The sequence below is a fragment of the Acidovorax sp. 22279 genome (genome assembly GCF_052045435.1).
GTDB lineage: Bacteria > Pseudomonadota > Gammaproteobacteria > Burkholderiales > Burkholderiaceae_C > Acidovorax > Acidovorax delafieldii.
Map to the genome: position 1 here is coordinate 1 of NZ_JBQEOV010000003.1, position 113,869 is coordinate 113,869.

General features: G+C 64.1%; 97 protein-coding genes and 1 tRNA gene (1 of these 98 cut by a window edge). 50 read left to right on the plus strand and 48 right to left on the minus strand.

Annotation, left to right across the window (positions count from 1 at the left end; translation table 11 throughout):
- Nucleotides 1–200: 200 nt before the first annotated feature.
- Genes ACTJKQ_RS04545 through ACTJKQ_RS04560 form a run of 4 tightly spaced genes read right to left on the minus strand, consistent with a single transcriptional unit; the run spans nt 201 to nt 4,369 of the window.
- On the minus strand, nt 201–1,247 hold the full coding sequence (locus ACTJKQ_RS04545; protein ID WP_056060921.1) for a VWA domain-containing protein: 1,047 nt from the start codon (nt 1,245–1,247) through the stop codon (nt 201–203).
- Nucleotides 1,248–1,302: 55 nt separating this feature from the next.
- The gene (locus ACTJKQ_RS04550) at nt 1,303–2,349 is read right to left on the minus strand and encodes a DUF58 domain-containing protein (protein WP_440596160.1); all 1,047 of its coding nucleotides are present in this window, start codon (nt 2,347–2,349) and stop codon (nt 1,303–1,305) included.
- Between the two features lie 11 nt (nt 2,350–2,360).
- Entirely contained in the window at nt 2,361–3,377 is a 1,017-nt protein-coding gene (locus ACTJKQ_RS04555; RefSeq protein ID WP_015013050.1) for an AAA family ATPase, read from the minus strand.
- Nucleotides 3,378–3,421: 44 nt separating this feature from the next.
- Nucleotides 3,422–4,369 carry a S1C family serine protease gene (locus ACTJKQ_RS04560; RefSeq protein WP_192418471.1) on the minus strand — a complete coding sequence of 316 codons (948 nt, stop codon included), beginning with the start codon at nt 4,367–4,369 and terminating at the stop codon, nt 3,422–3,424.
- A 147-nt stretch (nt 4,370–4,516) separates the two neighbouring features.
- Between ACTJKQ_RS04560 and ACTJKQ_RS04565 the strand changes: the two genes are divergently transcribed.
- From ACTJKQ_RS04565 to ACTJKQ_RS04600, 8 genes are all read left to right on the plus strand, one after another.
- On the plus strand, nt 4,517–5,347 hold the full coding sequence (locus ACTJKQ_RS04565) for a TatD family hydrolase (RefSeq protein ID WP_440596161.1): 831 nt from the start codon (nt 4,517–4,519) through the stop codon (nt 5,345–5,347).
- A 145-nt stretch (nt 5,348–5,492) separates the two neighbouring features.
- Nucleotides 5,493–6,122: a DNA-deoxyinosine glycosylase gene (locus ACTJKQ_RS04570; protein WP_440596162.1), complete on the plus strand. Its 630-nt coding sequence runs from the start codon at nt 5,493–5,495 to the stop codon at nt 6,120–6,122.
- Nucleotides 6,123–6,887 carry a spermidine synthase gene (locus tag ACTJKQ_RS04575; RefSeq protein WP_440596163.1) on the plus strand — a complete coding sequence of 255 codons (765 nt, stop codon included), beginning with the start codon at nt 6,123–6,125 and terminating at the stop codon, nt 6,885–6,887. It begins immediately after the preceding gene.
- A gap of 13 nt (nt 6,888–6,900) precedes the next feature.
- Complete coding sequence (locus ACTJKQ_RS04580; RefSeq protein ID WP_056060938.1) at nt 6,901–8,694, plus strand: GspE/PulE family protein; 1,794 nt, start codon at nt 6,901–6,903, stop codon at nt 8,692–8,694.
- 196 nt (nt 8,695–8,890) lie between these two features.
- Complete coding sequence (locus ACTJKQ_RS04585; RefSeq protein WP_056060942.1) at nt 8,891–9,379, plus strand: tripartite tricarboxylate transporter TctB family protein; 489 nt, start codon at nt 8,891–8,893, stop codon at nt 9,377–9,379.
- Between the two features lie 15 nt (nt 9,380–9,394).
- A complete protein-coding gene (locus ACTJKQ_RS04590) occupies nt 9,395–10,906 on the plus strand; it encodes a tripartite tricarboxylate transporter permease (RefSeq protein WP_056060945.1) in 1,512 nt (503 codons plus the stop codon).
- Nucleotides 10,907–11,024: 118 nt separating this feature from the next.
- Nucleotides 11,025–12,323: a DUF3422 family protein gene (locus tag ACTJKQ_RS04595; RefSeq protein WP_056060948.1), complete on the plus strand. Its 1,299-nt coding sequence runs from the start codon at nt 11,025–11,027 to the stop codon at nt 12,321–12,323.
- 190 nt (nt 12,324–12,513) lie between these two features.
- On the plus strand, nt 12,514–13,413 hold the full coding sequence (locus tag ACTJKQ_RS04600; RefSeq protein WP_440596164.1) for a DMT family transporter: 900 nt from the start codon (nt 12,514–12,516) through the stop codon (nt 13,411–13,413).
- Between the two features lie 56 nt (nt 13,414–13,469).
- Here ACTJKQ_RS04600 and ACTJKQ_RS04605 read toward each other — a convergent pair whose 3' ends face one another.
- Together ACTJKQ_RS04605 and ACTJKQ_RS04610 are read right to left on the minus strand one after the other, a co-directional pair.
- Nucleotides 13,470–14,510, minus strand: a complete 1,041-nt coding sequence (locus tag ACTJKQ_RS04605; RefSeq protein WP_440596165.1) for a M48 family metalloprotease — start codon at nt 14,508–14,510, stop codon at nt 13,470–13,472.
- Between the two features lie 12 nt (nt 14,511–14,522).
- A complete protein-coding gene (locus ACTJKQ_RS04610; RefSeq protein WP_440596166.1) occupies nt 14,523–15,149 on the minus strand; it encodes an SH3 domain-containing protein in 627 nt (208 codons plus the stop codon).
- Between the two features lie 65 nt (nt 15,150–15,214).
- On the opposite strand from ACTJKQ_RS04610, the gene ACTJKQ_RS04615 reads away from it, so the two are divergent.
- The 3 genes from ACTJKQ_RS04615 to ACTJKQ_RS04625 all read left to right on the plus strand — a co-directional run bounded on the left by ACTJKQ_RS04615 (nt 15,215) and on the right by ACTJKQ_RS04625 (nt 19,986).
- Nucleotides 15,215–16,045: an SDR family oxidoreductase gene (locus tag ACTJKQ_RS04615; RefSeq protein ID WP_440596167.1), complete on the plus strand. Its 831-nt coding sequence runs from the start codon at nt 15,215–15,217 to the stop codon at nt 16,043–16,045.
- Nucleotides 16,046–16,198: 153 nt separating this feature from the next.
- The gene (locus ACTJKQ_RS04620; RefSeq protein WP_440596168.1) at nt 16,199–17,314 is read left to right on the plus strand and encodes a TRAP transporter substrate-binding protein; all 1,116 of its coding nucleotides are present in this window, start codon (nt 16,199–16,201) and stop codon (nt 17,312–17,314) included.
- A complete protein-coding gene (locus ACTJKQ_RS04625; protein WP_440596169.1) occupies nt 17,311–19,986 on the plus strand; it encodes a bifunctional diguanylate cyclase/phosphodiesterase in 2,676 nt (891 codons plus the stop codon). The genes ACTJKQ_RS04620 and ACTJKQ_RS04625 overlap by 4 nt, the downstream gene beginning before the upstream one ends.
- 97 nt (nt 19,987–20,083) lie before the next feature.
- Here the strand turns inward: ACTJKQ_RS04625 and ACTJKQ_RS04630 are convergent, their stop codons facing one another.
- Nucleotides 20,084–20,983 (minus strand): DMT family transporter, encoded by a 900-nt coding sequence (locus ACTJKQ_RS04630; protein ID WP_440596170.1) that lies wholly within the window; start codon nt 20,981–20,983, stop codon nt 20,084–20,086.
- Nucleotides 20,984–21,146: 163 nt separating this feature from the next.
- Between ACTJKQ_RS04630 and ACTJKQ_RS04635 the strand changes: the two genes are divergently transcribed.
- Nucleotides 21,147–22,130 (plus strand): quinone oxidoreductase family protein, encoded by a 984-nt coding sequence (locus tag ACTJKQ_RS04635; protein ID WP_056060964.1) that lies wholly within the window; start codon nt 21,147–21,149, stop codon nt 22,128–22,130.
- On the plus strand, nt 22,127–22,960 hold the full coding sequence (locus ACTJKQ_RS04640; RefSeq protein ID WP_440596171.1) for an NUDIX hydrolase: 834 nt from the start codon (nt 22,127–22,129) through the stop codon (nt 22,958–22,960). Before ACTJKQ_RS04635 ends, ACTJKQ_RS04640 begins: the two co-directional genes overlap by 4 nt.
- Here the strand turns inward: ACTJKQ_RS04640 and ACTJKQ_RS04645 are convergent.
- Entirely contained in the window at nt 22,914–24,014 is a 1,101-nt protein-coding gene (locus ACTJKQ_RS04645; protein WP_440596172.1) for an SDR family oxidoreductase, read from the minus strand. The genes ACTJKQ_RS04640 and ACTJKQ_RS04645 overlap by 47 nt on opposite strands.
- A gap of 99 nt (nt 24,015–24,113) precedes the next feature.
- Here ACTJKQ_RS04645 and ACTJKQ_RS04650 point away from each other — a divergent pair, with 99 nt between their 5' ends.
- Complete coding sequence (locus tag ACTJKQ_RS04650) at nt 24,114–25,046, plus strand: LysR family transcriptional regulator (RefSeq protein WP_440596173.1); 933 nt, start codon at nt 24,114–24,116, stop codon at nt 25,044–25,046.
- An 83-nt stretch (nt 25,047–25,129) separates the two neighbouring features.
- Here the strand turns inward: ACTJKQ_RS04650 and ACTJKQ_RS04655 are convergent, their stop codons facing one another.
- Nucleotides 25,130–26,053, minus strand: a complete 924-nt coding sequence (locus ACTJKQ_RS04655) for a LysR family transcriptional regulator (RefSeq protein WP_440596174.1) — start codon at nt 26,051–26,053, stop codon at nt 25,130–25,132.
- Nucleotides 26,054–26,184: 131 nt separating this feature from the next.
- On the opposite strand from ACTJKQ_RS04655, the gene ACTJKQ_RS04660 reads away from it, so the two are divergent.
- Nucleotides 26,185–27,165 (plus strand): bile acid:sodium symporter family protein, encoded by a 981-nt coding sequence (locus ACTJKQ_RS04660; RefSeq protein ID WP_121944125.1) that lies wholly within the window; start codon nt 26,185–26,187, stop codon nt 27,163–27,165.
- Nucleotides 27,166–27,234: 69 nt separating this feature from the next.
- Here ACTJKQ_RS04660 and ACTJKQ_RS04665 read toward each other — a convergent pair whose 3' ends face one another.
- The 4 genes from ACTJKQ_RS04665 to ACTJKQ_RS04680 all read right to left on the minus strand — a co-directional run bounded on the left by ACTJKQ_RS04665 (nt 27,235) and on the right by ACTJKQ_RS04680 (nt 33,678).
- Entirely contained in the window at nt 27,235–28,890 is a 1,656-nt protein-coding gene (locus tag ACTJKQ_RS04665) for a Na/Pi cotransporter family protein (protein WP_440596175.1), read from the minus strand.
- 232 nt (nt 28,891–29,122) lie between these two features.
- Entirely contained in the window at nt 29,123–29,626 is a 504-nt protein-coding gene (lspA, locus tag ACTJKQ_RS04670) for a signal peptidase II (protein ID WP_056060982.1), read from the minus strand.
- Nucleotides 29,626–32,511 carry an isoleucine--tRNA ligase gene (ileS, locus tag ACTJKQ_RS04675; RefSeq protein ID WP_440596176.1) on the minus strand — a complete coding sequence of 962 codons (2,886 nt, stop codon included), beginning with the start codon at nt 32,509–32,511 and terminating at the stop codon, nt 29,626–29,628. The genes lspA and ileS overlap by 1 nt, the downstream gene beginning before the upstream one ends.
- 114 nt (nt 32,512–32,625) lie before the next feature.
- Nucleotides 32,626–33,678 (minus strand): bifunctional riboflavin kinase/FAD synthetase, encoded by a 1,053-nt coding sequence (locus ACTJKQ_RS04680; protein WP_440596177.1) that lies wholly within the window; start codon nt 33,676–33,678, stop codon nt 32,626–32,628.
- Nucleotides 33,679–33,845: 167 nt separating this feature from the next.
- Here ACTJKQ_RS04680 and ACTJKQ_RS04685 point away from each other — a divergent pair, with 167 nt between their 5' ends.
- Nucleotides 33,846–34,403: an HNH endonuclease gene (locus ACTJKQ_RS04685; RefSeq protein WP_056060991.1), complete on the plus strand. Its 558-nt coding sequence runs from the start codon at nt 33,846–33,848 to the stop codon at nt 34,401–34,403.
- Nucleotides 34,404–34,456: 53 nt separating this feature from the next.
- On the opposite strand, the gene ACTJKQ_RS04690 is transcribed toward ACTJKQ_RS04685, so the two are convergent.
- Nucleotides 34,457–35,767, minus strand: coding sequence for a tetratricopeptide repeat protein (locus ACTJKQ_RS04690; RefSeq protein WP_440596178.1), 1,311 nt, complete (start codon nt 35,765–35,767; stop codon nt 34,457–34,459).
- A 136-nt stretch (nt 35,768–35,903) separates the two neighbouring features.
- Complete coding sequence (locus tag ACTJKQ_RS04695; protein ID WP_440596179.1) at nt 35,904–37,796, minus strand: sensor histidine kinase; 1,893 nt, start codon at nt 37,794–37,796, stop codon at nt 35,904–35,906.
- 242 nt (nt 37,797–38,038) lie between these two features.
- Here ACTJKQ_RS04695 and ACTJKQ_RS04700 point away from each other — a divergent pair, with 242 nt between their 5' ends.
- The 3 genes from ACTJKQ_RS04700 to ACTJKQ_RS04710 all read left to right on the plus strand — a co-directional run bounded on the left by ACTJKQ_RS04700 (nt 38,039) and on the right by ACTJKQ_RS04710 (nt 41,936).
- Nucleotides 38,039–38,722 (plus strand): response regulator transcription factor, encoded by a 684-nt coding sequence (locus tag ACTJKQ_RS04700; protein ID WP_440596180.1) that lies wholly within the window; start codon nt 38,039–38,041, stop codon nt 38,720–38,722.
- 197 nt (nt 38,723–38,919) lie between these two features.
- The gene (locus tag ACTJKQ_RS04705; RefSeq protein ID WP_440596181.1) at nt 38,920–41,301 is read left to right on the plus strand and encodes an IPTL-CTERM sorting domain-containing protein; all 2,382 of its coding nucleotides are present in this window, start codon (nt 38,920–38,922) and stop codon (nt 41,299–41,301) included.
- A 77-nt stretch (nt 41,302–41,378) separates the two neighbouring features.
- Nucleotides 41,379–41,936 (plus strand): DUF3617 domain-containing protein, encoded by a 558-nt coding sequence (locus ACTJKQ_RS04710; RefSeq protein WP_440596182.1) that lies wholly within the window; start codon nt 41,379–41,381, stop codon nt 41,934–41,936.
- A 59-nt stretch (nt 41,937–41,995) separates the two neighbouring features.
- Here the strand turns inward: ACTJKQ_RS04710 and ACTJKQ_RS04715 are convergent, their stop codons facing one another.
- From ACTJKQ_RS04715 to ACTJKQ_RS04730, 4 genes are all read right to left on the minus strand, one after another.
- Nucleotides 41,996–43,390, minus strand: a complete 1,395-nt coding sequence (locus tag ACTJKQ_RS04715; protein ID WP_440596183.1) for an alpha/beta fold hydrolase — start codon at nt 43,388–43,390, stop codon at nt 41,996–41,998.
- Between the two features lie 88 nt (nt 43,391–43,478).
- A complete protein-coding gene (locus ACTJKQ_RS04720; protein WP_436078083.1) occupies nt 43,479–44,594 on the minus strand; it encodes an acyl-CoA dehydrogenase family protein in 1,116 nt (371 codons plus the stop codon).
- Nucleotides 44,595–44,606: 12 nt separating this feature from the next.
- Nucleotides 44,607–45,788 carry an acyl-CoA dehydrogenase family protein gene (locus tag ACTJKQ_RS04725; RefSeq protein ID WP_056061013.1) on the minus strand — a complete coding sequence of 394 codons (1,182 nt, stop codon included), beginning with the start codon at nt 45,786–45,788 and terminating at the stop codon, nt 44,607–44,609.
- 47 nt (nt 45,789–45,835) lie between these two features.
- A complete protein-coding gene (locus tag ACTJKQ_RS04730; protein ID WP_440596184.1) occupies nt 45,836–46,537 on the minus strand; it encodes a YceH family protein in 702 nt (233 codons plus the stop codon).
- Between the two features lie 24 nt (nt 46,538–46,561).
- On the opposite strand from ACTJKQ_RS04730, the gene purN reads away from it, so the two are divergent.
- Nucleotides 46,562–47,143 (plus strand): phosphoribosylglycinamide formyltransferase, encoded by a 582-nt coding sequence (gene purN, locus ACTJKQ_RS04735; protein WP_192418498.1) that lies wholly within the window; start codon nt 46,562–46,564, stop codon nt 47,141–47,143.
- A 269-nt stretch (nt 47,144–47,412) separates the two neighbouring features.
- Here the strand turns inward: purN and xopAW are convergent, their stop codons facing one another.
- Nucleotides 47,413–48,411: a XopAW family type III secretion system calcium-binding effector gene (gene xopAW / locus ACTJKQ_RS04740; RefSeq protein ID WP_440596185.1), complete on the minus strand. Its 999-nt coding sequence runs from the start codon at nt 48,409–48,411 to the stop codon at nt 47,413–47,415.
- A 240-nt stretch (nt 48,412–48,651) separates the two neighbouring features.
- Between xopAW and ACTJKQ_RS04745 the strand changes: the two genes are divergently transcribed.
- Nucleotides 48,652–49,380 (plus strand): response regulator, encoded by a 729-nt coding sequence (locus ACTJKQ_RS04745; protein WP_056061026.1) that lies wholly within the window; start codon nt 48,652–48,654, stop codon nt 49,378–49,380.
- A gap of 41 nt (nt 49,381–49,421) precedes the next feature.
- Entirely contained in the window at nt 49,422–50,492 is a 1,071-nt protein-coding gene (locus ACTJKQ_RS04750; RefSeq protein ID WP_440596186.1) for an ATP-binding protein, read from the plus strand.
- A gap of 3 nt (nt 50,493–50,495) precedes the next feature.
- Here the strand turns inward: ACTJKQ_RS04750 and ACTJKQ_RS04755 are convergent, their stop codons facing one another.
- Nucleotides 50,496–50,750 (minus strand): DUF1653 domain-containing protein, encoded by a 255-nt coding sequence (locus tag ACTJKQ_RS04755; protein ID WP_056747477.1) that lies wholly within the window; start codon nt 50,748–50,750, stop codon nt 50,496–50,498.
- A 66-nt stretch (nt 50,751–50,816) separates the two neighbouring features.
- Here ACTJKQ_RS04755 and ACTJKQ_RS04760 point away from each other — a divergent pair, with 66 nt between their 5' ends.
- From ACTJKQ_RS04760 to ACTJKQ_RS04770, 3 genes are all read left to right on the plus strand, one after another.
- Nucleotides 50,817–52,670 (plus strand): M48 family metalloprotease, encoded by a 1,854-nt coding sequence (locus ACTJKQ_RS04760; protein ID WP_440596187.1) that lies wholly within the window; start codon nt 50,817–50,819, stop codon nt 52,668–52,670.
- 104 nt (nt 52,671–52,774) lie between these two features.
- Nucleotides 52,775–54,049, plus strand: coding sequence for an RsmB/NOP family class I SAM-dependent RNA methyltransferase (locus tag ACTJKQ_RS04765; RefSeq protein WP_440596188.1), 1,275 nt, complete (start codon nt 52,775–52,777; stop codon nt 54,047–54,049).
- A 140-nt stretch (nt 54,050–54,189) separates the two neighbouring features.
- The gene (locus ACTJKQ_RS04770) at nt 54,190–55,404 is read left to right on the plus strand and encodes a DesA family fatty acid desaturase (protein ID WP_056061039.1); all 1,215 of its coding nucleotides are present in this window, start codon (nt 54,190–54,192) and stop codon (nt 55,402–55,404) included.
- A gap of 252 nt (nt 55,405–55,656) precedes the next feature.
- Here ACTJKQ_RS04770 and rpmG read toward each other — a convergent pair whose 3' ends face one another.
- The 3 genes from rpmG to trxB all read right to left on the minus strand — a co-directional run bounded on the left by rpmG (nt 55,657) and on the right by trxB (nt 57,207).
- On the minus strand, nt 55,657–55,827 hold the full coding sequence (gene rpmG, locus ACTJKQ_RS04775) for a 50S ribosomal protein L33 (RefSeq protein WP_008904999.1): 171 nt from the start codon (nt 55,825–55,827) through the stop codon (nt 55,657–55,659).
- Nucleotides 55,828–55,838: 11 nt separating this feature from the next.
- The gene (gene rpmB / locus ACTJKQ_RS04780) at nt 55,839–56,072 is read right to left on the minus strand and encodes a 50S ribosomal protein L28 (protein WP_010463481.1); all 234 of its coding nucleotides are present in this window, start codon (nt 56,070–56,072) and stop codon (nt 55,839–55,841) included.
- Between the two features lie 181 nt (nt 56,073–56,253).
- A complete protein-coding gene (trxB, locus tag ACTJKQ_RS04785; RefSeq protein ID WP_056061042.1) occupies nt 56,254–57,207 on the minus strand; it encodes a thioredoxin-disulfide reductase in 954 nt (317 codons plus the stop codon).
- A gap of 186 nt (nt 57,208–57,393) precedes the next feature.
- Here trxB and ACTJKQ_RS04790 point away from each other — a divergent pair, with 186 nt between their 5' ends.
- The 8 genes from ACTJKQ_RS04790 (at nt 57,394) to ACTJKQ_RS04825 (ending at nt 66,533) form a co-directional block, all read left to right on the plus strand.
- A complete protein-coding gene (locus tag ACTJKQ_RS04790; RefSeq protein WP_108498114.1) occupies nt 57,394–58,071 on the plus strand; it encodes a Crp/Fnr family transcriptional regulator in 678 nt (225 codons plus the stop codon).
- Nucleotides 58,072–58,144: 73 nt separating this feature from the next.
- Nucleotides 58,145–60,481 carry a DNA translocase FtsK gene (locus ACTJKQ_RS04795; protein ID WP_121943512.1) on the plus strand — a complete coding sequence of 779 codons (2,337 nt, stop codon included), beginning with the start codon at nt 58,145–58,147 and terminating at the stop codon, nt 60,479–60,481.
- 44 nt (nt 60,482–60,525) lie between these two features.
- Nucleotides 60,526–61,158, plus strand: a complete 633-nt coding sequence (gene lolA, locus ACTJKQ_RS04800) for an outer membrane lipoprotein chaperone LolA (protein WP_055403072.1) — start codon at nt 60,526–60,528, stop codon at nt 61,156–61,158.
- 96 nt (nt 61,159–61,254) lie between these two features.
- A complete protein-coding gene (locus ACTJKQ_RS04805) occupies nt 61,255–62,610 on the plus strand; it encodes a replication-associated recombination protein A (RefSeq protein ID WP_440596189.1) in 1,356 nt (451 codons plus the stop codon).
- Between the two features lie 357 nt (nt 62,611–62,967).
- Nucleotides 62,968–63,897, plus strand: coding sequence for a branched-chain amino acid ABC transporter permease (locus ACTJKQ_RS04810; protein WP_056061051.1), 930 nt, complete (start codon nt 62,968–62,970; stop codon nt 63,895–63,897).
- Between the two features lie 13 nt (nt 63,898–63,910).
- On the plus strand, nt 63,911–64,987 hold the full coding sequence (locus ACTJKQ_RS04815) for an ABC transporter permease subunit (RefSeq protein ID WP_056061055.1): 1,077 nt from the start codon (nt 63,911–63,913) through the stop codon (nt 64,985–64,987).
- 20 nt (nt 64,988–65,007) lie between these two features.
- Nucleotides 65,008–65,802 (plus strand): ABC transporter ATP-binding protein, encoded by a 795-nt coding sequence (locus ACTJKQ_RS04820; protein ID WP_056061058.1) that lies wholly within the window; start codon nt 65,008–65,010, stop codon nt 65,800–65,802.
- Nucleotides 65,803–65,804: 2 nt separating this feature from the next.
- Nucleotides 65,805–66,533 carry an ABC transporter ATP-binding protein gene (locus ACTJKQ_RS04825; protein ID WP_056061060.1) on the plus strand — a complete coding sequence of 243 codons (729 nt, stop codon included), beginning with the start codon at nt 65,805–65,807 and terminating at the stop codon, nt 66,531–66,533.
- On the opposite strand, the gene ACTJKQ_RS04830 is transcribed toward ACTJKQ_RS04825, so the two are convergent.
- On the minus strand, nt 66,518–66,817 hold the full coding sequence (locus tag ACTJKQ_RS04830) for a hypothetical protein (RefSeq protein WP_199227680.1): 300 nt from the start codon (nt 66,815–66,817) through the stop codon (nt 66,518–66,520). The genes ACTJKQ_RS04825 and ACTJKQ_RS04830 overlap by 16 nt on opposite strands.
- Here ACTJKQ_RS04830 and ACTJKQ_RS04835 point away from each other — a divergent pair.
- The 3 genes from ACTJKQ_RS04835 to ACTJKQ_RS04845 all read left to right on the plus strand — a co-directional run bounded on the left by ACTJKQ_RS04835 (nt 66,747) and on the right by ACTJKQ_RS04845 (nt 68,947).
- Nucleotides 66,747–67,109 (plus strand): DMT family protein, encoded by a 363-nt coding sequence (locus ACTJKQ_RS04835; RefSeq protein WP_440596190.1) that lies wholly within the window; start codon nt 66,747–66,749, stop codon nt 67,107–67,109. The genes ACTJKQ_RS04830 and ACTJKQ_RS04835 overlap by 71 nt on opposite strands.
- A 160-nt stretch (nt 67,110–67,269) precedes the next feature.
- A complete protein-coding gene (locus ACTJKQ_RS04840; RefSeq protein WP_055403060.1) occupies nt 67,270–67,917 on the plus strand; it encodes a DUF47 domain-containing protein in 648 nt (215 codons plus the stop codon).
- A gap of 19 nt (nt 67,918–67,936) precedes the next feature.
- Nucleotides 67,937–68,947 (plus strand): inorganic phosphate transporter, encoded by a 1,011-nt coding sequence (locus ACTJKQ_RS04845; protein WP_116749216.1) that lies wholly within the window; start codon nt 67,937–67,939, stop codon nt 68,945–68,947.
- A gap of 117 nt (nt 68,948–69,064) precedes the next feature.
- Here ACTJKQ_RS04845 and ACTJKQ_RS04850 read toward each other — a convergent pair whose 3' ends face one another.
- Both ACTJKQ_RS04850 and ACTJKQ_RS04855 read right to left on the minus strand, forming a co-directional pair.
- The gene (locus ACTJKQ_RS04850; RefSeq protein WP_056747484.1) at nt 69,065–69,511 is read right to left on the minus strand and encodes a TM2 domain-containing protein; all 447 of its coding nucleotides are present in this window, start codon (nt 69,509–69,511) and stop codon (nt 69,065–69,067) included.
- Between the two features lie 10 nt (nt 69,512–69,521).
- Nucleotides 69,522–70,043, minus strand: a complete 522-nt coding sequence (locus ACTJKQ_RS04855) for a GNAT family N-acetyltransferase (protein ID WP_056061071.1) — start codon at nt 70,041–70,043, stop codon at nt 69,522–69,524.
- Between the two features lie 145 nt (nt 70,044–70,188).
- Between ACTJKQ_RS04855 and rpsP the strand changes: the two genes are divergently transcribed.
- From rpsP to ACTJKQ_RS04885, 6 genes are all read left to right on the plus strand, one after another.
- Complete coding sequence (gene rpsP / locus ACTJKQ_RS04860; RefSeq protein WP_015013104.1) at nt 70,189–70,440, plus strand: 30S ribosomal protein S16; 252 nt, start codon at nt 70,189–70,191, stop codon at nt 70,438–70,440.
- Between the two features lie 74 nt (nt 70,441–70,514).
- On the plus strand, nt 70,515–71,087 hold the full coding sequence (rimM, locus tag ACTJKQ_RS04865) for a ribosome maturation factor RimM (protein WP_116749217.1): 573 nt from the start codon (nt 70,515–70,517) through the stop codon (nt 71,085–71,087).
- 24 nt (nt 71,088–71,111) lie between these two features.
- Nucleotides 71,112–71,870: a tRNA (guanosine(37)-N1)-methyltransferase TrmD gene (gene trmD / locus ACTJKQ_RS04870; RefSeq protein WP_056747486.1), complete on the plus strand. Its 759-nt coding sequence runs from the start codon at nt 71,112–71,114 to the stop codon at nt 71,868–71,870.
- A 128-nt stretch (nt 71,871–71,998) separates the two neighbouring features.
- Nucleotides 71,999–72,382 carry a 50S ribosomal protein L19 gene (gene rplS, locus ACTJKQ_RS04875; protein ID WP_056061081.1) on the plus strand — a complete coding sequence of 128 codons (384 nt, stop codon included), beginning with the start codon at nt 71,999–72,001 and terminating at the stop codon, nt 72,380–72,382.
- A gap of 86 nt (nt 72,383–72,468) precedes the next feature.
- Nucleotides 72,469–73,191: a CoA pyrophosphatase gene (locus ACTJKQ_RS04880; RefSeq protein ID WP_260666704.1), complete on the plus strand. Its 723-nt coding sequence runs from the start codon at nt 72,469–72,471 to the stop codon at nt 73,189–73,191.
- A gap of 189 nt (nt 73,192–73,380) precedes the next feature.
- A complete protein-coding gene (locus ACTJKQ_RS04885; RefSeq protein WP_056747487.1) occupies nt 73,381–74,367 on the plus strand; it encodes a CobD/CbiB family protein in 987 nt (328 codons plus the stop codon).
- Nucleotides 74,368–74,416: 49 nt separating this feature from the next.
- Here the strand turns inward: ACTJKQ_RS04885 and rsgA are convergent, their stop codons facing one another.
- From rsgA to ACTJKQ_RS04900, 3 genes are read right to left on the minus strand one after another with little or no spacing between them, the layout of a single operon-like run.
- Entirely contained in the window at nt 74,417–75,361 is a 945-nt protein-coding gene (gene rsgA / locus ACTJKQ_RS04890) for a ribosome small subunit-dependent GTPase A (RefSeq protein ID WP_440596191.1), read from the minus strand.
- Between the two features lie 12 nt (nt 75,362–75,373).
- Complete coding sequence (locus ACTJKQ_RS04895; RefSeq protein WP_440596192.1) at nt 75,374–75,712, minus strand: 4a-hydroxytetrahydrobiopterin dehydratase; 339 nt, start codon at nt 75,710–75,712, stop codon at nt 75,374–75,376.
- Nucleotides 75,709–77,016 carry a M48 family metallopeptidase gene (locus ACTJKQ_RS04900; protein ID WP_440596193.1) on the minus strand — a complete coding sequence of 436 codons (1,308 nt, stop codon included), beginning with the start codon at nt 77,014–77,016 and terminating at the stop codon, nt 75,709–75,711. The genes ACTJKQ_RS04895 and ACTJKQ_RS04900 overlap by 4 nt, the downstream gene beginning before the upstream one ends.
- A 37-nt stretch (nt 77,017–77,053) precedes the next feature.
- Here ACTJKQ_RS04900 and orn point away from each other — a divergent pair, with 37 nt between their 5' ends.
- The 3 genes from orn to ACTJKQ_RS04915 all read left to right on the plus strand — a co-directional run bounded on the left by orn (nt 77,054) and on the right by ACTJKQ_RS04915 (nt 81,521).
- Nucleotides 77,054–77,647: an oligoribonuclease gene (orn, locus tag ACTJKQ_RS04905; protein ID WP_056062110.1), complete on the plus strand. Its 594-nt coding sequence runs from the start codon at nt 77,054–77,056 to the stop codon at nt 77,645–77,647.
- Nucleotides 77,648–78,034: 387 nt separating this feature from the next.
- Nucleotides 78,035–79,915: a DEAD/DEAH box helicase gene (locus tag ACTJKQ_RS04910; protein WP_440596194.1), complete on the plus strand. Its 1,881-nt coding sequence runs from the start codon at nt 78,035–78,037 to the stop codon at nt 79,913–79,915.
- Nucleotides 79,916–80,051: 136 nt separating this feature from the next.
- Nucleotides 80,052–81,521 carry a sensor domain-containing diguanylate cyclase gene (locus ACTJKQ_RS04915; protein ID WP_167514355.1) on the plus strand — a complete coding sequence of 490 codons (1,470 nt, stop codon included), beginning with the start codon at nt 80,052–80,054 and terminating at the stop codon, nt 81,519–81,521.
- 15 nt (nt 81,522–81,536) lie between these two features.
- Here ACTJKQ_RS04915 and ACTJKQ_RS04920 read toward each other — a convergent pair whose 3' ends face one another.
- From ACTJKQ_RS04920 to ACTJKQ_RS04970, 11 genes are all read right to left on the minus strand, one after another.
- A complete protein-coding gene (locus tag ACTJKQ_RS04920) occupies nt 81,537–82,769 on the minus strand; it encodes a multidrug effflux MFS transporter (RefSeq protein ID WP_440596195.1) in 1,233 nt (410 codons plus the stop codon).
- A gap of 172 nt (nt 82,770–82,941) precedes the next feature.
- Nucleotides 82,942–84,519, minus strand: coding sequence for a cellulose biosynthesis protein BcsG (gene bcsG / locus ACTJKQ_RS04925; protein ID WP_440596196.1), 1,578 nt, complete (start codon nt 84,517–84,519; stop codon nt 82,942–82,944).
- A complete protein-coding gene (gene bcsA, locus ACTJKQ_RS04930; RefSeq protein WP_440596197.1) occupies nt 84,516–87,026 on the minus strand; it encodes a UDP-forming cellulose synthase catalytic subunit in 2,511 nt (836 codons plus the stop codon). Before bcsA ends, bcsG begins: the two co-directional genes overlap by 4 nt.
- Complete coding sequence (bcsQ, locus tag ACTJKQ_RS04935) at nt 87,023–87,814, minus strand: cellulose biosynthesis protein BcsQ (RefSeq protein WP_440596198.1); 792 nt, start codon at nt 87,812–87,814, stop codon at nt 87,023–87,025. The genes bcsA and bcsQ overlap by 4 nt, the downstream gene beginning before the upstream one ends.
- A 13-nt stretch (nt 87,815–87,827) precedes the next feature.
- Nucleotides 87,828–88,010, minus strand: a complete 183-nt coding sequence (locus tag ACTJKQ_RS04940) for a hypothetical protein (protein WP_143227243.1) — start codon at nt 88,008–88,010, stop codon at nt 87,828–87,830.
- Nucleotides 88,007–89,827 carry a BcsE family c-di-GMP-binding protein gene (locus ACTJKQ_RS04945; RefSeq protein WP_440596199.1) on the minus strand — a complete coding sequence of 607 codons (1,821 nt, stop codon included), beginning with the start codon at nt 89,825–89,827 and terminating at the stop codon, nt 88,007–88,009. Before ACTJKQ_RS04945 ends, ACTJKQ_RS04940 begins: the two co-directional genes overlap by 4 nt.
- A gap of 1 nt (nt 89,828) precedes the next feature.
- A complete protein-coding gene (locus tag ACTJKQ_RS04950) occupies nt 89,829–93,755 on the minus strand; it encodes a cellulose synthase subunit BcsC-related outer membrane protein (protein ID WP_440596200.1) in 3,927 nt (1,308 codons plus the stop codon).
- Complete coding sequence (bcsZ, locus tag ACTJKQ_RS04955; protein WP_440596201.1) at nt 93,743–94,897, minus strand: cellulose synthase complex periplasmic endoglucanase BcsZ; 1,155 nt, start codon at nt 94,895–94,897, stop codon at nt 93,743–93,745. Before bcsZ ends, ACTJKQ_RS04950 begins: the two co-directional genes overlap by 13 nt.
- Nucleotides 94,890–97,265 carry a cellulose biosynthesis cyclic di-GMP-binding regulatory protein BcsB gene (gene bcsB / locus ACTJKQ_RS04960; protein WP_440596202.1) on the minus strand — a complete coding sequence of 792 codons (2,376 nt, stop codon included), beginning with the start codon at nt 97,263–97,265 and terminating at the stop codon, nt 94,890–94,892. Before bcsB ends, bcsZ begins: the two co-directional genes overlap by 8 nt.
- A gap of 497 nt (nt 97,266–97,762) precedes the next feature.
- A tRNA-Lys gene (locus ACTJKQ_RS04965) sits at nt 97,763–97,838 on the minus strand.
- 83 nt (nt 97,839–97,921) lie between these two features.
- A complete protein-coding gene (locus tag ACTJKQ_RS04970) occupies nt 97,922–98,806 on the minus strand; it encodes an NAD(P)-dependent oxidoreductase (protein ID WP_056062115.1) in 885 nt (294 codons plus the stop codon).
- 210 nt (nt 98,807–99,016) lie between these two features.
- Between ACTJKQ_RS04970 and ACTJKQ_RS04975 the strand changes: the two genes are divergently transcribed.
- Nucleotides 99,017–99,898, plus strand: a complete 882-nt coding sequence (locus ACTJKQ_RS04975; RefSeq protein ID WP_440596203.1) for an alpha/beta hydrolase — start codon at nt 99,017–99,019, stop codon at nt 99,896–99,898.
- Between the two features lie 42 nt (nt 99,899–99,940).
- Here ACTJKQ_RS04975 and ACTJKQ_RS04980 read toward each other — a convergent pair whose 3' ends face one another.
- A complete protein-coding gene (locus tag ACTJKQ_RS04980) occupies nt 99,941–100,918 on the minus strand; it encodes a GMP reductase (RefSeq protein ID WP_056061124.1) in 978 nt (325 codons plus the stop codon).
- Between the two features lie 204 nt (nt 100,919–101,122).
- A complete protein-coding gene (locus tag ACTJKQ_RS04985; protein ID WP_440596204.1) occupies nt 101,123–101,848 on the minus strand; it encodes a hypothetical protein in 726 nt (241 codons plus the stop codon).
- Between the two features lie 43 nt (nt 101,849–101,891).
- Between ACTJKQ_RS04985 and ACTJKQ_RS04990 the strand changes: the two genes are divergently transcribed.
- Nucleotides 101,892–104,357, plus strand: coding sequence for a UvrD-helicase domain-containing protein (locus ACTJKQ_RS04990; RefSeq protein WP_440596205.1), 2,466 nt, complete (start codon nt 101,892–101,894; stop codon nt 104,355–104,357).
- A gap of 177 nt (nt 104,358–104,534) precedes the next feature.
- On the opposite strand, the gene ACTJKQ_RS04995 is transcribed toward ACTJKQ_RS04990, so the two are convergent.
- The 5 genes from ACTJKQ_RS04995 to ACTJKQ_RS05015 form a co-directional block, all read right to left on the minus strand.
- A complete protein-coding gene (locus ACTJKQ_RS04995; RefSeq protein WP_440596206.1) occupies nt 104,535–106,487 on the minus strand; it encodes a PhoX family protein in 1,953 nt (650 codons plus the stop codon).
- Nucleotides 106,488–106,727: 240 nt separating this feature from the next.
- Nucleotides 106,728–107,519, minus strand: a complete 792-nt coding sequence (locus ACTJKQ_RS05000; RefSeq protein ID WP_192418560.1) for a FecR domain-containing protein — start codon at nt 107,517–107,519, stop codon at nt 106,728–106,730.
- The gene (locus tag ACTJKQ_RS05005) at nt 107,467–108,321 is read right to left on the minus strand and encodes a BPSS1780 family membrane protein (RefSeq protein WP_121943488.1); all 855 of its coding nucleotides are present in this window, start codon (nt 108,319–108,321) and stop codon (nt 107,467–107,469) included. The genes ACTJKQ_RS05000 and ACTJKQ_RS05005 overlap by 53 nt, the downstream gene beginning before the upstream one ends.
- A 167-nt stretch (nt 108,322–108,488) precedes the next feature.
- Complete coding sequence (locus ACTJKQ_RS05010) at nt 108,489–109,442, minus strand: homoserine kinase (protein WP_260666724.1); 954 nt, start codon at nt 109,440–109,442, stop codon at nt 108,489–108,491.
- Between the two features lie 98 nt (nt 109,443–109,540).
- On the minus strand, nt 109,541–109,909 hold the full coding sequence (locus tag ACTJKQ_RS05015; RefSeq protein WP_056747503.1) for a hypothetical protein: 369 nt from the start codon (nt 109,907–109,909) through the stop codon (nt 109,541–109,543).
- 52 nt (nt 109,910–109,961) lie between these two features.
- Between ACTJKQ_RS05015 and polA the strand changes: the two genes are divergently transcribed.
- From polA to yghU, 3 genes are all read left to right on the plus strand, one after another.
- Nucleotides 109,962–112,760 carry a DNA polymerase I gene (gene polA, locus ACTJKQ_RS05020; RefSeq protein WP_440596207.1) on the plus strand — a complete coding sequence of 933 codons (2,799 nt, stop codon included), beginning with the start codon at nt 109,962–109,964 and terminating at the stop codon, nt 112,758–112,760.
- 92 nt (nt 112,761–112,852) lie between these two features.
- Complete coding sequence (locus tag ACTJKQ_RS05025) at nt 112,853–113,473, plus strand: hypothetical protein (RefSeq protein ID WP_440596208.1); 621 nt, start codon at nt 112,853–112,855, stop codon at nt 113,471–113,473.
- Between the two features lie 167 nt (nt 113,474–113,640).
- On the plus strand, nt 113,641–113,869 hold the start of the coding sequence (yghU, locus tag ACTJKQ_RS05030; RefSeq protein WP_440596209.1) for a glutathione-dependent disulfide-bond oxidoreductase. The gene runs 671 nt beyond the window's last position; only the first 229 of its 900 coding nucleotides appear in the window; the start codon lies at nt 113,641–113,643; its stop codon lies beyond the right edge, outside the window.

Sequence of the window (113,869 nt, forward strand, 5' to 3'; positions counted from 1 at the left end):
CGCAGACAGTGGGGTCGCTTTCTCTTTGGTGACTTTCTCTTGGCGAGACAAGAGAAAGTTACTCGCCTGCCGGGCGACTCCCGGCCTCCGCCCTCAACCCAAGCATGCGGCCAAATCAGTGCACGCAGCTAAACGCTACAAAATTAATAGCTACCACCGCATATTCCACTAGCGCATCCAGCCAAAATCACCCAAAAAAATCACATCACCCGCCCATACCACCACACCGACAACCCCGCCGCTACCAACGCCAGCACCGCCCCCAACAACGCCAGCAAAGACGAAATCTCCGTCTCCTTCTTCTCCACCGTCAGCCGCGAGCTCAGCGTCTCGTACACCTTCTTCAAGTCTGCCGCCGTCGCCGCATGAAAGTACTCGGCATTGGTCCGAGCAGCCACGGCCTTCAGGGTTTCTTCGTCCAGCCGTACCCGCATCGACCAGCCCTCAAAGCCAATGGTCTCGCCCTGCACCGTGCCTACCCCCACCGTGTACACCCGCACCCCCCGGTCGGCCGCCCACTTGGCGGCTTCCAGTGGGTCCACGCCTGTGGTGCGCTGACCGTCCGTCAGCATGATGATGGCGGCCGAGTTGTACGAGCCTGGGGCCACGGGCGTGAAGGTCTTGGCGGGGTCCTGTTGTTTGCCCAGCTCTTCGATGGGCTTCGGGCGCATGGCCTGGCGGCCGCCCAGCGCGGCGATGTCGATGCCCGCATCGGGAAAGATGGTGGCCAGCGACAGCATGATGCCGTTGCCCGTGGCCGTGCCGCGCTGCAGCTGGAAGCTGTCGATGGCTTTCACCAGGTCTTCGCGGCTCTGGGTGGGCAGCTGGGCCAGCTGGGCGCTGCCCGCAAAGGCCACGATGCCCACGCGCACATGGCGCGGCAGGTCGGCAATGAAGGCCTTGGCGGCGTTCTGGGCGGCGGTGATGCGGTCGGGCTCCACGTCGGCGGCGCGCATGCTGCCCGACACGTCCATGGCCAGCATGATGGTCTGGTCCTGCGAGGGCAGGGTGATGACGGCCAGCGGGCGCGCAGCGGCCAGCAGCAGCGCCACCAGGGCCAGCAGAAACAGCGCGGGCGGGATGTGGCGGCGCAGGTGCTGGCCCGGGCCCATGGCCTCGCGCACCAGGGACAGGCTGGAGTAGGTCAGCGCTGTTTTCTTGCGCCGGTGCAGCAGCCACCAGTACAGCAGTACCAAGAGGGGCACAGCCAGCAGCAGCCAGAGCAGGGTGGGCCAGAGAAAAACCATGGTGTGTGTCCTTGGTGGCGAGTACAGCGTGTGCGGCGGGTGATCAATCGATAGGTCAGGCGGCGGCAGCCGTTGCGGCAGGGCCTGCGGATGCCGATGCGGGGACGAGGGGGTTGCTGTGCGCCCGCACCCGGCGCTGGCGCAGGTCCATGAAGCGCAGCAGGGCGTCGACCAGATCGTCGTCGGTGCACAGCTCCAGCGTGTCGGCGCCCGCGCGGGTCAGGCCTTCACGCAGCGCCGCCTCGCGGTCGGCGGCCAGCTGGGCAAAGCGGCGGCGAAAGCCCGCGTCGTGTGTGTCCACCTGCAGTTGCTCGCCGCTTTCGGCATCGCGCAGCGTGACCAGGCCCACGTCGGGCAGCTCCAGCTCCAGCGGGTCGAGCAGGCGCACGGCCACCACGTCATGCCTCTGGGCCAGCTGGGCCAGGGGCTTTTCCCAGCCGGGCGCGCTGATGAAGTCGGACACCACAAACACGGTGGACCGGCGCTTGAGCGTGGCCAGGCCGGTTTGCAGCAGCCGGTGCAGTTCGGTGGCGCCGCCCCCCGTCTTGTGCGGCGGCACCGGGGTTTTGGACGGCAGCAGTTTGTGCACCAGGTGCAGCACATGGGCGCGGCTGCTGCGCGGGGGCAGCACCGCGTCCACTGCGCGTTCGGCCTGCGGACTGGCACCGCCGTAGAGCACGGCGCCCACACGGTTGCCGTGGCGGGTGAGCAGGCGCGAAAGCACGGCCACAAAGCCGGTCAGGATGTCGCGCTTGGCATGGCCGGTGGGGCCAAAGCTGATCGACGGACTCAGGTCCAGCAGAAACCAGGCCGACATTTCGCGGTCTTCGGTGAACACGCGCACATGGGGCGTGTTCAGCCGCGCGGTCACGTTCCAGTCGATGTGGCGCACGTCGTCATGCGGCTGGTATTCGCGCAGGTCGGTCAGGTCCAGACCGGTGCCGCGCATCAGCGTGCGGTAGTCGCCCTGCAGCAGGCCGTCCAGGCGGCGGATCACCTTCCACTCCAGCTCGCGCAGCAGCCGGTCGGCCTGCCCGGGCAGTGTGGGCAGGGTGTGGACCGTGGCGGATGGGACGGATGTGGCGGGCGGCTTGCTGGTCATGGCGGGTGGACTCAAGCGGCTTTTTGTTCGTGGTGCAAGGGGCGCGCCGGTGCCGGGATCTTGGCCATGATGCGCTGGATGAGCGCGTCGGCATCCAGCCCTTCAGACAGCGCCTCGTACGACAGCGCCACACGGTGGCGCAGCACATCGGCGGCCAGGTCCACCATGTCTTCGGGCAGCACATAGTTGCGCCCGCGCAGCATGGCCAGGGCCTGCGCGCCCTCGGCCAGGGCAATGGTGGCGCGCGGGCTGGCGCCGCAGCTGATGTAGCTGGCCAGGTCTTTCAGGCCATGGCGCGCAGGCTCGCGCGTGGCCGCCACCAGCTTCACGGCGTACTGCAGCATCGACGGATCTACATACACCGTGCGGCATTCGGCCTGCAATGCCGCCAGCTGCGCCGTGGTGGCCACGGGTAGCACCTGCACGGGCACATCGAGCGCGCGCTGGGCGATCACGAATTCTTCTTCCTCGGTGGGGTAGCCCAGCAGCACCTTCATCATGAAACGGTCCACCTGCGCCTCGGGCAGCGCGTAGGTGCCTTCGGTCTCGATGGGGTTCTGGGTGGCCATCACCAGGAAGGGCTCAGGCACCTTGTGGGTTTCGCCTGCAATGGTCACCTGGCGCTCCTGCATCACCTCCAGCAGCGCGCTCTGCACCTTGGCGGGCGCGCGGTTGATTTCGTCGGCCAGCAGCAGGTGGGTGAAAACGGGCCCCAACGTGGTGCTGAACTCGCCGGTTTTCTGGTTGTACATGCGCGTGCCCACCAGGTCGGCGGGCACCAGGTCGGGTGTGAACTGGATGCGCTTGAAGCTGCCCTGAATGGTGCTGGCGAGTGTTTTCACCGTCAGCGTCTTGGCCAGGCCCGGCACGCCCTCGACCAGCAGGTGGCCCTGGGCCAGCATGGCGACCATGACACGCTCCAGAAAGCGGTCTTGCCCGACCACCACGCGTTTGACCTCGTAGAGCACCTGTTCCATCAGCGTGGCGGTGGCAGCGTTCGATGCATTGGGCGACGTGCTGGATGACATGGGGCTCCTTGCGATGACGAGTGAAATGGTGGGGCGGCGTACGGTCAGAACGGGGGCATGCCGACGGCGGACGCCGCGTTTTCGATGGGCACCGCAAAACCGATGCCGATGAAGGTGCGCGCCTGCGTGGGGTTGAGGATGGCGGTGACGATGCCCACCACCTCGCCGTCCATCGTCACCAGCGGGCCGCCAGAGTTGCCAGGGTTGGCCGCTGCGTCGAACTGGATCAGATTGCTGAGCTGGCGCTTGCCCTCGGGCGACGTGAACTCGCGCTGGAGGCCGGACACCACGCCCGCCGAGGCCGACGGGCCGATGCCAAAAGGAAAGCCGACGGCCACCACATGGTCGCCCGGGCGCAGGTTCTGGGTGGACCGCAGGGTGGCGGCCTCCAGGTCGTCGGGCACCTTGTGGGCCTGCAGCACGGCCAGGTCGTTTTCGGGTTGTACGCCGGTGATGCTGGCCGTGGTTTCCAGTCCGTCGTGGAAGGTGATGCCGATGCGGTCTGAGCCCGCCACCACATGCAGGTTGGTCAGGATGACGCCTTTGTCCACGATGACCACGCCCGTGCCGATGCCGCGCTCGACCTCTTCCTTGCCGTTCTTGCTGCGCCCGTAGCCCACCACGCGCACCACCGAGGGGCCGATGCTCTCCACAGCCCGCGCGGCGGCAGAGGGCGGGGTGGTGGTCTCCAGCGTGCGCAGCACCGCGGCGTCGATGTCGTCCTGGGTGATCTTGCGGGCGGGGCTGCGGGTGTTGTGCCAGGCGCTGGCTACCAGCAAGGCGGCCAACAGCACCACGATGGTCCACAGGGCAACCAGCTGGCGTTTGAATGCCCGGGAATTCGGGGGCGTGGCGGCTGCGGTGGCGGCGTTCTTCGCTGGCGAATCATCTGCGGGCGGCGCTGTGGAGGCCACGGCTTCGGTGGCATCCACCGCCGCAGGCGTGCGGCTGCGGGCGGGGCGGGAGCTGCTGTAGAGGGCGGGCCGGGGCATCCTGTCACCTTTGCTCGTACACGCCAGGGCCTGGCGCACGCAAATGACAGTAGCACGGTTTGCGGGCAAATGCACATGCAGGGCTACACGGGCCCACCGTCCCCTGCGACCGCAGCCTTTGCAGGCTGCATCGGGCATCATCGGCGCATGACCGCCTGGATCGATACCCACTGCCACCTCGACGCACCCGAGTTCGATGCCGACCGCAGTGCGGTCCGTGCGCAGGCTGCGGCGCAAGGCGTTTGCCATTGCGTGATTCCGGCCGTGGAGCGCAGCAACTGGGACACCGTGCGGGCGCTGGCGCACCAGCATGGGGACAGCTATGCGCTGGGCATTCATCCCCTCTACACAGGGCGCGCCGAGGAGGAGGACCTGCAGCATCTGGCCGGGTATCTGGAGCAGCACCACGCCGACCCGCGCCTGGTGGCGATTGGCGAGATCGGCCTCGATTATTTTGTGCCGGGCCTCGACCCGGCGCGCCAGGAGCGGTTCTACCGCGCACAGCTGCAGCTGGCCCGGCGGTTTGACCTGCCGGTGATCCTGCATGTGCGCCGTTCTGCCGACAAGCTGCTCAAGGGCCTGCGGGATTTGCCGGTGCGCGGCGGCATTGCGCATGCCTTCAACGGCAGCCTGCAGCAGGCGCAAGCGTTCATCGGTCTGGGCTTCAAGCTGGGATTTGGCGGTGCGGTGACCTATGACCGTGCCCTGCAGCTGCGCCGTCTGGCCACCGAGCTGCCCGGCGATGCCCTGGTGCTGGAGACCGACGCGCCTGACATTCCGCCCCACTGGCTCTACACCACGGCGGCTGAGCGCGCTGCAGGGCGGCCCCAGGGCCGCAACAGTCCGGGGGAACTACCCGGCATTGCGGCCGTGGTGGCCCAGTTGCGCGGCGAGTCTGTGCCGGCGCTGGCTGGCAGCACCAGGGCCAATGCCTTGGCCGCCTTGCCCCGGTTGGAGGGGCTGCTGACAGACGGGTAGCGATTGCAGGGTGGATGAGGGATCGGCAAAAAAATGATAAATGGGGAGAAATTTGGGAGCTTGACGCCCTGTGGCAAAGGGCCGACAGCTATCTTTTTTGTGCTGCCGGACGGGGCTGACGGCCCTTTGGGGCCAAAATTGCCCCATGTCCCCAGTCCCTGTTGCCGCCGATCCGTCTGTGGCCGCCACTCCTGACGCCGTCGGCCCATCCGCGCGCTGGCTGGGCCTGCCGCCGGTGGCAGGTGCGGGCACCGTGGTGCTGGTGCTGGGCAGTTTCCCGGGGGCTGCGTCATTGCAAGCCCGCCAGTACTACGCGCACCCCCAGAACCATTTCTGGAAGATCCTGCAGGCCTTGTGGCCCCAGCATCCCTTGCCCCCGACGGGGCCGGATGGGTATGCAGACCGCTGCGCCTGGCTGCTGGATCGCGGCCTGGGCCTGTGGGACGTGTACCAGAGCTGCGAGCGCGAGGGCAGCCTGGACACCAGCATCCGTAACGCCCGGCTCAACGACTTTGCGGCGCTGCGCAGCGTGTGCCCCCGGCTGGCCGCGCTGGCGCACAACGGTGCGGAGAGTTTTCGGCACGCGCCGGCGGCGCTTGCCGCGCTGGGAGCTGCCGGGCAGCCGACGCTCTTGCCGCATGATGTGGGCACGTCAGGTGCACGTGCCATCGAGGCCGTGCGGCTGCCATCGACCAGCCCGGCCAACGCCTCCTGGAGTTTTGAACGTAAATTGACCGCTTGGGCCGATGTGATGGCCCGGCACGGATTGCTGTGAATGGCCCGTAAAAAAGAAACCTTGCAAGAACTGCCCGAAGTCAGCGTGTCTGACGACGGCGAAGTGCGCCACCTGCACCTGGGCACACCCTGGATCCAGGGCTCCATGCGCATCGACGAGCCCTTTGCCCTGGAGCTGGAATACGTGCAGCGCATGATGGCTTGGCTGCTGTTTGCCGACCTGGCGCAGGTGTCCAAGGGCCATGCCATGCAGTTGGGCCTGGGGGCGGGTGCCATCACCAAGTTCTGCCACAAAAAGCTGCGCATCTGCACCACCGCCATCGAGCTGAACCCGCAGGTGCTGGCCGTGTGCCGCCAGTGGTTCAAGCTGCCGCCCGACGGCCCCAAGCTGCGCGTGGTGCTGGCCGACGCGTCCAAGGAGATCCAGAACCCCATGTGGCTGGGCACAGTGGATGCGCTGGCTGTGGACCTGTATGACCACGAGGCTGCGGCCCCCGTGCTCGATAGCCCCGATTTTTATGCCGACTGCCGCGCACTGCTCACGGAGACGGGCTGCATGACCGTGAACCTGTTCGGCCGCGCGTCGAGCTTTGACCGCAGCCTGCAGAGCATGTCCCAGGCGTTTGGCAACGATGCGCTGTGGGCGTTCAAGCCCACGCGTGAAGGCAACACGGTGGTGCTGGCCCAGCGCACCCCCACGCGGCCCAAGCGCGCGGAACTGGCCGAGCGGGCCGAGGCGATCCAGGCGCGGTGGGACCTGCCCACCACCAAATGGCTGCGGGTGTTCAAGCCTGTGAACCCCTGAGAGGAATCTTGCAATGAATGCTCCTGTCGTGACTCCTGACCGGCTGAAGTCGGCTTCACACATTGGCCCGGTGGACTGGCGCCGCATGGTGCAGTGGCTCAGCGATGACAAGGTGATCTCGCGCGAGGAAGCGCAACGCACCATCGCCCGCTGTTCGCAGGCCGAGAGCTCCCAGCATGCCCTGGTGCGCCTGGCCAGTGTGGCCATGGAGCGCGCCAGCGACAGCAAGCCGCTCGACATCGAGGCGCTGTCCGAGTATCTGGCGCAACGTGCGGGCCTCGCCTACCTGCGCATCGACCCCCTCAAGGTGGATGTGGGGCGCGTAGCAGACACCATGAGCGCCACTTATGCGGAACGCCACAAGGTGCTGCCCGTGCAGGTGACCAGCAAAGAAGTGGTGGTGGCCACGGCCGAGCCTTTCATCGATGACTGGGTGGCCGAGGTGGAGCGCCAGTCGCGCCGCTCGGTGCGTCGGGTGGTGGCGAACCCCCAAGACATCCACCGCTTCACGGCCGAATTTTTTGCGCTGGCCAAGTCGGTGCGCGCCGCGCAGAAGGCTGGCGGCAACTCGGGTGGCAGCAGCTTTGAGCAGCTGGTGGAGCTGGGCAAAAGCAACAAGCAGCTCGATGCCAACGACCAGGGCGTGGTCAAGGTGGTGGACTGGCTCTGGCAGTACGCGTTTGACCAGCGTGCGAGCGACATTCACCTGGAGCCGCGCCGCGACCAGGGCGTGATCCGTTTTCGTATCGACGGTGTGCTGCACCCGGTCTACCAGATGCCCATGGGCGTGCACAACGCGATGGTGGCGCGCATCAAGTTGCTGGGTCGCATCGATGTGGTGGAAAAACGCCGCCCACAGGACGGCCGCATCAAGACCCGCAACCAGCGGGGCGAAGAGGTGGAAATGCGCCTGTCCACCTTACCCACTGCGTTTGGCGAAAAGATGGTCATGCGCATTTTTGACCCGGACAACGCGGTCAAGGACCTTGATGCCCTGGGCTTTGCGCAGCACGATGCGCAGCGCTGGGAGGCGTTGGTCAAGCGGCCGCACGGCATCATCCTGGTGACTGGCCCCACGGGCTCGGGCAAGACCACCACGCTGTACTCGACCCTGAAGCGCGTGGCCACCGAAGAGGTCAACGTGAGCACGGTGGAAGACCCCATCGAAATGATCGAGCCCAGCTTCAACCAGACCCAGGTGCAGCCGCAGCTCGACTTCAACTTTGCCGAAGGCCTGCGCGCCCTGATGCGGCAGGACCCTGACATCATCATGGTGGGTGAGATCCGCGACCTGGAGACCGCCGAGATGGCCATCCAGGCGGCGCTGACAGGCCACCTGGTGTTCTCTACCCTGCACACCAACGATGCCCCCAGCGCCATCACCCGCATGATGGAGCTGGGTGTTCCGTCGTACCTCATCAATGCCACCTTGCTGGGCGTGCTGGCCCAACGGCTGGTGCGCACGCTGTGCAAGCACTGCAAACAAAAGGATGAGGCCGCGAGCCGCGAAGCCCTGACCGAGGTGGTCAAGCCCTGGAAGATCAGTGGTAGCTACCACCCGTACAAGCCGGTCGGTTGCGTGGATTGCCGCATGGGCGGTTTCAGGGGCCGCATGGGGCTCTATGAATTGCTCACCGTCAGTGAGGCGCTCAAGGACAAAATCACCCAGGCGCCTTCCATTGACGTACTGCGCCGCCAGGCCGTGCAAGACGGCATGCGTCCCTTGCGCCTGGCGGGTGCGCTGCGCGTGGCGGAGGGGCTAACCACCATGGAAGAGGTGATTGCTGCCACGCCGCCTCTGGAGTGAGCGAAGGGGAGGGGCGGTCATTCCTCTGCGGTTGGCCAGCCGTCTTCCAGAGTGGTTTTCGAGACAGTCTCCTGGGCGACTCGCCCGGTGGTGCATGCCTGCCAGGCGTTACCGGATGTAGGTGGAATCCACATCGCGCCGCCCCCTCCTTGCCAGCACAATCGCGCAGTCGAGAATTCCGTCAAGGAGACAATTCGTGAAAATCAAGAGTAATAAAGACTTTGCGTCCGGGCTCATGTTCATGGGCGTCGGGGTCGCATTTGCGTGGGGTGCCACCACTTACAACGTGGGCACGGGCGCGCGCATGGGCCCTGGCTACTTCCCGTTGTTGCTGGGTATCTTGCTGGCCCTCATCGGCAGCGTGATCACCTTCAAGGCGCTTACCGTGGAAACCGCCGACGGCGACAAGATCGGCAAATGGGCCTGGAAGCCGCTGTTCTTCATCCTGGCCGCCAACTTTGCCTTCGGCATTCTGCTGGGCGGCTTGCCTAGCCTGGGCATTCCAGCCATGGGGCTCATCGTGGGCATCTATGCACTGACCTTCATCTCCAGCCTGGCTGGCAATGAGTTCAATGCCAAGGCCGTATTTGTTCTCGCCACCGTGCTGGCCATCGGCAGCTATGTGGCTTTTGTGTGGGCGCTCAAGCTGCAGTTTCCTGTGTGGCCGAGTTTCATCGCAGGTTAAGCAGGAGCACCGACCATGGATCTTATTAACAACTTGTCGTTGGGTTTTGGTGTTGCTTTCACCTTCCAGAACCTGATTTACTGTTTTGTGGGCTGTTTGCTCGGCACGCTCATTGGCGTGTTGCCAGGCATTGGCCCGGTGGCGACCATCGCCATGTTGCTGCCCGCCACCTATGCGCTGCCCCCGGTGGCGGCGCTGATCATGCTGGCTGGTATTTACTACGGTGCCCAGTACGGTGGTTCCACCACCGCCATTCTGGTGAACCTGCCAGGCGAGTCCTCGTCGGTGGTGACCGTGATTGACGGTTACCAGATGGCGCGCAAGGGGCGAGCGGGGCCGGCGCTGGCGGCTGCGGGCCTGGGTTCGTTCTTTGCGGGCTGCGTGGGCACGCTGATCCTGGCGGCCTTTGCGCCTCCGCTGACCGAAGTGGCGTTCAAGTTCGGCCCTGCCGAATACTTCTCGCTGATGACCTTGGGCCTGATCGGTGCCGTGGTGTTGGCCTCGGGTTCGTTGCTCAAGGCGGTGGCCATGATCGTGCTGGGCCTGCTGATGGGTCTGGTGGGGACCGACGTGAACTCGGGTGTGGCGCGCTTCAGCTTCGATATCCCTGAGCTGACCGACGGCATCGGTTTTGTGACCATCGCCATGGGTGTGTTCGGTTACGGTGAAATCATCGCCAACCTCTCGCGCCCCGATGATGAGCGTGAGGTGTTCACTGCCAAGGTGGAAGGTCTGTTCCCCACCAAGGAAGACTTCAAGAACATGATCCCCGCTGTGCTGCGGGGCACAGCGCTGGGTTCTGCTCTGGGCATCTTGCCCGGTGGTGGTGCCTTGCTGGCCGCTTTTGCTGCCTATACGGTGGAAAAGAAGACCAAGCTGCGTCCTGGCGAAGTGCCCTTCGGACAAGGCAACATCCGCGGTGTAGCGGCCCCTGAGTCGGCCAACAACGCAGGTTCGCAAACCTCGTTTATCCCTCTGCTGACGCTGGGTATCCCGCCGAATGCCGTGATGGCGCTGATGGTGGGTGCCATGACCATCCACAACATCCAGCCTGGTCCCCAGGTGATGACGAGCAACCCCGAACTGTTCTGGGGCCTGATCGCTTCGATGTGGATCGGTAACGCCATGCTGGTGATCCTGAACCTGCCGCTGATAGGCATTTGGATCAAGCTGCTGACCGTGCCTTACCGCTGGCTGTATCCGTCCATCGTGCTGTTCTGCGCGGTGGGTGTGTACTCCACCAACAACAACACCTTCGACATCTGGATGGTGGGTGCGTTCGGTCTGATTGGCTACATCTTTCACAAGTTGGGCACCGAGCCTGCACCTTTGCTGCTGGGCTTCATTCTGGGCCCCATGATGGAAGAGAACCTGCGCCGTGCGCTGCTGCTGTCGCGTGGTGACTGGAGCGTGTTTGTGACGCGTCCGCTGTCGGCTGGCCTGTTGGCGGCTGCGGCACTGCTGCTCATCATCGTGCTGCTGCCTTCAGTCAAGAACAAGCGCGAAGAAGCGTTTGTGGAAGACTGATCGGTTCCGATTCTTTTCTCACCCTGATCAACGGCACCTTCGGGTGCCGTTGTTTTTTGGGCAGTGGCGTCCACGTGGTACGGCTGTCGCCAGTACACAATTGCGGGCAGAGGTCCGCATGTCCACACCGTTTCATCCCACGCAGCACCCGCACCGGGCGATGCTGCACAACGAAATCCACGCCCGCCCGCCCGAGGCGATGAATGCCCCGCTGGCCATCGCCCACATCGTGATGCTGGCCGATGCGGCAGGGCGTGAGGCCAGCCGGGCCCATGTGGCCGCGCTCCTGCGGGACCACCACATGGCGCTTCCCGACGCCCAGACCACCCACTTGCGGATGGACTTGGGCGCTTTTCGGATGCGCTGGGAGATGCACACCGAATTCGTCACTTGGACCTTCATGGTCCCGGCGCCGGTGGAGGCTTTTGGAGAGCGGGAGCCGGTCAGTGCCGTGGATTCCGTTCCGCACGACTGGCTCGCAGCTTTGCCCGGCCAGTGCCTGTGCAGCCTGAACCTGTGGGTGCTGCCCACACACACCTTTGGATCGGGCTCTCTGGTCAAGCATGTTCTGCACGAAGACACATTGGTAGCTTCTACCGTGGCCGACGGGCATGGTGAGGTGTACACCGACTTTGCGATCCACGCCGACGGCTTTTCGCGTATGGTGCTGCTCGCAGGGGGCATGACACCACGGCGCCTGGGGCGTTTGGTGCAGCGCCTGCTGGAAATCGAGACCTACCGCATGGCTGCCTTGCTCGGCCTGCCTGCCGCTCGCGAGGCTGCCAGCGTGCTGGCCTTTGCTGAGCGCGAACTGGCGGCGCTGGCTGAAGCCATCCGCACGGCCAACCGTGACGACGAGCCCGCCTTGCTCGATCGGCTGACGCGCCTGGCCGGGCAGGTGGAAAGTCAGTACGCCGCCACGCACTCGCGCTTCTCGGCCAGTAGTGCCTACTTTGAATTGCTGGACCGCCGTATCCAGGACATTGCCGAGTCCCGCCTGGCGGGCATGCAGACCATCCGGGAGTTCATGGACCGGCGCCTGACCCCTGCTCGGAGTACCTGTGAGTGGGCAACCCGTCGGCAGGATGCGCTGTCGCAGCGCGTATCGCGCATGAGCAACCTGCTGCGCACCCGGGTAGAGATCGAACAGCAGCAAAGCAGCCAGGCGCTGCTGACCACCATGAACCACCGGCAGGATCTGCAGTTGCAGATGCAGTCCACCGTGGAGGGGTTGTCTGTGGCGGCCATTACCTATTACATCGTCGGGCTCGTCAGCTATCTGGCCAAGGGCGCGCAAAAACTGGGCTGGCCGTTGTCGCCGGAGACCACGGCAGCCCTCGCGATTCCGGTGGTGGCGGCAGGGGTGTGGTGGTCACTGCGGCGGCTGCACCAGCGGGTGTTCCACAAACACCGCTAAGGCGGTTGGCCCACCGATCTGTCGAGCGGCACGGGGTGCACTTTGGCTTGTCAGCCATCGTTGATGAAGGGGGCGCCCGCGCAGAGGTTCGATGGCCTGCACCAGCCTTGCCGTGTCACACTGGGCGCAACGCTCCGGCGACCACTGTCCGGCAGATACTTCAGCAGGCGCTTTGCGTCCCTTCGTACCCGTGACCACTGAAAAGAAGAGCATTGCCTCCGGCCTTGTGTTGGCATTCCTGGGCTCCATCGCCTTCAGCGGCAAGGCCGTCATCGTCAAGCTGGCCTACCGCCATGGGGTGGATGCGGTCACGCTCATCATGTACCGCATGCTGTTTGCGCTGCCCATCTTTGCCGTGATGGCCTGGTGGGCCAGCCGGGGCAAACCGCCGCTCACCCGCAAGGACTGGCTGGGCGTGCTGGGCCTGGGTGTCACCGGCTACTATCTGGCGAGTTTTCTCGACTTTGCAGGGCTTGCCTATATCAGCGCCAGCCTGGAGCGCCTCATCCTGTACCTCAACCCCACGCTGGTCGTGTTGCTGGGCTGGGTGTTGTACGGGCGTGGTATCCGCTGGGCCCAGGCGGCAGGCATGCTGGTGAGCTACAGCGGCGTGGTTCTGGTGTTTGGCCACGAGGCCAACCTGCAGGGTGCCAATGCTGCCTGGGGCACCTTGCTGGTGTTCCTGAGCGCGGTCAGCTATGCCATCTATCTGGTTTACAGCGGCGAGATGGTGCAGCGCCTGGGCGCGCTGCGGTTGGTGGGGCTTGCCACCACCGTGGCTTGCCTGTGCTGCCTGTTGCAGTTTGTGGTGCTGCGGCCGCTGAATGCGGCAGTCGTTGCGCCTGAGGTGATCTGGCTGTCGGTGCTCAACGCCACCTTGTGCACGGCCGCGCCCGTGCTGATGGTGATGATGGCCATTGAGCGCATCGGCGCAGGCATGGCCGCGCAGACGGGCATGGTGGGCCCGTTGTCCACCATCCTCATGGGCGTGTGGATTCTGGGCGAACCGTTCACGGTGTGGGTCGCTGCCGGGACGGTGCTTGTGGTCGCGGGTATCTTCATTTTTACCCGCATGGCGCGCAGGGTCTGACAGCCCACATCCCGCAGCCCTTTGGGGCGCCGTGACAAGGGCCGCCCTGCTTGCTTTTATGACGTCTTCTTTTTGGGAGCTGCCTTGCTGCGGGCTGGTGCCTCGGCCGGTGCGGCAGGCGACGGCACCGCTGCTGCTGCGGGCGCAGTCTTGGGATTCATACGCTGGGCCACCGTCACGGGGGCCGTGCCGGTGAATCCATCGAGGTTCTTGCCCATGGCCAGCTCCAGTTGCTCCAGGCGCGCCTGTGCCGGCGGGTGCGTGGCCAGTGCCAGCGTGAAGGCCGGGTTGTCAGGCGTGGCGGTGCGCAGGTGCTGGAGCACCGACACCAGTCCATAGGGATCAAACCCCGCGCGGGTGGCCAGGGCCACGCCAGTGCGGTCGGCATCGTACTCATCGGTCTGGTCCAGGCCGCGTGCGTACAGGTTGCGCCCCAGTGCCAAAAATTGCGAGGCCACCACGTTGCCCACGGCGTTGGTCTTGATCTGCGAAGCCACCAACTGGGTCAGCATGCCCGACTGTGCCGTCTTGCGAATGGCCAGCAGGTGGTGTTTGGCGGTGACGTGGGTGATTTCGTGGGCGAGGATGCCAGCCAGCTCGGCCTCGTCGGCGCAGCGGTCGATCAGGCCCTTGGTCACGAACACATACCCCCCCGGGGCCGCAAAGGCGTTGTACCCCGAGTCGTCCAGCACCAGAAAGGTCCACGGCAGGTTGGGGCGGGGCGATTGCAGGCTGATCCAGCGCCCGAGCTGATTCACATACCGCTGCAGTGCCATGTCCGGGTGCAGGGGTTTGCTGCCCAGCAGCACGGCCGAGAGTTGGCGGCCGATTTCGATCTCGCGGGGCTCGTCGATGCTCTCGACCGAACGGGTGAGCATGCTGATGAGGTCATCTCCCTGGCCTGCGGGGCTGCCTCCACCGGTGATGGCGCCCAGCAGGCCTCCGCCGGTGTTGCTGGTGGGGCTGCCACCACCCAGGGCGTTGAGCAGATTCATGACCCCCTGGCTCTGTCCCTGGCTGGGGAGCAGGGTCAGGGCCAGGGCGGTGCACGCCGCAGCGAGCAGCCGGGTGCGGGAGAGGGATGGGGGCAGACGCATGGCAGCTCTCGCTCAGTTGGGGCTGAAATTGGGGTCGGACGGATTGTTGGACGAGCCTGTCGCCCCCGATCCGCTGCTGGAGGAGGGCCGGGGCGGCTCCGCCAGGGGTGCCACGTTGCGTGGCTGCAGCGACGCATTGCTGGCGAACTGGCGGGCTTGGTCGGCGTTGACCCGCAGCCCCTCGGCCTGGGTCACGGCAGCCGGGTTGGGTTGCGCCTTGGCGATGTCTTCGGCTCCCAGACCCCGGATGCCCACGGTGGAGGTGGCTGTCGTGGTGCCGCCGCTGTTTCCGCCGAACAAGCTGCCAAGGCCTCGCATTCCGCTCGTTGCGGCATTGCCAGTGGCCGGTGCAGCGCCTGACTGGGGGCCCAGGTCAAACATATGGACCCAGCCCGTAGCGCCTTGTGCTGTGCTGACCTTGGTCCAGGGCCCCTTGCGCTCACTGCTGCGCGTGACTACTGAGTTGGCCTCCAGGGGTGCCACGCTGGCGCCGCTTTCTGCGGGGCTGTCGCGCAGCTGGGTGGCGCGTTTGACCACGGCAACCTCCTGCGCATGCGCTGTGGTGCAGAGCAGTGGCAAAAGGGCCATCGCGGCCGATGCCAGCCAAGGCGCCAGGGCTTTCCAGTGCGGCCGGTTCATGGTGATGCTCTCCAACTATGATTTAACAAAGCACACTTGTATCAGTGTGCAACCAGGAGATTGTTATGGATTTGGGTATTGCAGGCAAATGGGCGCTGGTGTGTGGCGCGAGCAAGGGGCTGGGCTATGGCTGCGCGCAGGCTTTGGTGCACGAGGGTGTCAATGTGGTCATCAACGCCCGCAGTGCCGAGGCACTCGAACAGGCTGCTACTCGTTTGATAGCTGAAAGTGCAAACAAGACTAGCGCCAGCGGCCAAAAGGGTGCATCGCCGCAGGTGCTGGCTGTGGCGGCCGACATCACCACGCCCGAAGGGCGTGCGGCGGTGTTCTCGGTGGCCGGAGGACCGGGCCGTGACTTCGACATCGTGGTCACCAACGCAGGCGGCCCACCCACCGGCGACTTCCGCGACTGGAACCGCGACGCCTGGATCAAGGCTGTGGACGCCAATATGCTGACCCCTATCGAACTGATCCAGGCCACGGTGGATGGCATGGCTGAACGCGGGTTTGGCCGCATCGTCAACATCACTTCCAGCGCCGTGAAGGCGCCCATCGACATCCTGGGCCTGTCCAACGGCGCGCGCAGTGGTCTCACGGGGTTTGTGGCGGGTGTGTCGCGCAGCAAGATCGCAGCGAGTGGGGTGACCATCAACAACCTGCTGCCTGGTAAATTCGACACCGACCGGCTCGCAGCCACCGTCACGGCAGCCGCCAGCAAGGCGGGCAAGAGCGTCCAGGATGTGCGCTCCGCGCAGCAGGCGCAGATCCCGGCAGGGCGGTATGGCTCTGCCGAAGAGTTTGGTGCCATTTGCGCCTTCCTGTGCAGCGTGCACGCGGGCTACATGACGGGACAGAACGTGCTGGCCGACGGTGGTGCCTACCCCGGTACGTTCTGACGCAGGCCGGGCCCGACGAGGCCCGGCTGGTGGGCTGTGTGGCGCAGTGCTCCCGCAGAACGGAAGCTGGCGTGGTGTTTTGCCGACAGCTTTACCGGAGCGCTGAATAATTGGTGGAATACTGCGGGCCAGCGCCTGCCACTGTCCGCCGCCATGCAATCTGTCCACACTCCCTTTCTGCTGCGCCTGAAACGCCAATGCACCCTGCTGTGTCTGGCGCTGAGCGTTGGGGCAGCTGTGCAGGCCGCCGATGCGGCCAGCGCGGCGGGTGCGGGCACTGCAGCGGTAGCTCCGTACCGGTTGCGCATCGTGGGCGGTCTGGCCGGTATCAGCCAGTACGTCCGGCAGGAAGAGCCCTTCTGGACCAAGGAGCTTTCTCGCCTGAGTGCCGGGCGCTTCCAGGCAGAGATCGTGCCCTTTGACCGGGCCGGCGTGCCCGGGGCCGAGATGCTGCGTTTGTTGCAGCTGGGCGTGGTTCCTTTTGGCACCACCCTGATGAGTTCGTTCACCGCGCAATACCCCGAATACACAGCGCCTGACCTGGCCGGACTGAACCCCGACCTTGCCACGCTCAAGACCACGCTGGCGGCGTTTCGCCCCTACCTTGAAAAGGCGTTGCGTGAGCAGCATGGCGTCGAGGCACTCGCCATCTATGTGTACCCGGCGCAGGTGGTGTTCTGCAAGAAGCCACTGCGCACGCTGGCCGAACTCACTGGCCGCCGCGTGCGAGTGTCGTCAGCCAGCCAGGCCGACTTTGTGGGCGCCTTGGGCGGGGTGCCCGTGCTGACCAGTTTTTCGCAGATCGTGCCGAGCTTGACCGCGGGCAATACCGAATGCGCCATCACCGGCACCATGTCGGGCAACATGCTTGGCCTGCCGTCGCTCACCACCCACGTGCACACCCTGCCGGTGACCTGGGGGCTCGCCGTGTTCGGTGCCAACCAGGCCGCCTGGGCGGCGCTGCCGGCCGACCTGCGCACGCTGCTCAAGCGCGAGCTGCCCCGCCTGGAAGCTGCCATCTGGGCTGAGTCCGAGCGTGAAACTGCCGACGGACTGGCTTGCAACCGGGGTGCCTCCACCTGCAGCGCTGGCACCAAGGGCAGCATGGTGGTGGTGCCCGTGTCGCCCCAGGATGAGCGCAGGCGCCAGGAGATCCTTGAATCCACCGTGTTGCCGCGCTGGGTGCAGCGTTGCGGCGCTCGCTGCGCGCAGGTCTGGAACCAGACCATCGGGCCAGTGCGTGGGCTGCAGGCAGCGCCTGCGAAATGACAGAGTCCGCCGCACCTTCGCGCATCAAGGCCTATGTCTGGGCGGGCGCTGCAGTGTTTGTGGCGGCCGTGGTGGCGGTGGCCGGTACCCTGGCGTGGAATGCCCGCCAGGCCGCGCTGGCCGATAGCGAGGCCCAGGCCACCCGCTTCGTGGCGGGCGCAGAGGCGGCACTCAACCGCTCGCTGCTGGCCGTGGACGTGCTGCTGGCCAGTATGGACGAGCTGCTGGGACTGTCCAATGCCATGCCCAAGTGGCTGGATGCCGATACGGCCAGCCAGCGGCTGCGGGGGTCGGCGCGGCAGAACCTCATGGTGCGCTACGTGGCGGTGCTCGACAGCACGGGCAAGGCGTTGGCGTCGTCCGACCCCGCAGGCGCCAGCCTGTTGGTGCAACTGCCGGCCGGTTTTCTGGAGAGCGTGCTGGAGCAACCTGTATCCACCCTGATGGTCAGCGCGCCGGTGGTGAGCTTTGCCAGTTCCGAGAAAGTGTTGTACTTCGCTCGCCACCTGCGCATGGCGGACAGCTCGCGGGTGGTGGCCGTGGCCGAGCTGCCGGTGTCGGCCTTGAGCTCGGTGCTGGTACAGGGCGTGGACATCAGCGGTCTGCAGGTCACGCTGGAGCGCGCCACCGGGCAACTGCTGCTGAGCGTGCCCAACCGCGAAGACGTGACCGCGCCCACCCTCACGCCGCCCATCGGAGATTTGGTCGACCGGGGAATGGCCTGGCAGGCCCCTGCGCGATTGACCGGCGAGCCATCGCTGGTGGTGTTCCGGCCCATCCTGTACCAGGACTTGCGCATCGCGGCCAGCATTCCGCTGGATGCGGCACTCGCCGGCTGGCGCGACCAGCGCGATGCCATTGCACTGACCACCGCGCTGTTCATCGCCATGATCTTTGCAGCGGGGGTGCTGGCGCTGCGCTACGTGGACCGGATGTCCCAGGCCCGCCTGGCCATTGCGCAGTCCAAGGCCACGCTGGACCAGGCGCTGGAGTCCATGGTGAGCGGCTTCTTGCTATTGGACAGCCAGCATCGCGTGGTGCAGTGGAACCGCCAGCTGGAGACGATTCTCCCGTGGCTGAAGGGCGTGATCACGCCACTCATTCCGTTCCGAACGGTGCTGGAGGCCACGGTGGAGCACCATGTGCCCCGCCTGTCCGACGATGAGCGCAAGCGGTGGGTGAGCCAGCGCCTGGAGAGGCAAAAGCACCAGCCGGAGCCGCGTGAACAGTCGTACGCCAACGGCAGCACCATCCAGATCACCGAACGCGCCACGCCCGATGGCGGCCTCGTCGTCAGCTACCACGACGTGACTGTGCTGCGCAAGGCCAGCACGGAGATTGAGAGCCTGGCCTTTTACGATCCGCTGACCAACCTGCCCAACCGCCGTCTGTTGATGGACCGCATGCAGCAAGCCATTGCCGCCAGCGTGCGCAGCGGGCAGTACGGCGCCTTGTTGTTCCTGGACCTGGACCACTTCAAGACCCTGAACGACACGCGGGGCCATGAGGTGGGCGACATGCTGTTGCGCCAGGTGGCCCAGCGTCTGAAGACCTGCGTGCGGCGCGAGGACACGGTGGCGCGCCTGGGGGGCGACGAATTCGTGGTCATGCTCAGCGACCTGTCGGTGCACCGTGATGAAGCCGCCGCCCAGGCGCGCCGGGTGGGCGAGAAGATCCTGCGCAAACTGAATGTGCCCTACACGTTGGGGGGGAACGCGCACCACAGCACGCCCAGCATTGGCGCCACGCTGATGGGCGGCAGCCTGCAGTCGTCGGTGGATCTGCTGAAAGAGGCGGACATCGCCATGTACCAGGTCAAATCGCAAGGGCGCAACGCGCTGTGCTTTTTTGACCCCCAGATGCAGATTGTCATCAGCATGCGCGCGCAGCTGGAGACCGACCTGCAGATGGCGCTCACGGCGCGGCAGTTTGTGCTGCACTACCAGCCGCAGTTCCACCTGGATGGCCGCATGGTGGGCGCCGAGGCCTTGATCCGGTGGCAGCACCCCGAGCGCGGGCTGGTTGCGCCCGGCGAGTTCATAGGCGTGGCCGAAGAAAGCGAACTCATCGTGCCCATGGGCCACTGGGTGCTGCGCACGGCCTGCGAGCAACTGGCGGCCTGGCAGGGGGACGAGCGGTACCGGCACCTGCAGGTGTCGGTCAACGTGAGTGCGCGGCAGTTCCGCCAGCGCGACTTTGTGGCCCGGGTGGTGGAGGTGCTGCGCGAGACGGGCGCCAAGCCACACCTGCTCAAGCTCGAACTCACCGAATCACTGGTGCTGGACAACGTGGACGACACCATCGCCAAGATCGGCATGCTCAAGACCAAGGGCGTGCGCTTTTCGGTGGATGACTTTGGCACCGGCTATTCATCGCTGGCGTATCTCACGCGGCTGCCGCTGGACCAGCTCAAGATCGACCAGTCTTTTGTCCGCAACCTGGGGGTACGGCACACCGACGATGTGATCGTGCAGACCATTCTGGGCATGGCGCGCAACCTGGAGCTGGATGTGATTGCCGAAGGGGTGGAAACCGAGGCACAGAAGGACTTTCTGGCCCGGCACGGGTGTGTGTACTTCCAGGGCTATCTGCTGGGGCGGCCTACCCCGGTGGCCGACCTGGAGGCGTTGATCGAGTCCGCCACCGCCACCGCCACCGCCGTGCAAGGCTGAGGCGTATTCCAACGTAGCTCTTGATTGCTATGTTTTGAGTAGCAAACAAGGCAATATCCACTAGCGCTCCACTGGATCTTTGTTTCAAAAGGCCTTGTCAGCGCCGTGACGACACCACGATCCCGCCCACAATCAACGCAAACGCCACGCCGTGAAAGGCCTTGGGCGTGTCCCCCAGAAACGCCGCCGACAGCACCCCCGCAAACAAGGGCGTGAGGTTGATGAAAAACCCGGCGGCTGCAGGCCCAGCGCGTTGCACGCCCACCCCCCAGCAGCGGTAGGCTAGCACCGCAGGCCCCACAGCAATGAAGGCCAGGGCGGCAATCAGCGGCCAGCCCCATTCGATGTGCGTGCGCCCGCTGGCCCATTCGGCCCCCGCAAAGCTGCCCGACCAGGCCAGCCCAAATACCATCTGTGCCATCAAGAACGCGGCCCAGTCGCCCCGGATGCTGGTGGGCTCGCTGGTGCGAGACAGCAGCCAGCTGTAGAACGCCCAGGAGATGGTCGCCAGCAGCATGAACAAATCGCCCGGCACCAGGCGGAAGGCCAGCAGCTGTGACCACTCGCCCCGGCTCAGCACCAGCAGCACACCACACACCGACAGCAATGCCCCCAGTACCTGCCGCCGCGTGACGGTGGCCCCGAAGAACAGCGCGCCCACGGCCAGCATCCACACCGGCATGCTGGAGCCGACCAGCGTCACGTTGATGGGGGTGGAGGTTTGCAGCGCCATGTACTGCAGCGCGTTGTAGGCCCCGATGCCCAGCAGGCCCAGCAGCGCATAGCGGCGCCAGTGCGGCCACAGCGGGCTGTCGGCGCGCAGCACGCCATGGGCCAGGGGCAGCAGGATGGCAAAGGCCAGCACCCAGCGGATGAAGTTCAGGGTGATGGGGGGAATCAGGTCATGCACCAGCCGCCCCACCACCGCGTTGCCGGCCCACAGCAGGGGCGGAATCACCAGCAGCACGGCCGTGCCGGGTGTGATTTTTTGAGTCATGGGGCTGCACTGTAACGGTGCAGCCCGGGCCCTGCTGCGCCCGGGGCACAAGGCCCCAGCACGCACCGGTGCTGCAAGGGCCGTCGGCAACCGCGTGCGATTCGTGGCAGGATGGCCGCCGTTGAGACATCCCCCCCCTTTTTTGTTTGAGGAGACGTTAGCCATGAGCCTTGCCGTCCAGATCCGCCAGCACGGTGGTCCCGAAGAACTCCACATCGTTGACGTCCCTGTGGGCGAGCCTGGCCCCGGTGAGGTCCGCATCCGCCACCACGCCATCGGCCTGAACTTCATCGACGTGTACCACCGCACCGGCCTGTACCCCTTGAGCATGCCCGCTACCATCGGCATGGAAGGTGCGGGCGTGATCGAGGCGGTGGGCGAGGGCGTCACGCACCTGAAGGTGGGTGACCGCGCCGCCTATGCCAGCAACCCTCCCGGCGCCTACTGCGAAGTGCGCGTGATGCCCGCCAAATGCGTGTGCAAGCTGCCCGACGCGATCAGCTTTGAGACTGGCGCGGCCATGATGCTCAAGGGCCTGACGGCGCAATACCTGCTCAAGAAAACCCGGCCTGTGGAAGGCCTGCAGCCTGGCGACCATGTGCTGTTCCATGCCGCAGCGGGTGGTGTGGGCCTCATCGCCTGCCAATGGGCCAAGGCGCTCGGCCTGCAGCTCATCGGCACGGCAGGGTCCGATGCCAAGTGCCAGCTGGCCCTGGCCAACGGCGCGGCGCACGCCATCAACTACAGCACCGAGGACTTTGCGGCGCGCGTGAAGGAGATCACCGGCGGCAAGGGCGTGAAGGTGGTGTATGACTCGGTGGGCAAGGACACCTGGGACAAGTCGCTCGAATGCCTGCGCCCCTTCGGCTTGATGGCCAGCTTCGGCAACGCGTCGGGCCCGGTGGCACCGTTTGCGCCCGGCAGCCTGGGCGCCAAAGGCTCGCTGTACGTCACGCGTCAGACACTGTTCACCCACATCGCCACGCGCGAGGCCACGCAAGCCATGGCGGACGACCTGTTTGCCGTGGTCGCCAGCGGGCAGGTCAAGATCCACATCGACCAGCGCTACCCGCTGGCCGATGTGCAGCAGGCCCACCGCGACCTGGAAGCACGCAAGACCACCGGCTGCACCATCCTCACGCTGTGAACGCGGCCGCACAGGCGCCCACCTTCGACCAGTGGCTGGCAGGGGCACGCCAGGCGGCGCAGCAGCCACCGGCCCAGCCGCGCCAGCCCCTGGTGGTGGCGGGGCAGGTGGTGGGCTCGGTAGCGCCCGGTTTTTTCAGCCAAATCAGCCTGAAGCGCTTGATGAATAAGCGCTACCAGCTATCAGAAGCAGAGCATTCTCAGGGCCTTGCTTGGCATTTGCAGGCATCGCCCACCGACACCACGGATGCCCTCAACACCCTGGCCGCCGCGCTGCGAGATGCGGGCCTGTGTGGCCCCTGGCGCGACGAGCAGCTGGCGGTCACCAACTCGGCGGGCGAGGTCATCGGCACCGTGGAGCGCGGGGCCGTGCGCGTGTTGGGCGTGGCCACCCGCGCCGTGCATTTGGTCGGCCTGGCGCCTGACGGTCGCATGTGGGTGCAAAAGCGCTCCCTGACCAAGCCTAACAACCCCGGACTGTGGGACACGCTGATGGGCGGTATGGTCTCCGCTGCCGACTCTCTGCCGCAGGCCCTGGCCCGCGAAACCTGGGAAGAGGCCGGTTTGCGGGTGGAGGCATTGGCCGACGTGGCGCACGGGGGCCAGGTGCTGTTCAGCCGCCCCAGCCGCGAGGGCGGGGGCGCGGGCTTCATGGTCGAGCGCATCGACTGGTTCCGCGCCCAGGTGCCTCAGGGCATGGAGCCCGACAACCAGGACGGCGAGGTCGAGCGTTTTGACCTGCTGCCTCTGGACGCGGTGCGCGAGCGGGTGGCCCAGGGGGCGTTCACGCTGGAAGCCGGGCTGGTGATTGCGGGGTTTCTGGGGGTGTAGTTGCCGGTGCGGCCTGTGCGTGCCCGCTTCCGCTGCTACCGGAGCAGGCTGGCAGGCAGCCCAGGCCCTGCAAGGTGGCCTGCACCGCCTCGTCCAGCGGGGTGTGGGGCTCCTCGCCCAGCACCGCCCGCAGCCGGTCGTTGGCCATGCGCACCGGCTGCTGCCACAGGTAGCGCATCTCGCGCATTTCACGCAAGGTGGTCACGAACGGCGAGGCCAGCGTAACCAGCCACCACGGAAAAGCCTGTACGCGCGGCGCCTTGCCGCCCCGCGCCACCACCACACGGCCAATGGCAGCCGCCATCTGCGTGCCGTCGGCATCCCAATGCCCGGCCAGGTGAAAACGGGCAAACGCGGGCAGCTCGGCGCGCCGCTCCAGCAGCAGCACCATGGCGCGCGCCACGTCGGGCAAGTACGACCACTGGTGCCCGACGCCGGGCGCGCCTGGCTGCTTTACCGTGGCCACCGGTCGGCCCGGCTGGATGAGGCCCTGCGCAAACCAGCTGTTGCCCGCCTGCGGGCCAAAGAAGTCGCCCGCGCGCACGATGATCACACGGCATGCTGCCTCCGGCGGGTGTGGCTCAGTGGCTTGCTGCAGGCTGCGCTCCAGCTCCACCCGCAGGGCGCCCTTGCGCGTGCGGGGGTGTTGGGGGGCGTCTTCGTGCAGCACCGGGAAGGCATCCGGCCCGTAGTTGTAGACGGTGCCTGGCAGCACCACCGTGGCCCCGTGCGCCCGGGCTGCTGCCATCGTGTTGTCGATCATCGGCAGCACCAGCTCGCTCCAGCGCCGGTAGCCGGGCGGGTTGACCGCGTGCACGATCACCTGGCAGCCCTTGGCGGCGGCCATCACATCGGCGAGGGTCATCGCGTCGCCCCGAACCCAGGTGAACCCGTCGCGCTGTTCTCTGGCCTGCGCAGCGTTGCGGTGCAGTGCCACCACCTCCCACCCCCGGTCACGAAGCTGGCGCGCCACCTCGCCACCAATGCCGCCGGTGGCGCCCATAACCAGTACCTTGGGGCGGCTGCCGATGGGGTTGTTAGGGTTGTTGCTCATCTCGATGCTCCTTCAAAAAACCTGTGGATGGAGGCAGTGTCTGCGCCAGGGCGATCCAATGGAATTGCTGAAAATGAGTGCTTGGCTATACATTTATGTATGGACCAACCGGATCGCCATGACATTGGCTGGGAGCTGTACCGTTCGTACCTCGGCGTGCTGCGAGAGGGCTCCTTGTCGGGCGCCGCGCGGGCCCTGGGGGTGACGCAGCCCACTGTGGGCCGCCACATTGCCGCGCTGGAGCAGGCCCTGGGGCTGGTGCTCTTCACGCGCTCTCAGCAGGGCCTGCTGCCCACCGAGGCCGCGTTGGCCCTGCGCAGCTACGCCGAAGCCATGGGCCACTCTGCGGCAGCCCTGGTGCGCGCGGCTGACAGCCAAGGCGACGGCGTGCGCGGCACAGTGCGCGTGAGCGCCAGCGAGGTGATGGGGGTCGAGGTGCTGCCGCCCCTCCTCGCGCAGTTGCAGGCCGAGCATCCTGCGTTGACGGTGGAGCTGGTGCTGAGCAACCGCGTGCACGACCTGCTGCAGCGCGAGGCCGACATCGCCATCCGCATGACCGAACCCCGACAGGACGCACTCATCGCCCGCCGCGTGGGCACCATCCCGCTGGGCTTGTATGCCCATCCGCGCTACATCGCCGCCCAGGGCATGCCCGCCACCCTGGCCGAGCTGGCGCAGCACCGCCTGATCGGCTTTGATGCAGAAACCCCTTTTTTGCGTGCGGCCCAAAGGGCCCTGCCTGTGTGGCGGCGGGATCGGTTTGCCGTGCGCAGCGACAGCGATGTGGCGCAGCTGGCCTTTGTCCGCGCAGGCGCCGGCATCGGCATTTGCCAGGAAGCACTGGCCCGGCGCAGTGCCCCCGCACTCGTGCGGGTGCTGCCGCAGCAGCTTCAATACGGGCTGGAGACCTGGGTGGTGATGCACGAGGACCTGCGCACCAGTCCGCGCTGCCGGCACACATTTGATGCGCTGGTGGTTGGGCTGGAGCGGTACCTTGTCGAAGGACTAGGCAGCGACGAATCGGCCGACTAGTCCGCTGAATGGGATGGGTGTGGAAGGCTGCGATCTATTGGGCAGCTGAAGATGCCCATGGAAGTACCTTGGGAGCCGTTTTTTCAACGGCCTTTGTTGCTAATAGCCTGCGTGCCATTGCGCTGCACCGCCACCGCCTTCACCAGATCCCAGGCCGCCTGCGCCATGGGCGAAAGCGCGCGGTGCCTCCGGTGTACCAGCATGATCTCGCGGTCCACGCGCGGTACCAGGGGGCGCACCGCCAGCCGTGCCAGGCCTTCGGGCGGCAGGGCCAGGGTGGGGATCACCGAGATGCCCAGGCCTGCGTCCAGCATGCGGAAGATGGTGGTGGGGTGGCCGACCTCCTGGGCCACTGTGCACGTCACGCCGTGCTCGGCCAGGGCGCGGTCGATCAGGCGGCGGCTGCCGGATTCGTGATCCAGCAGCACCAGCGCTTCGCCCTGCAGGTCGGTCCAGCGCACCTTGCGTTTGCCCGCCAGCCGGTGGTCGGGCGGGCAGGCCAGGCAGAAGGGTTCGGTGAGGATGGTCTCGCAGTGCAGCGCCTCGCGCTCGCTGGGGTCGATGACCACGCCAAAGTCCACCTCGCCCGACAGCACGCTGGCCAGCACTGCGCTCTGGATGCGGTCCAGCAGCACCAGCTCCAGCCCAGGCAGGGTGCGCTGGCATTCGGCGATGCAGTCGGGCATGAGGTTGGCCGACAGTGTGGGGCTGCTGGCCACACGCACGCGGCCGCGCCGCTCGGTGGCCAGTTCCCGCACGTCCAGCAGCGTGTTCTCCAGCTCCTCCAGCACGCGCGGCAGGCGGGCCGACAGGCGCTGGCCCGCATCGGTCAGCGTCACTTCGCGCGTGGTGCGGTTGAGCAGCTTCAGGCCCAGCTGGGCTTCCAGCTCGGTGATGCAGCGGCTCACGGCCGGTTGGGTCAGGCCCACCGCATCGCCGGTGCGGCTGAAGTTGCGGGTGGTGGCCACCGACTGAAACACGTGCAGCTGGCGCAGGGTGATATTCATGCGCTCGAATCATAAATCCATCAGAGAAATCCATTTCTCTTTGGAATCAGGCAGCGGTCCAATGCGTGTCTTTGGGGTTTGTGTGCCCCATGCCCCTTTGCATTTTTTGCGCTGCCGCTGCGCTGTCACCCATGGCCCGTTCCCGTTTTCTCCCCGACAACTTCACCCTGGCACTGCTGGGCACCGTCACCCTCGCCAGCGTGTTGCCCGCATCGGGCGTGGCGGCCCAGGCGCTGGAGGGGATCACCGTGGCTGCGGTGGCGTTGCTGTTCTTCTTGCACGGGGCCAAGCTCTCGCGGGATGCCATCGTGGCGGGGCTCTCGCACTGGCGGCTGCACCTGGTGGTGGTGGGCACCACGTTTGTGCTGTTCCCGCTGCTGGGCTGGGCGCTGCGGCCCGTGCTGCTGCCGCTGGTCACGCCCGGGCTTTACACCGGCATCCTGTACCTGTGCGTGCTGCCCGCCACGGTGCAGTCGGCCATTGCGTTCACGGCCATGGCGCGCGGCAACATGCCGGCGGCCATCTGCAGCGCGTCGGCATCGACCCTGCTGGGCATTGTGATCACACCGCTGCTGGTGGGCCTGTTGCTGCCCGAGGCGCAGCAGCAGGCAGGCGCTGCGCAGCATGACACGCTGGCCAACATCGGCCGCATCACCTTGCAGCTGCTGGTGCCCTTTGTGGCGGGCCACCTGCTGCGTCCGTGGATTGGCGGTTTTGTGCAGCGCCGGGCGGCAGCGCTCAAGCTGGTGGACCAGGGCTCCATCCTGCTGGTGGTGTTCACCGCCTTCAGCGCTGCGGTGGTCGAGGGGCTGTGGCGGCAGCTGCCAGCGTCTGCGCTGCTGGGCCTGGTGGTGGTGTGCGCCGTGCTGCTGACCCTGGCGCTGGTGACCACTACCTGGGTCGCGCGGCGCATGGGATTCTCCAAGGAGGACGAAATCACGCTGGTGTTCTGCGGCTCCAAGAAGAGCCTGGCCAGCGGCGTGCCCATGGCCAAGGTGCTGTTTGCATCACACGCGGTGGGCGCCATCGTGCTGCCCATCATGGTGTTCCACCAGATGCAGCTGATGGTGTGTGCGGTGCTGGCGCAGCGCTATGCGCGGCGCAGTGCATAGGTAACTGGGATGCTATCTTTTGTATAGCTGCAGGCGCATGAAGAACATACGCCTGCGGCCCCAAAGGCTTCAACTCTGCTCGTTGAGCGTGCGCAGGCGGCTGGGCGCCAGGGCACCGGCCGATTCCAGGATGGGGTAGGCCACCGAGCACAGCAGCGAGTTGATGCGCTTGAGTTCGCTGATCAGGTCGATGTGCAGTGAGCTGGTCTCGATGCTCTGCACCGTGTTGTCTGACAGGCGTGCCAGGTGGGTGGCCGAATAGGCGTGTTCCAGGTCGCGGAACCGGGCTTTTTCTTCCAGCAGCTTTTGTGCGTCGCGCACGCTGCCGTTCAAGAACACGCTCATTGCCAGCCGCAGGTTGTCGATCAGGCGGGCGTGCAGCTCGTTGATCTCTTCCATGCCCGCCTCGGAGAACTGACGGCCCTTCTTGATCTTCTTGTCCTCGATGTCGATCAGCACGCGCTCGATGATGTCGCCGATCTGCTCCATGTTGATGGTGAAGCTGATGATGTCGGCCCAGCGGCGGCCCTCGCGCTCGTCCAGGGCCTCGCGCGAGATCTTGGTCATGTAGTACTTGATGGCCGAGTACAGGCCGTCCACCTCGTCATCGAGCTTGCGCAGGTCTTCTGCCAATTGCAGGTCGTCCGTGCGGATCACCTTGTGCAGTCCCAGCAGCATCGATTCGACCACATCGGCCTGGTGCAGGGCTTCGCGCGCCGCACACGAGATGGCAAGGGACGGCGTGGCCAGGGCGGAGGGGTCCAGATGCTGGGGACGGGTGCCTGCGGCAGCCTGCGCCTTTTCCACCGGCAGCAGGCGCTGCACAGCCCGCGCCACCGTACCTGTCAGGCCAATGCAGACGATGCCCACCACGATATTGAAGGCCAGGTGGAACAGCACCACCAGGGCGGCGGTTTCGGGCACGTAGAGCCGCACATGCTGCAGCCACAGGCCGGTGAGCGGCGTCATGATGAGCACGCCAATGATCTTGAAGAACAGATTGCCCAGTGGCACCTGGCGTGTCTGCACGTTGGACTTCATGGTGGTCAACACCGCCAGCACACCGCTGCCCAGGTTGGCGCCCAGCACCAGACCCAGCGCCACGTCTGCCGGAATACCGCCCGAGCCCGCCAGCGCCGCTGTGAGCAGCACAGTGGCGAGACTGGAGTACGCCACGATGGCCAGAATGGCGCCGGTAAAAATCTCCAGCAGCAGATCGCTGGTGAGCGCGCCCAGCAGCGTGCGCACGGTGGGCGACTGGGTGAGCACCGTGGTCGATTCGGTGATGAGGCGCAACGCCAGCAGCATCAGCCCCAGGCCGATCAGCACCCGGCCCACGCGGCCCACGGCGGTGTCCTTGCGCGAGATGAACAGTACCACGCCCACAAAGATGAACAGGGGCGACAGCCACGACAGATCCATGGAGAACACCACGGCCATCACGCTGGTGCCCACGTCGGCGCCCAGCATCACGGCCAGCGCCGCAGGCAGGCCCACCAGGCCCTGGCCCACAAAGGACGACACGATGAGCGCGGTGGCGGTACTGGACTGCACCACGGCCGTCACGCCAATGCCGGAGAGCACAGCGGTGAAGCGGCTGCTGACGCTGTGCGCAATCAGCTGGCGCAGGTTCGCGCCGAACACACGCAGGATGCCGGTGCGCACCAGGTGGGTGCCCCAGATCAGCAGCGCCACGGCTGCCAGGAGATTGAGGAGATGCTTCATGAAAACCGTTGTTTCTTCTTCTTGTGATGGGCGCAAACCCTGCGATGACCAGACCCAGGGGCCAATGCAAGAACCGCGCACACCGGGCTGTCATAAAACTGACACATAAGCATACTCCTGATTCCATAGCGCTGGAGCAGATGCCCATGTCGGCGCAGGGTGCGTTGCTGCGCACAAACAGCGCGGCCCGCATGCAGCGGGCCGTTCAAGGGGGAACAAAGCCAGCGTGGCCTCAACGCTCGCGCCGCACCCGCAGCAGCTCGTCCAGGATCAGGCAGGCCGCACCCACCGTGATGGCCGAGTCCGCCAGGTTGAACGACGGGAAGTACCAGCCCGCGTAGTGGAACTGCAAGAAGTCCACCACATAGCCGTGCATGAGCCGGTCCACCACGTTGCCCACCGCTCCGCCGAGGATGCTGGACAGCGCAAAGCTGAACAGCTTCTGGCCCGGGTGCGCGCGCAGCTGCCACACGATGAAGATCGTGGCCGCCGCGCCGATGCCGGTGAACAGCCAGCGCTGCCAGCCGCCCGCGTCCGACAGGAACGAGAACGCTGCGCCAGTGTTGTGCGCGCGCACGATGTTGAAGAAGCTGGTGATGAACGTGGAGTCGCCCAGCTGGTAGTGGTTGAGGATCAGCGTCTTGGTGATCTGGTCGGCGCCCAGAAGAAACACCGCCCACGCCAGCCACGGCCACATGCCCGCGCCGGTGCGTCCGGCCTGTGCTGTGCGCGCCATCACGCGTGCGCCCGGCTTTCGCCGTCGCCGTGGAGGTTGCTGGTGCAGCGGCCGCAGATGGTGGGATGGGCGGCATCGCTGCCCACATCACTGCGGTAGTGCCAGCAGCGCTCGCACTTCGCGTCAGAGCTGGGCTTGACGCTGATCTGCAAAGCGCTACCAGCTACCAATTCAATAGCGGAGGTGATGAAGACGAACTTGAGGTCATCGCCCAGGCTGGCCAGCAGTGCGTGGTCCTCCGGCGCAGCCGTGAGGGTGACGGTGGCCTGCAGCGACGAGCCGACCTGACCGGCGGCGCGCAGCGCTTCGATCTCCTTGTTCACCGCATCGCGGATCTCGCGGATGCGCGCCCACTTGGCCAACAGGCCTTCGTCGGCACCCGCACCCACGCCTGCCACGTTGCCGTAGGTCTCCAGGAAGATAGAGTCGGAGCTGCCAAAGACCTTCCACGCCTCTTCGGCCGTGAACGACAGGAACGGCGCCATCCAGCGCAGCATGGCGTGCGTGATGTTGTAGAGCGCGGTCTGCGCACTGCGGCGGGCCAGGCTCTTGGGCGCCGTGGTGTACAGGCGGTCCTTGAGTACGTCGAGGTAAAAGCCGCCCAGGTCTTCCGAGCAGTACAGCTGCAGCTTGGCGACCACGGGGTGGAACTCATACACCTTGTAGTGCGCCAGCACCTCGGCCTGGAACTCGGACGCGCGCGTGAGCGCGTAGCGGTCGATCTCGAGCATCTGGTCAAACGGCACGGCATCCTTGGCCGGGTCGAAGTCGCTCACGTTGGCCAGCAGGAAGCGCAGTGTGTTGCGGATGCGGCGGTAGGCGTCCACCACGCGCGCCAGGATCTTCTCGTCGCCTGCGATGTCGCCCGAGTAGTCGCTGGCGGCCACCCACAGGCGGATGATCTCGGCGCCCAGCTTCTTGTTGATCTCCTGCGGGTCGATGCCATTGCCCAGCGACTTGCTCATTTTGCGGCCCTGGCTGTCCACGGTGAAGCCGTGGGTCAACAGGCCGCGATACGGCGCGCGGCCTTCCAGCGCCGATGCCAGCAGCAGCGAGCTGTGGAACCAGCCGCGGTGCTGGTCATGGCCTTCCAGGTACAGGTCGGCCTCAGGGCCGGTGTCATGGTGCACCTCGGGGTGCGTGCCGCGCAGCACATGGCTGAAGGTGGACCCGGAGTCGAACCACACTTCCAGGATGTCGGTGCTCTTGGTGTAATGCGGCGCGTCTTCGGCGCCCAGGATCTCTTCGGTCGTCACGCGGCTCCAGGCCTCGATGCCACCCTTTTCCACGATGTCGGCGGCCTGGTCCATGATTTCCATGGTGCGCGGGTGCAGTTCGCCCGAATCCTTGTGCAGGAAGAACGGGATGGGCACGCCCCAGCTGCGCTGGCGCGAGATGCACCAGTCGGGCCGCCCAGCGATCATGTCGTGCAGGCGGGCCTTGCCGTTCTCGGGGTAGAAACTGGTGTGCTCGATGGCATCCAGCGCGATCTGGCGCAGCGTCTTGGCGGGCTTCATGCCGGGCTGGGTGAACACGCCTTCGCCCTCGTCCATGCGCACAAACCACTGTGCGGCGGCGCGGTAGATCACCGGCGTCTTGTGGCGCCAGCAGTGCGGGTAGCTGTGTGTGATGTCCTTGGTGGTCATCAGGCGGCCTGCGTTGCGCAAGGCTTCGATGATCACGGGCACGGCCTTCCAGATGTGCTGGCCGCCGAACAGCGGGAAGTCGGCCGCGTAGGTGCCGTTGCCCTGCACGGGGTTCAGGATGTCGTCGAGCGCCATGCCATGCGCGCGGCAGGAGTTGAAGTCTTCCAGACCGTAGGCGGGCGAGGAGTGCACGATACCCGTGCCGTCGTCGGCCGTAGCGTAGTCGGCCAGGTACACGGGCGAAAGGCGGCGGTAGCCGAAGCTGCCGTCTTCGCTGGCCACGTCGTACAGCGGGTGCTCAAATTCCAGGCCGCCCAGGTTCTTGCCCAGGGTGGTAGCCAGTACGCTGCCCGTGAGGCCGTAACGCTCCAGGCACGACGCCACCAGCGGCTCTGCCACGAGCAGGATGCGCTCGCCCGTGTCCACCAGCGCGTAGCTGATCTCGGGGTTCAGGTTCAGCGCCTGGTTGGCAGGGATGGTCCAGGCAGTGGTGGTCCAGATGACCACAAACGCATCCTTGGCCAATGCTGGCAGGCCAAAGGCGGCTGCCAGCTTGGCGCGGTCGTGCGACTTGAAGGCCACGTCCAGCGTGGTGCTCTTCTTGTCCTGGTATTCGATCTCGAACTCGGCCAGCGAAGAGCCGCAGTCAAAACACCAGTACACGGGCTTGAGGCCTCGGTACACGAAGCCACGCTCCATCACGCGCTTGAAGGCGCGGATTTCGCCCGCCTCGTTGGCGGGGTTCATGGTCTTGTAGGGGTTGTCCCATTCGCCCAGCACGCCCAGGCGCTTGAAGTCCACCATCTGCTGCGCGATCTGCTCGGTGGCAAACGCGCGGCTCTTGGCCTGCATGTCGTCGCGGCTCAGGTTGCGGCCGTGTTTCTTCTCAATGGCGTTTTCGATCGGCAGACCATGGCAGTCCCAGCCAGGCACGTACAGCGCGTCAAAGCCTTCCAGCTGGCGCGCCTTGGTGATCATGTCCTTCAGGATCTTGTTGACCGCGTGGCCCATGTGGATCTGGCCGTTGGCGTAGGGCGGGCCGTCGTGCAGGATGAACTTGGGGGCTCCCCGGCGGGCGTCGCGCAGGCGCTTGTAGACGCCCTGGTCTTCCCAGTCCTTCACCCAGCCCGGCTCGCGCTTGGGCAGGTCGCCGCGCATGGGGAAGGGGGTGTCGGGCAGGTTCAGCGTGCTGCGGTAGTCCGTGGCGGTGGATGCGGGGGTACTGGCGTTGTCGGACATGAAGGAGCCTTAAAACGGGGCATTCCGGGGCAGGCCCGGAGCAATGCGGGGAAACAGGGGGGCGAAACGCGGGAGGTGTAGTGCCTGCAGGGCAGGCGCTGCGCAGGCAGCCCCCTAAATTCGGTCGCGCGTGGTCTGGCGCCGGGTCTCGGTGTGGTTGGGAGCGGCGTGGGCCGATGCAAAGTAGGCGCGCGCATCCGCACAGTCTTTCGCGATACCCGTCGTCAGGGCGTCCAGACTGTCGTACTTCAGTTCGTCGTGCAGTTTGTGCAGTAGTTCCACACGCACGATTTTACCGTACGCCCCTTCGGCACCCAGTTCGGCAGGCCAGTGCAGGCAATGGGTTTCCAGCAGCACGCGGCCGCCGTTCACGTCATTGGGGTCCAGGGAGGGGCGCACGCCCAGGTTGGCCACACCCGGCAAGGGCTCGCCAGCGAGACCATGGACCAGTACGGCAAAGATGCCGCTGGCGGCGGGTTTCCAGTGCGCAAACCGCAGGTTGAGGGTGCGAAAACCGTCGCCCGCGCCTTCCGCCGTAGCGCCCAGTTCGCGCCCCAGCTTGCGGCCATGCACCACATGGCCGCTGATGGTGTAGGGCCTCCCCAGCAGGCGTGCGGCCGCCTCCATGTCACCCGCCGCCAGGGCTTGGCGCACGGCGGAACTGGACACGCGCAGGCCGTGCACCTCGTAGCTGTTCATGCGCGCTACTTCGAAGCCCTTGGCTTGCCCGGCCGCGTCCAGCATGGCGTAGTCGCCCGCTCGCTGGCGGCCAAAGCGGAAATCGTCGCCTACCAGCACGTAACGGGCACCCAGGCCGCGCACCAACACCTCGTCGATGAAGGCCTCGGGCGACTGTGCGGCCAGTCGCGCGTCAAACGGTAACACCACAGTCTGCTGCGCACCGCAGCGTGCCAGTTCGGTGAGCTTGTCTCGCAGGGTGCCGATCCGGGCTGGTGCGAGTTCCGGCTTGTGGTGTGCACCGGCAAAGTAGTCGCGCGGGTGGGGCTCGAAAGTGAGCACACAGCTCTCCACACCCCGATGTGTGGCCTCGCTGTTCAACAGGGCCAACATGGCCTGGTGACCTCGGTGTACGCCATCGAAATTACCGATGGTCAGCGCGCAGGCGTCAGCGATGCCAGGGTGGTGGAATCCGCGAAAGATCTTCATCGGTTTGTTATCTTTTTGATAGCGGTCTGTGCAAGCGCAATAAGCGCAGGACGCCAATTTGTCACGAAAACGGAGTATATTGTGACCCACGGCTGGCCCCGCGCAGGGCTGCCCGCGAGACATCTGCGTTCCGATCCTTGTGTACTTTGTGTTCCAGGAGGCGTGTTTTGAAGGTCTTGAAGCTGTCAGCCCAAGGGCTGCCCCAATCGTGGATTTCGCTGGAGCAGGCGGTGATTCATTACGCCGCCGGGGAAGTGCGCTGGGAGTCGGGTGCCCAGATTGCCCGGTTCCGGGGCGGGCACAACGCCATCTCGGGTGAGCAATCGGTGATCGCCATCAACAGCATCATCGGCACCAAGGGCGTGCCCAGCATCAATCCGTTCGAGCTCAAGCCCAGCCTGACCAACAGCAAGCTCTTTGCCCGCGACCGCAATGTGTGCGCCTACTGCGGCGGGCACTTTCACGAAGAAGACCTGACGCGAGAACACATCGTGCCCTTCGCCCGCAACGGCCAGGACCACTGGATGAACGTGGTCACGGCCTGCCGCCCCTGCAACCACCGCAAGGGCCCCCGCACGCCAGAGCAGGCGCACATGCCGCTGCTGTATGCGCCCTATGTACCCAGTCTGTGGGAAGACTTCATCTTGCGCAACCGGCGCATCCTGGCCGATCAGATGGAGTTCTTGATGGCGCACGTGCCGAAGTCATCGCGTTTGTTGACGTGACGCTCGGGTCTACACCGCCTGCGTGCACGGTGTGGCGGCCCCTTGCCAATCGGTCAAGCTGCTTTATGGGCGGTTACCAGGAACCCGAGGACGGGGGCTTGGTTTTCTTCGCGCAGCACGGTTTCCTCGATCTCGACGGTGGCAAACCCAGCCGATTTGCACACTGCTTCCACGTGGCTGCGCTTGTGCGCATATCGGCCGCTAGGTTGCAAAACCATGTCGGGGCCTTGTTCGGGGGCTGACTCGAACGAGAAGACGATCATGCCGCCCGGCGTTAGAACGCGGTGCGCGTTGGGGATGGCTTGCGCCACCTCGCCCGCGTAGATGAACACGTCAAGCGCAGCAATCACCTGATAGAGCGCACCGGGCGTCTCGCGCAGCGCGTCATGCAAATTCACCGTATGGAAGCGGTCGTAGACGTTGTGTCGCGCTGCTTGCTCAATCATCTTCATCGATGGGTCCACACCCACCAGCGCGCCATCCAGGCGACCCAGGCACACCCCCAGCAGCCCCGTACCACAGCCAAGATCGAGGACATTGATCTTTTTGTCAGGGTGTCTCGCCAGGATCTTGTCTCCGACTTGCTTGGGCAATTGGTACTTGAGACCACGCACAACGTGCAAATCGTAAAACTCAGCCATATTGTCAAAAATAGAACGCGTTAGTTCAGGGGGCTGTTCCCCAGGCGTTTTACCGTCGGCAAGCTGTCCGTAGTACTGGTACACCGCGTCAGCCGGTGCCAAGCCCAGCAAAGCGATCGTGTTTTCCCTGGCGTCGGTTGGTTTCCCGGCTGCAATGCACGCCTGTACACGGCCTACCAGCGACTGTGGATCCAAAGGCAGTTCCTGCACCAAGCTGTCCCAGATCGCAAGGGACTCCTCGTGCTTGCCTTGCTCACTCAGGTCACGAGCCAGCAAGCGCCGCAGCGCGATATCACCGGGCACCAGCTCAAGGCCTCGCTGCAGGTGGCGGACAGCCATTTCCAAATGACCGGCACGGTGCGCGATATCGATCACACCTGCAAGCACCTGCAGGTTCTTAGGTTCGAGTGCGGCCACCTTTTCAGCGGTCTCTATAGCTTCTGGGAACTGGTTCTGGCGCGCCAGCAGCAACGCCAACTCCAGCAGTCCAGGGCCCCAGTCGGGAGCCAGGGCCACCGATTTGCGCAGCGCGTCAAAAGCACCTTGAACGTTGCCCGCCTTTTCAGCCAGCAGACCGCCTAGCATGAAAACCCGGGGATCCTGAGGCCATTGTGCGTTGGCTTTGTTGAGCGTGAGTGCGGCTTTCTTGAGATCGCCTTGCGCAATCTGCTCGCGGGCCTGGGTCAGGTGCTGAAGGTTGGGGTCTGTCGCTGTTGCGCTCATGGATACTGGAACTTTGAAAATGGACCGCCGGGCGGTGCGCCGGACACAGGAGGCCCCGTGTCAACAAGAATTGCGAGGGTCGATTATCCAGGATTCCGCCTGTGCAGCTTTCTGGCGACGCGGCTACCCTGGCGCCTCATCTCCCGCTTGGGCTGATGCGTTGCGAGGCCAGCGTCAATGTGAAGCAGGCGCCTTGGCCCTCGCTAGACTGGACGGTGATGTCGCCCCCGTGCAGGCGTGCAATGCGGCGCGCAACCCACAGTCCAAGGCCAAATCCCTTGCTTTGGTCCGTACGGTCGCCTCTCTCAAACTGTTCAAAAATGCGGTTCATCACGTCCAGCGACATTCCAGAGCCTTCGTCGGCCACAGAGATTTCAAGCAGTCCTGTCTCACCTTTTTGCGCCGCAATGAATATTTCTCCAGCGGTCGCATACTTCACAGCGTTGTCCACCAGGTTGGATAGGGCAATGTGCACCAGTGTCGCGTCGCAGACCCATTCCAGAGGCGCTGAGTCGGTAAAAAGCTGCAAGTGGTGGCGCGGCGACCAGTGCACGAGTTGAGCGGCGTGGTGAAGCAAGTCACTGACCTTGACCGGTGATGCCTGCAGCGCGAGGCCGCTGTGATCCAGCCGTTCATTGATCAGACAACTGTCGACCAATGCGGTCAGGCGCCTGCTGGCTCTGCGTATCTGTGCGGCTCGATCTACCTGCGGCTGCAGTTCGGCGGATGGAAAACTCTGCTGCTCTGCTGCAGCGCTATCGATCACGGTCAGAGGTGTTCGGAATTCATGGCTGATCATGTGGAAGAACTGCCGTTGTTCATGTCGCAAGGCTCGCTCGCTTTCAAGCGATGTCGCGAGCGCGACTTGGGCCGCCGAGAGCTCCGTGGTCCGCTGCAGGATGCGTTCCTCCAGCGACTGCTCGGACAGCGCCAGCCGTTCTATGGCCTGGTCCTTGGCACGCTGGGCTTTTCGATACCGGGTCACCATCCCCACGAACACCGCACTGGCCAGCAGGGCGGTGAACACGATGGCCTCAAGTTGCCAGATCAATGTCGCATCGACGTTCCATTGAATCTGACCCGTCATGAGAATGGTGATCGGCACACCGCACACGCAGTGCAGACCGTATGCCAGGAGCAAAAGCACATGCGGACCGAGGCGGTCTCGCCGCTGTAAGGCCAGCCAGCACAGTGATATTCCTACGATGTCGCTGGCCAGCAGAGAGATCAGATTGACCCACGCCACATCAGGGTAGAAACCTAAAGGCCCACTGAATGCTCCCAGCACATTCACAGCGATGAGGAATGTCAGAAATCTGTCGGTCCACCGGTAGGGCGTATTGCGTGTCAGTTGCTCCTTGATCTGCCACGCCAGCGCTGCGGGTAGCAGAAAGGCTCCTATGCTCACCGCGTTGCTGTCCCAGAAGATGAAGTCCGGTGGAGACCAGAGGCTTGAATAACCCCGCACGTTGAAGACATGAATTGCACTGGCGGTCACCAGGACCGCGAGCGAGAAGAGCGCACGGGTACGGAAAATGACGGTAGCGGCCCAGATGCCGACTAGAAGAGCGGCCATGGCGCCGAAGTAGAGCCCCATGAGGCGCTCTGCGGACGCTACGGTGGTTGCGAGTGCATAGGTGTCGAGAATGTCCGCGTGGAACTGCGTCGCACTGGACGTACGAATTCGGATGAGAGCCACTTGGCCAGGCGTCAAACGGAACAGATGTTGCCGAACGCCCGGTTTGCGATCCGTGGGCACCAGATCGCCGCTGTCCTGCTGATACCACGCACCATCGCTGCCCTTCTGGTACAGGGTCACATAGTCAAGATAGGTCGGTTGTGCGAGCAGCCACAGATCCCCCGGTTCATGTTCGGGGGGGAGGGCAGGCACCTTGAAACGCAGCCAAACGGTATGGCGCAGATACCCACCGTTCAAAGGCGCTTTAAGTCGGGATGTCGCTCGTTCCGCTGGAATGGCGCTGATTGCCTCTGGTTCCAGGTTCCCGCTTTCATCATCCAGTCTGTCCATGGGGATGTCCCAACCCAGCTGCCAACTGGTTTGCGATTCCAGCGCTTGTGCCGGTACGCATAGCAGGCTGCACCAAAGCAGAACACAGAGCCAAAGTGCGGTCAGAGGGAAGGACGTTGTTCGTGAGGGCTTTTGATGCATCGATTCTGTGAGTTCTTGAGAGTTCTTGTGCATGGCTGGCAGTTCGATGCGCTGACACAATGTTACGCAAGCTCACTTCCCGATTCGCTCCCATTTTTCTCATGTCTGCTGAACCCATCATTGCTGTCGTAGAAGACGACGAAGACATCCGCAGCAATGTGTGCCGATTTCTGGTGCGTTCTGGCTTTCAGTCTTGGGGCGCGGAGTCCGCAGAGGACTTCTACGTTCGTCTGCTGCAGTCGCGCGTGGATTTGGTGATCATCGACATCGGGTTGCCAGGAGAAGACGGACTCAGCTTGCTCACCCGGTTAGCTTCTCAGGGCGTCCCCACGGTACTCATGACTGCCCGTGCCGATCTCGACAGTCGGATCAGGGGTCTAGATGCCGGTGCATTGCAGTATTTTGTGAAGCCTGTGGACATGCAGGAACTCGTGGCTGGCATCCGTTCCCAGTTACGCAGCAAGCGCTTGCAAGGGGAGATCGACGCGTCGGTTGCTGTGCCCTGGCAACTCGACGCTGCGAACGCGGCCTTGCGCGCGCCCAATCAAATGTTGGTGCCTCTCACCACCCGTGAACTTGAACTCCTGACTTGTCTTTTCAAGACAAAGGGCGTGGTTGTCAGCAAGCAGATCTTGATGCAGGCCGTGGGTGGAAGAGGGTTGGAGGACGACTTCCACCGTATCGAGTCGGCGCTCAACCGGTTGCGCCGCAAAACCCTGGAAATCACTGGCACGCCCTTGCCGGTGCGTGCAGTGTTCGGCAAGGGGCTCGTCTTCGTGACATAGCCCTGCCCAAGGGCTTCGGCTGCTGTACTGGCGCAGCACCGCCCACCCATCCCATCAGATACCGAATCTCTTTCGATGGCTTGAATGCCAACGAGGGGAGAGGCTTGTCTGCACGCCAGTCGTTGGATGCGAATTTTTCGTGTGAGTCAGCCCGCAGCTATCCGTGGAGCTTTGCGGTTTACCAAGAGGGGAAAGTGTTGAAAACGATCGATAACTGGATGGCACTGCGGACCGTAGTTCTGCGCTGCCTGCGTGGAGTGTTCGCACTCTTTGTTGTGGCGCTGTGTTTTGCATCCACCGCACAGGCGGGGGTGGTTAACGGCAATTTCGAAAGTGGAGATTTCACGGGCTGGACGGTGACCAACTACCGCAACAACGGTATTGCTACGTTTCCTCCCACCCAGAAAAGCCATCTGAATTTGCAGCCCCCGGTCACAGCCCCGGTGACGCAGGTGGTGAATACGGCATCCGGTACGCCAGCGAGCGCGCCGGACGCACCAGGACAAGCCCTCGCCATCCCGTTTCAGGGCTCATACAGCGCACGGATCAACGCACGGGGCAACAACAACCGTGCCAGCGGAATCCAGCAGTCCGCCCAGATGTTGCTTGCCGATGTGGACCCTGTGGATGGCAAAGTGCACTTGCGCATGGCTGTCGCACCGGTGATCCAGGACGGCGGCCACAGCCCTGAGCAGCAAGCCTATTTCTACGTCGAAGTGCGTAACGTCACCAAGGGCACGCGCCTGTTCTACACATTCAACTTTGCAGCGCAGCCGGGTGTGCCATGGCAGACCCTGGGCGGCTACCAGTACACCGGCTGGCAGGCAATTGACGTTGCTCCTGGGAATGGACTGTTGGATGTAGGCGATACCGTCGAAGTCGAGGTGATCGCTGCAGGTTGCAGTCAGGGTGGTCACTCGGGGGAGGTCTATGTGGATTCGATCGGTCCCTTCTTTGCAGGTTTGCTGGTCACTGCCACTGGCCCCACCACGGCCCAGCCGAGCGACAACGTGACCTACACCTACACCTATAGCAACAACAGCGGGGTAATGGTTTTCAACAGCATAGTCAGCGCTCAGAGCCCGCAAGTGCGGAACGCTGCCAACACTGCCACCGTCGATGCGGTGTTTCAGTCGGTGACAGCACCTGCCGGCGCGACCTGCACGACACCGGCGGTGGGTTCGGCGGGTGCGGTGACTTGCGACTTCGGCTCGTTGGTCGACCACCAGAGCGGGACTTTCGAGATCGTATGGGGTGTGCCGGCTGGTGCAAGTACTAGCAGTCCGACCAACTCGCTCAACCATGGCACTTACTCCATGTCGGCCACTGGGGCCAGCACGGTACTGGGCCCCTTGGTGCAGACCCGTGTTGTCAGTGGCGCAACGTTGACGGATTTGGTGGTCGGTGTGAGCGATGGTGCATCGGCCACCGCTGTGGGCAGCTCCTCCACATACACCGTGGTGGTGAGCAATAACGGGCCGGTTCCTGTGATTGGATCGACATTGACTCAGCCGACTGTGGCGGGCCTCACGGTGGGCAACTGGACATGTAGCGGCACAGGGGGGGGATCGTGTCAGGGCGGAGCGCCTGCTGCGGGCGCGCTGACCGGAGGCGGCGTCCTGCTGGACATCCCGGTAGGGGGGAGTGTCACGCTCACCTTCGGTGCGACCGTGACTGGGCCAACTTCGGCATCCACGGTCTTCAACATTGGAACTCCCGCAGGCATCACGGATAGCAACACCGCCAACAACACTGCTGGCGACACCAACTCGGTAGCCGCAACGCTGCATAACCTGAGCCTGACCAAGTCGGGTGCGGGCAGTGGCACGGTGGTCAGTGTGCCTGCCGGCATGAACTGCGGTGCCTCATGCACGCTCCCAGTAGCAGACGGTGGCCAGGCCATACTCACCGCCACTGCGGCATCGGGCAGCATTTTCACCGGCTGGTCGGGTGCATGTACGGGCACCGCCAACCCATGTACCGTGCCCGCCATGACTGCGGACGTCGCTGTAGTCGCCAATTTTGCGCTGTCCGCTACCGTCACCATGACGTCTGGAGCCGGAGGAACTGTGACTCCCGCCAGCTCACGCACGGTGCCAGTAGGCGGGACTGTGACCTACACGCTCACCCCCAACGCAGGCAACGTCGCCAGCGCCAGTGGATCCTGCATTGGCGTGCTGACCGGCAACACCTACACCGTCAACCCAGTGACGGCCGATTGCAATGTGGCTTTCAGCTTTGCACCGCTGACCGTGACGGCAACCGCAGGCGCCAATGGCACTGTCACGCCACTGGGGGTGACCAATGTCGCCGCCCCCGGTAACACCGTGGTCTACACAGTAACTCCCGACCCTGGTTTTGTGGCGCGTATCGCAACCAGTGGCGGAGCGTGCGGGGGCACCCTGGTTGGCAATACCTATACGACGAACCCGGTCAACGCGTCTTGTACGGTGAGCGTGACTTTTGTGGCGATCGCCGTTCCAGCATCCATTCCAACTTTGTCTGAATGGGGGCTATTGATATTGTCAGCATTGATGGCTGCGTTCTTCATCTACTTCCACCGCCGACAGGCGCGCTGAGCCTGTCAGGAAGCGTGAAGCTTGGGGCTGGAGTGTTCCGTCAAGCGCGGCCAGCCCCTTTTTACTGGAGATTTTTGATGAGACAGATTGCGCATGTCGCACGCTGGTCGTGCCTTGCTGGCCTGGGCGTGTGGATGGGTGTTGTCGCTATCCAATCTGCAAATGCGCAGCAGATGCCGGCGCGAAAGTCGGGGCTCTGGGAGGTCATCGTTCGCAGTGGCGGCAACCCGACTGCGAGCGAGCAGAAGGTCCTGCAATGCACTGATCGCCAAGCGGAGCCAATCATGTTGCTTGCGATCGTGCCTGGTCAGGAACACTGCCACAATGTGACGGCGAAGAAAAATGCACTGGGCAGTGAGGTTCGCACCGTTTGCTACGTGCACGACAACCGCGTGGATGCCACGGTGCAGCTGTCTGGCGACCTTCAAACCGCCTACCGTGGCGTCTTTGAGGTCACTTATTCCAAACCTGTGCGTTTCGCTCCAGGGCGTACCGAGTTCGAGGGCCGCTGGTTGGGTGCGTGTGGCGCAACGCAGCGGGCAGGGGACATGGTGCTGCCAAATGGAGCGACTGTGAACGTCGTGGAAGACCGCAAGCGCGCGGAAAGCCACGGACATGCAGGGCACTCGCACTGACGAGCCTGTGCCCTCAAATTAATGCGTCGCCTTGAAGCAGGCTACGGAATATCGGCCAACTACTGGCTGACTTCCAGCATGACGACGTGGCCTTGTGCGGCAGGCCATGTTTGCCCCACGACGCGCTCGCCATTGAATTCGGCGGCAATACTGCGCACGCCCCCCGCAGGCTTGACCTTGGCGGATGCCACGCCGGCGCCAGCGGGCACGCCCGCAGGCACCGCACCATCCAGCAGCATCTTGTCGCGTGCCGGGTCCAGGTAGCCGCGCGGGCGGGTCAAGGTCACAACGCTCTCGGCGCCCTTGTCGGCATCGGCCATGCGTTCTGCGCGCAGATGGATGAGGTCACTACTGCGCGGAAAGCCGCTGCGGTAGATGTGGGTGGTGGCATATCCAGGTGCGGTGATTACGAACTCTATGGGTGCGCCGGGTGCAACCACCAACGGACCCCATTGGCCATCTGCACCCACTGTCTTTCGCAGCAGCGGGTTGCCCGTGCGAGCACCAGTGGAGGAGTCGGTGGCGTACACCTCCAGCTGGGCACCCGCCAGGGGCAGGTTGTTGCTGAAGTTGCCGGTCTTGGGGTCGGCAGAGTCCACCCCCAGGCCCGTGACTTTGCCGTTGATCACTACGGATTTCTCCGCAGCGATCTCGGTGCGTGCGGGGGCCTTGCCGGTGATGAAGCGGTAGGTGGCTTCAAACGCAACGGGGGAGTACGAAGTCTCGCGGTGGTCGATGCGCGGAATCACCACGTTGGTGGCACCTTTGAGTTCGGGGCCGGTGGCGGTCACGTTGGTGGGCGTGCCTTTCTGGCCGATCCACAGGCCGTCGGGCTGGGCGAACTTGTCGTTGTTGTCCGAGCGGATAGTCATCCATTTCACGGGGCCGCTCACCTCGTCGCCCGCCGCGTTCTTGGGAGCATTCAGCGCTTTGAGGAAAGGGCCTGTGCCCGAGAACTCGTTGCCTTCTCGGAACCCCGGTATCGCCCACACGCCGTGGTTGGGTGTGCCGCCTAGGATCGCGTGGCTCACCGTCTTGTCGCCGCCACCGTTGTAGATGTAGTTGCGGATGGCATTGCCGCCGCGCGAGTTGCCGACCAGCACGACCTGACGGGCGCCTGTGGCTTTGAGCACCTTGTCCACTTCGGCCTTGAGGTAGGCCATGTGCTCTGCGGCCGAGGTGCGGCCCGGCTGGGGCTTGGCGTCCTCATCGCGCGACAGGGGGTAAGGCACGTCGATGGCGTGCAGTCGCTCGCGGGGCCAGCCGTTGGACTCAAACCGCCAGACGGTGGTCTGCCACAGCGCGGCGGTGTCGCCGTTGCCATGCACAAAGACGATGGGCGGTGCTTCTGCCAGGCTGGGGCTCTGGGTGGCGCAGCCTGCCAGCGCCAGGCCGGCGGCCGCAGCGGCTGCCAGCAAGAGGGATCGGCGTGGCAACAGGAATGCGTGATTCATGGGGGAGTCTCCAAAAAGAAAAAATGCCCGTGGACTGGGTAATCCACGAGCATCGTTTGCGGGTGTTACGCGCCTGCGTCAGTTCACATCAGGCAAACACGCCCGCCGTGTCTTGCATGCGGGCGGACACTTCGCCCAGATGGTGCAGCGTGTCGCCAAAAGTCACTTCCAGCTGCGTGAGCTTCTTGAAGTAGTGGCTCACGATGTATTCGTCCGTCACGCCAATGCCACCATGCAGTTGCACCGCTTGCTGGCCGACAAAGCGCATCGACTGGCCCAGCTGCACCTTGGCGCGGGCCATGGCGGCACGGCGTTCGGCGGCGGGGGCGCCCAGCTTCAGGCTGGCGTAGTAGCTCATCGAGCGGGCCAGCTCCAGCTGCATCTTCATGTCGGCCACGCGGTGGCGCAGCGCCTGGAAGCTGGCAATGAACACGCCAAACTGCTTGCGCTGGTTCATGTATTCGACCGTGATGGCCACGGTCTTGTCCATCACGCCCACGGCTTCGGCGCAGGCGGCGGCAATGCCGGTGTCCACGGCCAGTTCCAGCGCGGCCAGGCCGTCGGTGGTGATGAGCGTGGCGGGCGCGTTGGCCAGCTGCACTTCGGCGGCGCGGCTGCCGTCTTGCGTGACGTAGCCCTGCGTGGTCACGCCGCTGGCCGTGCGCTCGACCAGGAAGAGGGCGATCTTGCCGTCCAGCTGTGCGGGCACGATGAAGGCGTCGGCCTTGTCGCCAGCGGGCACTACGCTTTTGATAGCTGTTACCGCATATCCTGATTGCGCTTTGGCCGCTTTTGCATCGCAAACGTCCAGGCGGTAGCGCGCCTTGCGCTCCTGCTGGGCCAGCACCACCAGGGCTTCGCCGCTGGCCACGCGGGGCAGCCAGGCGCCTTGTACGTCGGCCGGTGCGTAGTGCGACAGCACGCTGCTGGCAATGAAGGCTTGGGCAATCGGCTCCAGCACAATGCCGCGGCCCAGTTCTTCGGCCACGACCATCGCATCAATGGCGCCCTGGCCCATGCCGTCATGCGCTTCGGGCACGGTGAGGGCGGTCAGGCCCAGCTCGGCCAGTTCGCCCCAGGCGGCGCGGTCAAAACCGCCTGCGGCCACGGCAGCGCGGCGGCGCTCGAACGTGTAGCCCTTGTCCACCCACTTGCGCACGGCGTCGCGCAGTTGCTCCTGGTCGTCAGAAAAATCGAAATCCATGTTCTTGTCTCCTTAGCCCAGAACCGTCTGCGCGACGATGTTGCGTTGAACTTCATTGCTGCCACCGTAGATGGTGGTTTTGCGCAGGTTGAAGTAGGTGGACGCCAGCGGCGCGTTGGCGGTGACGCCGCCGGGGAAGTTGCCCTGCCAGCCCGCCTCCATGGCCTCTTCGATGAAGGGCATGGCAAAGGGGCCGGCGGCCAGCATCATCAGCTCGGCGTAGCGTTGCTGGATCTCGCTGCCCTTGATCTTGAGCAGGCCCGCGATGTCGAGCGAGTTCTTGCCCGACTTCTCGGCGGACAGCACGCGCAGCACCAGCATTTCCAGGGCGACGATGTCCACTTCGAGCAGGGCGATCTGGTCCCGGAAGCGCAGGTCGTCCCACACGCCTTCGGTCTTGGCGATGCGCTTCAGGCGTTCCAGTTCGCGCTTGCTGCGGTTCACGTCGGCGATGTTGGTGCGCTCGTGGCTCAGCAGGTGCTTGGCGTAGGTCCAGCCCTTGTTCTCTTCGCCGATCAGGTTCTCGGCAGGCACTTCGACGTTGTCGAAGAACACCTCGTTCACCTCGCACTCGCCGTCCAGCAGCTTGATGGGGCGCACGGTGACGCCCTTGGACTTCATGTCCAGCAGCAGGAAGGAGATGCCGGTCTGGGGCTTGCCCTCGGTGCTGGTGCGCACCAGGTTGAACATCCAGTCGCCATGCTGGCCCAGGGTGGTCCAGGTCTTCTGGCCGTTGACGATGTATTTGTCGCCCACACGCTCGGCGCGGGTCTTGACGCTGGCCAGGTCCGAGCCCGAGCCCGGTTCGCTGTAGCCCTGGCTCCACCAGACTTCGCCGCTGGCGATGCCGGGCAAAAAGCGCTTTTGCTGCTCTGCGTTGCCAAACGCCATGATCACCGGGGCCACCATCACGGGGCCGAAGGGGATGATGCGGGGCGCGCCAGCCAGGGCGCATTCTTCTTCAAACAGGTGCTTTTGCACGGCCGTCCAGCCCGGGCCGCCAAACTCTTTGGGCCAGCCAAAGCCCAGCCAGCCTTTTTTTCCCAGAATCTTGGCCCAGCCCTGCATGTCCTCGCGGGTCAGGCGCAAGGCGTTGTGGACCTTGTGAGAGATTTCTTTGGGCAGATTGGCGTGAACCCAAGCGCGAATCTCTTCGCGAAAGGCCTGCTCTTCGGGGGTGAATGCGAGATCCATGCGGTGCGTCTCCTAGTGATACTGCATTTGTAGCACGGTCGTTCGTTTTATTCCTGTCCGGGTGGCGACATTGGACTGAACTCAGGGGAAATGCCCAGCTCGGCGCACAGGCGCTGCACGGTGTTGCGCAGGCTTGCCACTTCGGCCTCCAGGGCGTCCACACGGGCCTGCAGCGCAGGCGATGGGTTGGCGCCAGCACTGCCTGCGGGCGCATGGCTCGCGGTGGTGTCCACCGGCCCGCACATCAAATGCGCCCAGCGTTGCTCGCGCGCGCCAGGAGCGCGGGGCAGCTGCACGACCAGCGGGCCACCCTTTTCGGCACTGCGCTCCTGCAGCTCGTCCAGAAAGGCTTCGACCGACGAAATGTCCGCAAACCGGTACCAGCGCTCAGCGTTGATGCGCAGCTCACCCGCCGTCTGCGGGCCGCGCAACATCAGCAAGCCCAGCAGCACGGCCGACTGCTCGGGCACGCCCACGCCACGTTGAAAGTTGTGCTCCCAGCGTGTGGTGCGGTTGCCGCTGCTCTCAAACGCCAGCGTCAGCAGTTTGAGTGAATCCAGTGCCTCCTGCGCCTCGGCGTCGCTGAGGTTCATCACCGGGTCGCGGCTGGTTTTCTGGTTGCAGCCGGTGACCAGGCCGTTGAGCGACATGGGGTAGCTGTCGGGCACGGTGCGCGCCTTTTCCATCAGGGTGGCGAGCACGCGGGCTTCGTTGGGGGTAAGGGGGCGGGTCGCAGGATCAAAAGGCATGGCTGGGATAATCCGGGGCAATTTATGAAGAACATCGTCATTCTGATCTCTGGCGGCGGCTCCAACATGGCCACCATCGTCCGCACGGCGCAGCAGGAGCGCTGGGAGCAGCGCTACGGCGCCCGCGTGGCGGCCGTCATCAGCAACAAGCCGGACGCCGCCGGGCTGGTGTTTGCGCGCGAGCAGGGCATCGCTGCCGAGGCGCTGGACCACAAGGCCTTTGCCAGCCGCGAGGCTTTTGATGCCGAGCTGGCTGCCACCATCGACCGCCACCAGCCTGCCCTGGTGGTGCTGGCGGGGTTCATGCGCATCCTGACGCCAGGGTTTGTGGCGCACTACGCCGGGCGGCTCATCAATATCCACCCTTCGCTGTTGCCGGCCTTTACCGGGCTGCACACGCACCAGCGCGCCATCGACGCGGGCTGCAAGTTTGCGGGCGTGACGGTGCACCAGGTGACGGCCGAGCTGGATGTGGGCCCCATCCTGGACCAGGCCGTGGTGCCGGTGCTGCCGGGCGACACCGCCGAGACGCTGGCCGCCCGGGTGCTGACCCAGGAGCATGTGATCTACCCCCGCGCCGTGCGGGCGCTGGTGCGCTCCCTGTAGGGGGGTGAGGTCGGGGCGAGGCAGGCCGGGCGCGTGGGGTGCCCACCGCTCCCACCTTGACAGGGTTGGTGCTACTAAATTTATAGCTATCAAGGCATGATGCACTAGCGCATCTGGCCGATTTGGATCAGATTTCGTGTCCCAGGGCCCATCCACCAGCCCCGGGGCCGGTTTCTGGCTCGCACAGCTCGTCAACTGACGGGCGAATCGCACTGTGCGGCCAGAAATCAGGGGTGCCGGGAGGGCGCCGCCGGGTCGTTCACACCTTGTCAGGCCACCGCGCTCAGACTGCTGGTGTTCGACGCCGTGCCCCAGTCGCTGGCGGCGCGTTCGTACTGCTGCCGCGCAAAGTCGGCCAGCCGCGCCAGGTCGTTGCGGCCGGTGGACTCGGTGCTGGTGGTGGACTGCACCTGGCTGGTCAGCTGGTCGATGAACGCCTTCGACTCGCTGGCGCTGATGCTGGCATCGCCGTCGGTGTCGATGGCGTTGAACAGCGCGGTGATGGCGTCCTGCTCGGCTGTGCTGGTTCCGCCCGCCAGGCGCTCGGCGGCGGAGACCTTGCCATCCTCGTTGGTGTCCAGGGGGTCGTAGCAGGTTGCCGAGCTGCTGTCGGATGCGGCGCCAGCGCCACCTGCACCCCTCGGACCACCCGGAGGTGCTGGCATGCCGCCCATGGCCTGCATGCCATCGGCACCCGCGCCGGGGCCTGAGGGGCGGCCAGCATCGAACTCGGCCTGCGTCAGGCTGCCATCACCATCGGTATCCAGCTGGCTGAACACGTCGTCGCTGCTCACGCCGGTCTGGCTGGCGGTGCCGCCGGACATTGCCTCCAGCAGGGCCTGCAGCTCGGTCTTGCTCACGGCGCCATCGCCATCGCTGTCCACTTTGCCAAACAGGTCGTCGCCCGCCTGGCCGGTGGCGCTGGTGGCAGAACTGCTGCCTTCGCCACCGCGCGACTGGGCAAATGCCATGGTGGAGGGGGGCGGTGGCAGCACGCTTTGCAGAGTCTTGCCCAGCTCGTCGGCGTTCAGGCTGCCGTCGCCGTTGGCGTCGTATTGCTTCACCAGGTCGGCCGCGCTGGTCTGGCTGCTGACGCCGGTTTTCTTCGCCACGTTGTCCAGCAGGCCCTGCAATTCGGTGTCGCTCACGCCGCCGCTACCGTCGGTATCGATCTTGGACAGCAGCCGCTCCGGCGAAGGCCCCGGGCGCGATGCCCGCTGCACGCTCGCACTGGACCAGGCACTGCTGACGCTACTGATGGTCGTCATCGTTGTTCCTTTCGTTCCAAAGGTGGACCGGTGCCGGGCCCTCCACTGCGGAAGCCCTCAGCCATGGCCCGATCCCATTCTTGGGTGCGCGTGTCTCCAGGGTTTGTCCGCTTTGTACCAAGGCCGATACAAAGGGCAGATGCAAGGCATGAACAGGGGGGCAAAGGCCCGCCAGATTGCCCCGAGCAGGGTGCGCAGCCTCCCTAAACTTGGTGCGTTCTTTTGTGCCTGTGCCTGCCCATGCAACACATCCTGGTGGTGGACGACGATGTCGAGATCACCACACTCCTCACCGACTACCTGACCCGCTTTGGCTATGCCGCCCACGCGGCCTGTGACGCGCAGACGATGCGCGCCCAGATGGCCGCCCAGCCCATCGGCCTGGTGGTGCTGGATGTGATGCTGCCCGGCACCGACGGGATCACGCTGGCAAGGGAGCTGCGTGAGCGCTCGCGGGTGCCCATCATCATGCTCACTGCGCGCGCCAACCCGTATGACTGCGTGCTGGGGCTGGAGATGGGCGCCGACGATTACATGGGCAAACCCTTCGAGCCGCGTGAGCTGGTAGCCCGCATCCAGACCGTGCTGCGCCGCACGCGCGGCGCCGAGGCACCTGTGCGGCAAGGGCCTGATGAAGTGGTGCGGTTTGATGGCTGGACGCTGCACAGCCTGGAGCGGCATCTGGTATCGCCCGGGGGCATGGTAGTGCCCTTGTCGAATGCCGAGTTCCGTTTGCTGTGCACCTTTTTGCGCATGCCGCGCCGCGTTTTCAGCCGCGACCAGCTCATGGAGCAGGCCCGCGGCCGGGCCATGGATGCGTTCGAGCGCAGCATCGACCTGCTGGTGTCACGCCTGCGCAGCAAGCTTGCGGACGATCCGCGGTCGCCTTCCATGATCCGCACCGTGCGCGGTGCCGGGTATCTGTTCAACGTGCAGTCGCTGCAAGGGCAGGTAGGGTGGCCCCACTGACGCCCACGCAATCGCAGCTGCGCGCTGCAGTCCAGCGCTGCATGCCTGACACCCTGTTTGGCCGGCTCGCTCTGCTGCTCATCGCCGCCGTCATCGTGAGCCATGTGCTGGCGCTGACGCTGATGTTCGAGCTGCGCCCTGCCCATCCAGGCCACCCGCCCGGCCCGCCGCCGCACGCATTGGCGGCCGATGGGCGCCCATTGCCGCCGCCGGGGCCCGCACCGGGCTTGTGGAACGCACCACCGTCGCTGCAGCTGGGCCTGCTGCTGGACATCAGTGTGCGCCTGGCCGCATTGGTGGCTGCAGCTTGGTGGGCTGCGCGCTGGCTGTCGCGCCCCATGCGCCGGCTGGCCACGGCCGCACAGGAGCTGGGGCGTGACATCCACCGCCCCCCGTTGCCCGAGGACGGCACGCTGGAATGCCGCGACGCCAGCCGTGTGTTCAACCAGATGCAGGCGCGCATCCGCCAGCAACTGGCCGAGCGCGACCGCTTTGTGGCGGCCGTGTCGCACGATTTACGCACGCCCCTGACGCGGCTGCGGCTGCGCACCGAAAGCCTGGGCGACGCCCAGGCGCAGCAGCTGTTTCGGCGCGACATTGCCGAAATGGACGCCATGATTGCCTCCACGCTGGATTACCTGCGCGGCGTGGCGGGTGCGGAGGCTTGGGTGCATCTGGATGTGCAGGCCCTGGTGGACAGCATGGCGGACGACCAGGTGGCGATGGGCCACTCCGTCACCGTGGCGGGACAGGCTGCCCCCTTGCGCGTGCAGGCCGTGGCACTGCGGCGTTGCCTGGACAACCTGGTGGGCAATGCCGTGCGCTACGGCGGCAGCGCCGAGGTCACGCTGCGCGATGCGGCAGACGCCCTGACCATCGAGGTGCGTGACCACGGCCCGGGCCTGTCGCCTGAGGAGCTGGACCGGGTCTTGGAGCCTTTCTACCGTGTGGAGGCCTCGCGCAATCGCCAGAGCGGCGGGGTGGGGCTGGGGCTCACCATCGCCAGCGACATCGTGCGGCGCCACGGTGGCCAACTGGCCCTTCGCAATGCACCGGGCGGTGGGCTGGTGGTGGCCGCGGTGTTTCCGCGCGCTGTCGCCGGATATCAGTAGGGCTCAGGCGGCGGGAGCTTCTCCCTCCCATTTTTCAAACCGGGGGCGCAGCACGCCATCGATGAGCACTTGCTCCTCAAACATGGCGGCCGGCCGCACCCACAGGCCGCGCTGGCCATACAGCGCGCGGTACAGCGTCATGGGCTCCAGCGTCTCGCTGTGGCGCACGGTGTCGATCACTTCATAGAGCATGCCCTTGTAGTGGCGGTACAGGCCGGGTGGCGTGCGGATGAGCTCGGGCAGGTCGTCGTCGGTCATGGTGTTGCGGTGGCGTGAATGGTTAGGATGGCGGCTGAAAAAAATCAACCAGAGTGAGGGACGCCCGTGGATCAGGCAGATTTTGTGCACATGGTGCGCATGAGCGAGCATGCCAGCGCCGAGAACAGTCGCGCCTACCGCCGCAGTGTGGCTGCGTTTGCCGCCCTGGGTTATGCATGGGTGCTGGGGTGTATGGCACTGGCCGTGGGTATTTTGCTGTGGGTGGTGCCCCAGTTGCTGCAGGGGCGCTTTCGTTTCGCGATGCTGTGGGCCCTGCTGGGTGCCGGAGGTCTGCTGTGGGTGAGCCTGCGTGCGCTGTGGGTGCGGTTTGATGAGCCCCAGGGCGTGGAGATCACAGCACTGGATGCCCCCGACCTGTTTGAAGCGCTGGCGCGCATCCGCCGCAAGATCAAGGGCCCCCCCATCCACAAGGTCACGCTGACCGACGATTTCAATGCCAGCATCCAGCAACTGCCGCGTTTTGGGCTGCTGGGCGGCGCCGTCAATCACCTGAGCATTGGCCTGCCCCTGTTGATGGCACTTGACCGGCCGCGGTTCCTGGCGGTGCTGGCGCACGAGTATGGCCACCTGCGGGGCGACCATGGCCGCTTTGCGGCCTGGATCTACCGCACGCGCCTGTCGTGGATGCGCCTGAACCACAGCCTGGCCGACGATGAAGGCCCGGTCGCTGCCGCCACCCAGCTGTTCATGCGCTGGTACTTTCCGCGCTTCTCTGCCAAGACCTTTGCGCTGGCCCGCCAGGATGAATACGAAGCCGACCGGATCGCTGGCAAGCTGCTGGGTCGCGACGTGACCGCTGCGGCCCTCGCCGAGATCGAGATCCGGGGCGCATGGCTGCAGGCAGAGTTCTGGGGCAGCCACTGGTGTGCAGCGGCGGGCAATCCGTTGCCGGTGGGCCCCTATCGCAGCATGCGCCGTGCCCTGGCCAAAGCCCCCGATGCAGCCTTTGCCAACGACGCCTTGCGCCAGGCGCTCAAGCGCCTGAGCAATCTGGACGACACCCACCCCGGCCTGCGCGACCGCATCGAGGCACTGGATGCCACGCCCACGCTGCCCGACTGGTCGCGCGGCAACGCTTTGGCCCTGTTGGGGCCGGATACCAAGCGCTGGGTGGCGCATTTCGACAAGCAATGGTGCCGCGACAATGCCAGCGAATGGAAGCAGCACCACGCCTGGCTGGGGCGCGTGCGCGCACGTGCCGAGGCCCTGGGTGCATCGACGGCACAGAGCAGTGCGGCCGACCTGGTGGAACTGGCCCGCCTCAAGCGCCACCTGGACCCGCATGCCGATGTGCGCGCCTTGTACGAGCTGGCCCTGCAGCGCAGCCCCGAATACCCCGCTGCGCTGCGTGGACTGGTGCCTTGCCTGGCGGACGATGATCGGGAGGGCAAGCTCCAGCTGCTGCACCGGTTGTGGGAAACAGGCAGCAGCGACCGCTACTGGGCCGCGCGCACGGCATTGGCCGAGCTGGAGACCCCACGCCTGGGGCTGGACCACGATGCAGCCGCCTTCAAGCAGTGGCGCAAGCGGCTGGAACGCGCGCAAGAATCCGAAGAGCGGGCCTGGGAAGAGCTGTCGGGCACCTCGTTCTTCAGCCAGATCGTGAGGCACGACCTCAGTTCCTTCGAGCTGGCCGAACTGCAAGCCGAACTGGCCCGCTGCGCTCCTCTGGCCCGCTGCTGGCTGGTGCGCAAGAACCTGCGCGAGTACCCCCAGCGCAGGGCCTACCTGGTGTTTGTCGAGCTGCCGGGCATGGACGATGAAAGCCGCTATCACCTGTGCCGCGCGCTGGAGCGCAACCTGAGCCTGCCCGGCCCCGCACTGGTGCTGTGGGCGGGCGAGTCACCAACGCTGCAGCAGATCGAGCGCTCGGCGTTCGAGCCGATCTATACCCGCTGACGGCCAGACCGTGCATGGAGCGACTTGGCCGTTGAGGTTTGGCTCCCGCATTGGGCGGGTGGGGGCGAGGTCGCCAGGTTGGCCGGGAATGGGACAATCGCAGGATGCATCCCAAAGTTCTTCTCGACGCCTGCACCGAACTGGTCAGGCTCACCCTCACGTTTGAACACCCCGCCGACGCGGTGGTGTCGCGTTTCTTCCGCGACAACCGGGGCCTGGGGCCGCGCGAGCGCGCCACGCTGGCTGAAACGGTTTACACCGTTCTGCGCAAGAAGCTCCTGTTTGACCACATGGCCCCGTCAGGCTCGGGTCCCAAGGAGCGCCGCCTGGCCATCCTGGGTTTCTATGGCCCGCGCGATTTCCTCAAGAGTGCGTTGACCGACCAGGAGAAAAACTGGCTGGACCAGTGCGATGCGGTCACGGTCGATGACCTGATGGAGCGCCATCGCCACAACCTGCCCGAATGGATGGTCAAGCCCCTGAAGGACCAGCTGGGCGATGGCTTCTGGCCGCTGGTGGAAAGTCTGGCCCAGAGCGCCCCCCTGGATTTGCGCGTCAATGCCCTCAAGGACAAGCGCGCCGATGTGCAAAAGGAGCTGGCCAAAGCTGGCATCAAGGCGCATCCCACACCGTATTCACCCTGGGGCCTGCGCATTGACGACAAGCCCGCGCTGACCAAGCTCGATGCCTTTACGCGGGGCGCCATCGAGGTACAGGACGAGGGCTCACAGCTGCTGGCCCTGCTGCTCGACGCCAAGCGTGGCGAGATGGTGGTGGACTTCTGCGCTGGCGCTGGGGGCAAGACGCTGGCCATTGGCGCGAGCATGCGCAGCACTGGGCGGCTGTACGCCTTTGACGTGTCAGCTCACCGCCTGGATGCGCTCAAACCGCGCCTGGCCCGCAGCGGCCTGTCGAACGTGCACCCCGCCGCCATCGCCCACGAGCGCGACGACCGCGTCAAGCGCCTGGCGGGCAAGATCGACCGCGTCCTCGTGGACGCGCCTTGCTCGGGCCTGGGCACCCTGCGGCGCAACCCCGACCTCAAATGGCGCCAGTCGCCCAAGGCCATCGAGGAGCTGGTGACCAAGCAGACGGCCATCCTGGACAGCGCAGCCCGCCTGCTCAAGCCGGGCGGCCGTCTGGTGTATGCCACCTGCAGCATCCTGCCGCAAGAAAACGAGGCCATTGCCGAGGCCTTCAGCGCAACACACCCCGACTTCCAGCTGCTGGATGCTGGTGAACTGCTGGAGCAGCTTAAGGTCGAGGGGGCCAAGGGTTTGTGCAGCGGGGGGGCATCGGGCAGTGGTTATTTGCGCTTATGGCCCCATCTGCATCAGACCGACGGGTTTTTTGCCGCCATCTGGGCTAAAAAGGACTGAAACGCTGGAGGCAGGGCTCTAAACACCCTAAACCAGCGTAAATACTGTGGATTCCCCTGATCCGTTCAGAAACGGGCCCTCTAAAATTAATGACCTGTTTCGTTGGTGAGCGGGTTCTCTGTAGTAAGGTTTTTGTGAATATGCTGTTACCCGACTGGGCTGTACTGAACGCCGCCATTGACTGGCTGGGAAATGGGTTGTGGAACCTGTCCTGGTGGCAGATCGTGTTGTACACCCTTGCCACGACCCACATCACAATTGCGGCGGTCACGATCTTCCTGCACCGCGCGCAGGCACACCGCGCGCTGGATCTGCATGCCATCCCCTCGCATTTCTTCCGCTTCTGGCTGTGGATTGGTACCGGCATGGTGACCAAGGAATGGGTGGCCATCCACCGCAAGCACCACGCCAAGTGTGAAACTGTGGATGATCCCCACAGCCCGCAGACCCGCGGGCTGGACACGGTGATGTGGCGCGGCGCCGAGCTGTATCGCGCCGAGTCCAAGAACATGGAAACGATCAAGAAGTTCGGCCACGGCACGCCCGATGACTGGATGGAGCGCAATGTGTACACCCGCTACGGCTGGCAAGGCGTGGGCCTCATGCTCATCCTGAATCTGGCCCTGTTCGGCGCCCTGGGAGCCGCGGTGTGGGCGGTGCAGATGCTCTGGATTCCGTTCTGGGCAGCAGGGGTGGTCAATGGTGTGGGCCACTACTGGGGCTACCGCAACTTTGAGGCGCAGGACGCCAGCACCAACCTGTCGCCCTGGGGCATCATCATTGGCGGCGAAGAGCTGCACAACAACCACCACACCTACCCCACGTCGGCCAAGTTCTCGGTCAAGCCGTATGAATTTGACATTGGCTGGGTGTACATCAGCCTCATGAAGAAAATCGGCTGGGCCACTGTGAAGAAGGTGCCACCCAAGTTGCAACTGGGCGATGTCAAGCCGGTGGCTGATGAAAAGACGCTGGAGGCCTTGATCGCCAACCGCTATGAAGTGATGGCGGGCTATGCGCGCGGTGTGCGCAAGGCGTGCAAGGATGAGATTGCCGCGCTGCAGGCCCGTCAGGCCGATGTATCGGTGCTTAAGGCCGCCAAGCGCTGGCTGCATCGCGATGCCGAGAAGGTGCCGGCGGGGGCCTTGCCCCAGCTGGCTCAGGCCCGCGCTGCGCATCCGGCCCTGGACAAGATGGTGACCATGCGCGAAGAACTGCGTCAGCTGTGGCTCAATACATCGCAATCCCGTGAGCAACTCACTGCCGACTTGCAGGCCTGGTGCCGTCGTGCCGAGGAGAGCGGTATTGCCACTCTGCGCGAGTTCTCCATCAGTCTGCGCGCTGCACGGGCCTGATGTAATGCCTTGGTGGGGCTGTCGGTCGGACCACTGACCCCGGCGCACCTCCCCATAAACCGCTGCAGGGCTTTGTGCCTTCAGCGGTTTTTTTGTTGGCTGTGGAGCTGCTGGCGCTCGCAGTTGGTGGGGAACAAGTCTTCGATGGCGGGAGGCGGTGCTGTAGTCATCGGGCTGCGTGGATTGCAGCCATGAAAAAAGCCGCCGGGCTGAATGCCGGGCGGCCTTTGGGATGACAAGAAAGAGACTGAATTACTTCAGCTTCATTTCCTTGTATTCCACATGCTTGCGAGCCTTGGGATCAAATTTCATGATCAGCATCTTCTCGGGCATGGTCTTCTTGTTCTTGGTCGTGGTGTAGAAGTGACCGGTACCCGCAGTGGATTCCAGTTTGATCTTGTCGCGTCCGCCTTTGCTTGCCATGGTGCTACTCCTTAAGCCTGGCCACGGGCACGCAGGTCTGCGAGCACCGAGTCGATACCGTTCTTGTCGATCAAACGCAGGGCAGCGCTCGAAACACGCAGGCGCACCCAACGGTTTTCGGTCTCGACCCAGAAACGGCGGTATTGCAGGTTCGGCAGGAACCGGCGCTTGGTTTTGTTGTTGGCGTGGGAAACATTGTTCCCCGTCATGGGCTTCTTGCCCGTTACGTCGCAGACGCGTGCCATGAGGACACTCCGATACTGATTAACGGCCGTTCGCTGAGCCCTGGGCTGTGTGCCCAGGTTGGCTTGCGGCCTCACCTCGCCAGAATGGGTGGCGGTAACCCGATTTGCCTGTTTCGGAGGACCGCAAAAACGGGCCGAATTCAGCAAAGCCGCAGATTATAACCTGCGGCTCATTTTTTCATCAAGACTCTTGTTCGAGGAAGCGCTGGGCATCCAGCGCGGCCATGCAGCCGGTGCCCGCGCTGGTGATGGCCTGACGGTACACATGGTCCTGCACATCGCCTGCGGCAAACACGCCGGGCACGCTGGTCTGTGTGGCAAAACCCTTGAGCCCACCCTGGGTGATGATGTAGCCGTTTTCCATCTCCAGCTGGCCCTGGAAGATCTCGGTGTTGGGCGCGTGGCCTATGGCGATGAAGCAACCTTGCAGCTTGATGTCTTCCGTGCTGCCGTCCTTCGTGCTCTTGATGCGGATACCGGTCACGCCCGTGTTGTCGCCCAGCACCTCGTCCAGAGTGTGGAACAGCTTGAGCTCGATCTTGCCCGCTGCCACTTTCTCGTTGAGCTTGTCCACCAGAATGGGTTCGGCCTTGAACTTGTCGCGGCGGTGCACCAGGGTGACCTTGCGGGCGATGTTCGACAGGTACAGCGCTTCCTCCACCGCCGTATTGCCGCCACCGACCACGCAGACATCCTGCTCGCGGTAGAAGAAGCCGTCACAGGTCGCGCAGCCGGACACGCCCTTGCCCATGAAGGCTTCTTCCGAAGGCAGGCCCAGGTATTTGGCCGATGCGCCAGTGGCCAGAATCAATGCGTCGCAGGTGTAGGTACCGCTGTCGCCGGTGAGTGTGAAGGGCCGCTTGCTGAAATCGACCTTGTTGATGTGGTCGAAGATGATCTGGGTCTTGAAGCGCTCTGCGTGCTCCAGAAAACGCTGCATCAGCTCCGGTCCCTGCACGCCGTGCACGTCGGCAGGCCAGTTGTCCACCTCGGTGGTGGTCATCAGCTGGCCACCCTGGGCCATGCCGGTGATCAGCACCGGGTTCAGGTTGGCACGGGCGGCATAAACCGCTGCCGTGTAGCCCGCAGGGCCCGAGCCGAGGATCAGAACTTTCGCGTGTTGGGTGGTGGACATGGTAAAAGCCTGTGTTTTGCGCCCGCTACATGGGGCGCTGTTGGGAAAGCTGGGGGTTGAAGCGCCGAGTATCAACCGGCGTCCGCTCGCGAGAGTGGCCCCGTTTTCAATCACGGTGATTGTAAGAACCCATTGATAACCCGTTGCGGCTCCGGTTGGGTCGCACCCCTGAAAGGAGATGTTTGCATGTCCACGATGTTGTCCAACCTCGACCTGCTGCGCCGGGTACCTTTGTTTTCGCTGCTGACGGTGGCGCAGGCCGAGGTGATCAGCGGCGCAGTGATTAAACGCCGCTTCAAGCGGGGCGAGGCGCTGGTGGAGCAGGGGCAAAAGTCCAATGCCCTGTACATCCTGCTCACAGGGCGCGCCCGGGTCATGACCTCGGACAGCCGGGGGCGTGAGGTGATTCTGGCCACCCTCGCCCAGGGCGACTACCTGGGCGAGATGAGCATCATCGACAACGAACCCCACTCGGCCACGGTGCGTGCCGAGGTGCAGACCGACGTGCTGATGCTGGGGCGTGCGGAGTTTGCACGTTGCCTCACCGAGAACGCGTCCATGTCGCTGGTGGTGATGCGCGGGCTGGTCAAGCGCCTGCGCCATGCTGATCGCAAGATTGAGTCACTCGCGTTACTGGATGTGTACGGCCGTGTTGCCCATGCCTTGCTGGACTTTGCGGTGCCCGATGCGCAGGGGCAGCTGCTGATCAAGGACAAAATCTCCCGCCAGGACCTGGCCAAGATGGTGGGAGCTTCCCGCGAAATGGTCAGCCGCGTGATGAAAGACCTGGAGGAGCGCGGCTTCATCGAGGCGCTGCCCAGCGGGGCTACCCTGCTCAAGGACCGGCTGAACGCGCTGGGCTGAAATCCGGGGGGCAGACCCTGCGCCGGGTGGTGCGCCCAGCGCAACGCATGGGGTAAGCTCACCCCGCACGTTTATGACCTATTCCCTCAATACCCTGAATGCATCGGCGGCGGCCAAGTCGCCGCCCCGCACGGGCGCCGCCCGTTTTGGCCACGAAATTGCCCTGGTGGTGGGCTTGCTGGCCCTGGTTTTCTGGCTGCTGGCGCTGGTCAGCTATTCGGCCCAGGATGCGGCCTGGTCCACCTCGGGTGCCCGCGACGCGCGCTCCGTTGCCAACTGGGCGGGGCGCTTTGGCGCCTGGCTGGCCGATGGCAGCTACTTTGCGCTGGGGTTTTCAGTGTGGTGGTGCGTGGCGGCTGGCGTGCGGGCCTGGCTGTCGTCGCTGGCGCGCTGGATGCGCGGAGGCGAAGTGGTGGCAGGCGCCGCCAGCCCTCTGGTGCGCCGGGCCACGTTCTGGGGTGGACTGGTGGTGCTGATGTGTTCCAGCACGGCGCTGGAATGGTCGCGTTTGTACCGGTTTGAATCGTTCCTGCCTGGGCATGCGGGTGGCGTGCTGGGGTACCTGGTGGGGCCAGCTGGCGTGAAGTGGCTGGGATTTACGGGCTCCGGCTTGTTGGCGATCGTGCTGGCGGTGGCGGGGGCGGCGCTGGTGTTCCGCTTCTCGTGGGGCCATGTGGCGGAGTTTCTCGGAGGGCGCCTTGATGCGCTGGTACAGGCGCGCCTGGCAAAACGCGAGGTGGCCAAGGACGTCGCCGTGGGCCGCAAGGCGGCTCGCGAGCGCGAAGTGGTGGTGTTGGAGGAGCGCACCGAAAGCGAGGTGCAACACCCCGAGCCCGTGCAAATCATCGAGCCGATTCTGGTGGATGTGCCACAGAGCACCCGTGTGGTGAAAGAGCGGCAGAAACCCCTGTTCACCGAGATGCCGGACAGCAAGCTGCCGCTGGTGGACCTGCTGGACGGCCCTCTGCAGCGCCAGGAAACCGTGGCCCCCGAGACGCTGGAGATGACCAGCCGGCTCATCGAGAAAAAGCTGAAGGACTTTGGCGTGGAAGTGCGCGTGGTCGCGGCCATGCCCGGCCCGGTGATCACGCGCTACGAAATCGAGCCCGCCACGGGCGTGAAGGGTTCGCAGATCGTGGGACTGGCCAAGGACTTGGCGCGCTCGCTCAGCCTCGTGTCGATCCGCGTGGTGGAGACCATTCCCGGCAAGAACTACATGGCGCTGGAACTGCCCAACGCCAAGCGGCAGTCCATCCGCCTGTCCGAAATCCTGGGATCGCAGGTCTATCACGAGGCAAAGAGCATGCTCACCATGGGCCTAGGCAAGGACATCGTGGGCAACCCGGTGGTGGCCGACCTGGCCAAGATGCCGCACGTGCTGGTGGCGGGTACCACGGGCTCGGGCAAGTCGGTGGGGATCAACGCGATGATCCTCTCGCTGCTGTACAAGGCCGAGGCGCGCGACGTGCGTCTGTTGATGATCGACCCCAAGATGCTGGAAATGTCGGTCTACGAAGGCATTCCGCACCTGCTGGCGCCCGTGGTCACCGACATGAAGCAGGCGGCCCATGGCCTGAACTGGTGCGTGGCCGAGATGGAGCGGCGCTACAAGCTGATGTCCAAACTGGGCGTTCGCAACCTGGCGGGCTACAACACCAAGATCGACGAGGCCAAGGCCAAGGAAGAGTTCATCTACAACCCCTTCAGCCTCACGCCCGAAGAGCCCGAGCCGCTGCAGCGCCTGCCGCACATCGTGGTCATCATCGACGAGCTGGCCGACCTGATGATGGTCGTGGGCAAGAAGATCGAAGAACTGATCGCCCGCCTGGCGCAAAAGGCGCGCGCGGCTGGCATCCACCTGATCCTGGCCACCCAGCGCCCCAGCGTGGATGTGATCACCGGCCTGATCAAGGCCAACATCCCCACCCGCATCGCGTTCTCTGTGGGCTCCAAGATCGACAGCCGCACCATCCTCGACCAGATGGGTGCCGAGGCGTTGCTGGGCATGGGCGACATGCTCTACATGGCCAGCGGCACGGGCCTGCCGATCCGGGTGCATGGCGCCTTCGTGTCGGACGAAGAAGTACACCGTGTCGTCAGTTACCTCAAGGAACAAGGGGAGCCGGACTACATAGAAGGCGTGCTCGAAGGTGGAACTGTGGATGGCGAGGGTGATCTGTCAGGGGAGGGCGGTGGTGGCGAAGGGGGGGAGAAGGACCCCATGTACGACCAAGCCGTCGAAGTGGTGCTCAAAGACCGCAAGGCCAGCATCTCTTACGTGCAGCGCAAGCTGCGCATTGGCTACAACCGCTCGGCGCGGCTGCTGGAAGACATGGAAAAGGCCGGACTCGTCAGTGGCCTGACCACCAGCGGCCAGCGTGAAGTGCTGGTACCCAACCGCAGCGAATGATCGGCCGGACCGCAAGGCCGGACCCTACCCCACAGGAGTTTCTGTTGAAAAAGATCGCTACTGCAATTTTGATAGCTGCTGCGGCAAGCATGGCTAGCGCTGACGGGCTGAAAAGCCTGGAATCCTTCATGAAGGGCACGCAGACGGGCAAGGCCGACTTCACCCAGACTGTGACCTCGCCCCCCAAGGATGGCCAGACCGCGCGCACCAAGACATCGAGCGGCAGCTTTGAGTTCCAGCGCCCCGGGCGCTTCAAGTTCGTCTACAAAAAACCTTTTGAGCAGACCATCGTGGCCGACGGCCAGACTTTGTGGCTGTACGACGTGGACCTGAATCAGGTCACGCAGCGCTCGCAGTCCCAGGCGCTGGGCAGCACGCCCGCTGCGCTGCTGGCGTCCGCGCCGGACCTGTCGGCGCTGAAGGCCGAGTTCACGCTGGAGGCCTCGCCGGATGCGGATGGCCTGCAATGGGTGCTGGCCAGCCCCAGGACCAAGGACGGCCAGCTCAAGAGCGTGCGTGTGGGCTTTGCGGGCGAGCAGCTGGCGGCCCTGGACATTCTGGACAGCTTTGGCCAGCGCTCGTTGATTCGCTTTACCGGTATGCAGGCCAATGCGGCGCTGCCTGCCAGCACGTTCCAGTTCAAGCCTCCGGCAGGGGCTGATGTGGTGAAGCAGTAGTTTCTGCTCTTGAAACAATAGCTGCCAACGCATGATTTTTGGGCGCTAGAAGCCAATTTGGCTTGAAAATCGGCGTACTGTAGACAGGATACGAACATGGCAGCACGCGGTGCCTCCGCCCCTTCTCCGGCACACCCCTCCACCCACCAGCCCCTGGCTGAACGCCTGCGGCCCCGCACGCTGGGCGAGGTGATCGGGCAGCAGCATGTGCTGGGCCCGGGCATGCCGCTGCGCCTGGCCTTCGAGTCAGGCCGGCCGCACAGCTGCATCCTGTGGGGCCCACCTGGAGTGGGCAAGACCACCATTGCGCGCCTGATGGCTGATGCGTTCGATGCGCAGTTCATCAGCATCAGCGCCGTGTTGGGCGGGGTCAAGGACATTCGCGAGGCGGTGGAGCAGGCCCAGGCCGCGCGCGATGGGTTGATGCAGCAGCGCACCATCGTGTTTGTGGACGAGGTGCACCGCTTCAACAAGAGTCAGCAAGACGCGTTCTTGCCACACGTTGAATCAGGCCTGTTCACCTTCATCGGCGCCACCACCGAGAACCCTTCGTTTGAGGTGAATTCCGCGCTGCTGTCGCGAGCGGCGGTCTACGTGCTGCAGCCGCTGTCTGTGCAAGATTTGAAGCAGATTGTGGCCCTGGCGCAGGAGGAAGATGCGCTGCCTGCTATCGAAGGTGTAGCAATCGACCGCCTGGTGGCCTATGCCGATGGCGACGCGCGCCGCCTGCTCAACACGCTCGAAACCCTGGCCATGGCGGCTGCGCAGGAGAAGCTTTCCGAGATCACCGATGCCTGGCTGCTCAAGGTGCTTGGCGAGCGCATGCGCCGCTACGACAAGGGCGGCGAGCAGTTCTACGACACCATCAGCGCGTTGCACAAATCGGTGCGGGGCTCTGACCCCGACGCTGCGTTGTACTGGCTGGTGCGCATGCTCGACGGCGGTGCTGACCCCCGCTACATGGCGCGCCGGCTGGTGCGCATGGCAGCCGAGGACGTGGGCCTGGCCGACCCGCGCGCATTGCGCCTGGCACTGGACGCGAGCGAGGTGTACGAGCGCCTGGGCAGCCCTGAGGGCGAGCTGGCGCTGGCCGAATGCGTGGTGTACCTGGCGGTGGCGCCCAAGTCCAACGCGGTCTACAAGGCCTACAACGCGGCGCGGGCCTGGGTCAAACAGGATGGCACACGCCCGGTGCCCATGCACCTGCGCAATGCGCCCACCAAGTTGATGAAAGAGCTCGACTACGGCAAGGGCTACCGCTACGCCCACGACGAAGAGGGTGGCTTTGCGGCGGGGGAGAACTACCTGCCCGAAGGCATGCCAGAGCCCGGCTTCTACCAGCCCGTGGAGCGGGGTCTCGAAATCAAGATTGCCCTGAAGCTGCGTGAGCTGCGCGAACGCAATGCCGCAGCAGCCACGCCAGGCCTCCAGGATTCAGACATCGTCTCCTGATCCGAGACCTGGTCGGTGGGGCGAGGTGGCCGCGCATGTCCTGCGGCAGTCCCAAGGTGCAGCGCAGCCTGCTTTATGCCGATTCTGCATGATCAAGGTAATAAGTTTGCACATCAATTATCTTGCGTGCATCAAAATTCCTTATGCAGTGCGTGGCGCGCTGATGTGACCAAAACCCGAGGGAAAACCCCGCCCGGCTTGGATTGGGGCGGTTGTGACTACTCGCTACAATCCCGTCCACAAACCCGCACAGCTGCATTCCTGGCGGGTTTTTTGCTAGATGGCAGTCGGGCCCACAAGGCTGTACCGATTCCGGTGCCAAAGCGGTGGGTACGTCACAAACGAAGGACTTCTCTTATGGACATTTTGCTGCAACAGATCATCAACGGTCTGGTACTCGGCAGCATGTACGCCTTGATAGCCTTGGGCTACACGATGGTGTACGGCATTATTCAACTCATCAATTTCGCCCATGGCGAGGTGCTCATGATCGGCGCCCTCACCAGCTGGAGCTGTATTGGAATGATGCAGGCTGCCATGCCCGGCGCGCCGGGTTGGGTCATCCTGCTGCTGGCCACGCTCATCGCCTGCGTGGTCGCTGCCACGCTCAACTTCGTGATCGAAAAGGTGGCCTACAAGCCACTGCGCACCAGCCCCCGTCTTGCCCCCCTGATCACTGCCATCGGCATGTCGATCCTGCTGCAGACGCTAGCCATGATCATCTGGAAGCCCAACTACAAGCCCTATCCCACGCTGCTGCCCAGCACGCCGTTCCAGTTGGGTGGTGCCTACATCACTCCCACCCAGATCCTGATCCTGGGGGTGACGGCGGTGGCCCTGGCTTCCCTGGTCTATCTGGTCAACCACACCAACCTGGGCCGCGCCATGCGCGCCACGGCGGAGAACCCCCGCGTGGCCTCCCTGATGGGCGTGAAGCCCGACATGGTGATCTCGGCCACCTTCATCATCGGCGCCATCCTGGCGGCCATCGCCGGCATCATGTATGCCTCCAACTACGGCACGGCGCAGCACACCATGGGCTTCCTGCCGGGGCTCAAGGCCTTCACGGCGGCGGTGTTCGGCGGTATCGGTAACCTGGCCGGTGCGGTGGTGGGCGGCATCCTGCTGGGCCTCATCGAAGCCATCGGCTCCGGCTACATCGGCACGCTCACGGGCGGTTTGCTGGGCAGCCACTACACCGACATCTTTGCGTTCATCGTGCTCATCATCATCCTGACGCTGCGCCCCTCGGGCCTGCTGGGTGAGCGTGTGGCCGATCGCGCCTGAGGAGCCTCACACCATGAAGAACACCAAAACCAACTGGATCATCGGCGCCGTCGCGCTGCTGGTGCTGCCGCTGATCCTGCAATCCTTCGGCAACGCCTGGGTGCGTATCGCCGACCTGGCCCTGCTGTACGTGCTGCTGGCCCTGGGCCTGAACATCGTGGTGGGCTACGCCGGCCTGCTGGACCTGGGCTACGTGGCGTTCTACGCCGTGGGCGCCTACCTGTTTGCCTTGATGGCTTCGCCGCACCTGGCGGACAACTTTGCGGCGTTTGCCGCCATGTTCCCAAACGGGCTGCACACCTCGCTGTGGATCGTGATACCGGTGGCGGCGTTGTTAGCGGCGTTCTTTGGCGCCATGCTGGGGGCGCCCACGCTGAAGCTGCGCGGTGACTACCTGGCCATCGTGACGCTGGGCTTCGGCGAAATCATCCGCATCTTCCTGAACAACCTGGACCACCCGGTCAACCTGACCAACGGCCCCAAGGGCCTGGGCCAGATCGACTCGGTCAAGATCTTTGGCCTGGACCTGGGCAAGCGACTGGAAGTGTTCGGTTTCGATATCAATTCAGTCACCCTGTACTACTACCTGTTCCTGACCCTGGTGGTGGTGTCCATCATCATCTGCTACCGCCTGCAGGACTCGCGCATTGGCCGCGCCTGGATGGCCATCCGTGAAGATGAAATCGCTGCCAAGGCGATGGGCATCAACACCCGCAACATGAAGCTGCTGGCCTTCGGCATGGGGGCTTCGTTCGGCGGCGTGTCGGGTGCGATGTTCGGTGCGTTCCAGGGCTTTGTGTCGCCCGAGTCGTTCAGCCTGATGGAGTCGGTCATGATCGTCGCCATGGTGGTGCTGGGCGGTATCGGCCACATTCCTGGTGTGATCCTGGGTGCCGTGCTGCTGTCGGCCCTGCCCGAAGTGCTGCGCTACGTGGCAGGCCCTCTGCAGGCCATGACGGACGGACGCCTGGACTCCGCCATCCTGCGCCAGCTGCTGATCGCGCTGGCCATGATCATCATCATGCTGATGCGTCCCCGTGGTCTGTGGCCTGCGCCCGACCATGGCAAGAGCCTCACGCAGAAGACCTGAACACCGCAGAAAGTTAGAACATGGCAGAGAACATTCAGAAATCAGCCAGCGACGTGGTGCTGCGGGTTGCCGGCATTTCCAAGCGCTTCGGCGGCCTGCAAGCCCTCTCCGACGTGGGCATCACCATTGAGCGAGGCCAGGTGTATGGCCTGATCGGCCCCAACGGCGCAGGCAAGACCACGTTCTTCAACGTGATCACCGGCCTGTACACCCCCGACAGCGGTACCTTTGAACTGGCTGGCAAGCCTTACGAGCCCACGGCCGTGCACGAAGTGGCCAAGGCAGGCATTGCGCGCACCTTCCAGAACATCCGCCTGTTTGCAGAAATGACGGCACTGGAAAACGTGATGGTGGGCCGCCACATCCGTACCAAGTCCGGCCTGCTGGGCGCTGTGCTGCGTACCAAGGGCTTCAAGGAAGAAGAGCTGGCCATCGCCAAGCGCGCACAGGAACTGCTCGACTACGTGGGCATTGGCAAGTTTGCCGACTACAAGGCGCGCACCCTGAGCTATGGCGACCAGCGCCGCCTGGAGATCGCCCGGGCCCTGGCCACCGATCCGCAACTGATTGCGCTGGACGAGCCCGCCGCCGGCATGAACGCCACCGAGAAGGTGCTGCTGCGCGAGCTGATCGACCGCATCCGCAAAGACAACCGCACCATCTTGCTCATCGAGCACGACGTGAAGCTGGTGATGGGCCTGTGCGACCGTGTGACGGTGCTCGACTATGGCAAGCAGATCGCCGAAGGCAACCCTGCCGAAGTGCAGAAGAACGAAAAAGTGATTGAGGCCTATCTGGGCACCGGAGGACATTGAGAATGGCCGAAAAATCCAACAAGGTACTGCTGCAGGTCAAGGGCCTGAAAGTGGCCTACGGCGGTATCCAGGCCGTGAAGGGCGTGGACTTCGAAGTGCGTGAAGGTGAGCTGGTCTCGCTGATCGGCTCCAACGGTGCGGGCAAGACCACCACCATGAAGGCCATCACTGGTACCCTGGCCATGAACGACGGCGACATCGAGTACCTGGGCGAAAGCATCAAGGGCAAGGGCGCCTGGGACCTGGTGAAGAAGGGCCTGGTGATGGTGCCGGAAGGCCGTGGCGTGTTTGCGCGCATGACCATCACTGAAAACCTGCAAATGGGCGCCTACACGCGCTCCGACAAGGCCGGCATCCTGGCTGACATCGAGAAGATGTTCACCATTTTCCCGCGCCTGCGCGAGCGCAAGGACCAGCTGGCCGGCACCATGTCGGGCGGTGAGCAGCAGATGCTGGCGATGGGCCGAGCGCTGATGAGCCAACCCAAGGTGCTGCTGCTGGACGAGCCTTCCATGGGCCTGTCCCCCATCATGGTGGACAAGATATTTGAAGTGGTGCGCGACGTGTACGCGCTGGGCGTGACCATCGTGCTGGTGGAGCAGAACGCCAGCCGCGCGCTGGCGATTGCCGACCGCGGCTACGTGATGGAGTCCGGCCTGATCACCATGTCGGGCCCTGGCCAGCAGTTGCTCAACGACCCCAAGGTGCGCGCTGCCTACCTGGGCGAATAAGCGACCGAAAGCCTGCGCACCGCTGGTGTGGTGCGGCGGCTGTCCAGCAAGGCACTCCCTCGGGAGTGCCTTTTTTTATGTCTGTTGGTGGGGGTGGTGTTGCAGTAAATTGCTATTAAAAATATAGCTGACAAGGTATGTAACACCAGCACAATCGATCGGTTTTGTTCATAATCGGCCGCTTCGTTCACTTCCCCAGCCTGCCGCTCCACCATGAACGCGCTCCAATCCCTGCCTATTTCTTTGCAAACGGTATTGCTGCTCACTGCCAGCAATATCTTCATGACCTTTGCGTGGTACGGCCACCTGAAGAACCTGGCGTCTTCGCCGTGGTATGTCGCGGCCCTCGTCAGCTGGGGTATCGCACTGTTTGAATACCTGTTGCAGGTGCCGGCCAACCGCATTGGCTTCACCCAGTTCAACGTGGGGCAGCTCAAGATCATGCAAGAGGTCATCACGCTGGGTGTGTTTGTGCCCTTCGCCGTGTTCTACATGGGGCAACCCCTGAAGTGGGACTACCTCTGGGCGGGGTTGTGCCTGGTGGGCGCGGTGTACTTCATCTTCCGCAGCGCCTGAGCCGCGCGCGCCAGGGCTTGCCCCGGCGCATGCCCGCATGCTGCGCAGGCATCGGCCCGTCGGGGGTGGACGGTTAAACTCCCCGGGTCACGAAAAAGTCATGGTTCTGTCATGGCTTTGCCAATTTTCAAAATTCGATCCCGTTCCAGGAGCCTCTCCCATGCTGTTTGCCAAGCTGTTGCCACGCGAAGGCAATTTTTTCGAAATGTTCAACCAGCATGCGGACCGCATCGTCGAGGCGGCACGGGCCTTTTCGCAGCTGGTGGCCAATTACAGTGATCCGCACCTGCGCGACAAGTACAACCAGGATGTGGACAACGCCGAGCGTGCCGCCGACCGAGTGACGCACGAGGTGAACAAGGCCATCCACAAGACCTTCATCACCCCCATCGACCGTGAGCAGATCCACACGCTGATCAACACCATGGACGATGTGGCCGACCTGATCCAGGACTCGGCTGAAACCATGGCGCTGTACGACGTGCGGCACATGACGGAAGAAATCACCCGTCTCACGGACCTGAGCCTCAAGTGCTGCGAGCGCCTGCGCGATGCCGTCAAGCTGCTCGACAAGATCGCCGACCCGGCTGTGGCCGAGGCCGCGCTCAAGACCTGCGAGGAGATCGACAAGCTCGAATCCGACGCCGACCGCGTGATGCGCAGCGCCATGAGCAAGCTGTTCCGCGAGGAGCCCGATGTCCGCGAGGTGATCAAGCTCAAGGCCATCTACGAACTGCTGGAGACGATCACCGACAAGTGCGAGGACGTGGCCAACTGCATCGAGGGCATCGTCCTCGAGAACTCCTGATCCGCGCAGGCTGACCAGTATGGAAACCGTACAGACGGCCCTCTGGGTTGTGGTTCTGCTTGTGGCCCTGGCAATCCTGTTCGACTTCATGAACGGGTTCCACGACGCGGCCAATTCGATCGCCACGGTGGTCTCCACCGGCGTGCTCAAGCCCGCGCAGGCGGTGCTGTTTGCCGCCTTCTTCAACTTTGTGGCGATTTTTGTCTTTCACCTGAGCGTGGCAGCGACGGTGGGCAAGGGCATCGTGCAGCCCGGCATTGTGGACACGCACGTGGTGTTTGGCGCCCTGGTGGGCGCGATCACCTGGAACGTGATCACCTGGTACTACGGCATCCCCAGCAGCTCCTCGCACGCCCTCATCGGCGGCATTGTGGGCGCTGTGATTGCCAAGGCCGGTGCGGGGGCGCTGATCTCGGCAGGCATCCTCAAGACCGTGGCGTTCATCTTTGTGTCCCCACTGCTGGGTTTTGCGCTGGGTTCGCTCATGATGGTGGCGGTGGCCTGGATCTTCCGGCGCACGCGCCCCAGCAAGGTGGACAAGTGGTTCCGCCGGTTGCAGCTGTTGTCTGCGGGCGCCTACAGCCTGGGCCACGGCGGCAATGATGCGCAAAAGACCATCGGCATCATCTGGCTGCTGCTGATTGCCACCGGGTATGCGTCGGCGTCTGACGCCTCGCCACCCACCTGGGCCATCATCAGCTGCTACGTGGCTATCGGCCTGGGCACCATGTTTGGTGGCTGGCGCATCGTCAAAACCATGGGCCAGAAGATCACCAAGCTCAAGCCGGTTGGCGGCTTCTGCGCCGAAACGGGTGGGGCGCTGACCTTGTTCCTGGCTACCACACTGGGCATTCCGGTGTCCACCACGCACACCATCACGGGCGCCATCGTCGGTGTGGGCTCCACCCAGCGCGCCAGCGCCGTGCGCTGGGGCGTTGCCGGCAACATCATCTGGGCGTGGATTCTGACCATCCCGGCGAGCGCCTTTGTGGCCGCCGTCGCCTACTGGATCAGCCTGCAGCTGTTCTGATGGCGGGGTTATCGCGAATGCTATTGAATAGATAGCATTCAAGGCAATCAACACTGGCGCATACGCCCCACTGAGTGTGAATTCGATGGGGCGTTTGCATTGGCGCCTGCCAGCGGATCACTGCGAGATCTTGCGCGCTTCCTCGATCTGGTACTCAAAGTACCGCTGGAAACTGAACGCCAGGCTGGCCATCAGTACCGTGGTCCCGATCAGCAGGGACACCACGATGGCGCCCACGGTGATCCATTGCGTCCTGCCCGGCGCGGCGTCTGGTGCGGCGCTGGGGTTGTAGCGCGCATTCCATGCCTCGGGCGTCATCAGCGCGTACAGGATGGCACGCAGCGCACAGGCGGCAATCGTGAAGCCCAGCAGCGGTATCAGCGCCCAGCTGTAGTGGTCGTCCTGGCCGAGTTGTTGCACCCGCTGAATGCCATAGATGCCCAGCGCCGTGGGGATGGGCAACAACCAGCCGAGCATGTCGGACAGGCCATGAAGGTAAAAGCGGTGCAGGCCCAGAGGTCCGCCGACAAAGGCGAGCCAGGCGGCTACGGTTTTGTTTTTCATGGGGGCCGCGCTATTCGGGAGAAGTGGTGTCGCCCGCGCCCAGGGTCTTTTCCATGAGCACGATGTCGCGCCAGGCGCCGAACTTCCAGCCCACCGAGCGCATGATGCCCACATCGGTGAAGCCCAGGGCCCGGTGCACGCCGATCGAGCCTGCGTTGGCAGAGTCTCCAATCACCGCCAGCAGCTTGCGCACGCCAGCCGCTTCGGCCTGTACCGCCAGCTCGGCCAGCAGCTTGCGGCCCAGGCCCATGCCGCGGGCCTGATCGGCCACGTAGATCGAGTCTTCGGCCGAGAAACGGTAGGCAGGGCGTGGCTTGAACCAGTTGGCATAGGCAAAGCCCAGCACTTGACCGTCTTTCTCCGCAACCAGCCAGGGCAGGCCACGCGCCAGCACGTCAGCGCGGCGGCTTGCCATGTCGGCTTCGGAGGGGGGATCTATCTCGAAGGTGCCCGTGCCGTGGAGCACATGGTGTTGGTAAATGGCCGTGATGGCAGGAATATCGCTGTCAGTGCTGGGGCGGATAGAGGGCATTTTGGGGAAATGGATATAATCGCAGGCTTTGCAGCGTGTCGCTGGCCGGGTGGCCATGTCGCGTGTCTCAAGCGTTGCGAATATGGTTGCGAACACTGTGGCTTACGGCAAATGTTGCCGGAGTTCACCACCCGAAGGATAAATCATGGTCGTCATTCGACTCTCCCGCGGCGGCTCCAAGGGCCGTCCTTTCTTCAACATCGTCGTTGCTGACAAGCGCGTGCGCCGTGATGGCCGCTTCATCGAGCGCATCGGCTTCTACAACCCCACCGCCAAGGAATCTGAAGAAGGCCTGCGCATCGTGCAAGACCGTCTGGCTTACTGGGTGGGCGTTGGCGCCCAGTCCTCCCCCACGGTGGACCGCCTGATCAAGCAAGCCGCCAAGAAGGCTGCTTAAAGCTCCCTGAAAAGGGCGGGTTCCGTCGGCTGGTCTGGCGGAACCCGCCCTTTTCTCATTCTGGATTCACTGCCATGGCCACCACACCGTTGACCCTCGAACCCGCAGAACTGCCTGCCGACGCCGTTGAAGTGGGGCGCATCGCAGATGCCTGGGGCATCAAGGGCTGGTTCAAGGTGCTGTCGCACAGCAGCAATCCCGAGGCGCTTTTTTCGTCCAAACGCTGGTATTTGCAGCCCTCCGAGCGTGGTGCCAAGACCTTCAGCGGCACCGTGCTTCTGCCCATCCGCCAGGCCAAGGATCATTCGGACTCCGTGGTGGCCTGGGCGCAGGGCATTGATGACCGCAATGGTGCAGAGGCGTTGCGCGGTGCGCGGATTTTTGTGCCGCGATCCAGTTTTCCATCCACCTCCGAAGACGAGTACTACTGGGTCGATCTGATCGGTCTGTCGGTCTTCAACCGTGAAGGTGTGGCGCTGGGCGAGGTGCGCGAGTTGATGTCCACCGGTCCCCAGACCGTGCTGGTGCTGGCCTATGAGCAGGACGGCAAGGCACAGGAGCGCATGATTCCGTTTGTCTCGGCTTTCGTGGACAAGGTGGATCTGGCTGAAAAACGCATCACTGTGGACTGGCAGCCCGACTACTGACCGCGCCGTCACGAGCCGCGCCCTATGCGCTTTGACATCATCACCCTCTTTCCCGAGCTGTTCGCGCCCTTCCTGGCGAGCGGTGTGACCCGGCGCGCCTATGCCAGTGGCCAGGTCGATGTGCGCCTGTGGAACCCGCGCGACTACGCCGACGGCAACTACCGCCGGGTGGATGACCGCCCGTTTGGCGGTGGCCCGGGCATGGTGATGATGGCCGAGCCCCTGGCGCGGTGCCTTGCGGCCATCCGGGCAGAGCGTGGTGAGCCCGAGGGCGGCGAGGCGCCGCTGGTTCTTTTTTCCCCCATTGGCGAGTCGCTGAACCACGCCGCCGTGGAGCGCTGGTCTGCCAGCGAGGGGGCCGTGTTGCTGTGTGGACGCTATGAAGGCATAGACCAGCGGTTCATTGACACCCATGTGAATGTTCAGATGAGCCTGGGCGACTTCGTGCTCTCGGGCGGCGAGATTGCTGCCATGGCGCTGCTGGACGCTGTGGCGCGCCTGCAGCCCGGGGTGCTCAACGATGAGGGCAGCCACCAGCTCGACAGCTTCAATCCCGCGCTCGATGGCTTGCTGGACTGCCCGCATTACACGCGGCCCGAAGAGTGGGCAGGGCAGCAGGTGCCAGCGGCCCTCATGTCGGGTCACCATGCGCAGATCGAGCGCTGGCGGCGTGATCAGCGCCTGGCCACCACGGCCCGCCACCGGCCTGATCTCATTGATGCCGCGCGCAAAGCGGGGCGTTTGGCACCCGCCGATGAAGCCGTATTGGCCAAGCTCGGCTGAATTGCTATAATCAAAGGCTTTTCGATCCTCTGGCCGGCCGTTTTGACTGGGAGTTCTCCCGCAAAACACTGAGACGTCAATCCCGACGCAGCCATTTTTGGCGCGGACAAGATCACTAGGAAACTCACATGAACCTGATCCAGACCCTGGAAGCGGAAGAAATTGCCCGCTTGAACAAGACCATCCCCGAATTCGCCCCTGGTGACACCGTCATCGTGAGCGTGAACGTGGTGGAAGGTACCCGCAAGCGCGTGCAGGCTTACGAAGGCGTGGTGATTGCCAAGCGCAATCGTGGCCTGAACAGCGGCTTCACCGTGCGCAAGATCTCCAGCGGCGAAGGCGTGGAGCGTACGTTCCAGACCTACAGCCCGCTGATTGCCAGCATCGAAGTCAAGCGCCGCGGTGATGTGCGCCGTGCCAAGCTGTATTACCTGCGTGACCGCAGCGGCAAGTCGGCGCGTATCAAGGAAAAGCTGCCTTCGCGCGTCAAGGCTGCTGCTACCGCCGCTTAATTCAAGCAAGGCGAGGGCCTGTCCTGACAAGCCGCTACAGCATCTGCCTGTAGCGGCTTTTTTTTTGTCCGTGGAACCTGCTTTTTGTGAACCCTTCTTCTCCTCCTGCTGTCTCATCGGTCATTGCGCCTCTGTCGAGCCTGCCCGACTTTGACCCTCGCACGGTGCCGGTGGTCGGGGTGGATGCGCACCTGCCCGCCGTGCCCCTGGCTGTGCAGACGCCCGATGCGCTGCGTGCGCGTTTTGCACAGCCACCCCGGTGGGAGCCGGAGGTGGTGCTGGAAAAGAAGTTCATGAACCGCGAGCCAGCCCACGCGTCCGTGTTGCTGGCGATCGTGTTGCGCGAGCAACCCATGGTGCTGTTGACGGAGCGCACCGCACATCTGTCCACCCATTCCGGGCAGGTGGCCTTCCCGGGCGGGCGGGCTGATCCGGAAGACGCCAGTGCTGCTGAAACCGCCTTGCGCGAAGCGCAGGAGGAGGTGGGCCTGGACCGTGAATTTGTCGAGGTACTGGGGACCTTGCCCACCTACGTGACCGGCTCGTCATTCATCATCACCCCGGTGGTCGCCCTTGTGCAGCCGGACTGTGTGCTTCGGCCCAACCCGTATGAGGTGGCCGACCTGTTTGAGGTACCGCTGGCCTTTTTGCTCGACCCAGCTCACCATCGCCGCCATGTGTTTGACCGTGATGGCGTGCACCGCGAATGGTTCTCCATGCCCTACCAGCAAGGCGACAAGACCCATTTCATCTGGGGCGCCACGGCTGGCATGCTGCGCAATTTCTACCGGTTCATGATGGCTGAATGAAGCACCCCTGAGGCGCTTCGCGCGGACGCACCCGGTGTGTGGCAGCGCGACCCCTCACGTGGGGCTCTGGCTTCGGCCATGTGGGCTTTGAGGGCTGCGGGTGGGGTCCCCGCTTCATTGGAGGATGTGTTGCTGAGGTTCGGCGGAATCACGTGCTCCCGTGGCTTGGCGCCAGTATCATTGCCCCCCATGAGTTTCTTTGCCATCCTGTTCGCTCTGCTGATCGAGCAGGCACGCCCTCTGGCTCGCAGCAATCCCATCCACGCGGGGCTGCGTGCATGGGCCTTGTCCGTGAGCCGCAATTTCGACGCGGGCAAATCGCACCACGGGTGGGTGGCGTGGAGCCTCGCGGTACTCGTTCCCGCACTGGTCACACTGGGCATCCACTGGCTGCTGCTGTGGGGTCTCGGCTGGCCGTTTGCGGTGCTCTGGAGCGTGGCGGTGCTATATGTCACGCTGGGTTTTCGGCAGTTCAGCCACCACTTCACCGGCATCCGCGATGCGCTGGAAGAGGGTGACGAAGACGCGGCGCGCGAGCGCCTCGCGCACTGGCAACAGGTGGATGTGGGCGCGCTGCCGCGCAGCGAGATCGTGCGCCATGTGATCGAGTATTCGGTGCTGGCTGCGCACCGGCATGTATTTGGGGTGTTGGCGTGGTTCTCGGTGCTGGCTGCGCTGGGTCTGGGGCCGACGGGGGCGGTGTTGTATCGCCTGGCTGAATTTGTCTCTCGCTACTGGCATTACAAGCAGCGCACGGGCGCATTGCCCGCCAGCGAGTCCTTGCAGCAGGCGTCCGCCCAGGCCTGGACTGCCATCGACTGGTTGCCTGCGCGGCTCACGGCTCTGAGCTTTGCGGTTGTCGGCAGTTTTGAAGAAGCGATTGAAGGCTGGCGTTTTCATGCGCAGCGGTTTCCCAACGACAACGATGGTGTGGTTCTTGCCGCCACTGCAGGGGCCATCAATGTGCGCCTGGGCGGTGAGGCGTTGAAGGCGCGCACCGAGCTGCATGCGCCACAGGGTCTGGAGATTGATGCCGACATGGGTGACAGCGACTCCACCCCCGGCCGAGAGCCTGAAGTAGGCCACCTTCGTAGCGTGGTGGGCCTGGTGTGGCGCTCGGTGGTGGTCTGGATGCTGCTGCTGGCGCTGCTGACGCTGGCCCGGTTGCTCGGCTAGCCCGTTCACCTGTCGCGCCATCTCGCGTGGCGCCGCTGGCATACGCCGGTCAATACCGGGTGTGACTCAGCTCTTCAAATAAATCGCTATATATTTTGTAGCGATAAGGGCTTATTCCTCCAGCGCTTTGGCCCTTTTTGACTGCATCCAGCACACCGCACCCCGGCTCATGCAGGTGGGTGCAGTTGTAGAACTTGCAGGCCGTTGCATGCTCGGCGATGTCGGGCATACAGGCCGCCAGCTGCATGGGGGCGATATGGTGCAGCCCGAATTCCTGGAACCCTGGCGAGTCGATCAGTGCCGTGGTGCGCGCCGCATCCATCCAGTACCAGTGGGTGCTGGTGGTGGTGTGTTTGCCTGAATTCAGGGCCTGCGAGATTTCTCCGGTGAGCACCGAGGCGCCCGGCACCAGCAGGTTGATCAGCGTGCTCTTGCCGGACCCCGACGGGCCCAGCACCAGCGTGGTCTTGCCCTGCAAGTGTTCCATGAGCAGGGCGCGGTCCACATCGCTGGACAGCGCCAGAGATAGCGGCAGCACGCCATAGTGTTTGCCTGCGCCCATGTGCCGGTACGGCAGCAGTCGCTCCCATGCGCGGGCGAAGGGTTCGACCAGATCACTCTTGTTGAGTGCAATGACGGGTTTGATGCCCTCCGCCTCTGCAGCAATCAGTGCCCGTGATAGCTGGCTTTCGGAGAACACCGGTTCCGCCGCAATCAGGATGAGCACCTGATCGAGGTTGGCGGCGAAAGATTTGGTGCGAATCTCGTCCTGTCGGTAGAACAGGTTGCGCCGTTGCTTGACCTTTTCGATGGTGCCTTCTTCGCCTTGCCCGGGCGGCGGTGCCTGCCATAGCACATGATCGCCAACGACGGCCTGGCTTTTTTTACCGCGGGGGTGGCAGATGCGGCGCTCCCCATCCGGGGTCTCGACCATGCAGTGGCGCCCATGGCTGGCCACCACGGTACCTTCCATGAGGGCGCTGCGTTCAGCCATGGTGGGCCTGCCTCACAGTGAGACCAGTGCGTCGAACTGGGTGGCGCACTCGAAGTCGGTGCTGGAGATGCCATGCACGTCGTGCGTGTTCAGTCGCACCACGCAGCGGTTGTAGTGCACAGACAGATCGGGGTGGTGGTCTTGCGCATTGGCGATGAACGCCAATGCGTTCACGAACGAGATCGTCTCGTAGTAGTTGGCGAAGTGGTAGGTCTTCTCGATGGCGACGTTGGCGCCGTCGCCACTGAGGCTCCAGCCCTCCAGTTTGGCCAGGTTTGCTACTATTTCTGTAGCTGTCAGGGCTCGGCGGGTCAGCGTGGACCAGTCTTTTTTCTTCAACATGGTAGTCATGGGTGAGCAAGGGTTTGCATGCGCGCCAGCCGTTCTGTGGCGGGTGGATGCGAGTAGTAAAACTTCACGTAGACCGGGTCGGGAGTGAGCGTGGAGGCGTTGTCTTCGTACAGCTTGAGCAAGGCCGACGACAGGTCTGCGCCGCTGGCCTGGGCCGCGGCATACGCGTCCGCCTGGAACTCATGGCGACGCGATTGTTGCGAAAACAGCGGCGAGATGAAGAAGGTAAATACCGGAACGACCAGCATGAAAAGCAGCAGTGCCAGCGCATCATTGGGTGCGGCGGCCATGGCCGGGTCCAGCGAGATGTTGGGCCGCACACCCAGACCGGTGTAGAACCAGACCTGTGTGGAAAGCCAGCCCAGCAGCGCAAAGCCCGCCAGGCTGAGCGCAAACATCATCACGATGCGCTGGATGATGTGGCGGTGCTTGAAGTGGCCCAGCTCATGGGCCAGCACAGCTTCGACCTCGCCAGGTGCCAGCTGGCGCAGCAGGGTGTCGTAGAACACCACGCGCTTGGCGGCACCAAAGCCTGTGAAATAGGCATTGGCGTGTGCGCTGCGGCGGCTCCCGTCCATCACGAACAGGCCCTTGGCCGAGAAGCCGCAACGCTGCATCAGCGCAGTCACGCGGGCTTTGAGCGACTCGTCTTCAAGCGGCTGGAATTTGTTGAACAACGGTGCGATGAAGGTGGGGTAAATCACCATCAGCAGCAGGTTGAAACCCATCCAGAAGCACCAGGCCCACAGCCACCACAGCGGGCCTGCAGCGCCCATCAGCCAGAGGATCAGCGCGGCAATGGGCAGCCCGATGATGGCGCCTACCAGCAGGCCTTTGAGGGCGTCCGCCAGCCACAGGCGCCAGGTCATCTTGTTGAACCCAAACCGTTCTTCCACAACAAACGTCTGGTACAGCGACAGGGGCAGGTCGATCAGGCCGCTGATGGCGGCAAAGGCGACGAGTAATGCCATCTGTTGCCACATGCCGCCGCCCAGCACGCCAAGCAGCGCCTGGTTCAGTGCGTCCAGGCCGCCCAGCAAGGTCCAGCCCAGCAGCACGGCCGCGCCCAACGCCATCTCCAGCATGCCCAGCCAGGCCTTGGTGATGGTGTAGTCGGCCGCCTTCTGGTGCGCCGCCAGGGCGATGCGCTCGGCAAACGGTGCCGGTACCGCAGCGCGATGGCGTGCAACATGCCGGACCTGGCGCGTCGCCAGCCAGAACTTGAGGGCCAGGCCCAGCAGCAGCGCGGCTGCAAAGGCCAGGGTGAACAGCAAAGAGGGGGAAATGTCGTCGGAGGTGGGCATGTGCGGCGAGTTTAGGCCATCGGCGACAATGCGCGCCATGTCAGAAGCCAACAACCCCACCCCTGCCACGCTTGCCAAATCCGACCAGAACCTGGTCTGGCTGGACTGTGAAATGACCGGCCTGGAGCCCGACACCGACCGCCTGCTGGAAATCGCCGTGGTCGTGACCGGTCCGAGCCTGGAACCCCGCGTCGAAGGCCCCGTGTTTGCCATTCACCAGCCGGATGAATTGCTGAACAAGATGGATGCCTGGAACAAAGGCACGCATGGCCGCAGCGGCCTGATCGACAAGGTGAAGGCGTCCACGGTGACGGAGGAGGAAGCGGAACAGAAGATCCTTGCTTTCCTGGCCCAGTACGTTCCCAAGGGCACCGCGCCCATGTGCGGCAACAGCATCGGTCAGGACCGGCGTTTTCTGGTGCGTTACATGCCCAAGCTCGAGCGGTTCTTTCACTACCGCAATGTGGATGTGAGCACGCTCAAGGAGCTGGCCAAGCGCTGGAAGCCCGAGGCATACACCAGCTTCAAGAAAGCGCAAAAACACACGGCCCTGGCCGATGTCCACGAGTCCATCGACGAGCTGGCGCATTACCGTCAGCACCTGTTGGCCGTGGATGTGAAAACGTCTTAAGACACTGCTTCTCATCCCTTTTGTTAGGGGCGGGGGAGCCCTTGTGAGATCCGTGCTCCTGGGGCGCGTGTTTTACGACGCGGGACTGGATTCCTGGCGGTGAAGGCATTGCCACCGGCGAAAAGCGAAGGAGGGTATTGCGGGCAAACCCTTAATCGTGCAATAATCGCTGGCTGCGCAGGAATCCCTCGCAGATTGTGCATCTCCCCTCACACACCGGGCTTGCCAGCCGACTGTCAATCGACAGTGCAGGACTGGCGAATAACGCCCACCCGCTCCGGCCTTCTCTGAGCCAGCGCAGGTTTCGTTTGATGGTTGATGTTTTTTAACCATTTGACGAAGCCAATCGTGGGCTGCGCCCGCGACCGTCTTCGTGAGAGAAAAATCATGACCGACACCTCTTTGGTGCAGGGCGAATTCGCGCCTGCAGACACTTCCTTTGCTGCCGACATTTCCGTGCAGTCTTCTCCCCTGGACGCCGTGGTATCTGCCGTCGAAGCCGATGCTGCTGTGACCGCGGAGCCCAATGGCTTCATCGAGCTGGGCCTGGCCCCTGAACTCGTGCAAGCCGTGGCTGATCTGGGTTACACCCAGCCCACCAGCGTGCAGCTCAAGGCAATCCCTCTGGCGATGGGCGGTGGCAATGACTCCACCAGGTTCATCGACCTCATGGTCTCCAGCCAGACGGGCAGCGGCAAGACCGCCGCCTTCCTGCTGCCCGTGCTGCACACACTGATCAACCAGCAAGCTGCTGCCGAAGCCGAAGAGCGCGCCGCTTTTGAACGCGCCGTGGCCGAAGCCGCTGCCCGTGGCGAACCTGCTCCCAAGCGCGCCAAACGCAAGGACCCTACCAGTTCGCGCAACTTCAAGGCTGCCACCCCTGGTGCCCTGATCCTGTGCCCGACCCGTGAACTGGCGCAGCAAGTCGCGCACGATGCCATCGACTTGGTCAAGCATTGCCGTGGCCTGCGTGTGGCCAACGTGGTGGGTGGCATGCCTTACCAGTTGCAGATCGCCAAACTGCAAAACGCTGACCTCGTGGTGGCGACCCCTGGCCGCCTGCTGGACCTGCAGCGCTCGATGCAAATCAAGCTCGACAAGGTGCAGTTCCTGGTCGTTGACGAAGCGGACCGTATGCTCGACCTGGGCTTCTCGGATGACCTGGCTGAACTGAACCAGCTGACCGCGCAGCGCAAGCAGACCATGATGTTCAGCGCCACATTTGCGCCCCGCATCCAGCAACTGGCCATGCGCGTGATGCACGACGGTGGTTCGTCTGTGCAGAAGGTGACCATCGATTCTCCGCAAGAGAAGCACGCCAACATCAAGCAAGTTCTGTACTGGGCCGACAATGCCCAGCACAAGCGCAAGATGCTGGACCACTGGCTGCGTGACACCACGATCAACCAAGCCATTGTCTTTGCCAGCACCCAGGTGGAGTGCGACGGTTTGGCCAACGACCTGCAGCAAGAAGGCTTCTCGGCTGTCGCGTTGCATGGCGCCCTGAGCCAGGGCCTGCGCAACCGCCGTTTGATGGCGCTGCGCGCTGGTCAGGTGCAGATTCTGGTGGCTACTGACGTGGCCGCACGGGGCATCGACGTGCCTACCATCACCCACGTGTTCAACTTCGGCCTGCCCATGAAGGCTGAGGATTACACCCACCGCATCGGTCGTACCGGCCGTGCGGGCCGCGATGGCCTGGCCATCACGTTTGCCGAGTTCCGCGATCGCCGCAAGATCTACGACATTGAGTCGTACAGCCGCCAGCAGTTCAAGGCCGAAGTGATTCCGGGCATGGAGCCTTCACAGCGCGCTCCGCAGGCACCTCGCGGTGGCGATTTTGGTGGTGGCCGTGGCACCCCGGGCCGTTCGTATGACAACCGTGATAACCAGTCGCGCGGTCGCTTCGGTGGTCCCGCACGTGGTGGCAATGATCGTGGTGGATTCGGTGGTGGCTTTGGCGGCGGCTTTGCTGGTCGTGACAACCGTGGCGCCCCTGCCCGTGGTGAAGGCGGCGGCGGTTTCGCTGGCCGTGATGACCGTGGCGGCGACCGTGGTTTTGCGCCGCGTCGTGACGGTGACGGTTATGGCCGCAAGCCTGGTTTTGGTGATACAGGCCGTGGTGGCTTTGCTCCCCGTGGCGATGCGGGTGCACCGCGCGGCGATTTCGCTCCTCGCAAGCCTGCATTTGCCAAGCCTGCCGGTGGTGGTGGCAAGCCCTTTGTGGCCCACGACGCCCGCAAGCGTCCTGCACGCCCCGCGCGCTGATTGTTGTGTGGCGCTAGCGCCGCCCTTTGTGCAAAGGCCAGTACCGTAAGGTGCTGGCCTTTTTTCATTGGGGAGGCCATTTCAGCTGCGGATGCCAACGGCGCCTCGTCAATAATGGCCGCCGGAGGAATCTGCTGTGTCGTCTTCTTTATCTTCGGGTGCGGACTTTGAGCACATGTTTGGGCTGGCGCCAGTGTCGCTCTGGTTGGAGGACTACAGTGCGCTCAAGCAGCTTTTTGAGCAGTGGCGCGCCGAAGGCGTGACCGACATCCGCCAGTTCCTGGCAGAGGACCCGGCCCGCCTGCGGGCCTGCAGTGCAGCCCTCAAGGTGCTCAAGGTGAATCAGCGCACGCTGGATCTGTTTGCCGCCGAGAGCCAGCAGGTACTGGAAGCCAATCTGGATAAGGTCTTCAGGGACGACATGCACGACGCAGTGGCGCATGAACTGTCACAGTTGTGGGACGGTCAGCTGGAATTTTCTAACCAGACAGTCAACTACGCGCTCGACGGACGCCGGCTGGATGTGCAGATCCGTGCGCGCATCCTGCCCGGTTACGAGGACAACTGGAGCCGTGTGCTGGTGTCGCTGGAGGATGTTACGGCCACTGTGCGTGCAGGTGCCGAGCTGCGCCGCAGCGAACGGTACGCACGCGATTTGTTCGAACATTCACCCGTGTCCTTGTGGGTGGAGGACTTCAGTGCGGTCAAGAGCCTGCTCGATGGTGTGCGTGCGCAGGGTATTGATGATTTCAAGACATTCATCCGGGTGCATCCCGAGTTCGTGACACGCTGCATGCACGAAATCCGGGTGATCGATGTGAACCAGCAGACCCTGCGGATGTTCGGCGCAGAGAGCAAGGAAATGCTGCTGAACAACATTGGTCGGGTGTTTCGCGGTGAGATGCACGAGTCCTTTGCGGAGCAATTGCTGGACCTGTGGGAGGGCAAGACCTTTCAACAGCGCGAAGTGGTTAACTACGCACTGTCCGGGGATGCCGTGCATATCCACATGCAGTTCTCGGTGCTTGCCGATCACATGAGCGACTGGGGCCTGGTGCTCCTGTCATTGGTGGATATCACGGCACGCAAGAAGGCCGAGGCTTACCTAGAGTACCTGGGCAAGCACGATGTGCTCACGCAATTGCGCAACCGAGCCTTTTATGCAGAGGAGCTCAACCGCCTGACCCGCAAGGGCCCTTGGCCGCTGTCCATCATCGCCATCGACCTGAATGGTCTCAAGGTGGTGAACGATGAGCAAGGCCATGCGGCGGGGGACTCCATGCTGCGCCGCGTTGGCGAGGTCTTGGCCAAGGCCGTGGATGCTCCGGCCTGCGCAGCCCGCATTGGTGGTGACGAGTTCACGGTGTTGTTGCCAGGCACGGATGAGCGCGGAGCCATGGCTTTGCAGGAACGCATTTTGTCGATGCTCGAACTCAACAACCAGTTCTACCCTGGCCAGCATCTGAGCCTGGCCATGGGGATTGCCTGTTGCCAGTCTGGAGATGCGGTAGAAGCCGCGATCCATCGCGCAGACCAGGCGATGTATGCGGAGAAGAACCGCTATTACCAGCAAAAAAACGTGGACCGGCGGCAGCCCAGTCCTTGATCAGTCGGGTATTGCTCAGAGGTGGACCGGCGTACGCCCGATCTCGGGCCAGCGATGGTGCAGACAGATCCACGACAGCATGCCAATGCACAACATCAGGAGTGATGACAGCGCCAGCAAAACGGTAGAGTGCATCACCAGCGGAGCGATGACGCCTGCCACCAGGCCATTGGCCGAAGAGCCGACAAACGCCTGCATGGATGAGGCCATGCCTCGGCGCTCCGGGTAGAGGTCCAGCACCAGCAGCGTCACCACCGGCACCATCAGTGCCCAGCCAAAAGAGAAGACCGCAATGGGCGCCAGAGCCCACCAGGCGTGGGGTGTGAACAGCAAATTGGCGACCAGGTTCAACACAGCCACCGAAAACATGATGACAAATCCGTGGCGGATCTGGCGCTTGGGCGGGATACGCCCTGCCAGCCGTCCACTGAGCCACGCACCGCCCATGATCCCCGAGATGGTCAGGACAAAAAACCAGAAAAACTGCGTAGGCGCCAGCGACAGGTGCTCGCCCAGAAACGCCGGGGCCGACAGCACGTACAGGAACATGCCATTGAAGGGCACGCCACTGGCCAGCGCCAGCAGCACAAAGCGCGCACTGGTGCCCAACTGCACGTAGCCGCGCATTAGATGGCGCACATGAAAGGGCTGGCGCTGCTCCACATGCAAGGTCTCTGGCAGCAGCCTGAAGTTGGCGGTCCAAAGGGCCACTCCCACGAAGGTCAGGAACCAGAAAATGCTGTGCCACCCGGTGTGGACAAACAGCCAGCCTCCGATGATGGGAGCAATCGCTGGAGCCACTCCAAAGTAGATGGTCACCTGGCTCATAACCTTCTGCGCTTGTGCTGGAGGGAACATGTCGCGGATCACCGCGCGGGAGACCACGATCCCTGCTCCCGTGGACAGGCCTTGCAGTGCCCGGAAAAAGACCAGTTGCCCGATCGTTTGCGACAGCGCACACCCTGCGGAAGCGAGCGTGAACACGGCGATGCCCCACAAGATCACGGGCCTGCGCCCAAAGCTGTCTGCCAGCGCGCCGTGGAACAGGCTCATGAACGCAAAGCCGAACAGGTAGGCGGACAGCGTCTGCTGCATTTCCACCGGTGTGGCTCCCAGCGCCGCGGCGATGCCTGAGAACGCGGGGATGTAGGTGTCGATGGAGAAAGGCCCGAGCATGCCCAGCACAGCCAACAGGATCGCGAGCGCCCAGCGGGGTGCTTTCCAGAGCAGATGGGCTTGTGGGTTCATGAGTGGTGGCAGATGGGGGTTGCGGGCACGCGAAGGACATCGCACGGCCGTGGCATCGCGGGATGGCGCGGCAGTGCGGATGGATTATGCGGGACGCATGCGGCAGGGTGCGGAGAAGGGGGCTGTCGCGCAACCCCTCGTCACGCCCCGTTCGGGCTTCAAGCCAACGTAGTCAATAGTTGTAGGGAACCCATTCACCGTTCCCCGAGCGCATCACGTACTTGCCTTCCATGTTGCGCATCACGATCACATCGGCGTTCTCTGACACAAAGGGGGTAGTGACCGGGGCTGCGAGCCGCTCCGCCAACGGGCGCGCGGAGTCGACGTAAGGGTTGTCGCGAATCAGATCGCCTAGCAAGATGTACAAGCCCAGGTAGCTCATCGGCTGGTTCACAACCACGGGCGCTGCTGGGGCGGATGCCTCAGATGGCTTCATGCCCACCAGCTTCACCGCAGCGGGGACCAGGGTGATGCGGGGGCCAGGAATCTCCCGCATACCCGACATCTGGATTTTGTCTCCGCGCAGCGATGCGCCGTGCTCAGGGACCAGCATCACGACCACAGGGCGGCCTGCTGCCTCCAGTTCGGAGATGAACTTGTCGAAGTCGGCGAGCAGCTGTACCAAGCGGGGCTTGAATGTCTCCAGGCTGTTGCGCGAAGCCATGCCTGGCACGCGATTTCCGTCGTGCAGGGAGATGGTGTTGTAGTACAGCGCCACGGGCCCGGTGCTGCGGTCAGTGCTGCGCTTCTTCCACCATTGCGCCAACAAGGCGTGGTCGTTATAGATGGGCGAGCCGTCAAAATTCTGCATGTGCACGGGCGCGCCCTGATTGGACTGCAGCTTGCCAGCAAGGCCTCCGCGCTGTTCCAGCGCATGGGCAAACTCTTCGTACACCCCGTCGTGGTTGAGCAGTGCAGCGGTCTGGTAGCCCACTTTTTCCAGGTTGGGAAACACGTAGCACTGCGGATCAATGCCCTCGTACAGCTTGTTGTGTGGTGTTTGGCCACAGGTGCCGTGCAATACCCGCAGAGAGGCTGGTCCGCTGTAGCTGGCAGCGCTGTTGAAGTTGGTGAACAACACATCAAAACGCTTGAGGAATGGGTTGTCCCGCTGTCCTACAAAGTCCATGTCATCCCACGACAAGGAGCACACATGCAGCAGGATGATGTCGAATGCCGGGGGCGTATTGGGCGCGGTGAACTGGACGCGCCTTTGGCTTTCGCTCGCGTAAAAGCGTTGCAGCAGAGCGTCTGGCGACGTGTCCTGATTGTCGTTGGGCGCGGCGGCCGAGTTCAATCCGCTTGCTGCGGCCATGGTGGCCTGGGGCGTAGCCGCCTGCTCCTGCAGGGCCGCTACCACCGGTACGCTCAACAACGCCAGCAATGCAAACGTCCCCGCACGCACCCGCCGGGCCAGTGCTGCATAAAGCACGATGCCGACCAGTCCCACCAGCAGCATTTCAGGGTTGAACACCCGCTGGGCAAGTTCCAGCCAGTAGTCCGCGCTGAAGCCACTCAGCGCTTTGAGCTGCGACAGCACGCGTCCTGGGCTGGGAAGGTAAGAGTCGGCATACAGCAGTGCGATGGCAGCCGCTACAGCGACTGCAGCGCGTACACGGCGCCACCCCTTGTGCGCAATGGGGGGCAGCATGGACGCCCACAACAGCAGGTTCAGCCACCAGTTCAAGCCGATATAGCCACCAAAGTACAGGCCCACCTTGGCAAGGAAAATCAAATGCCAGAAGCTCATGTCGGCAGCCTTTCTTGCCCGCGCTGCTTGCGAAGGGGCCATCGGCTGCGTGCCGACTCCACCAGCGAAGTCCAGAACTTGCGGTAGCCCAGCACGCCCAGCTGCGCGATTTCCTGCAGGCCATGCAAAGGTCGGTCGGTATCGTGGCTGTCGTTCCATTGCCTCCAGGTGTCGGGGCGGGCAAAGGTGCACTGCACCAGGTCGATTTGTTGTTCGCGCGTCATGGGGTCAAACTGAAAACCGGTGGCGCTCTGGCCTCTGTGCAACATCACCGTGGCTGGAAAGGTGCATTCCATATCGTTGCGCCACAGTCCCACCTGCACCTTGTCTCCCACGGCCAGTGGAGTGCCTTCAGGCAATTGCAGGCCTACACCAGTCATGGAAAAGTCGATGCAAAGGGCCTGAAGCACGGTTCCGTCGTCCTGGTACAAGGTTGCGGGCAATTGCGTGGCCACGCGGTGCATTCGCCGCACCTGGCGTGCTTCGGATGCCACACCCAACGCAGCACCCAGCATGAGGATGCTGTAGACCGTCCATAGCAGATTGAGGAGTACGGTGGCGGTTTCCTCGGTATTCCAAAAGAACAGGCGCAGCAGCCCCATGCCGAAGGCTGCGAAGTTAAGCAGGACCAGCACGGTGTAGGGGCGGGAGATCACCCAGTCGAAGTACGGCTCGTCCACCAGCCCGCCCTTGGCTGTCACGTTGAACTTGCCAAGGCGCGGATTGATCAGAGCCACCGTGGTGGGCAGGGCCACGTACCAGGCCAACACCGTTTCGTAGACCTCAGCCCAGAACGTGTGCCGGTGCTCGCCTTGCACGTGCGCATTGGCGATGTTGGACTGCAGGATGTATGGCAGCACATACAGCGCGATCATGATGGCGCCCGCGTTGATGATGTGCCATTCAAAAAACAAGAAGGCCATGGGCGCGGTGAGGAACACCAGCCGCGGCAGCCCGAAGAAGAAGTGCACCATGGCGTTGGCATAGCAGATGCGCTGCCACAGCGTGAGGCCCTTGCCCAGGAAGGGGTTGTCCACGCGGAAGATCTGCGCCATGCCTCGCGCCCAGCGGATGCGTTGGCCCACATGGGCCGACAGGCTCTCGGTGGCCAGGCCGGCGGCCTGCGTCTCATTGATGTAAGCCGTGGTGTAGCCGCGCCGGTGCAGCTTGAGGGCGGTGTGCGCATCCTCGGTCACGGTTTCCACTGCAATGCCGCCCACTTCTAGCAAAGGGCCGCGCCGTATCACCGCGCAGGAACCGCAGAAGAACGTGGCGTTCCAGAAATCATTGCCATCCTGGATCAGACCGTAGAACAGGGCACCTTCGTTGGGCACACGGCGGAAGGTGCCCAGGTTGCGCTCAAACGGGTCAGGTGAGAAGAAGTGGTGCGGCGTTTGCAGCATGGCGCACTTCGGGTCGCGCTGGAACCAGCCCACGGCCGTGGTCAGGAAGGAGCGTGTGGGAATGTGGTCGCAGTCGAAGATGGCGATCAGCTCACCATCGGTCTTGCCCAGCGCATGGTTCAGGTTGCCAGCCTTGGCGTGGTTGTTGTCGGGCCGCACGATATAGCCCACGCCCATGGATTCGGCAAAGGCACGGAATTCCTCGCGCCGCCCATCGTCCAGGATGAAGACCTTGACCTTGTCTTTGGGCCAGTCCAGTGCCATCGACGCCAGCACCGTGGTGCGCACCACACTCAGCGGCTCGTTATAGGTGGGGATGTACACATCCACCGTGGGCCAGGACGCGGGTGCGCCTTGCAGCTCCGCCGGACTGCGGTGCAGGGGCCAGGCAGTCTGTATGAAGCCCAGCACCACCACCAACCAGGTGTAGGCCTCTGCCGCCAGCAGGCCGTAGCCCAGGAAGGACTCGATGACCGAGTCGAATTCAATCGATGAAGTCAGGCGCCACCAGGCGTAACGCCCCATCGCCAGCAGGCTGATCGCTGCAAGCGCCAGCGAAGGATAGCGGCCTGGCAGGCGCCGGAGCACCAGGGACAGTCCCCAGCAGAGCAGCATGAACAACAGTTGCCCGAACCAGTTGAATGGGGTGGTCATGACGACCAGACCGGTGACCGCCCCCACCGCCAGGATCACCCAGCGCAGGCCAGGAATCTCCAGGGCCGGTGTGAGCCACTGGTCTGCCAGTCGCATGCCCTTGCCCACGTTGACGTGGGTGGCCAGGCGGTCCATGGCACGCAGGAAAAGCCGGATGGGCCAGAAAACCAGTGTCAGCGCCAGTGCCAGGACTCGCCAGAGCCAGCGCATGGCCCAGCCGAGGCCTGCCCAAAGCCCGCGCACTGGGCGTAGCAACCAGGGGCGCAATGCGCGCTGTGGCGAGGGTGGCAGAACGAAACAGCGCCACAACCACATCCACCAGGGAGCCTCATGCCCGACCTCAAGCTGGCGCCCGAGCCACATCAGTGCCTTGCGAGTGGGCACCAGTGCGTCCGCTTGTTCGGTGGCCGGTGTGGGTGTGGTGGTGCCCGAGGGCGCCTGGTCTGTCATGGTGCAACCACTCCAGCTGCGGGCGCAGGCAGCGGCGCCAACGGAGGCACTGCCGACAGCCAGTGGAAGATGCCCTGGAGATCGTGCGCGGACTGTGCATGCGGTGCCATGCCGTTCACGCATTGCGATGCGGCCAGTGCACGTGAGAGGTTCTCGTCTTCATGCACGGTATAGGGCAGCAATTGGCTTCCCCACTGCTGGCGCAATGTGCTGAGCGCCTCCCGTTGCGATACGCGGCGCGGGTCAAAACGCGTGACTGCGATGCCCTGCACGTTGGGCGTTGCTGGCGACGCCTGCAGCATGGCGCGTACGGCGTCCGTGCTGGCACATCCGCGCGCAGACGCTTCCATGACCACCAACACCGCATCTGCGCAGCGCAGCGCTGCCTGGGCCAGCGGCGAAGGCCATTGCGGTGTGTCCAGCAGTATCGTGCAATCCTCTGGTACGTCGAGCAGTTCCACATGGTCTTGCAGCCACTGTGGGTTGGCAGCGAGCAACTGGTGGAGCGTCGTGATGGTTTCTGGTGCCGCTGGGCCAAAGGGCAGAACGCAGACGCCGTCCGTGTTGTCGAAGCTGCCGTCTGCCCACCAAGAGCCTGTGGCGGCAAGTGCTGCCCATCCCTGACTGGCGGGGTGGGGCATGCCCAGGTGTATGCCCAGCAGATTCTGGGCACAGAGTTCTACGGCCAAGGTGTGTTGGCCTTGACGGGCGCCAATGGACGCCAGGTGGGCGACCATGGTGGTACGCCCGGACCCGCCGAGCGGCGAAACGACAGCAATCACGCGCATGCAAACTCTTTGTTCATGGGGCTTTGGTCATCCCACCTTTTTGGGTAATGGGCGACTCGCTTTGCGGAAGGTTTGGCCGATAGGGCTGCACGCAGCGTAACGGCTGGCGCCCCTTCAGCACGCGGCGCAGCAGCCAACCACACGGCCAAGCCAGCAAGACGCCCAGCAGCACGTAAACAAGCATCCATGCCGTCATGCAGACGTCCTTCCAAGGGGGCGTGGCGCGGCGCGCTGTCCGATAGGGCGTGGTCGCATTTGCGGTCTTGTCACAACGAGCGGCGAGGCCGCGGACTGTTGGCTCTCTACGTTGGTGTGCTTTGGCAGTGCCAGCGCATCCTCTCTTAACTGCGCCAAGGGCGTGGCAGGAGGAGCCTCCAGGGCGGCAGGTGTGGGGGCGCTGACTGCTGCCAAGATGGCACTGTAGTCAGGTAAGCCCTTGCGCAGGGATTCTTGCAACTGTTCAGTCATCGCGCGTATGCCCGGCGCTGAGCAGTCCGTAGCTTGCGAAGTGAAAAGCTGGGTCAGCGGCAGCGCGAATACCCGTTGCAGTGCCAGCTCTACATCGGGCTCCCGGCAGGCGAACAGGAACACGTAGATCGCTTCGTGGTCGGCCGTGAACAAGTCGCCATCGCGCGAGGTGTGGCAGGCGCGCAAAGCATCGAGGTGCGGCATCCGGTCCAGCATGTTGAGCCGTACCAGACTGTGCGACAGGCCAATGTCATGGGTGCGGTCGAGCATGCCGCGTACCAACGTACAGAATCGTCCCGGGGCCTGGTAGCCCCGCTCGCGGGGGGGCATGAAGCTGTCGAGCGCCTGAGCGTAGTCGGGGTGGACTTTGCGGGTGTGGCTCTGAGCGTTGATGTCCTGCAGCAGTTGCAGCAGTCGCGAGAAACCCACCTCTTTGTAGACCACCGCGCTGGCGCCCAGTTGCAGCAGTGCCTGTTCGCTGTGGGTGCGCAACTTGCCGAGGTTCTCGCGCACCACAATCTTGAGCGTTGGGGGGCGCGAGAGACGCAGGTGGTGCACCAGGCGTGCGCGGGATTCAAAATCCCCCGCAGAGCCCGCGTCGATCAGCACCGTGGAGGCCACGCAGGTCGCAGCAGCCACTTCGATGTCCTCCAGCCCATCGACGATGCGCCAGTGGCCAGGGATACCGCGTTGCCCCTCCACCGATGCCCGGGTTGCCAGCACGCCCCATTGGTCGGCTGCAGTGACCAGTTCGGGGGTAGCGCCTTGGGTGCGCGTGCCGTCGGCAGTCAGTCGGTGTGTGCTGGCGTCTTGCACCAGGCCAAAGCCGGTCTGAAACAGCGCCCCGGTGTCCGAACCCCAGCGGTCCAGGCTCAGGCGCCAGCGGTCAGCGTCAGCATGCAAGGTGGCGATGTGCATGGACATCTGGCACAGGTTGCGCAGCGTTGGCAAAAGGGCAGTGGCATCCAGCGGCGGGGTGAACCCCAGTACCACCGGGCGCTGCCGTTGGCGGCACAGGGCGCTGAGCTGGTCGCTGACATGTGCGAGTTGGGCAATGTTCAGTCCGGACAGCAGGTTCTGTGTGTCGCACAGATACAGCGCGTGCTGTGGCAGCAGACCGGTCCGCTCAAGCTCCTGCACGAGTGGACTGAGTCCATGGCGCTGTACTTGCGCCTGCAACCCAGGCGATAGCGCCCAGAGCTTGAGCCGACCAGCGCGGTAAGCCGCTCGTAGCTCGGGGTACTCCAGCAACTCGTCCAGCCACTGCGTGCTGGACGCCACCAGCCCCAAGGGGCCAGCGGCCAAAGCGTCTTCGATCAGCGCGGGAAACCATGCCGCAGCGCTTCTGCTGTCGGCGGCAACCAAAGAGACGGGCACATGGGATGGCAACTGGCCAATGCCGTCTGGCAGGCCTGCGATGCCGATGCTTGTCGGTCGCTGGATGGCGCTGGCTGTACCCAAAGAGGGCCAAAGGCGCTGGGCGAGCGAGTGCAGCACACTGGTTGCAGGTGGGCTCTTGCGTGAGGATGAAGCGGCAGAGGACATGTCAGAAGCTGGAATAGGTCTGCACCGGCCGTGGGCGGTTGTCCAGTGGAGCGTTCCCGGGCTCAAAGCGGTAGCGGCCATACACCATGAAATTGGTGGGCGCGTAGTAGGCCGAGCGATCCAGCTCCAGCTGTGCACCCAGTGCGAGATGGGGTGTGACCTGGTATTCCAGTGCCCCCCGGAACGAACGCCCGAAACCCGAGCCCGAACTGCCCGCGTACACCGGAACGCCACCGTCGGCCGCCAGCCGCGCACGTGCCAGTGCCTGCAGGAGTGCGCTCTGCGGAAAATAGTCGCTGTCGCCACTGCTACTGCGCGATACAGAGACGGACCCGCGTGCCAGCCAGGTCAGTGCGCCGCGGCGTCCACTCCATTCCAGTGGCAGGGCGACGGATACGTAGTTGCGTGGGCTGTAATAGCCGCCGTGGCCGAAGCTGAATTCGGACAGGTCTTTGCCATAGTGCCAAGCTGAGACGGCAACACCGAGGTTGACCACGCTATCGTTGTGGCGCCATACATCGCGGTCCAGTGCCCACCGCAGCTGGGCGCGGGTGTTGGTTGCCACATTTTTGCCGGTGAGGGCGGCCAGGCTCAGGCTCAGCGAGGTGCTGTAGGGCCCAATGTCGGTAGAAAGACGGCCTGCAGCGCCCGTTGCTACCACGCCGCCCCATACCTGGCCTGTGATGGGATCGCGTGCCCCCGCGTACGACAGCAGGCTGCCAGTGATGGGGCGCCGATACGCTTCGAGTTTGTAGCTGTAGCGGCCCAGATCGCCGGTTTTGGACAGGCCCCCTACGACATTGGTCACCGGAAATCCAACCCCAGTGGTTCCGATGTCCCACTGGACATCGTCTCCCACATAGCCGAAACCCAGGTTGGTGCCCTGGCCCCGTTGGCGTCGCTCGGTGGCAAAGGAGGACCCCGGTGGTAGTGCCGCCACCTGCCCGTAAGTGAGCAGGTCTGGACCATCGGCGGGGAGATCGCCCGCATCCAGCTGCACCCGATCCACGTGCAAGAAATAGTGCCCGTCGTAGGCACGCGGCATCCACGCCACCACAGGACGTTCCCAGCCGCGCAGGCTGGAGATTCCGTCCGTGGAGCGCTTGCTCAGCGCCTGGTGTCCCGCTTCGATCCGAGGCTGACGCCGTGCCTCGATGGCATCGATCTCGCCCTGGATCTTGGCAACGACGGCCGGGTCGGCGGGGACGGACAGTGTGTAACTCTGCTGGAGAGCCAGTGGTCGGTCGGAATCAATCGGCACCGGGGCCTGGCTTTCTGGGGCCGTTGCAGCAGGGGGGGCGATCTTTCCGCGCGTCTCCAGCATGAGCGCACTGCGGAAGAACACCATGGCCTGTGCGTAGTTGCGGTTGGCCCGCTCCAGGCGCGCTGCATGCAGCAGCACGTCACTGTCTTGCGGAAAACCGTCCAACAGACGGGTCGCCAATGCACGCGCTTCGTCCATGCGGCCAATACGTTGCCAGATGCGTAGCAGTGCCAGTTGCTGCCCCACATCGCTCGGAGGGATGCGGTCTTTCAACCAGTCGGCCTCATTGGCCGCAGCCCGCCGGTCTCCGGTGTCCTGCAGTCGTGACAGGGTGTCCGCCAGCGCCATGCGAACAGACAGATCATCCGGTTGTGCGGATGCCAAAGGCTTGAGCAACTGGGCGGCATCGGCATATTCGGCTGCAGCCATGAGCAACCGTGCCTGGGCTAGGCTGCGTTGGCGTGGTGTGGAGAGTGTGTCCGGCAGGGGTGTCGCCTGGCGTGCCAGGCGCGAGGCTTCGTTGGTACGTCCGGCCTGCCGCTGCTTCTCGATGAGCCGCTCTTGGTGCGCTGCATACAGCGCTACCAGCCGGTCTTCCTGCTCCGCGCTCCAGCCCTTGGCTTGCAGCAGACGAGGCAATTGCTCGGCGAGGCCGGCATCGTCCTCCGCCCGGTTGAGCAGCTGTGCGTAGTCCAGCTGCGTGTCTGGCGCCAGCGTGGGGACACGCGCTGCCAGGCGATGGAAGACTGCCACGCCCCGCGCGGGCTGTGCGCGGCGAAACCAGGCATTGGCAACGCTGTAGAGCAGGTCTGCTTCATTGCCCGCTTCTTGTTCCGCTTGTTGTAGCAGTGCCTTGACCTCTGCGGCAGGCAGGGGTTTCAGGGCCTGAGTGACGAGCGACTTGACCTGAGAGCGCCGCACCAGCGAGCGCATGGCGTCTGTCTGATCGGCGGAGCGTATCCGCTGCATGTCCGCGAGGGCAGCGCTGTCTTCGTCCAGGGCAGAACGTATCAGGGCGCGGGCATACAACATCTCGGCACCGACGGCGCCGGACGGAATACGCGCCACACCCTCATCCATGGCGTGCAGTGCTTCTTGGGGGCGGCCCAGGCGTATGTAAATACGTGCGAGGCGGTGTCTTATCCAAGCATCGTCGGGGGTCAGTACCACTGCCGACTCCAAGGCACGCAGTGCGGGGCCCAGGCGCTGGGCCTGCAGGTCGTCCTCCGCCTGGGCCACCAGCACGTCGGCCTGGGCACTGGCGAGTTTTTCTGAGAGTGTGGTGTCACGTGCGGCAGCCTCGGCCAGCAGGGACAGCGCTTTGGTCACCCGCCCGGTGCGGGCATAGAGACTTGCCAGGCCTTTGATGGCGGAGGTGCTGTTGGGCTCCTGTTGGATGGCTTGTTGGTAGAAATTCTCTGCCAGCGCATGGTCCCCTTGCAGGTCGCGAATGCTCGCCAGGGTGGTCAATGCGTCAGCACTTTGGGGTTGCATCTGCAGCGCGCGTTCGGCCAGGCTGGCTGCCGTGACCAGTTCGTTCTGTTCGACGGCTCTGTCGGCCTGTCGCAGCAGTCCCCAGAATCTGGCAGTGGCCTGCAAGTCCTTCCAGCGGCTCTGGCGTGTGAGCGCATAGGCCTGGCTGAAGAGGTCCTGCGCTTGCGCATGCTGGCCCTGGCGCAGGCGTATCAACCCCAGGTTTCCCAGGCTTTCTCCGTCCTGGGGGCGCAAAGCCAGCGTCGCCTGGATCTGCTCTTCCGCCAACTCCATATCGCCTTGGTCAAGGGCCGTGCGCGCTGCCTGGCGGGCGATGTTGGCGGGGTCGCGGGCCGCGCGCTCTGCGCGCTCGACCGCCTGTTGCATGGCGGCCAATCGTTCCACCATGGCGCTATCAGCCGGGTAGCGCTGCAGAAATGCGCGCACGCGGGGCAGGTTCGCTGGGGTGTTGGCCAGCCGGTCCAGGGCGCGACGCCAAAGGTCTTGCAGCTGTGGGGCGTTCGTATCGGGCTGCTTTGCCAGGGCCTCGATCTCCTGCACCACGGCCGTCGGGTTGCCCCCCTGGTACATGCGCAGCTCCAGCTGTGCCAGCCGGTAGCGGGACTCCCCGGTCTGCTGGTACAGCCTGGCCAGCTGGCGCTGGGATTCGGTGCTCTGCTTGGCGGTGGAGCCCATGATCTGGTGGTATTCCAGCGCCAGTCCGCCGAGCGTGGGCGGGCCTTGCGGGAACAGCTCGCGCGCCAAGTCGGCGGCCTCGGCCTTGCGGCCTGCGCGCGCCATCAAGCGCATCTGGGCCAGTTTTTCGCGGTCGGGGCCATACACGCGTACCAGGGTTTCCAGTTCCTGGGTCAGCACATGGCCGGGGTGGCGTGCGCGCAAGGTGGCCAGCACGCGCTGGGCCTCGTCGCTTTTCTTTTCGCGCAGCGCTAAGTCTCCCAGCGTCGCCAGCCCTTCGGGAGAGTTCGGGTCCATGGCCAGCAGCTTGTCCACCAGCTGGCGGGCCATATCCGGCCGGTTTTTGCTGGCCCACAGGCGGGCGCCGCTGAGCAGCTCAGCTTCGATGGCGGGTGGGGTGCTGGCGTGCACGCCGTGCTGCCCGGGCAGGCAGGCGGCGGCGAGCAAGGTCAGGGAGGGGAGCCAGCGGTGTGCGCGGCGTTTCACGGTTTCCATCGCACAGTGAGTTGGCCGTTTGCAGTGAAGCGATATTGCCCCTCCATGGCGCCCAGCCCAAACAAGCCGAGCACCTGCTCGTAGTAGGCCGTGGGACGCAAGGGGCGGGCCTCCAGGCGCATGCGCTGCGATTGCAGGGTGCGGTCGTCGCCCACTGCCCGCAAAAATGGCAGGACTGCAGCCGAGAACCCGGAGGGGGCGGGGCCAGAGGCTTGGGCTGTCAGGATGTCGATGGACTCAGGCGGGTATCCCTGTTCGCGCACGAAGCGTGCCATAGGCTGCAGGGTATCCAGCAAGGCCTTGCGACCGGGAGCGTTGGCGTGCAACGTGCCCGCCCAAAGATAGACGCGGATAGCGTTGTAGCTGCCCTGGCCTTTTTCCTTGCCCTTGTCATCCACCAGAAAGCCCTGCTTAGGGTCGTACACGGTCCAGTCGGGCGTGAGGCCCTTGGGTGAAGCGCCCTGGATGACCTTGAGCGAGCTGTCCACCAGTTGCTTCCATTCGGGCTGTGGGTCCACTGCTGCCAGCCAGTGCATGAGGTGCATGGGCATGTAGCTGGGGTTCAGGCGCCAGCGTCCGTCCTTTTGTGCAAAGCCCTGGGGCGCTGGCAGAAGGGTCAGTCCCAGGCCGGGCAGTTGCGCGGTTTCTTCACGCAGGATGCGGGCCGCTAGCAAGGCAGAGAGTGCGCGGTAGGTGCGCACATTCCACAGGCGGCCTGCCTCGCCCAGCGCGTAGGCCATCCAGAGGTCGGCGTCCGAGGCGGCGTTGCTGTCGATGACATCCCAAGTGCCATCGGGGCGTTTACCCCATAGCCAGGCCGGGAGGCGGGCGGTCATATCGCCGTCGCACAGGTTGTTTTCCGTCCAGCGCAGCAGCTTGTCGAAGGTGGTTCGGTCATTGGCCACCAAGGCAAAGAACAAGGCGTATGCCTGGCCTTCGGAGTAGGTCTGTCCTCCTCCCGCATCATCCGAGATGACGCGGCCGCCTTCGTTGATGAACTGCGCCTTGAACGCTTCCCAGGCGGGCCACCCGGGGCGTTCTGCCGTGGATTGGGGTTGCGCGCGAAGGTCTGGCAGCCAGGACAGCAGTGCAGCACCGCCGCCAGCCTGCAGGGCCGTGCGTCGACGAAGGGACTCAGTCATGCTGGGATGCCAGTCGGCGGCGCGCCATGGTGCGCAAGGCGCCATAAACGATAAAGGTCAGCAGAAGGCCGGTGGCGATGCCCGCCAAGGCCAGCAGCAAGGGGTGGCTGTGCAGGTGGAACCACAGGCGTTGCCACCACGGCAGGTCGCCCACGTAGTACACAGGCTTGATGCGGAAGCTTTCGATGGCGTCGCCGCGCATCAAGCCCAGATCTCCGCGCAGGCTCTTGATCTTGCCCGCATCGTTCAGGCTCTGGCTCAGCAGCCCCATGGCTTCCTTGTCGGTGGCGGTGAGCGCCACCACGCTGCGCCCACTGTGCAAGGGCGATTCAAAACCGGTGACGGCAGCCAGCGGCCCTGTGCCTTGCAGCACGGCTTGCCCGCCGGACGCGGAGAGGCGGTGTTCGGACTCCAGGTTGAACAGCTCAATGAATGATCCCAGGGCCCGCTCCAGGGGCTGGACGGACCGTGCGCCAGCGGCCAGCAGCGCCGGCAGATGGTTCTTCCACTGCTCCAGCAAACCATCGGCGTCGGCCTGCGACACGATCAGGATGTCCGTGTCACCCGCCTTGTTGGCGTCCGCAGCACGCAGCAGCTGAAAGCGGGTGCCTGGATAGCCGGTGGAAGCGCTCATGCGGCCTACGGAGGTCAGGAAGACCTCGATGTCTGCGGTGCTTGGCTGGTTGGGCAAGATGATGGAGGTCTGGGCCAGGTCTGGCACCCGGGTGAACGGAAAGCCGCTGTTGGCATAGGCCGCCAGATTGGGCATGGCCAGGTAGTGGCGAAAACCCGTGAGGTCGATGGTGGACTGCGGATCAATGGCCGCAAACAGTTCGGTGGGTGGCGCGGACTTGCAACGGCCCAGGTCGTTGGGCGGGATCTGGAATGCGAACTGCAGCTGGTTGTCGCCGCCAATCATGAAGGCAGGAATCTTCAGGTCCGAACGGTTCTGGGCGTTCCCGTCATCGAACAGGGGCAACATCACCGTGTTCTTGCCGCTGGTGCGCTCGTCTCGCGACTGCAGTGGATAGGACTGGATGAACTGGTTGTTGATAGAGATGTTCAGACTGCCATGGTCTGAAACGCTGCTGGGGGTGTAGCGATAGGCCAGGTCCAGCGGCACGCCTTTGGCGTTCCAGGTGAACAGGTCCGGGGCCATGCGGGTGTAGATGTTCACCGTGTCGTTGAGCACCGTGCCACGCAGTTGCAGGTCCGAAGGACTGCCCACCAGCTCGGCCAGTTTCACGGGCCTCTGGGTGGTGATCCAGCGAGGGGCGTCATAGGGCTTGGTCAGCGCGGGATAGTCCAGCGATTTGACAGCAATGGTTTGCCCGGACAAAACCGCTTTCCCCAGCGCCAGGGCATCTGCCGCCATCTGCAGCTGAGCATCGTCTTTGCCCAGTACCAGCAGCAGTTTGGCGCCTGGCACTTCGGGGTGGTTGACCATCGAGATCGTGGGCTCGGTCACAGGTGCCATGTCCTGCAGGAACGCGGGACGGTGGCTGTTGGTGGCCAGCACCACGGCGTGCGAGCGGGGCAGCTGGTTTTCCAGCACCGGGAACTGGTTGCCTCGGTAGCCTGCCAGCATGCCAATCCAGCTGGCGATGGAGCCTGACGCCTTGAGCGTACCGGTGCTGGGTTGATTGCCGAACACAAACGGCAGCTTGACGGGGCGGTTGTCCCGGGGGTCGAAAAACGGCGCAGGCAGCAGCGCGAGGTCATTGCGCAGAGGGATCTGCCGCAACGAAAGCTCCAGCTGGCTGTCGTTACTGATGGTGGCCCACAGGCTGGAGTGGGTGGGCGTCTCACATTCCATCGTGTAGTGGCCGATGAACTGGAAGCGGAACCGGTTGTAATCCGTGAAGTAGCGCGGGTCGATGTTGAGCTCGACCGTCTGCGGGGTGCCCAGGCGCTCCTTGTCCAGCACCACGGTCTGCAGGGTTTCGTCATTGAGCATCAGCTTGAGATGCGAGAGTGACGGGATCAGCGCAGGTGACAGTGTGAAGGTCAGGCGCAGCTTGGCGGCTTCGACGATCTCGTCGCGCCGCACCCCCACACCCACACTGGCCTCACTCTCCACGCCTCGCAAAGAAACAGGGCGCCCCACGCCCAGTTCCTTGAGGCTGACTTTCCATTGCCGTGCGGGCAGCGTAGGAGTGTCCGATGGGCTGGCTCCGATCGCGCTGTCGTTGGCCTGCACTGCCCGGGCTGACTCGCGCTCCTGGCGGGTCAGAGCCTTTTCTTTGGCCGCAGCGCTACGGGCCTTGCTGGTCTGGGCATTGGCTTGCGGGGCGGGGGCTGAGATCAGCCCGGCAGTGATCAGCGCGACAAAAAGAGGGAGCGCGCGGGTTGCAGAAGTGGATTTCACAGTGTTCTTTTTTGCTGGCTCGTACCTGAAGGATGGGGCGCATCGGACCCATGCCTGGGTGGTGTCACTTGTATGACAAAGTGTATCGATGGGGCCGGGTTGTGCCGCTTCGCAGGACATTTGTTTGCAATTGCTTTGCCAGCAGTGTTGTTGCCCGACTGCAGCAGGTACGTGAAGAGTAATTGCCTGGATTCATGGTTCGAAAAAACGGTGCGCGTCTGTAGCTCTGGCTGGTCACCATGGCATGGCGGATGGCATGCTCCCTGGCGGGCTGACGGCGGACAGAACACGCGGTGGTTCTTGCAAAGACACATCCGTTGCCACCCGTGGAAGGTGGACACCGGGGCCGTGGGCCCCAGGCGGCCAGACGATGGTGCTGCCGGCAGACGACTCCGGGCCATGGGGCCGGGTTGCCGCGAGCGGAGAAACAATCGGTCTGGAAACAAAAAAGCCTGCTACTTATGGGTAGCAGGCTTTTTGTGCCTTGCGGCTTGATTTGGTGGGTCCTGAGTGACTCGAACACTCGACCTACGGATTAAGAGTCCGCTGCTCTACCAACTGAGCTAAGAACCCAAATCTTTAAATTTTGTCTGCATCGCTGCAGAGCCTCGAATTATGCACTAGTTTTTGGATACTCTGCAAGTCGCGCCCAAAAATTATTGCATTGCGTTGCGGCTGGCCAGCTCGACGAAGAGGCCGCTGTGGTCCAGTTCGCCCAGGCCGTGGTCCACACCCTCGGCATACAAGGCCTCAAACAGGGCAGTGATGGGGGCGTCGAAACCTGTTTCCCGGGCGGTGGCCAACGCATTGCGCATGTCCTTCAGTTGGACCGCCATGCGGCCCCTGGGTGCAAAGTCGCGTTCAACCATCCGCTGGCCATGCAGCTGCAGGATGCGGCTGTCAGCAAAACCGCCACTAATGGCCTCGCGGACCTTGGCCATGTCGGCACCACCCTTGGCGGCAAACAGCAGCGCTTCGGCCACGGCGCCAATCGTGATGCCCACGATCATCTGGTTGGCCAGTTTGGCCAGCTGCCCGGCACCGTGTGGTCCCACGTGCGTGGCGTGCCCCAGGCAGGCAAACACGGGCTGGGCGCGGGCATAGTCCTCGGGCCTTCCGCCGGCCATGATGGCCAGAGTGCCGGCTTCGGCGCCAACGGTGCCCCCAGATACCGGTGCATCCAGGTGGGTCAGGCCCAGCTCACCCAGGCGGGCTGCGTGGTCACGGGCCTCGCTGGGCTGAATGGAGGCCATGTCAATGAAAAGAGCGCCCGGGCGCATTGCCCGCGCGGCGCCCTGTTCAAAGAGAACTTGGCCCACGACAGGACCGTTTTCGAGCAGGCTGATGACAATGTCCGCGTCCTTGACGGCATCGGCGGGGCTGCCGTGCACGGTGACACCCCATTGCGCCAGCGGTTCTGCTTTGGCGCGGGTGCGGTTCCATGCGTGCACCCTGTGGCCTGCTTCGCTGAGCCGCCTGGCCATGGGCAACCCCATCATGCCAATGCCAAGAACGGCGATGCGAAGCGGTGTGGTGGTCATGGCGTTGTTCTGCTGCAAAGAGGGATACAAGGGTGTCTCTGTTGTCATCATGTGCCTTTTTGGCGCTCCAGTCTGTCACGGAGCTTGCAGCGTACAGCGATTGGCCAGATGATTCTGCAGCGCCAGCGCCGTTCCTGCGTCTGCCGAGCCTGTTGGCCGGGCTGCGGTATGGCACCGAAGGCAGCCCACATAAATCGGAGACCCTTGCCCATGACCTTGCCCCTGTACGACCCTGCCTGGCTGGAGCGCATGTACAACAATCGCGCCCTGGTCCCTGACCACATGGACTACTTCCAGCGTTGGGCTCAAGACTCTGCCCAGGTGCGAGCCACTGTCCCCTGTGCGCTGGATGTGGCCTATGGCACGGGTGCCGGGGAAACCCTGGACGTGTTTCCGTCCGCCCGTGCCGGGGGGGGGGCGGTGCCGGTGCTGGTGTTCATCCACGGCGGTTACTGGCGGTCACTCGACAAATCGGATCACTCGTTCATCGCACCGCCTTTCACCCAGGCCGGGTTTTGTGTGGTGGTGGTGAACTACGCGCTGTGCCCGGGCACCCCCGATGCGCCGGTGACCATTCCCCACATCGCGCGGCAGATGGAAAAGGCGCTGGGCTGGGTGTGGCACCAGATCGCCGCCCATGGTGGCGACCCCCGGCGGATCACGGTAGCAGGGCATTCTGCCGGCGGGCAACTGGCGGCGCTGCTGCTGACCAGCGTGTGGCCGCTCATCGGAAAGGGTTTGCCAGATGGCCTGGTGCGCAATGCGCTGTCGATCTCGGGGGTGCACGACCTGGAGCCCATCATGCACACGCCCATGTACCAGTCGGTGTTGCACCTGACCGAACAGCAGGTGCTGCAATGCAGCCCCGCGCGCTTGCTGGAGCCGCCCACCGGCACGCTGTATTGCGCCGTCGGGGCGGATGAAAGCCCCGAGTTCCTGCGCCAGAACCAGCTCATGCAGGATGCCTGGGGCAGCCATTTTGTACCCCGCAGCGTGGCCTTGCCGGGGTTGAACCACTTCAGCATCGTCGATGCCCTGGCCAAGCCCGGGCATGACCTGCACCACATGGCGCAGAACCTGCTGCGGGCCTGAGAACAGGTTCTCCTAACCGGGCGGCGGCTCGCGCCCGGGGGGTTACATCAGCAGGTGCTCGCCTGCGTTGTCGCCGCCCAGGATCACATAGTTCACCTTGCGCACGTCCATCAGCTTGGTGCCGCCCGCGTAGCTGATGGAGCTTTGCACGTCCTGCTCCATCTCGATGAGCGTTTCGGCCAGTTTGCCCTTGATGGGCTCCAGGATGCGCTTGCCTTCGACATGCTTGTATTCGCCCTTGTTGAAGTCACTGGCCGAGCCGTAGTACTCCTTGAACAGCGCGCCGTCCACTTCCACCGTCTTGCCGGGTGATTCCTCGTGGCCCGCAAACAGCGAGCCGATCATCACCATGCTGGCGCCAAAGCGGATGCTCTTGGCAATGTCACCGTGGCTGCGGATGCCGCCGTCGGCAATGATGGGCTTGGTGGCCACGCGGGCACACCACTTGAGGGCCGACAGCTGCCAGCCGCCCGTGCCAAAACCGGTCTTGAGCTTGGTGATGCACACCTTGCCCGGGCCCACGCCCACCTTGGTGGCGTCGGCGCCCCAGTTTTCCAGGTCGATGATGGCTTCGGGCGTGGCCACGTTGCCAGCAATCACAAACGACTGCGGCAGGTGCTTTTTCAGGTAGCCGATCATGTTCTTCACGCTGTCGGCATGGCCATGGGCAATGTCGATAGTGATGTACTCGGGCGTGATGCCCTGTGCCACCAGCTGGTCCACGGTGGCGTAGTCGGGTTGCTTCACACCGAGCGAGATCGATGCATAGCAGCCCTTGGCATGCATGTCTTTGACGAACTGGATGTTGTCCAGGTCAAAGCGGTGCATGACGTAGAAGTAACCGTTCTGCGCCATCCAGGTGCAGATGGTTTCGTCCACCACGGTCTTCATGTTGGCGGGCACCACCGGCAGGCGAAAGCGGCGACCGCCCAGCTCCACACTGGCGTCGCATTCCGAGCGGCTTTCCACGCGGCACTTGCGGGGCAGCAGCAGGATGTTGTCGTAGTCGAAGATTTCCATGAGATTCCAAGCTCCATAAAGGGACGCCGCCAAACGATTTCGACGGCGGTGGGCGCTTGGCTGTCAGACCGGCTTTGCGGGAGTGGACGTGACAGTCACTCCGAACCCTGCTGAGCGCAGGCACAAAAAACCGGGCGTCAAGAAACTTGGGCCCGGTGATTGATTCTACCCGCCTGCCAAAGGGCCGTCATAACGGCACCGGTATTACCTGCATACGGATTGGGCGGCCGCCACGATGCTGCCCGAGGCATCCTGCACCCAGCCAACCAGATGCAGCCTGTCGGCCTGTGCGCCATCGGGGATACGCATGGAGCGGGTTTCCATCCATGCCCACGGCTTGCCCTTGCTGCGTGCGGGCCGCTGGGCCAGGGGCCAGGTGCCCTCGAACTGACTGCGTACGATGTAACGGGGCACAACGGTGCCGTCAGTACCTGCGGGTATGGCCTCTACCAGCAACAGGTAAAAGGCGAGGGGCGTGGCAGCCGTAGTGCGCTGTGGCGCCGCGGGGGAGGGGGTGAAGGCGATGCCGGTGCCCACATAGTCATTGAACGCCACCCCATGGGCCACACGCAACCGGCCACGCGCTGCTAAATCGACCGGGGTGACGTACACATCGGTGGAGATGGGGGGCTTGCGCCCCAGGGCTTGCAGGCGGGGCAGCGCGTCGGTCGAGGCCGCAGCCGACAGGGGGGCGTCGTCGCCCGCCTTGCCCGGCACGATCCAGTCCAGCACCACGGCACCTGCCTTGGTTGACGGTGCCGGGGTGGCCGCATCGCCCCAGCAGGACTCGCAGTCGGCGCTGATGAAGCGCTCGAACACGGCCACAGGCCTGGGGGTGCCGTCGCTGCTGCAACTGGCCTGGGCCATCGCCTGGGGGGCGTGCGCCAGGGCCAGCCACAGGCTGGCCAGGGTGAAGGCAATGTTTTTCATGGTGCGAGGCGGCGTGGGGCAGGGTGCTTTCTACAATGGCTGGATGTTCCCACAAGACCCGTTTTCGGGTGCGCCAGATGCCCTGGTGCCCCCACACTCCGGTGCGCCCTCGGCCGCATCCCCCCTTCTGGCCCACCTGAACGATGAACAACTGGCTGCGGTGACCTTGCCCGCAGGCCATGCGCTCATCCTGGCGGGGGCGGGGTCGGGCAAGACCCGGGTGCTGACCACCCGGATTGCCTGGCTGCTGCAAAACGGCTACGCCACGCCCGGCGGCATTCTGGCCGTCACATTCACCAACAAGGCTGCCAAGGAGATGGTGGCCCGCCTGTCGGCCATGCTGCCGGTCAACGTGCGTGGCATGTGGATTGGCACCTTCCACGGCCTGTGCAACCGGCTGCTGCGCGCGCACCACAAGGCAGCGGGGCTGCCGCAGTCGTTCCAGATCCTGGATACGCAAGACCAGCTCTCGGCCATCAAGCGCCTGTGCAAGCAGCACAACGTGGACGAGGAGCGCTTTCCTCCCAAGCAGCTGTCGTACTTCATCGCCAGCTGCAAGGAAGAAGGCATGCGTCCCGGCGACGTGCCCACGCACGACAGCGACGCCCGCAAGAAGGTCGAGGTCTACCAGCTATACGAAGAGCAATGCCAGCGCGAAGGCGTGGTGGACTTCGGCGAGCTGATGCTGCGGTCTTACGAGCTGCTGCGTGACAACGACCCGATCCGCGAGCACTACCAGCGCCGGTTCCAGCACATCCTGGTGGACGAGTTTCAGGACACCAACAAGCTGCAATACGCCTGGCTTAAGCAACTGGCGGGCAACGACGTGGGCGGACGCTACGAAGCGCGCGGTAGCGTGATCGCCGTGGGCGACGACGACCAGAGCATCTATGCCTTCCGTGGCGCGCGCGTGGGCAACATGACCGACTTTGTGCGCGAATTCGATGTGCAGCGCCAGATCAAGCTGGAGCAGAACTACCGCAGCTACAGCAACATCCTCGAATCGGCCAACCACCTCATCAGCCACAACAGCCGCCGCCTGGGCAAGAACCTGCGCACCACGCAGGGCGCTGGCGAGCCCGTGCGTGTGTACGAGGCCAGCTCTGACTTGGCCGAGGCGCAGTGGATGGTGGATGAGATCAAGCAGCTGGTGCGCAACGACGGCTTTGAGCGCAAGGAAATCGCCGTGCTCTACCGCAGCAACGCGCAAAGCCGGGTGATCGAATCGGCGCTGTTCAATGCCAGCGTGCCCTACCGCGTATACGGCGGCCTGCGCTTTTTTGAGCGTGCCGAAATCAAGCACGCGCTGGCCTACCTGCGCCTCTTGGAGAACCCGCACGACGACACCAGCTTCACGCGCGTCGTCAACTTTCCGCCGCGCGGCATTGGCGCGCGCAGCATCGAGGTGCTGCAGGACGCTGCCCGCGCCGCCGGCTGCTCGCTGCACGATGCGGTGAGCGCCGTGCCTGGTAAGGCAGGCGCCAACCTGGGCGCGTTTGTGGCCATGGTCGATGTGCTGCGCGAGCAGACCCAAGGGCTGAACCTGCGCGGCATCATCGAGCAGATGCTCGAATCCACGGGGCTGGTGGAGCACTTCCGCACCGAGAAGGAAGGCGCCGACCGCATCGAGAACCTGGAAGAACTGGTCAACGCCGCCGAGAGCTTTGTCACGCAAGAGGGCTTTGGCCGCGATGCGGTGGCGCTGCCGCTGGATGAGCACGGCACGCCGCTGACCCAAAGCACGGTCAGCCAAGGGCTGGACCCGAACGCGCCGGTGCTCGACGAGCCTTTGAAACCCGCTGTGCCCGGCATCGTAGACGCCGACACCGGCGAAACCCTCTCGCCCCTGGCCGCCTTCCTGACCCACGCCGCGCTGGAGGCGGGCGACAACCAGGCCCAGGCTGGGCAAGACGCGGTGCAGCTCATGACCGTACACGCCAGCAAGGGGCTGGAGTTTGACTGCGTGTTCATCGGCGGCATGGAAGAGGGCCTGTTCCCCCACGAGAACTCCGCCAGCGACCGTGACGGCCTGGAGGAAGAGCGCCGCCTGATGTACGTGGCCATCACCCGCGCCCGCAAGCGGCTGTACCTCAGCCACTCGCAGACGCGCATGCTGCACGGTCAGACGCGCTACAACATCAAGAGCCGGTTTTTTGACGAGCTGCCCGAAGCGGCCCTCAAGTGGATCACGCCCAAGCAGCAGGGCTTTGGCTCGTATACGCCCAGTTTTGCTACCAATTCAGGAGCTGGTAGTGCATATGGATCTAGCGCTAGAGGCCAATTTGGCTTCAAATCCGAGACATTTGCCAGCCCCCCGGTGCCTGTGCAGAAGGCGGCGCCCTCGCACGGCCTGCGCGCGGGCATTGCCGTGTTCCACACCAAGTTTGGCGAGGGCAAGGTGCTGGCCATTGAAGGCACCGGCGACGACGCACGTGCACAGGTCAACTTTCCGCGCCACGGCACCAAGTGGCTGGCGCTGTCGGTGGCCAAGCTGACGGTGGTCGAATAGCGCGTTTTGAGCCAAATCGCCTGCTGGCGCTAATACCTTATGCCCTGGTAGCTATTGTTTGTATAGCAAGCCGGGGCCGCCAATGACAACGGGGCCCTGAGGCCCCGTTGGTTTTTGAAGCGGGCCGCACCGGGTGCAGCCCTGTTGCCCTTCGCTCAGGCTGGTTTCAGGCTGAGTTCAGGCCTGGTTCAGGCTGGGCTGCTTGGCCGCTGCCGTCAGGTAGCCCACGGCCGCGCCGTTCTTGTTCTTGTAGTTGGCCTTGATCATCGGGTCCAGCGTGTCCTTGACCACGCTGTGGATGGCGCCCCAGTCACCGGCGTGCTGGAAGTTGCTCATGATGTACGTCCAGCCGTTGATCTCGTCCACGGCGTGCAGGCCGGTGGACTCGCCGCCCGAGGGGATCGACATCACGCGCGACAGCTGCTTGGTGTCCACGTTGTAGGCCCACAGGAAGTTGTTGACGTGCTGGCTGCTGTCTTCGCCGATGAACAGGGTGCGCATCTTTTCGGAGAACTTGAGGTTGTCCGGGTTGGCGATGTTGTTGGGGTTGGCGGTGTTGCCCAGGGCGTCGGCGGTGATGTCTTCACCGGCCAGCAGCACCTTGGTGTCCACGGGCATCCATTCGCTGTTGATGGTGCCGCCAGCGGTGTCCTTCTGGCCACCCTTGAGGTTCAGCGCCATCACGGCGCCGGCCACCAGTTGCTTGGGCACCGAGATGCCGTTGCCCGGCACGTTGGCGGCGTTGCCTGCCACCATGGACGACTGGATGTTCTGCAGCGCAGAGTAGGCAATCTTGTCCTTGGCGTTGACCGTGGTGCCTTCCATCTTGGTGAAGCCCAGGCTGGCGCCGAGGTAGGCGGCGTAGCGGTGGGTTTCCAGGAAGGCAGCGGCCTTTTCCATGCCAGGGTTCAGCTTGATCCACTCGGTCTTGCCGTTGGCCACGATCTTGGTGTAGCTGGCATCGGCCGGGTCGGTGGTCTTCACGGTCATGATGTCCGTGGGCTTGAGCGTGTTGGCCAGGTTCTCGATCTCGGCGCTGGTGGCCGAGCCCATCTTGATCCAGGTGAGGGGCGCTGCTGTGCCGACCTTGGGGTCGATGGAGAAGCCGCTGCCCACCTTGGCAACGTACAGCGTGCCGGACGACAGGTCTTTTTCCTTGTCGGCCACGAACACGAAGTAGCCGCTGTTGGTGGCGTCGTCGCCCATCAGCGCCGTGCGGTTGTCAGGCATCACCTGCACCAGCTCGTGCGAGATGCGGCCCATGCAGAAGTGCTTCTTGATGCTGGCGGTGCCATCGGGGTTCACCGTCACTTCGGGCATGTGGCCGTAGTGGTAGGGATTGGCCTTGGTTTCGTCGCCATACAAGTTCTTGCTGTAGGCCTTGAACATGGCGTTGCTGGCGATGCTGAACGCATCGGGTTCGTATTCTTCGCTCGACAGGTGGGTGCCCCAGGGCGACAGGCTCGCGCCGCAGGTGATCCAGAGGCCGTGCACCTTGGAGGTGTCCACGTTGTGGTACTTCACCAGGCTCAGCCTGCCGGTGGTCTGGTCCTGGTCCAGCGTCAGCACGGCGATGGGCGAGGGCAGCTTGCCGTACATGTCGGTCTTGCCGTCTTGTGCCCAGGTGGTGTATTCAAACTGCACCACGGCAAACACGGCCTTGCCCTTGAGGCCGGTCACGGTGGGGTTGGCCACGGTCAGCAGCGAGGTGCCGTCGGGCGAGTCCGAGAAATACTGGCGTTCCTTGCCAGCCACCGTGGCGTCGATGATGGGCTTGTTGTTGATGTCGTAGTAGCCACCCGACAGGATGGTGCCGCCCTTGCCGTCGGACACCATGTCGCCCGTCACGAAGAACGGCTGGTAAGCCAGCTGGTACGAGCGCACCGAGTCGTCGCTGAGCTTGATGTTGAGCGTGGAGCCCACGGTGGTGGTGGCCATGGCAGCGGCATTTGCCAGGGTGGGGGCTGCCATCGACGTGAAGTTGGCCGACACAAAGCTGGGCGCGGCGGAGTCGCTGCCACCACAGGCGGTCAGCAGGGCGGCCGAGGCGCTGGCGCTGAGCGGCAGCATGGGAACGCCGGCCAGCAGTTGCAGGGCCTTGCGGCGGGTGGGCATCGTCGGTTGGGTCATTTTCGGGGTGTTTCCAAGTGGGTATGCGAACGGGCATGCCACGCCCTGATCCGACCGGGAGCCTTGTTGGAAAAGGCGTAGTAGGCGGGTGGCATGGAGTCCAGCCCGCGATCCTAGGAACGCCCCGTGACAGTGGTTTGACGTTTGTGTGACGGTTTGACGCGGTGCCTTGCGCAGCGCGTGACGCCCGCCCAAGGCGCGCCGCGCAGGCATGGCTGCGCGTGCGCTGCGGGACAGGCCCTAGTCCCGTGAACCGGGCGGGCCGTAGGAGTTGCCGGTTCCGTAGTTGTTGGCCGGTGCAGCCGCGCCCCCGCTGCCATCCTTGACGCCCTTGCGGCCCGACACCTGCCACGCGGTGCGCTGGTTGACCAGGCCGGCCAAGAACTCCATCTCTTCGTCCGTGTGGTTGATGGCACCGGCCGGAGTCAGCAGCCGGCCATTGCGGGGCGCGGGCTCGGCCCAGAACGACTGGTGGTAGCTGGACTGGCTCACCAGGCGTTCGCCGCCCGCCGTCAGCTCTACCGTGCCATAACAGTTGCAGAGGTAGCCGCGCTGGTCCTGGTCGGCAAATACCTCGGCATACACCCCTGTGCCGCGGATGCCCGCCGTGGCGGTGGGCAGCGCAATCTGCCGGTCGGGGCCGCGCCCCCACACCGTGGCCACAGCACCGCTGAGCAGGCGCAGCAGCTTGACGGCTGTGGGGGTGTCGCTCTCCATCGCCATGCGTGAGTTCTGCCGCACCATGAAGGCGCTGTCGCCCACCGAGAACACCAGGCTGGCGCCCGGCCCGGTTTCGATGCGGTCGTTGGCGGTGATGGTGTGCTGCGCCGTCAGGGGCTCGCCATTGCGCAGTACATCGCCGCGCACCTCCACGATGTTGCTGCGCGCCTGGGCATGGGCGGCCACCCAGCCACCGCCTGCCACCCACAGCGTGGCAGCCTGCACCACGCTGCGCCGTTGGAACCAGACCAGCTCGTCGTCAGAGCGGCCCTGCAGGTGGTGCGCCAGGGGGGCTGGGGGGTGGGTTGTCATGGGGCGCCTCTTCTTGCTGGGGGGTGTAGGGGGGCTCGAAGCAGTCGCGGAAGGTGAAGACCACCGAGGTGAAGAACATGGCCGCCATCATCATGGCAGCGCCTACCATGATGCCACCGGCCATCGATCCCGCAAGCCCCGCCACGGCCAGCAGGGCCGACACGATGCTGACCACCAGCCCGCCCAGCAAAAACACCCCCAGCCAGCCCAGCCCGTAGACCAGGAACGCGCCAAAGTTGCGCACGCAGGCCACGATGGAGAAGAACAGCGCCTTGACCGGCGGCACGCCATGCCAGTGCACGAGGCCCGGTGCATGCCAGAACAGCAGCGACAGGGGCAGGTACAGCAGCATAGACAGCCACATGGCGCGCTGGAAGTCCGGGTTCTCGGCAATCTCTCGGGTCATGGGCGCGCCACCCAGGTAAACCTGCGCAAACTGGCCGCCGTCCAGCAGGGCCGACAGGCCCATGATGCCGAGAAAAGCCACCGCATACAGCACACCCAGTGTGAGCATGTCGCGCAGCCGCTCGCGCCCGGTGCGAAAGGCCACCAGCAGCACCGTGGGCATCGGAAACCGCCCTTGTGATGCCTGCGCCGCCGCCACCATCATGGCCAGCGTGGCCGACGGTAGCAGTGCGAGGGCAATGGCCGGCCCCACCAGCGGAATCATCGTGGCCAGCGACATGGCCGCCATGGTCATGAAGAACAGCGCAGCCAGCGCCATGGGCTGCCGCCAGAACGCCCGAACGCCGAGCTTGACCCAGGCCATGCCGGTGCGTGCGGGAACGATGTGGAGTTTCATGAATACGTTGGAAAGGAGGAGAGGCCCGCACTGGCAAGTGTGCCCTGGCGCCAACAGGGGGCGCCGAGCAGCATCGGATGTCGGGTGGGCGAATAAGGCCGAATTTACCCCACCGCCCCAAACCGGTGGCTGGGCCAGGGGTTAGAGGCTGCTCGACTGTGGTGGGATCAGCCCGCGTGCACGGGCAGTGCCAGGCGCCCGCGCAGCACGCGCTCGAAGTGTGTGGGGTCGTGGGGCTTGAGCATGGAGGCCTCGCGCGGCAGGTAGAAGTCCCACAGGCGTGAAATCCAGAACCGCAGCGCCCCGGCGCGCAGCATGGCGGGCAGCAGCTCGCGTTCGGCGGCCGTCAGCGGGCGCACGGCCTGGTACGCGTCGAGCATGCGCGTGGCGCGCTCGGCGTCATGCGTGCCGGTGGGCAGGTCGATGCACCAGTCGTTCAGGCACACGGCCAGGTCAAACAGCCAGGTGTCCACCCCTGCAAAGTAGAAGTCGAAGAAGCCTGTCAGCTCTTCACCCTCGAACATCACGTTGTCGCGGAACAGATCGGCATGCACGGGCCCGCGCGGCAGGGCGGCATAGGCGGAGCTGGCGGCCACATGGTTCTGGTAGGCCAGCTCGGACCGCAGCAATGCGGCCTGTGCGTCGTCAATGTGGGGCAGCACGACCGGCACCGTCTCGTTCCACCAGGGCAGCCCGCGCAGGTTGGGCTGGTGGCGGTCAAAGTCGCGGCCCGCCAGGTGCATGCGGGCCAGCATGGTGCCCACGGCGGCGCAGTGCACGCCCTGAGGGGCCAGCTGGCTCTTGCCGCGCAGTTTGTTGACCACGGCGGCGGGTTTGCCACACACGGTGTGCAGGATGTCGCCGTTCTTGTCGGCACGCGGGTCGGGCACGGGCACGCCGCCGTGCGCCAGGTGCTTCATCAGGTACAGGTAGAAAGGCAACTGCTCGGCCGTGAGGCGCTCGAACAGTGTCAGCACGAACTCGCCCTGGTCGCTGGTCAGAAAGTAGTTGGTGTTCTCGATGCCGCCCTCAATGCCGCGCAGCTCCACCAGCTCGCCCAGTTGCAAACGGCGCAGCAACTCGCGCGCCTCGGGATTGGAGACTTCGGTAAAAACGGCCATCGCTCAGGGGGTCGAAGAAAAGAGAAGGGGAAGGGGCGGGACAACGGGCGGGGCTCAACCGGTGGCAACGCAGTGCGTGCGCGCCACCCTGCCACCCATCAGAACTTGAACACGTTCCAGACGCGGGGCGCCGTGGTGGTTTCAGCGCCATTGTTGCCACCGGCGCGGCTGCGCGCGCCATCAGGCGACTGCACTTCGTAGGCGGGCAGGTTGCCGGTCTTGGGCTGCACCGAGATGTTCTGGGTTTGCCCGCCGACCCGCAGCTCGTCCACACGGCTGCCTGCGTCTTCGATCTGGATGCGCTCCGTGCGCTGGTTGGTGCGACCAGACAGGGGCTCGGGATCGGGCAGCGCATCGCGCTGGTTACCAGCGCCTGCGGTGGTGGCAGCAGGGGATGGGGACGGGGTTTGGGCCAGGGCATTGCCGCAGGCCATGCCCAGCAGCAGGAGAAGGTGAACAGCGCGCATCGGGCGATTGTAGAGCGCCGCCCGGCGGGCGCTGCCCGTGCACAATTGCCGGATGAGCAACAAAAAGACCCTGGTGCTGGTGGACGGCTCCAGCTACCTCTACCGCGCCTTCCACGCCATGCCCGACCTGCGGGCCGTGCCGGGCGACCCTACAAGCCCTGCCACCGGTGCCATCCGCGGCATGATCAACATGATGCAGGCCCTGCGCAAAGAGGTGGTGGCCGACTACGCCGTCTGCGTGTTCGACGCCTCGGGCCCCACCTTCCGCGATGCCCTGTACACCGAATACAAGGCCACGCGCTCACCCATGCCCGACGACCTGCGCAGCCAGATCGAGCCCATCCACGAGGTGGTGGACCTGCTGGGCTGGAAGGTGGTGGCCGTGCCCGGCGTGGAGGCCGACGACGTGATCGCCACCTTGGCCCACGTGGCGGCCGCACAGGGCATTGAGGTCATCGTGTCCAGCGGCGACAAGGATTTGAGCCAGCTGGTCAACGAGCACATCACCATCATCGACACCATGAGCGGCAAGCGCCGCGATGTGGCGGGCGTGACGGCAGAGTTTGGCGTGCCACCCACGCTGATGGTGGACTACCAAGCGCTGGTGGGCGACACCGTGGACAACGTGCCCGGCGTTGCCAAGGTGGGCCCCAAGACGGCCGCCAAGTGGCTGGAAGAATATGGCTCGCTCGGCAACCTGATCGCTAACGCCGACGCCATCAAGGGCGTGGCAGGCAACAACCTGCGCGAGGCGATCGCCAGTGGTCAGCTGGCATTGAGCCGCCAGCTGGTCACCATGAAGACCGATTGCGCGCTGGCCGACTACATCCCCGGGTTGCCCGCGTTTGATGACATCACGCTGGACACGCCGGACAACGCCGGCCTGCTGCCGTTTTACGAAAAGTATGGTTTCAAGGGCTTGGCCAGTGCGATCAAGGGTGCTGCAGCCCCGGCCACAGCAGCCCCCACCGTCGCCATGCCCGGCCAAAGCGGCGATCTGTTTGCCGACCACTCGGCCAGCACCGTGGCCGAAGAAGCCCAGCACCGCACCGTGGTGTACGACACCATCCTGAATTGGGCGGACTTTGACCAGTGGCTGGAGCGCCTGCACAAAGCCACACTCGCGGCCATCGACACCGAAACAGACTCCCTCGACGAAATGCGCGCGCAAATCGTCGGCATCAGCTTCAGCGTGCAGCCCGGCGAAGCCGCCTACATCCCGCTGCGCCACGAAGGGCCCGATGCGCCCGCGCAACTGCCGTTGGATGAAGTGCTCGTCCGCCTCAAGCCCTGGCTGGAAGACCCCAAGCACCCCAAGCTGGGCCAGCACATCAAATACGACCGCCATGTGTTCGCCAACCACGGCATCGAGGTGCAGGGCTACGCGCACGACACCATGCTGCAAAGCTACGTGCTCGAAGTGCACAAGCCCCACAACCTCACCAGCCTGGCCGAACGCCACACCGGCCGCAAAGGCATTACCTACGAAGACCTGTGCGGCAAAGGCGCGCACCAGATCCCGTTTGCGCAGGTGCCTGTGGACAAAGCCGCCGCCTACTCGTGCGAAGACTCCGACCAGACCCTGGACGTGCACAACGCCCTGTGGCCCCTGCTGCAGGCGGACGACAAACTGCGCTTCATCTACGAGCTGGAAATCGCCAGCAGCGAAGCCCTGTACCGCATTGAACGCAACGGCGTGCTGATCGACGCGCCCACGCTGGCCGCACAAAGCCACGAGTTGGGCCAGCGCATCCTGCAGCTCGAAACCGAGGCGTACGAGATTGCAGGCCAGCCCTTCAACCTGAGCAGCCCCAAGCAACTGGGCGAAATCTTCTTCGACAAGCTGGGCATGCCGGTTGTGAAGAAGACCGCCACCGGCGCCCGCAGCACCGACGAAGAAGTGCTGGAAAAGCTGGCCGAGGACTACCCCCTGCCCGCCAAGCTGCTGGAGCACCGGGGCCTCGTCAAGCTCAAGGGCACCTACACCGACAAGCTGGCCCAGCTGGCGCTGCCACGCACAGGCCGCGTGCACACGCACTACGCGCAGGCCGTGGCCGTCACAGGCCGCTTGTCCAGCAATGACCCCAACCTGCAGAACATCCCCATCCGCACCCCCGAAGGTCGCCGCGTGCGCGAGGCCTTCGTGGCCCCCGCAGGCCGCGTGATTGCGAGTGCCGACTACTCGCAGATCGAGCTGCGCATCATGGCCCACTTGAGTGGCGACCACTCGCTGCTGCACGCCTTCCACGCCGGACTGGACGTGCACCGCGCCACCGCTGCCGAAGTGTTTGGCGTGGAGGTCGATCAGGTCACCAGCGAGCAACGCCGCTACGCCAAGGTCATCAACTTCGGCCTCATCTACGGCATGAGCAGCTTTGGCCTGGCCAAGAACTTAGGCATTGAGACCAAGGCCGCTGCCGCCTACATCGACAAATACTTCCAGCGTTACCCCGGCGTAAAGCAGTACATGGACGACACCAAGGCCGCCGCCAAGTCCATGGGCTATGTCGAGACCGTGTTTGGCCGTCGCCTGTACCTGCCCGAAATCAACTCCCCCAACGGCCCCCGTCGCGCAGGCGCCGAACGCGCTGCCATCAACGCCCCCATGCAGGGCACGGCGGCCGATCTGATCAAGCTGGCGATGGTGGCGGTTCAGAAGGAGCTGGACGCGCACAAGCCGGGCATCCAAATGATCATGCAGGTGCACGACGAACTGGTGTTCGAGCTGCCCGAGGGCGAGGTGGACTGGCTCAAGACCCACATCCCGCGCTTGATGGCGGACGTGGCGGCGCTGAAGGTGCCATTGCTGGCGGAGGTGGGGGTGGGGGCTAATTGGGATAAGGCGCATTGAGGATCGGCGTTCAGGATTGAGTAAACCGTCTTGCACGACTTCTATTCGTTACCCCACGCTTTAAAGCCGTGGACTTGCTGTGGAGGTGTGGATTGGATTCAGTTCAGTTGAAGGCCCTAGCCGTTGAGATCGCTGGTGCTTTAGGGCTACCTCCTTGGTGGGCTTATCTGCTTATGTTGAGTCTCGTTGGAGGAGCGGCTTTTCTGGGTTCCTACCTGAGCGAGAAAGGTAAAGGTCTGGCGACAAAAGAAGATGTTGAGAAGCTCACTAATAAAGTAGAGGGCATTAAGCGACAGCACCTAGAGATCCTTGAGGATTTAAAGGCTGGGCATCAACTCCGAATGGTTGCTGCTGAAAGACGTTTGCAGGCGCATCAGGACGCATTTGCTTTGATGCGTGAGCAATTCAATGCGATGCACACAAAAGAAGCTGGGGTAGTCGCAGGAAGGTGTCTTCAATGGTGGGAGCGCAACTGCGTGTATCTTGGGCCGAAGAGCGCTCAGGCTTTCTATGACGCCCTCTGGGCTGCGGCACGGCATGAAAGTTTCTTGTCCTCTAGTGCCCCTGCCGAAGCGGTCTCGGAAAACTGGAAAAAGATCACATCAGCGCCTGACGTCATACTGGCTGAAGTTGCTCTTCCTCCGTTGAACATGTCTTCAGAAGAGCGCGAAAAGGTGACTGAGCATGGTCGCCATGACGTACGTAACAGCTAAACAGGCAGCCTGCACAAATGAATCACTGTGCGTGTTCTCAGAGTCAATTCTGAAGGAAGTTTTTGTGGGGATTCGTGTATGCCCAGCCGTAAATTGTCGCCATCGCTAAACTGGCTTGGCAATCGCTAGCGACCTCGCTTGCTCTCATTCATCAGCCTGGAAACCGCATGTCCGACACCCTCTACACCCCCCCCGCCATCTGGCAATGGAACAAGGAAAACGGCGGTCAGTTCGCCAGCATCAACCGGCCCATTGCCGGTGCTACGCATGACAAGGATCTGCCCGTAGGCCGCCACCCGCTGCAGCTGTATTCGCTGGGCACGCCCAATGGCGTGAAAGTCACTGTCATGCTGGAAGAGCTGCTGGCGCTGGGCCACGGCGGGGCGGAGTACGACG

Bases quoted from the DNA above. Each gene is read 5' to 3' on its own strand.
- ACTJKQ_RS04545 (WP_056060921.1), bottom strand. From the start codon at position 1,247: ATGGTTTTTCTCTGGCCCACCCTGCTCTGGCTGCTGCTGGCTGTGCCC.
- ACTJKQ_RS04550 (WP_440596160.1), bottom strand. From the start codon at position 2,349: ATGACCAGCAAGCCGCCCGCCACATCCGTCCCATCCGCCACGGTCCAC.
- ACTJKQ_RS04555 (WP_015013050.1), bottom strand. From the start codon at position 3,377: ATGTCATCCAGCACGTCGCCCAATGCATCGAACGCTGCCACCGCCACG.
- ACTJKQ_RS04560 (WP_192418471.1), bottom strand. From the start codon at position 4,369: ATGCCCCGGCCCGCCCTCTACAGCAGCTCCCGCCCCGCCCGCAGCCGC.
- ACTJKQ_RS04565 (WP_440596161.1), top strand. From the start codon at position 4,517: ATGACCGCCTGGATCGATACCCACTGCCACCTCGACGCACCCGAGTTC.
- ACTJKQ_RS04570 (WP_440596162.1), top strand. From the start codon at position 5,493: ATGTCCCCAGTCCCTGTTGCCGCCGATCCGTCTGTGGCCGCCACTCCT.
- ACTJKQ_RS04575 (WP_440596163.1), top strand. From the start codon at position 6,123: ATGGCCCGTAAAAAAGAAACCTTGCAAGAACTGCCCGAAGTCAGCGTG.
- ACTJKQ_RS04580 (WP_056060938.1), top strand. From the start codon at position 6,901: ATGAATGCTCCTGTCGTGACTCCTGACCGGCTGAAGTCGGCTTCACAC.
- ACTJKQ_RS04590 (WP_056060945.1), top strand. From the start codon at position 9,395: ATGGATCTTATTAACAACTTGTCGTTGGGTTTTGGTGTTGCTTTCACC.
- ACTJKQ_RS04595 (WP_056060948.1), top strand. From the start codon at position 11,025: ATGTCCACACCGTTTCATCCCACGCAGCACCCGCACCGGGCGATGCTG.
- ACTJKQ_RS04605 (WP_440596165.1), bottom strand. From the start codon at position 14,510: ATGCGTCTGCCCCCATCCCTCTCCCGCACCCGGCTGCTCGCTGCGGCG.
- ACTJKQ_RS04610 (WP_440596166.1), bottom strand. From the start codon at position 15,149: ATGAACCGGCCGCACTGGAAAGCCCTGGCGCCTTGGCTGGCATCGGCC.
- ACTJKQ_RS04615 (WP_440596167.1), top strand. From the start codon at position 15,215: ATGGATTTGGGTATTGCAGGCAAATGGGCGCTGGTGTGTGGCGCGAGC.
- ACTJKQ_RS04620 (WP_440596168.1), top strand. From the start codon at position 16,199: ATGCAATCTGTCCACACTCCCTTTCTGCTGCGCCTGAAACGCCAATGC.
- ACTJKQ_RS04625 (WP_440596169.1), top strand. From the start codon at position 17,311: ATGACAGAGTCCGCCGCACCTTCGCGCATCAAGGCCTATGTCTGGGCG.
- ACTJKQ_RS04630 (WP_440596170.1), bottom strand. From the start codon at position 20,983: ATGACTCAAAAAATCACACCCGGCACGGCCGTGCTGCTGGTGATTCCG.
- ACTJKQ_RS04635 (WP_056060964.1), top strand. From the start codon at position 21,147: ATGAGCCTTGCCGTCCAGATCCGCCAGCACGGTGGTCCCGAAGAACTC.
- ACTJKQ_RS04645 (WP_440596172.1), bottom strand. From the start codon at position 24,014: ATGAGCAACAACCCTAACAACCCCATCGGCAGCCGCCCCAAGGTACTG.
- ACTJKQ_RS04650 (WP_440596173.1), top strand. From the start codon at position 24,114: ATGGACCAACCGGATCGCCATGACATTGGCTGGGAGCTGTACCGTTCG.
- ACTJKQ_RS04655 (WP_440596174.1), bottom strand. From the start codon at position 26,053: ATGAATATCACCCTGCGCCAGCTGCACGTGTTTCAGTCGGTGGCCACC.
- ACTJKQ_RS04660 (WP_121944125.1), top strand. From the start codon at position 26,185: ATGGCCCGTTCCCGTTTTCTCCCCGACAACTTCACCCTGGCACTGCTG.
- ACTJKQ_RS04665 (WP_440596175.1), bottom strand. From the start codon at position 28,890: ATGAAGCATCTCCTCAATCTCCTGGCAGCCGTGGCGCTGCTGATCTGG.
- lspA (WP_056060982.1), bottom strand. From the start codon at position 29,626: ATGGCGCGCACAGCACAGGCCGGACGCACCGGCGCGGGCATGTGGCCG.
- ileS (WP_440596176.1), bottom strand. From the start codon at position 32,511: ATGTCCGACAACGCCAGTACCCCCGCATCCACCGCCACGGACTACCGC.
- ACTJKQ_RS04680 (WP_440596177.1), bottom strand. From the start codon at position 33,678: ATGAAGATCTTTCGCGGATTCCACCACCCTGGCATCGCTGACGCCTGC.
- ACTJKQ_RS04690 (WP_440596178.1), bottom strand. From the start codon at position 35,767: ATGAGCGCAACAGCGACAGACCCCAACCTTCAGCACCTGACCCAGGCC.
- ACTJKQ_RS04695 (WP_440596179.1), bottom strand. From the start codon at position 37,796: ATGGACAGACTGGATGATGAAAGCGGGAACCTGGAACCAGAGGCAATC.
- ACTJKQ_RS04700 (WP_440596180.1), top strand. From the start codon at position 38,039: ATGTCTGCTGAACCCATCATTGCTGTCGTAGAAGACGACGAAGACATC.
- ACTJKQ_RS04710 (WP_440596182.1), top strand. From the start codon at position 41,379: ATGAGACAGATTGCGCATGTCGCACGCTGGTCGTGCCTTGCTGGCCTG.
- ACTJKQ_RS04715 (WP_440596183.1), bottom strand. From the start codon at position 43,390: ATGAATCACGCATTCCTGTTGCCACGCCGATCCCTCTTGCTGGCAGCC.
- ACTJKQ_RS04720 (WP_436078083.1), bottom strand. From the start codon at position 44,594: ATGGATTTCGATTTTTCTGACGACCAGGAGCAACTGCGCGACGCCGTG.
- ACTJKQ_RS04725 (WP_056061013.1), bottom strand. From the start codon at position 45,788: ATGGATCTCGCATTCACCCCCGAAGAGCAGGCCTTTCGCGAAGAGATT.
- ACTJKQ_RS04730 (WP_440596184.1), bottom strand. From the start codon at position 46,537: ATGCCTTTTGATCCTGCGACCCGCCCCCTTACCCCCAACGAAGCCCGC.
- purN (WP_192418498.1), top strand. From the start codon at position 46,562: ATGAAGAACATCGTCATTCTGATCTCTGGCGGCGGCTCCAACATGGCC.
- xopAW (WP_440596185.1), bottom strand. From the start codon at position 48,411: ATGACGACCATCAGTAGCGTCAGCAGTGCCTGGTCCAGTGCGAGCGTG.
- ACTJKQ_RS04745 (WP_056061026.1), top strand. From the start codon at position 48,652: ATGCAACACATCCTGGTGGTGGACGACGATGTCGAGATCACCACACTC.
- ACTJKQ_RS04750 (WP_440596186.1), top strand. From the start codon at position 49,422: ATGCCTGACACCCTGTTTGGCCGGCTCGCTCTGCTGCTCATCGCCGCC.
- ACTJKQ_RS04755 (WP_056747477.1), bottom strand. From the start codon at position 50,750: ATGACCGACGACGACCTGCCCGAGCTCATCCGCACGCCACCCGGCCTG.
- ACTJKQ_RS04765 (WP_440596188.1), top strand. From the start codon at position 52,775: ATGCATCCCAAAGTTCTTCTCGACGCCTGCACCGAACTGGTCAGGCTC.
- ACTJKQ_RS04770 (WP_056061039.1), top strand. From the start codon at position 54,190: ATGCTGTTACCCGACTGGGCTGTACTGAACGCCGCCATTGACTGGCTG.
- rpmG (WP_008904999.1), bottom strand. From the start codon at position 55,827: ATGGCAAGCAAAGGCGGACGCGACAAGATCAAACTGGAATCCACTGCG.
- rpmB (WP_010463481.1), bottom strand. From the start codon at position 56,072: ATGGCACGCGTCTGCGACGTAACGGGCAAGAAGCCCATGACGGGGAAC.
- trxB (WP_056061042.1), bottom strand. From the start codon at position 57,207: ATGTCCACCACCCAACACGCGAAAGTTCTGATCCTCGGCTCGGGCCCT.
- ACTJKQ_RS04790 (WP_108498114.1), top strand. From the start codon at position 57,394: ATGTCCACGATGTTGTCCAACCTCGACCTGCTGCGCCGGGTACCTTTG.
- ACTJKQ_RS04795 (WP_121943512.1), top strand. From the start codon at position 58,145: ATGACCTATTCCCTCAATACCCTGAATGCATCGGCGGCGGCCAAGTCG.
- ACTJKQ_RS04805 (WP_440596189.1), top strand. From the start codon at position 61,255: ATGGCAGCACGCGGTGCCTCCGCCCCTTCTCCGGCACACCCCTCCACC.
- ACTJKQ_RS04810 (WP_056061051.1), top strand. From the start codon at position 62,968: ATGGACATTTTGCTGCAACAGATCATCAACGGTCTGGTACTCGGCAGC.
- ACTJKQ_RS04815 (WP_056061055.1), top strand. From the start codon at position 63,911: ATGAAGAACACCAAAACCAACTGGATCATCGGCGCCGTCGCGCTGCTG.
- ACTJKQ_RS04820 (WP_056061058.1), top strand. From the start codon at position 65,008: ATGGCAGAGAACATTCAGAAATCAGCCAGCGACGTGGTGCTGCGGGTT.
- ACTJKQ_RS04825 (WP_056061060.1), top strand. From the start codon at position 65,805: ATGGCCGAAAAATCCAACAAGGTACTGCTGCAGGTCAAGGGCCTGAAA.
- ACTJKQ_RS04835 (WP_440596190.1), top strand. From the start codon at position 66,747: ATGAACGCGCTCCAATCCCTGCCTATTTCTTTGCAAACGGTATTGCTG.
- ACTJKQ_RS04830 (WP_199227680.1), bottom strand. From the start codon at position 66,817: ATGAAGATATTGCTGGCAGTGAGCAGCAATACCGTTTGCAAAGAAATA.
- ACTJKQ_RS04840 (WP_055403060.1), top strand. From the start codon at position 67,270: ATGCTGTTTGCCAAGCTGTTGCCACGCGAAGGCAATTTTTTCGAAATG.
- ACTJKQ_RS04845 (WP_116749216.1), top strand. From the start codon at position 67,937: ATGGAAACCGTACAGACGGCCCTCTGGGTTGTGGTTCTGCTTGTGGCC.
- ACTJKQ_RS04850 (WP_056747484.1), bottom strand. From the start codon at position 69,511: ATGAAAAACAAAACCGTAGCCGCCTGGCTCGCCTTTGTCGGCGGACCT.
- ACTJKQ_RS04855 (WP_056061071.1), bottom strand. From the start codon at position 70,043: ATGCCCTCTATCCGCCCCAGCACTGACAGCGATATTCCTGCCATCACG.
- rpsP (WP_015013104.1), top strand. From the start codon at position 70,189: ATGGTCGTCATTCGACTCTCCCGCGGCGGCTCCAAGGGCCGTCCTTTC.
- rimM (WP_116749217.1), top strand. From the start codon at position 70,515: ATGGCCACCACACCGTTGACCCTCGAACCCGCAGAACTGCCTGCCGAC.
- trmD (WP_056747486.1), top strand. From the start codon at position 71,112: ATGCGCTTTGACATCATCACCCTCTTTCCCGAGCTGTTCGCGCCCTTC.
- rplS (WP_056061081.1), top strand. From the start codon at position 71,999: ATGAACCTGATCCAGACCCTGGAAGCGGAAGAAATTGCCCGCTTGAAC.
- ACTJKQ_RS04885 (WP_056747487.1), top strand. From the start codon at position 73,381: ATGAGTTTCTTTGCCATCCTGTTCGCTCTGCTGATCGAGCAGGCACGC.
- rsgA (WP_440596191.1), bottom strand. From the start codon at position 75,361: ATGGCTGAACGCAGCGCCCTCATGGAAGGTACCGTGGTGGCCAGCCAT.
- ACTJKQ_RS04895 (WP_440596192.1), bottom strand. From the start codon at position 75,712: ATGACTACCATGTTGAAGAAAAAAGACTGGTCCACGCTGACCCGCCGA.
- ACTJKQ_RS04900 (WP_440596193.1), bottom strand. From the start codon at position 77,016: ATGCCCACCTCCGACGACATTTCCCCCTCTTTGCTGTTCACCCTGGCC.
- orn (WP_056062110.1), top strand. From the start codon at position 77,054: ATGTCAGAAGCCAACAACCCCACCCCTGCCACGCTTGCCAAATCCGAC.
- ACTJKQ_RS04910 (WP_440596194.1), top strand. From the start codon at position 78,035: ATGACCGACACCTCTTTGGTGCAGGGCGAATTCGCGCCTGCAGACACT.
- ACTJKQ_RS04920 (WP_440596195.1), bottom strand. From the start codon at position 82,769: ATGAACCCACAAGCCCATCTGCTCTGGAAAGCACCCCGCTGGGCGCTC.
- bcsG (WP_440596196.1), bottom strand. From the start codon at position 84,519: ATGAGCTTCTGGCATTTGATTTTCCTTGCCAAGGTGGGCCTGTACTTT.
- bcsA (WP_440596197.1), bottom strand. From the start codon at position 87,026: ATGACAGACCAGGCGCCCTCGGGCACCACCACACCCACACCGGCCACC.
- bcsQ (WP_440596198.1), bottom strand. From the start codon at position 87,814: ATGCGCGTGATTGCTGTCGTTTCGCCGCTCGGCGGGTCCGGGCGTACC.
- ACTJKQ_RS04940 (WP_143227243.1), bottom strand. From the start codon at position 88,010: ATGACGGCATGGATGCTTGTTTACGTGCTGCTGGGCGTCTTGCTGGCT.
- ACTJKQ_RS04945 (WP_440596199.1), bottom strand. From the start codon at position 89,827: ATGTCCTCTGCCGCTTCATCCTCACGCAAGAGCCCACCTGCAACCAGT.
- ACTJKQ_RS04950 (WP_440596200.1), bottom strand. From the start codon at position 93,755: ATGGAAACCGTGAAACGCCGCGCACACCGCTGGCTCCCCTCCCTGACC.
- bcsZ (WP_440596201.1), bottom strand. From the start codon at position 94,897: ATGACTGAGTCCCTTCGTCGACGCACGGCCCTGCAGGCTGGCGGCGGT.
- ACTJKQ_RS04970 (WP_056062115.1), bottom strand. From the start codon at position 98,806: ATGACCACCACACCGCTTCGCATCGCCGTTCTTGGCATTGGCATGATG.
- ACTJKQ_RS04975 (WP_440596203.1), top strand. From the start codon at position 99,017: ATGACCTTGCCCCTGTACGACCCTGCCTGGCTGGAGCGCATGTACAAC.
- ACTJKQ_RS04980 (WP_056061124.1), bottom strand. From the start codon at position 100,918: ATGGAAATCTTCGACTACGACAACATCCTGCTGCTGCCCCGCAAGTGC.
- ACTJKQ_RS04985 (WP_440596204.1), bottom strand. From the start codon at position 101,848: ATGAAAAACATTGCCTTCACCCTGGCCAGCCTGTGGCTGGCCCTGGCG.
- ACTJKQ_RS04990 (WP_440596205.1), top strand. From the start codon at position 101,892: ATGTTCCCACAAGACCCGTTTTCGGGTGCGCCAGATGCCCTGGTGCCC.
- ACTJKQ_RS04995 (WP_440596206.1), bottom strand. From the start codon at position 106,487: ATGACCCAACCGACGATGCCCACCCGCCGCAAGGCCCTGCAACTGCTG.
- ACTJKQ_RS05000 (WP_192418560.1), bottom strand. From the start codon at position 107,519: ATGACAACCCACCCCCCAGCCCCCCTGGCGCACCACCTGCAGGGCCGC.
- ACTJKQ_RS05005 (WP_121943488.1), bottom strand. From the start codon at position 108,321: ATGAAACTCCACATCGTTCCCGCACGCACCGGCATGGCCTGGGTCAAG.
- ACTJKQ_RS05010 (WP_260666724.1), bottom strand. From the start codon at position 109,442: ATGGCCGTTTTTACCGAAGTCTCCAATCCCGAGGCGCGCGAGTTGCTG.
- ACTJKQ_RS05015 (WP_056747503.1), bottom strand. From the start codon at position 109,909: ATGCGCGCTGTTCACCTTCTCCTGCTGCTGGGCATGGCCTGCGGCAAT.
- polA (WP_440596207.1), top strand. From the start codon at position 109,962: ATGAGCAACAAAAAGACCCTGGTGCTGGTGGACGGCTCCAGCTACCTC.